The following is an 81,714-nucleotide window of genomic DNA, read 5'->3' as shown; positions in this document are numbered from 1 at the left end:
TTCCCCCTGAAAATAGCATTATTCCTGTTTGCTTTACAGCTAAAGAAAATTAACTAGCAACTTGAGTTAATTATAGATAAAGGAATAAATTACGGAAAAATTTTATTCTAAAGGCAAGTGGCAATTATTCCAATAAAAATATCGTTGATAAGCTTTGAGCAAAAGGTGTGCGATTAACAAAACAACTTTAGGCAATTGATTGCAAATGTGTTTTATCTTGGGTATGTTACAAGGAAATTATTAGATGGGCAATTGGTGAAGGGTAATCACCCTGCCCTCATCGATATGCCAACATTTATGAAGGCAAATGACATGTTGAAGCTAGCCCCTACTGTGGGCATGGCAAAGGTGTTTAGGCAAGATGAAGTACCTTCAAAAGTTTTTGCAAAGGATGAAGTGAGTGGTTTGTCTTTGACTGGTTATAAAACAAAAGGCATTTGGTACTACAAAACCAAAAAAAGCGATACACCTCTGAATACTAGGCATAAAAGTTAAATGGCATCTTTACCGACTTTTAGAAGGATTTGAATAAAACAAGGCTTTAAAGGTGGCATTGAAAAAGAACTGTTGGCTCATGTTAAAAAAAATTGTATGAACCTGTTGATGAAATGAAACTTTTTAAAAAGAAAATAACGGAAAAGGAAAACCAGATTACGGCTGTTGAAGAGAAGTATTTAATGGATAATATTGGCCAGGAAACGTATAAAAAATTTATCCAGAAATACAAAGCCGAATTACAGGCATTGAAACAAGAATTACCTCAGAACGGAATTAGCGGTTCGAACCACGAAAAAGCAGTTGAAAAATGTTTATCAATCGCCCAGGTTATAAGTCAGACATGGGTTACAGCCTCTTACGAAGAGAAACAAAAACTACAACATCTTGTCTTCCCTGAAGGAATTATGTATAGTAAAGAAAATGGGGCAGTTCGAACTTTAAAAATCAATAGTCTATTCGCAGCAATCCCAATAATAGCAAGGGATACAGAAGAAAATAAAAATGGCGATTCATTGAGGAATCGCCATCAATCTAGCTAAGTGCCCAGAACAAAAACCAAACCCACTGAAATTTGAGTTAAAATCTCAACTTCAAATCAGTAAAAGTTGCTCGAAAAGCCCTTTTAAATTACTTCCCCTTGACACTGTTTTCCTCAAAACCGTTTCTATTTCGTTTCTCCTTTCAGGTTAATTCCTCTCTTAAGAGCAACTATTAAATGTTTAAAGTGCAAACACAAAACCACCACTTTATTGTTAAGAAATTGTTAAAATAATTGAAGGTTAAAAAAATTAATAATCTATTCGTTATCATTTATTTATACTAAGTATTTATAAGTAAACTAAGAGAAACTATTAAATTTTAACACCTAAAACACATTTTTTCAAAGTGCAAGTTTTGTTTGCCAGTTATTATACAAAGGAATCAAGAAAATAGAAAAAAAGAGAAAAATGCCAGCAAAGCTTAGAGAAAAAAAATGTAAAGATGGATACTCTAGTTTATTCATTGATGTTCATCAGAATGGAAAAAGAAAGAGTATCTTTTTAAATCTAAAAATTAAAACAAAGCCTAGCACTCCAATAGAACGAAATCAAAAAAAGGAAGCTCTTGTATTTGCAACTCAAATTTTACGTAAAACAGAACTCGAACTAGTTAGTAATCAATTTGACATATCATTGATATCAAACAAGTCTATCGATTTCATCAATTTTTTAAAAAACTATATAGAAGAAAATAAAGCTAGAATTCATTACAATGGATACATGGCAGCTTTAAAGATGCTAGGAAAATTTACTCGCAGGGATTATTTATACTGTCATGAAATAAACGAGGTTTTTATTCAAAAATTTGCTAACTACTTAGAAGCAAATCTTACTGGTTTAACACCTGCAACTTACTACAAGAAAATCAGGAAGTTAATTAGAGCGGCAAAAGCAGAGAAGCTATTAAATTTTGATTTTTCAACCCCGATAAAGATTCAGCAATCAACGAATGGACAAAAAGATGTACTTACTATCGATGAAATAATTACACTGATAGAAACACATTGTGGTAATGATAATGTCAAAAGAGCATTTCTGCTTTCAACATTAACTGGATTAAGATTTTGCGACTTAGTTGCCTTGAAATGGCGGCATGTAAAAGGCGATAGAATTGTAATTACACAGCAAAAAACTAAAGTACCAGTTTGTGTTATTTTAAATCAAGATGCAAAAATATTTTTAGGTAAGCAAGGTGAACCTAACGAATACGTGTTTAATCTGCCATCTCACACAGGAGGCTTAAAAAGCCTAAGATTATGGATCAAGAATGCAGGAATAGATAAGCATATCACTTGGCATTCAGGGAGACACTCCTTCGGCACTAATCTAATCGAAAACGGTGTAGACATTTTTGCTGTATCCAAACTATTAGGGCATACATCAGTAAAGTACACCACAATTTACACGAGATATTCAGAAAAAATGGGGCAAGCTGCAATTCAGAAACTTCCACAATTATTCAACAATAAAAACAAAAACAATGACTAAACAAAACGAAGGATTTATTCAGATTCTAAGTCAAATCAGAGACGCTCTAAACTTTAATAAAACGATATGGACTGTAGCCGATTTAAGCAGTTATACAGGCTATTCCCATTCTTACATCTACAAACTATGTTTTTATAATTCTATCCCCTATTGCAAAGCTCCAGGAGGTAGTAAATTATTTTTCAAAAGGGATGAGATTCTAAAGTAGCTAACAACTGTAGAATTTAACAACCACTTAATTATTCAGAAAAATTTAAAAATCACAAAATGAGCTTTATAATAATTATCAAGCTAGATAATGCACAGAAAATTTCGGAAAAACTATTGCTTTTGAAAATTGGGGCATTTAACTATAAAAACAATTGTTTAATCGGAAATTTAGACGACCTAAAATTTCAAATCTTAGGTAATCAATTAAAGATAGAAAAAAGAAGTGAAAATAGAATAAACAAGAAAGAAATTCAAGTAGACCAAATTTCAACTTTTATAAATATCACAGAGTTTTTTACTAGTAAAACGGATATTGATTTAAGGAAACAAGCCATAAGCTACTTAAAAATGGGAATTTCTATAGAACAATTGCCTAAATCAATAAAATCCATCAATACTGTTATTTCAAATTTCAGTATTTCAACTGAAAACAGAAATAGGGGAAAAAGGCTTAGTTCAAGTAATGTAAACTTATCAATTCGGACAACTAAAAAAAGTAAACAAATTAATTGTTCTGCTGGGGTATTTTATCCTAAAAAAGGGCAAAATAGGATTTCCTTAAAGGTAGAAGATTTAAATAATCTTGGTACACAAAAAGAAATCAAAAACTTATTTGAAGCTCAGTTTAAAAGGGTTGAAAGCATTTTAGAAATTCAAAACGTCAAATAAATTTCATGAAACACTTCTTTAACCACTATTACCAGTTTTCAGAAAATAGAGTGCACAAAAACTTACTTTATCTTACTTGTAAATATGGCTATTACTCTTGTTTTGAAAACGAAACAATTTCAGACCTTATAGACAATATCAAAATTTCAAACCTAGAAATTTACCACTTCGTAGATGGAAAAACAAAAATTACAAATCCATTTTTCAATGAAACAACTGGTTATTGTGAAGCAGCTAATACTAACGATACCATAGTCGTAGTATTCAATTCAAAATACAAAACCGTAGAGTTTTTTATTGCAGACAGCTCTAGGGCTGAAACGGGTGCTTTTATTCCCTTTTTAACCACAAAAGAGGAATTACAAACAGCGATGAATTTAATGAGGCAAAAGGCATTCTCAATGTCCTAATTCTTCATTTTGTTTTTCTTAAGTTAACACAAGTGAAATTGATTCTTACCCAAACAAAAAGTAAAAAGCGAAGTCCAAAGTTACGGCACAAAAAAAATCTCTGAACAGATAAGACAACCAGTAAAATTTAAACTCAAACAAATCAATTATGAAAAATTTATTCAAATACTATTGCTTACTAACACCGAGATTAGACAATCCTAATTTCATGGATCCAATTAAAAAATGTGGTTCTTTCAAAGGGCTTGAAGAAAGAAGAGCCTTAACAAAATTTGTAACATTTCAACAACAGAACCTATATCTATTGCATTTTGAAGATAATAATTTCAGCTTGATTAATCCATTTTTAAGCGAAGAAATTAGGCTAAGCCGAATAAACGAAAACAATGCAGTAATTACAGTTCTTGATAGACGGAAAAAGACAGTAGAAATATTTATTTGCGATACAGACTTAATGGACTCTCTTACAATTTTCAACCTTTATAAATCAGGCAAATTGGATAAAGAAGCAGATAAAATGCGAGATAGCGCAATTGTTTTATCAAATGTAAAATCCAATTAGCCTCTTATTAAGAGAGAATAGTTACAATAATAGTTATAACCTAATCAATAGAATTATATGTACGATAATATAAAGTTTAAAGTAGAGGATAATACAGAAGTTTTCAAGAGAGTTCTATCAGCATTATTTAGTTCCCAACATTTCAAACCTAAATTTCACAGGAAGCAGTATTTACTAGGAGAATATAAAAATTTCGAAGTTTACAAGAAAGGTCAAGTATTAATCTTCACTGGAAGCTTAACGAAATTAATAGAAGGAGACAACTGCACAAATACTACAAAAAACAGAATAATCAGGGCGATTTCAGCCCTTCAAAGCGAGTTGCTCTTACCAAGTAATACAAAGGTATTTTCCTTGGAATTCGGGTACAATTTGTCGGTCGAAAAATCACCACGTAAATACATAAAATTGTTCGAGTATGCTATGAACTATTCAAAGTGGGTAGACGAACGACCTGGAATGGTTGTTTTTTGTCAAGACCTTAAAAAACTTCGTTTTTACAATAAAGAGAGAGATTATTGTGCAAGTATTAGGTATGTAGAATTAAGCAAAGTTTGTCAACTAAATCTGCTTCGTTACGAGGTAGTAATTAATCAACCGAAAAAAGTATTAAACCTTACTCAAGATTTAACTCTAGTAGACCTTTATTCTGATAAAATAATTAATCAACTAGATAAATTTTGGTTCACCGAATTTCAAGGAATCGTCTTTAATACAAATTTACGTTACGACTACCCTATTACTACAGAAAATCATTTTTGCAAACACATAATGCTTCAGGGTATTCAAAAAATGGGCGGTCTAATCAATGTTATTAAAATTATAGATAGTCTAGATTTTAAAAATCATATCAGCCAGTACAGAAGTAGATTAAAGAAAAAAATGCTTGTAATTTCAGGGGATGGTGCATTTTCAAAAAAACACAACCTAATTGAAGAATTAAATAACAAAGTTTTTTTACAGCACTTTATAAATACTTCTAGTTTTCGCAAAAAAAATGTATTTCAGGCTTAAATCAAGAAGATTAGTTGAGAAACTATAAAAGGTGTGTTAAGAAATATTTTCGGGAAATCAGAAAAGATAAAAGCTATTTAATCAACTTGGGAAATAATTTTACTTTTAATACGCCTATAATCTTCTTCGGTTAAATGCCCTTCACTTTTGAGTTTACTTAATTTTTCAAGTTCATGTAAAACACTAAGTTGCGGACTTGTATAGTTCGTTTTAGATTGTTCATCATTTTGTAAATGTTCCAATATTTGCTTTTCAAAAATAGCCCTCTTTTTAGATAGTAATGCAATAACTAAAGCTACTAAAGGTCCTAAGAAAAAAAATATTAGAGGGTTTATTTCATGATCCTTCATAAGCTGATTTAAGGAACTAAAATTTTCAGAAGAGTGTTCTTGATAGTAAATCCTCTGTCTTACTGTTTCGTAGATAAATCCGCCAATTGTAGCAACGATAGAGATTACTGAGGTTCCCCAAAACCCTAGTTTTCTCGTATATCCATACCATCCCACTATACAGCTTAATAAAACAATTGAAACTAATGCAATTAATAATTCCATAAAAAGAAGAGCTTATGTTTAAAAAATCGTTGTACTATTTTAAATCCTTTTTTTTATTTGCTTCCGCCTGCATCATTAGATTAAAAAAATCATATTTCATTTCATTACATTCCCAACCATTATCTGTGTTAATAAAAACTGCTGTTCCAGATTTTATAGTATACTCAAAATCACTAGCTTTTAAAAAAGCCCCCATCACAGTTACCCTTTTATCAGGCATATCATAATCACGAATAACTTTAAATTTTGCTGTAAACATCAAAACATAAATCTTATATCCATCAGTATTTTTTTCAATACCATTGATTTTCTGAAAATTTAGAACTTCAATATCATTACCAGCTTTCTTAAAGTCTTCAATCAAAAAATTAGTTGCCTTAGCTTCAATTTCAGTTGTTTTATCAAAGTACTTACAACTTATTGAAGCTATTAATCCAAGAAAAATTAAAATCAACGTAACGTTTTTCAAATCTTCCATAAATGCTAAGTTATTGCTTAGCACAAAGTAAGTGGTTATTCAATTGATTGCAAATAATTATGGACAAAAAATTAAAGTCCGATATAGAATTGTTTGTAATTAGGAAAGTCAAAGAAAAAAGACTTGAACTAAACTTGTCTCAAGAAGATGTAGCCTCTATCTTGGATACTGCTCGTGGCTTTATTGGTCAAGTAGAAAGTCATAAATATCCTGCAAAATATAATCTAAATCACCTCTACAAGTTAGCATTAGAATTTGGCTGTTCGATGAAAGATTTCTTCCCTGAAAAAAATTTTATTAAATAACAAAAGATAAAAATTCGTTTATTTATCTTCACTGAAATTTTTAAAAGAAAAAACCCAATTATTATGAGACCAGAAGACGTAAATCCTGGAAACTTCACTGTGGAACGTATTATTTTCAATGATACAAACTTTTCTATCGCAATAGGGATTTGGAATGAAGATGAAACCCGCCGTGTTGCGATGCGCTGGAATGGAAATCTAGAAGATCCACAGGATAAAGGATATCCAAGTGTTTTTCAACATCCAATGTGGTTCCAACTTCCAGAGGATATTTCAGGTGTACTAGCTGCTCTGAACGAAAATTTCAGACAGATGTAATATTAAATTGTAAAACTAATAATCTAAAAATGGGTAATTAAGCCTATGCAAAAACCGATCCATCCAGAGCAATCTTATTGATATAAATTTCAATAATTAACTTATTCAGAACTCGTATTTGTAGAAAATATTCACAAATTCTATATAGCTCAAAAAATTCATAAAAAGTTTTGTCGAGGTATCCGAAATGCACTTATTTAGCTCAACCGTTTCTAAAACGTTTCTTTATGAACAAAAAAAAATCCCACAATCTTAACGATTGCAGGACTTCAACCTCTAAGGTTAAGTGCCCAGAACAGGAATCGAACCTGCACATCCTTGCGAACGGCAGATTTTGAGTCTGCTGCGTCTACCAATTCCGCCATCTGGGCTACTACTCATTGTGAATTGGGTTGCAAATATAGGGGCATCACTTTAAACTAGCCAAAATACGTGACAAATATTTTTTCTTTAAGTAATAGTCTTTTACTTGCAACAACTCTTCTTGGGTAGAAACACCGTCTTTAAAATGCTCTATAATGCCTTTAATATTTTCATACAATTGAATTTCTAAGTTTGAGATTTGAGATTTGATGTTTGAAACTGCGGTTTCGTCTGCTTCCATTTTAGCATCCATTAAAGCTTCATTTAATTCCATCATTTCCATTAAAAAGTCTGGTGAAAGTTTGTACTTTTCTTCGTCTTCGAACAAACCTTTTAAATGTAACACATATTTCAACGTTTCCTCTTTATTGCTAAATACTTTAAAGGCTTTATTCAATAAGGATGATTTTTCTAAAGCTTCTTCTTGCTCAGCTTCTGTGGCTTGCGAAAAAAAATCAGGATGATATTTACGGCTGAGTTCGTAGAATTTGGCTTTTACAACGGCTGCATCTACTTGTAAGCTTATTGGTATGTTGAATAATTCGAAATAGGTCATAATAGTCAATACTCAATAGTCAATAGTCAATAGTCAATAGTCAATAGTCAATAGTCAATAGTCAATAGTCAATAACTTAAATACGTTTAAGATTATTGAATTAGCAAAAGTAAATGTGTTTGCGAAAGTTGTCATCACAAAATCTTCGTAATCCTTCAAACCCGATAGATATCGGGTCTACGTTCAGACAGAAATACGCTTCGAGCAACGCTGATAAATGTGACAATAGTTGCAGTAGGTACTTCATATAATTCAGCATAAACTTGCAACAACTGCCGATTAAAGGACAAAAGTTCGTTTCATAAAAACCTATAACATGCTGAGGCTGCCAATTTTGCACTTAAAAATGCCGTGGCATAATGATTGACTTATCGGATTTCGTAAAAATACATATTATGGGCAAAATTATTGGTATAGACTTAGGAACAACGAACAGTTGCGTTTCTGTAATGGAAGGTAACGAACCTGTTGTAATAGCTAACGAGGAAGGACGTAGAACCACCCCTTCTATTGTTGGTTTTTTGAAAAATGGTGAGCGTAAAGTAGGTGATGCTGCTAAACGTCAAGCTATTACAAACCCTCAAAACACCATTGCGTCTGTAAAGCGTTTTATGGGTAGAAGATTTGATGAGGTGACAGAAGAAATAAGCCACTGGGGTTATAAAGTAGTAAAAGGTGACAATAATACCGTTCGTGTAGATATTGATGGCAGATTGTATACACCTCAAGAAATTTCTGCGATGGTGTTGCAGAAAATGAAAAAAACTGCTGAAGATTATTTAGGCACTGAAGTAACAGATGCGGTAATTACTGTACCTGCTTACTTTAACGATGCGCAACGTCAGGCTACTAAAGAAGCTGGTGAAATTGCTGGTTTAAATGTAAAACGTATTGTAAACGAGCCTACTGCAGCTGCATTGGCTTATGGTTTAGATAAAAAACACGTAGATCAGAAAATTGCTGTATTTGACCTTGGTGGTGGTACATTCGATATTTCTGTACTTGAATTGGGTGACGGTGTATTTGAAGTAAAATCTACAAATGGTGATACACACTTAGGTGGTGATGACTTTGATAAAGTAATTATGGATTGGTTGGCAGACGAGTTTAAAGCTGATGAGGCGATAGACTTACGCAAAGATCCTATGGCTTTACAACGCTTAAAAGAAGCTTCTGAAAAAGCAAAAGTTGAATTGAGTGCTTCTACAGAAACTGAAATTAACTTACCATACATTACCGCTGTTGACGGTGTACCTAAACACTTGGTGAAAAAATTAAGCCGTGCAAAATTTGAAGCTTTGGCAGATAATTTATTTGCTCGTTGCTTAAAACCATGTGAAGCTGCATTGAAAGATGCTGGTTACAGTATTTCACAAATTGACGAAGTAATATTGGTTGGTGGTAGTACACGTATACCTAAAGTACAAGAAATTGTAGAAAAATTCTTTGGTAAAAAACCAAATAAAGGTGTAAACCCTGATGAAGTGGTAGCTATTGGTGCTGCTATTCAAGGTGGTGTATTAACAGGTGAAGTAAAAGATGTATTGTTATTAGACGTTACACCTTTAAGCCTTGGTATTGAAACAATGGGTGGTGTAATGACTACCATGATTGCTAGCAATACAACAATCCCTACTAAGAAAACTGAAGTTTACTCAACTGCAAGCGATAACCAACCTGGTGTACAAATTCATGTGTTGCAAGGTGAGCGTCCTTTGGCTTCGCAAAATAAGAGCCTTGGTATGTTTAACTTAGATGGTATACCACCTGCACCAAGAGGCGTACCTCAAATTGAAGTAACGTTCGATATAGATGCGAATGGTATGCTACACGTAAGTGCAAAAGATAAAGGTACTGGTAAAGAACAAAACATACGCATTGAAGCTGGTAGCGGTTTAAGCAAAGAAGAAGTTGAAAAAATGAAAGCTGAAGCGAAAGCTAACGAAGCTGCTGATAAAGAAGCTCGTGAGAGAATTGAGAAAATCAATCAGGCTGACAGTTTAATTTTCCAAACTGAAAAACAATTTAAAGAGTACGCTGACAAAATACCGGCTGATAAAAAAGCACCAATTGAGGCTGCACTTGAAAAATTGAAAGAAGCACACAAAAACCAAGACATCGCCTCTATAGATACAGCAATGGCAGAATTAAACACTGCTTGGACTGCTGCAAGCGAAGACATCTACAAAGCGCAAGCTGATGGCGCTGCTGCTGCACAAGAGCCTGCTGGCCAAGGTGCAAGTGCACAAGCTGCAAGCGATACTGTTGAAGATGCACAGTTTGAAGAAGTAAAATAGACCACTGATTTTTTAGTGATTTAAATGATACGAATGATAAAGCCCTTGCAGAAATGCAGGGGCTTTTTTGTAGAAAAATATTTCTTACATTTGAAGAAAGAATTGGTTATGACAGTTACACAAAGTCTAAAAATTTACGAGATACTTAATAAGCATTTTAAAAATGAAGAAGATGCCAAGACTGTGATACAACAAATAGAGGAAATTGTGGAAGCAAAGGTCGAAAACAAAAAAGACATACTGTTAACCAAGGAGGACAAAATTGACTTAATTGGCAGGATAAATAAAAGTAAGCTAGAAACCATTATCTGGATTGTTGGTATTGGTGTATTGCAGTTTGTACTAAGCTATTTGATGAAGAAGTAATCACTGATTTTTTAGTGATTTAAATGATACTAATGATGAAGCCCTTGCAGAGATGCAGGGGCTTTTTTTGTGGTATTGAATTATTATGATACTTTTAAACCATTAATTAATTTATACGAATGAGCAGAATATTTATTTCATTACTCTTTATAAGTTATACTAACTCTTATAGCCAAAGCAAAGTTGATTTAGAACAAATTGGGTTGAATATTTGGGAAATGAAACCTAAAGGCCATGTAAAATTTGTTACTTGTTCACAAAAGTCCAGTAAAAATGTTGCAAAAGAAATGCGATCTAAATTTACAATGACAGCATATTTTGATACGAACGGAAGAATTATAAAATACACAAATAACAGCGAAATGGCATCGAAAAAAAGCCAAAACTTTCTAAAAGAATTTCATTATAATATTAACAGCAAAATATCTTCTATTACAACAAATTACATTCTGCAAAAAAGTATTGTAAGAACAGAATGGAATTATGATACAATAAACAATAGGTATGAAAAAACAACATTTATCCCTAATAATATCACTAAAGAAATCGTTTCATTTTCAAAAGACAGTAACACAACAACAACCATTGTTCACCAAGAAAAAAGCGATGATATAAAAATTGAAACCTTTGTGAATGGTAATACAAAGACAACAAATACTTTTTTTGCAGATGGCAAGTTAATGTTTAAATCTACTCAGGTAAAAATAGATTCAACTATAAATTCAACAAATTTCTCTTACAACAAAAACGGAGAAATTTGGCAAGAATTCAAATCTACTTCAACACCCACTCTAGTTAAATCAGAATCAATAATAAAATATGAGAGTGGCAAGAAAAGAAAATACGTAACAACAAGCAAATACAATATTTATGGGGATGAAATTGAAATACTACAAGAAGAATATTATGATAATTCCATAAAATATACTTCTTCAAAATACGATTATAAGTACGATACAAAAGGAAATTACACCTACAAAGCATGTTTTGTAAACGAACTACTAATGTGGGAAATAAAGAGGATAATTGAGTATTATTAATATACATTTACCCAAAACAAAAAAAGCGCACCAAACTGGTACGCTTCTTTAAAACTATCTTTTAACAACTATTTTCTTCTACCAAAATGCAAGGCAATATAACCGTTGAAGAAAAACTTCTTTTGGTCGTTTACACCAACTAAAATAGGCATTGCTTGACTATAAAATTCAGCATTTACACCTACTTCTAAAGCACTAATGGTTTCGTTGAATCTACCATAATCAAAGCGTAGCGCTAGCCTTGCTGTTGCACCTGGTATAAATTTTATTTCGCCAATGCCTTTACCAAAACCGCTACCACCAATAATGGCTGTTGGGTCTAAGAAGGTGTTTTTGGTAGAATCTGTGTATCTAATATCTTTTGTACCTGTACCCTGTGCTGAATTATCGGGCACTTGTACATAATATGGTTTTAGCATACCTAGGCTTAAACCACCACCATAAATGGCAGAAACTGCAACACCATTTTTACTACCCTTTGAACCCAACATTTTTTGCTGACCAAAACCTAAACGCAAGTAGTAGAAATTATTTTGCTTGCCATACACATACGAGTTACCAAAGAAAACAACGGTACCGCCACCGCCTGTAAATGTGTTGCTTTGCTTGTATTGTTTGGGGTCTTTACGTTCGCCAAGCGATAACCACCAAAGGTTGGTTTTCTTAATGGTTTTATACTTACCATGCTCGTAAGTAAAGCCAAAACCATCACTATTAAAGTTTAAGCCAAAACTGCTTTGCTTTTGAAATACCAAAGCACCTTCTTCTTGCTTAATTAATTGTTCAACTTTCGCCTTTTTTTCAGCCGCTTTTTGCTTTTTTGCCTGTGCCTTATTTTGCTGTGCTGTTACTAAAAACGGCAAACAGATCATGGTCATTACAATTATCTTCTTCACGTGCATATATTTGTGTTTGTAAATTTATATAAAATCTAGTCAAATGACATCAACCGTAATTTATAAAGGTGCGTTAAGAACAGAGATGACACACCTACAGAGTACTTCAGTGATAGAAAACGATGCCCCGACCGATAATATGGGTAAAGGCGAACGTTTTAGTCCTACTGATATGGTAGCTACTGCTTTAGGTAGTTGTATGCTTACTACTATGGGTATTAAAGCCAATACCATGGATATTGACCTAACTGACTCAAAGGTAGAAATTACTAAAATCATGAAGCCAGATCCTCGTAGAATTGGTGGCATAAAAGCACATGTAACCATGTCTAAAACATTGAATTTAGACGACAAAACCAAGGAAATATTAGAACGTGTAGCTCGTACTTGCCCTGTAGAAAGAAGTTTACACCCTGATATGGAATTAGATATCACTTTTGAATGGTAGTATTAAATGGCTGAAATGCTAAATTGTTGTATTGTTAGCAGTCTAACAATTAATGCTTCAAACCGTTTAATTATTATTCTACATTTTAAAAATTCGATTGCCAACAGCACATTCTAAACAGCGTTTTTGGGTGCAATAATTATTTGTTAATTCTATTAAAGCTTGGCTATCAAAAGCCGAAACAATGGCAACACTTGTCTGTTGCCATTGTTTTATAATAGTATTCGTCTCTCTTTTTACAGCCATCAACCACTTGATGGCTTTTTCTTTAATAGCTTCATCTTGCATGTGTAAGCCATAGGCAAATAACACAGGAATAACGGTGTTAATGAGTAAATTATCTATGGTAGAACTGCCTAGCTTTTTCTCTAAAAATTCGCTTTCGGTATCAAATTGATAATGCGTATGCCAATAATCATTAGCAGTTACTTCAAACAGTTGCTTTACCGCAGCAATGTCATTTTGTTCTTTAATTTTTGAGAATAAATGCACAGAATTAACAATCAACATAGCCAACTGCGCCAAACGAATGGTAGGAAAATTGGCAGGCCGCATTCTTAAAAAATTAGGCTGGATGAGTACAGGTAGCAGCTGGTATTTCTTTTGCAAAAACCGATATTCTTTTTGTAGTAAAATAGCATAATCGTCTAAATAAGAATCATTTAGCAAATTCGCCTGCCCTAGTAGCATCGCTTCTATCTGATGTATCTGATTTTTATGTTTTGCCAAAATATTTACCGAAATAGTTTCTGCCATCGCTTCAAATAATTCAGCGTTTACTTTTATGCCAAAATTGCCCGCAATCATTATCCAAAATACTTCTTCCCAATGTTGCTTGCTGGCTTCTAAATAAGCCAATACTTTCTTGGATTTACGTTCAAGCCGTTCAGCCACCAATCGTTCTTTCCACGCATGCCAACCAAGTTCACTTAAAGTTGGCGTCGTAATGCTATGGCAAGGAATATTTGAAGCCTGCATCAGTTGCGTATATCGCTCTAGTAATACTTTTGGTACTCTATCATGCAATACCAACGTAGGCAGTGGCGTGCCATTTTCTGTAACAATAGGTGCATCATTTTCCCATACCACATGCAGCACCACATTGTTATATTGTACGTCTGTTTGGTGACGATGTTTGTGCCAATCAGATGCTTTTACGTGGAGTTCTATATTGCCAGCAAAACGAATGTTACTTATTTGAATGTTTGCGTCTAAAAAATCCGGCCCTTGGTTAAGATTGTGCTTACCAGATGTAGTGATAGCAAGGCTTTCACCGCTTGTAGTAGTTAATTCTTGACGGTTATAATATTGAAATTGCCAGATAAATTGCAGTAGTTTCTCATTCATATACAATAGCTTAAGCCAGTAAATATTTAGCTAAAACTAATGAAAATATAAACTACTATATCAATTTTCTAGTAATTGCAATTGTTGCACTACCCTACTTACAGGTAAGCCCATTACGTTGTAAAAATCGCCTTCAATGGCTTTAATGCCTACTACACCTATCCAATCCTGAATACCATAAGCACCGGCTTTATCATATGGTTGGTATTTGTCTATATAAAACTCAATTAGTTCTTGTGTGAGTTTGTGAAACCAAACTTTAGTAATATCGGCAAATGCAACTTCTTTTTGGCCATGCAATATCACCACACCAGTAATTACACGGTGCTCTTTGCCTGATAAGCTTGTAAGTGTTGCTATTGCTTCTTGTCTGTTAGCAGGCTTTCCTATAATTGTTTCGCCCAAAACAACCACTGTATCAGCAGCAATAATGATTTGCTTTTGATGTTCTGAATGGTGAGCCGATTGGGCAAATGCTTTTACTGCTAATGCTTTTTCCCTAGCAATAAACACAGGTACTTCCTCAGCTACTAAATCTGATGGGTAAGATTCATCCGTAGCTTTTACAATCACCTCAAAATTTATTTCGGCCCATTCTAGCAATTGTTTTCTACGTGGCGATTGTGATGCAAGTATAATAGACGACATAAAAACAGAATTACAAGTATAGTTTAAATAACCCCATAGATAAAACGCCCGTAAGCATTACCCATTTAATGGCAGAACTTAATTTGTGAAAATCTTCAGGTGCTTGGGCAGAAAATAACTGCTTAAAAATCCAGATAATTGGTAGTAGAACCAGTAATAAGCCATAAGCAATTGGCCACCACCAATGTAATCTTACAGCGTAAACTTGAACGGTAATTAACAAAGCTATAAGCACCGTTAACCATACAGCCACAAACACTTTTGATGGATTAATGCCCCATGATATTGGCATGGTTTTGCAGCCATATTTTCTATCACCTTCTACATCTTCCATGTCTTTAATAATTTCTCGTATTAAATTGATAATGAAAGAAAAAGCTACGAAAATGAGTGCGGTATTAAATAGAATATCGAAGTTTTTACCGCTAATAATTTTGTACAGCAACATACTTCTAAAATCGAAGTAAGCTGTAATGGCAACAATCCAAGTTAAATAAATGGCTACCAATACATTACCAATCAGAAACTTCTTTTTAAATGTAGCAGAGTAAGCAAATAAAACAACGACAGAAGCAAAAGCCAATAGGCAATTTTCTATGTTTACTTTGGCACAAAAAGCAATACCAATAACACTTAGCCCAATATGTAAAAACAACGCCCAACGCCTTGAAATAAAGCGATTGATAATTACCTTTTGAGGTTTGTTTATTTGGTCAATATTAAGGTCGAAATAATCATTAATGATATATCCTGCGGCAGAAATACAAGCGTATGCAGCTAATAAAAATAAAAAATGCTGATGTGCCTTTGCAATATCTATTGGTTGGTATAATGGGTACTTAATGCAATAAAAAAACAAGCATTGGGTTAATGCTATGATGAGCACGTTGCCCCAACGAATTAGCTTTAGAAAGGCATTAATTTTTGTCACGAATGTTTATTTGAAGCAATTTACTATTTGCATAGATACACTTACTGCTTTATGCAATAAGTTCATGTTATCATTGCTTATTTCTGGTTATCACGCCACTCGTACACCCATTGGCTTTGAATCATTTCTAAATGCCCCTCTGTACTTTGCTCTTTTGTGCCTTCAAAGTTGGGTATTTGTAAAATCCATTCTAGTAAGTCTGTAAAACGGATACGATAAATTTTACTTTCACCGAAGTCGTCACCAAATTTTTCGTACAATTTCATTGCAATATCTTCATGGTCGTTCCAGTGTATTGGTGGTTCAAAGTGGCTCATATATTAGTTTGTAGTTTAAAATTTGTAGTAAATACAATTATTTACTCCCCTAAAAATTGTGTTTGGTCTGGTAAGGTAATATTGATTTCTCCGCCAGCGCTTTCGTGTAAAACACATTGACAACCAAGGCGGCTCGTTAAACGCGGATTTACAGCTCTATCAATAAAATCTTCTTCTTTATCAGATAATTCTTCAATAAACTGCTCACCTTTCTCTACGTACAAATGGCAAGTGCTGCAAGCACATACACCACCGCAATTGTGGTGAAGTTCAATTTTATTGTCTAATAACACTTCTAATAAACTTTCACCAAACCCAATATTAGTCAACGTTTGTGGCTGTTTACCTTTCTCTTCAAATTGAATATTAATCGTGTACATCATTTTTGTTTTGGCTTGCAAAAGTATCTGAATCAAGTGTATAATAAAAGTCTATAAAAGTCGGAATGAGAAATTTTTTAATCACCTCAACCTTAATTTTAGCTTAAAATTTAAATTTCTTTTTACAATTCAAAAAAGATATCTACTTTGCGCCAACGTTTGCGTAACAATAGGATAACATTGAATTGCAAATGAGTGCTAATTAGACCTCTAAGGTTGCTACATATGAAGACTATGAGTCTATCAAAAACAAGGATAGACATTTAATATTTTGTTTTTTTGGTTGCTTGCTTATAAATAATCCCCGATTGGTTCTCCTCTTGGGGCTTTTTATTTCTTGGATATTCCCTTAGAAAAAACTTGGTAAAATTGTTGCAATTCTGGATAGTCATTCAGCAATGCCAAATGCTTTTCAATAGTTTCAAAATCACCTCTTATTGCAGGGCCTGTTTGCACATCTTTGGGTGCATGATTTGCCAAGCGTAAAACAGTTTCGTTAATTAAAGGCAATAATAGCTGAAAGTCTAAGTTTTCTTTTTTGTAAAAATCATCTGCTAAGGCAAACAAATGGTTGGTAAAATTTGATACAACAACTGCACCTAAATGCAACTTAATTCTTGCTTCATCATTTGCTACAAAGTATTTATTAGATAATGTTTTAGCAAATGCTTGCAAACTATCTACTACAAAATCACTATTACCATCAATAATAAAAGGTATTTCAGGCAAATAATCAGTCTCTTTACGCAAAGTTTGCAATGGCCACATCACACCATAATTACTACTCGCTTTTTGCAAAACTTGTTTGCTTAGCGAGCCTGCTGTATGAATCAGTAATTTATCTTGTAAAAACAATTCATTAACCAATTCAGCCACAGCATCATCAACTACTGCAATAATGTAAATACTAGCATCAAGTTGAATGTTTGCAATATTCGTACAGCTTTCAGCCTGCACAAGTGCGGCGAGTTGCATTGCTTTTTCTGTATCTCTACCCACAATTTGTTTAATGCGGTGCCCTTTTTCATACATCAATTTGCATAAAACTGTTGCCACATTACCTGTACCAATCATCACAACGTTCATATATTTGAATTTAAAACACCAAAGTGTAACAACTTAAAACGGGTAAATGAAGTTAGCTCAATCAATAGCCATCAACTATTACAAAACAAAGATTACAACATTAGCGCTTATATCACCAAGAAAAGCGGCTGAATATGCGTTTAAAATTTTCTGTACACCTTACAGCGGCAAACCTGTAAGGCCAGAACCAACCACTTTTCAAGAAGCTGAAAAAATTAGTTTTCAGTTTGAAGGCTTAACGCTGCGTGGTTGGCATTGGCAGCCTAAAGAGCCAAACGGCAAAAAAATATTAATCAATCATGGCTTCGATAGTTTTAGCTATCGCTTTGAAAAATACATTCATCCATTACTAAAAGCTGGCTTTGAAGTTTTTGCTTACGATGCGCCTGGCCATGGTATTAGCGATGGTAAAACCATAAATGCTTTGTACTACAGCCAGTCAATGATTGAGTTTAACAAAACATTCGGCCCTTTGTACGGTATTATGGCACACAGTATTGGAGGCTTGGCAGCCTCATTGGCGGCAGAACATTTACCTAATCTAGAGAAACTTGTTTTAATTGCACCAGCCGTTGAAACCACAACAGCTATCAATGGGTTTATCAAATTCTTGCATCTTGGCAATGATATCAAACAAGCGTTGACAGATTATATTGTTGATTTTTCAAAGCAACCCATTAGCTATTTTGCCACAAGTACGGCGGTACAAAAGTTTAATACGCCCACACTTTGGCTACACGATACAGAAGACGCTATTTGTACTTTTGACGATGTAAAACCAGTACAAGCACTCAATTTGCCACATGTTGAGTTTTACATAACTACAGGCTTAGGTCATAGTAAAATTTACAGAGAAGGCAAAACGGTAAAAACAATCATCAACTTCTTTAAAAAATAAAAATGGCGGCCTTAAGGCCGCCATTCATTTTATATGTAGAGTGATAATAGTTTAAAATCTCACACCTAAATTAATACCTACTGCAACTCTTGGTCTTACAGGTTGCGCCACATACACAGGTCTTGGTGCAGGTCTGTAGCAATCAATGTGTGTACGATTGTAAGCCCAAATATCTTCATTATCGTTGCAATACACTTCTTGATAGCTTTGGCCTAAATACACATCTCTAGGCAAAGTATTTACAGTTACCCAAGCACCATTTCTAGAATAGTAATAGTTGTGTGCAACTGGGTTAAAGTACACATTGGCTTGAGGATAATAATAAAAGCCTCTGCGAACAGGCGCTCTATTTACATACCTGTTATCTCTATAATAGTCACGTCTGTCATCTCTTCTATCATCTCTGTAATCATCACGTCTATCTCTTCTATCGTCGCGTCTATCATCTCTATAATCTCGTCTGTCATTGTCTCTTCTATCACGCTCATAACCGCGTTGAGCATTTACTTGTAACGAAGAAAAAATAACGGTTACTAAAGCGGCAAGTGTAATCATCTTTTTCATGGTATAACGTTTTAGTTACTTACTATAATTCCAAAGGCGTGCCAAAAAATAAAATTCTAAAACCTATACATTTTCTTAACATTTTTTGTGTTTTCGACTATTGAACTAATATTGCACCAACCTGAGTATAGATTTGCACCTAATTAGCTAAGCAAGTAGAAAAGCATTTTTTGTAGCCAGCAGTTGAATGTCTATTGAACTTCAGTTGAGAGTTTATACTGAATAAAATGAAGTACCGACTGCAACAAATTCAACCTTTCTCAGCTTATACCAATAATTTCGCAAGTCACATAAATCAAGGTTCAGACATTATGAGCAAGAATTTATTAATTGTAGAGTCGCCTGCAAAGGCAAAAACCATAGAAAAAATCTTAGGTAACGACTTTGATGTACGTAGCTGCTACGGTCACATTCGCGACCTTGAAAAAGATGATATGGGTATTGATTTAAACAATCATTATCTACCTCGCTACAAAGTGCCTGAAGACAAACTAAAAGTCGTTAGCGAATTAAAAAGCCTTGCAAAAAAATCAAAAGAGGTTTGGCTTGCATCCGATGAAGACCGCGAAGGTGAAAGTATTAGCTGGCATTTAGCGGAAGTTTTAGGCCTCGATCCAAAAGAAACAAAACGTATTGTGTTTCACGAAATTACTGCACCGGCTATTAAAAAAGCAGTTGCCAATCCACGTAAAATAAACATGGATTTGGTAAATGCACAGCAAGCTCGTCGTGTATTAGATAGATTGGTGGGTTTTGAATTAAGCCCTGTTTTATGGAAAAAAGTACAACCAAGTTTAAGTGCTGGCCGTGTACAAAGCGTGGCGGTACGTTTAATTGTAGATAGAGAAAGAGAAATCAACCATTTTGCGCCAGAAAGTAGCTATAAAGTTGAAGCTTTTTTTGCCGCTAAAGACATTAACAACAAGCCTGTAACGTTTAAAGCAGAAGGCCCATCTAAGGTGGCAACTTTGCAAAATGCGCAGCAGTTTTTAAATACTTGTATTAACGCCAATTATACCGTTGCTAGCATTGAGGTAAAACCTGCAAAACGTACACCAGCAGCGCCTTTCACCACTTCTACCCTACAGCAAGAAGCTTCTAGAAAGCTAGGCTATGGTGTAAGTAAAACCATGCTAATTGCACAGAAATTGTACGAGCATGGTCACATCACTTATATGCGTACCGATAGCTTTAATTTAAGCGATACCGCATTAGCAGATATTAGTAAAGAAATCAACACTGCCTTTGGTAATAAATACCATCAGCCACGCAAGTTTAAAAATAAAAACGAAAGCGCTCAAGAAGCCCACGAAGCCATTCGTCCTACGTACATGAGCCACCACACAGTAGCTGACGAAGATGGTAGACGCTTGTACGAGTTAATTTGGAAACGTACCATCGCTTCTCAAATGAGTGATGCTGAATTTGAAAAAACAACTGCTAAAATCAATATTTCTACCAATAAAGAACAGCTTGCTGCAACTGGTGAAGTAATGAAGTTTGATGGCTTCTTAAAAGTGTATTTAGAAGGCCGTGACGATGAAGATGAAGAAGATACAGAAGGCATGCTGCCACCTTTAAATATTGGTCAAGTGCTTGACTTTAAAGAGATGACGGCTACTGAGAAATTTACAAGAGCAGCAGCAAGATATACAGAGGCTTCTTTGGTAAAAAAGATGGAAGAATTAGGCATTGGTCGTCCTTCTACTTATGCACCAACTATTACAACCATTATTAAAAGAAATTACGTTGAAAAACGTGATAAAGATGGTGTAAAAAGGCAGGTAAATGTGTTGCGCCTAACAGCCAAAAACGAGATTGAAAAATCGATGTTGATGGAAAATACTGGTGCAGAAAAAGCCAAGTTATTTCCTACAGATTTAGGCTTGGTAGTTACTGACTTTTTAAACCAACATTTTAAAAAAGTAATGGATTTTAGCTTCACCGCTAAAATTGAAGAAGAATTTGACCAAATAGCCGAAGGCAAAATTATTTGGAGCAACATGATTGATGGTTTTTATAAACCATTTCATACCAATATTGAAAATACACTTGAAACCGCTGAAAGAGCCAAAGGCGAACGAGAACTAGGTTTTGTAGCAGAAACTGGTAAGAAAGTAATTGCAAGAATGGGTAGATACGGCCCAATGGTACAAATAGGTGATACAACTGACGAAAACGAAAAACCACGTTTTGCCAAGTTAAAATCTAACCAAAGTATTGAAACCATTACTATGGAACAAGCCATGGAATTATTTCAATTGCCACGCTCTTTGGGTGAATACAATGGTGAAGAATTAATTGTAAATGCAGGAAGATTTGGCCCATACATCAAGTATAAAGACCAATTTATTTCTTTGGCTAAAACAGATGAGCCGCTTGAAATAGATATGGATAGAGCGCTTGAATTGATTAATCAAAAGCAAGCCGCAGATGCAGCAATAGGCCATTATGAAGAAAAACCTGTAACCAAAGGCAAAGGGCGCTTTGGGCCATTTATAAAATGGGATGATTTGTACATAAACATACCAAAAGGTTTTGATTACGATAATTTAACCCAAGCAGATATTAATACGTTAATTGAGAAAAAATTAGAGAAAGAAGCCAACCGTTACATACAACAATGGCCTGCTGAAAAAATTACGATTGAAAATGGTAGATGGGGGCCATTTGTACGTTTTGGCAAAAAAATGCTGAAGCTAACAGGTAAAAAATATACTGCTGAAGAAGCCGCAACATTGCCACTAGAAAGTGTAAAGGCAATGATTGAAGCGCAAGTACCAGGTGCATTTGCAAAGAAAGCCGCACCAGCTAAAAAGGCTGCCCCTAAAAAGAAAGCTGCGGTAAAAAAGAAATAAAGCCGAACCAATAATTCTATAATTTTATGAGCCCTGACGAAGCAATTCATCAGGGCTAATTTGTTTTAAAACCATTGCCATATGTCATCAAACTCTAGAAGAGACTTTCTACAAAAGTCTGCACTTTTAATGGGCGGTACTGCCGCTGCAAGTGCCTTCAACAATCAAGTATTTGCATTTTTCAAAAAAAACATTATGCCGAGCGACCAAGTAAATATTGGTGCCATTGGCATTAATGGTATGGGCTGGTCAGATTTAACGGCAGCCTTAAAAATTCCCGGCGTAAATGTGATTGCCCTTTGCGATGTTGATAAAAATGTGTTGGATAAGCGCATGGCAGATTTAGCCAAAATGAATATTGACACCAGTAAAATAAAGCTATACAACGATTATAGACAATTACTTGACCAAAAAGATATTGATGCAGTCATCATTGGCACACCAGACCATTGGCATGCCTTACAAATGATTCACGCATGTGAAGCAGGAAAAGATGTGTACATAGAAAAACCTGTAGGCAACTCAATTATTGAATGTAGAACAATGGTGGCGGCGCAGCAACGTTATGGCAAAATGGTACAAGCTGGCCAGTGGCAGCGTAGCCAGCAACATTTTGGTGATGCCATAAAATTTGTACACAGTGGGCAACTTGGCAATATTAGAACTGTAAAAACATGGTGCTATTTAGATTGGAAACAGCCGCTAGACGTAAAGCCAAATGCGCCAGTACCAGCAGGTGTTGATTATACAAAATGGCTAGGCCCAGCTATGCAAAGGCCCTTTAATCCCAACCGTTTTCATTTTACATTTCGTTGGTTTTGGGATTATGCAGGCGGTTTAATGACCGATTGGGGTGTGCATTTGCTAGACTATGCCCTACTTGGTATGCAAGTAGATACACCAAAATCAATCGTAACTGTTGGTGGTAAATTTGCGAAGCCAGATTCAGCGGATGAAACACCAGACACTTTGATGGCTTTGTACGAATTTGATAATTTCAATATCATTTGGGATCATGCAGTAGGCATAGGTAATGGTGATTACAATCGTACACATGGCATTGCATTTATAGGCAATAATGGCACGTTGGTTTTAAATAGAGACGGCTGGGAAGTAATTGAAGAAAAGAAAAATGCACACAAAGTAGTAGTACCATTTACCAAACAAATAGACAATGGCTTAAACAAGCATATGGACAACTTTATTAGCGTTGTAAAATCTAGAAAAGCAGAGGACCTGCACTGCCCTATTCAAGCAGGTGCAGCTATTGCTTCGCTATCGCAAATGGGCAATATTGCTTACCGCAGCCAGCAAAAATTATTTTGGAATAAAACAACCAATCAATTTACTGATAATGCTATCAACAAAAAATATTTGATGGCCAATTATCATAATGGTTATAAACTACCCAATGTTTAAAGCGTATACATGTAAAACCTTTTGCAAGAAAATACCTGTTGCAATTTTTAGCGTTGCAAAATAAAATGCAACAGACAAAACTGCAACATGTGTGTTGCAGTTTTGAAGATTTTTGTGCAAACTGCAACAGATTGTGGATAGCTATGGCAGATTTGTAAATGCTAGTTCATGATGATGCAAAAAGTTGCAATTCTACTGAGCCGAGATAATTGAGGGATTAGGAAAACCCTTTTATCTGTTTAGGCGACATGCCCTTAGGAAATTGTCATCGCCTAGCAGAAAGACTTTTCCGCTAGGTAAGCTTTGAGAGTGAATTTTGTTTCTTGTAAATATTCCTATATTAACATGTCAACTAGCTAATTCCTCTTGCTTGGTTTGCTAAATTTATGTTTTCTATGTTTGGTCTTAGTGTGTGGTTTGTAGGTAGTTGTATTTTGTCAAATGCCAGTGCTTGGAATTTTCTAAACCCTGAATCCAAACCCACTTTTTCCAAGTACTCCATTTTCGTCGTGTTGATTAAAATATTAAAATCTGTGTCAAAATATATTAATGAACGGTCATAGGCAGTATGATGTAAAGCACAAAGACTTATTCCATTGCCAATTTCATCAGTTCCTTTTTCGTGAGAATGAGGAACAATGTGAGCAGCTTCTACAAGCTCTAACCCAATGCTACACATTGCACATTTGTTATTGTAAGCATCGTAAACTAGAGATTTGAACCTTGGGTCACGTTTATACCTTGTGTGTGTGATTGTTAAATGCCCTTCTGGGAAATCCACCTCACCATCAAGATTTTGTGTATTTAATGTGTCCGATTGATTAACTAAAGCAAGTAATTCAACATCATTTAGCAAATGAATATTTGATAAATTCTCTAGATACAAACCCAAATAGTCTGGTAGAAAACTTAGAACAGATTGACCTTTTGTGTCTCTATATGCAGCGATTTTACTTGTGGCAGCATGTCTTTGAACAGAAAATCTTGAGTACAGTGATATAGTTTGTTTTCGGTTAAACCTATCTCTCATTAAGAAAGGATTCCAAGCAGTAAAAACCTTTTCATCTGCTAAATAACCTAGCATTATTACGTCAGTTCCCGAATTCATTGCAGCATTGAAATTTTTAGATTTCGCAACCTGGATTCTGCATTCATCTTGATTGCCTCTACCTTCTCCAGATTCGTGAACATTATGTATAAAAACATAAAATGTCTTTTTATTTATTGAAAATCTGTAAGGATTTTTTCCGTCAATGAAGACCACATTGTCTGAATACAAACGTAAACTGTCAATGAGTAAATATTTCAAATCTGATGGCGTCAAATTGATTGTATTTCTTACACTCATAGTTTAAAGTATTGTTTTTTAATTTCTTTAGCAAAGTGAAAAGCCAACAATGGCGGTACTGCATTTCCTATTTGCCTCCATTGCTCTTTAAAACTTCCAATAAATATATGTTTATCTTCAAAAGACTGTATTCGTTTTATTTCATTTATTCGCAAAAATCTATTTTTCCAGTGAAACGGACCCATATTATTTGAATGACTTGCTTGTATTGTCCAAGAAGGTCTTTCGGGTGAAAGTTTCAATAAAAAAGACCAATATCTCGAACGCCATACAAAAATTGGCTTTGGATGATTTCTTTCTTTTGTAAAAAAAAGATAGTTATCGCCCGCTGGAATTTTCTTTAATAACTCTTTATGTTTAGACCCTGCCTCCATTTTTGAGTCTTCGGGTAAATCAAAATCTATATCATTTAAAATATCACCACAAGTAACCCACTTTTTTAATTTCGTTTCAGGCTTTGGATTTTCAGTATGCGTTGGCTTTGGAAAGATAAAATCCGCCATACTTTTTTTTATGCCAACACAAATAAACCTTTGTCTTGTTTGTGCTACGCCAAAGTCTGCGGCATTAACAACATTATGAAATATTTTATACCCAAGTCTTTCGCTTTCTGCCTCAACTAGTTCTAAAGCAGACTTATGAGGTTTGAATACAAAGCCGTGAACATTTTCAAAAAAGAAAAATTTTGGGTTTAAATCTTGGACTGCTCTAAAATAATTCGATACAGTCATAAAACCATCCTCGTCATTTATTCCTCTTTCTTTTTCCTTTCTATAAAACCTTGATTTTGAAAATGGGGGGCAAGGCGGGCCTCCAACTAACCCATCAATTTCCTTGTGATTGTTTTTGATTTTCTTAAAGTCAATATTTTCAATTGTATCGCAAACTATTTCTGCGTTCGGGAAATTTGCATTCAAAGAGTCACAAGCTCTATCCCAAATATCGCATGCAAAAACAGTCTCAAAACCAGCTTTTTCAAAACCAAAATCAATACCGCCTACACCTGAGAATATACTTACAATTTTTGGTTTCATTAAATATTAAAAATTAAATGGTTTACCATTGCCTTACCAAGCAATGCTGGAACAGCATTGCCTATTTGTTTTTGAACCGAACGTCTAGTTCCTACAAAATGGTAATCCTCAGGGAATGTTTGAATAGCAGCACTTTCGGGAACTCTTAATCTTCTATTATTCCAATGAAATGGACCAACCCAGGGGCCGGGTTGGGCAGCAATTGTCCAAGATGGTTTATTAGGATGAAGTTTTAATAAGAAACTCCAAAATCTTTTGTTTGCTAAAAATTTGGGGTTAGGGTGTCCACTTCTTTCTGATAGAGCAAAATAGTTTTGACCTGGCGGAATTTGTTTTAATTCTTCATCATATGTTTTTCCTGTTGTTAATTCTTCGGGTTCAAAATATTGGTCATTATCAAATTTGCCTATCCAGTCAATCACTTTTTCATATGGCAAAAGATTATTGTTCATCATTATTTCAATTTCTTCGCCGTGAGTTTTTATCGGATTTCCCACGATGCCTTTTTTTGATGCAATAAAAAAAACTCTTTTCCTTTTTTGTGGCACCCCAAAATCTTGAGCATTTGCTCTATACACTATAAACTTATAACCCAATTTGTCAATAGCTTCTGTCAAGTCTGAAACTGCATTTGCATTTTTTGGGTGCATTAAACTCTCAACGTTTTCCAGTAAAAAACCATCAGGTTTTAATTCTTCTACAATTCGCAAATATTGACCAATCATATTTCGGGGGTCTTCACTCCCAAGTCTATTTTTGTGAGTAACCCAATAACCTGCTTTTGAAAATGGCTGGCAAGGTGGCCCACCTACTAGGATAAGTTTTTCAGGTTTATTTTCCTTTATTATTTGGGTATAATCAGATGCAGTCATTTCTTTTATATCTCTGTGAAAATGCTTTGAATGAGCAAAATATTTATTTGACCTCATTGTAGCTACACTATCTCTATCAAAATCTAAACTTGAAATAACTTTAGAACCTGCTAATTGAGAACCTATGTCTAACCCACCTGCACCAGAGAAGAACCCTATTGTTTGAATTTTACTATCAATAATTTCATCAACCTTATCATTAACTGTATAGCCTCTTTGATTATACTTGATACCGATAAATTCTTTTTTTGGGTGAATAACAAAATCATCCTCAAAAAGTCTAATCTGCGGCTCTTCAACAAGCATTAACGATTCTTTTGGAAACTTATATTGTAACATACTAGTGTTTATAGTTTTTAATTAAATACTTTACTTTTTGTTCAGCTAAATGGAAAACCGCTTCATCCACATTTTCAGAATAGACCTTGTTTGCAAATTTTTCACTTAGTAATTCAGTTTTCATCTTTTCTAAATCAAGAGAAAAGATTTTACAAAAAAGAGGTAGCTTCTTTTCGTCAAAACTTCTTTTACCAGTTTCTATTTTACTAAGATTTGCAGAATCCATATCTAGCATCGCAGCAAGCTTTGTCAAAGTCCAATCTTTGTCTTTCCTTAACTGTCTTACTTGGTCTCCAAAATTTTCCATTTTTGATTTGATTTAAAAATCTTGTCAATAGATGACAAATATAAGTTCTAGTCGTTGTTTACTACCATAAAATTGCGAATTTTTTTAGCAATTTTATCTTTTCAGAGTTACTTAATTGTTCAGTTTTGAAACTGGTTGATGCATGTTATTAAAGACACTAAATACTTTAATACAAAGGGTATCTTGGGCTTTATTAGGAATAAAGATTTATTGTTATAGCGTCTAAAAGATCTTCTCTAATACTAAGAACATAAACTATAATTAATCTATTTAATAAACCTAGTTTAATATTTTCAATGTTAGCGTGTTTTCTTTAACCTTGTTGCAATTCTCATTGTTGCAAAATAAATTGCAACAAGTAAAACTGCAACAAACTCGTTGCAGTTTTATAAATTTGTACCAAAATTGCAACAATGAATTTTATATTAAGCATCAGGCAAGCATTAGGTATATCGCAAGCTGCATTTGCAACATTGGTAGATTGTGACCGTGGCTTACTATCTATGGCAGAAACTAGTAAGCGAAACTTGCCCACAACCGCTAGCCTTGCGATGGTGGCTATTCAAAATGCCCTACTTACTACAGAACAATTGGCTAATACCACTACCCCACCCGATGCTGCCACCCAAACCATGCTGAACAAGCATATAAAAACCTGCGAGGCACAATTACAACAACAACAATTGCAATTAGCAGCCATTACCGAAAAATTGCAACAAGCACAGCAATTGCTACATGTGGCTAGTGTATTGGGTACAGATAGTTCACTCACAGAAACTGCCCGCCTACAATGGGCTATACTGCAACGAAAAGCAAGTAGTAAACTAAAAAAATACCACTTGCTGCGAGTGCAAACGCTGATAGCCATCAGTGGCCTAGAAGCCGAAATAACTTGCGCTAAAACATTTTAAATGATTATATTTATTTTAACAGTTAACGAACTGTAATGCATATAGCAATTTTTTATTTTTGAAATGGCTGATAAAACAACAGCCATTTAATATATGCCTTACTCTTTTAACTTGATTACGCAAACTGCCGAAGCAGATAGCCTAATTAAAACCGCCGAGCGTGACCAACGCACATTAGTAGCCCGCAAGCAATCGCTTGAGGTACGTACCGAAAACTCTGCTGAGGACATTGTAGAAACAAGTGCCGAAATAGCAGAAATAAATGCAGAATTGACTAACACGAATGCATTATTAGCGGTATTACCCGAGGGCGAAAAAAAGGAAATAGAAATTACGAAGAAACTAGAATTGGAATTACGCCTTAGAAAACTAAATCAAAGTGGCAGCAAGCAAAACGCAGTATCGGTGCTAGAAAGAGAATATGATATAGCATTGATGGATGCGCAGTTACAAAAAATTACGGCTTTTATTGCTGAAGTTACAGCGCATAAAGCTACCTTATGATGAGCGCAATGGTTGCTAGGTTTTACTAAAGCCGCACGTTTATTGGTGCGGCTTTTTTGTGCCTCAACGGTAGGTATTGGTGATATAACAACCCACCTGTTTACTGATAATGTCATCAACAAAAAATATTTGATGGCCAATTATCATAGTGGCTATAACCTACCCAATGTTTAATCAATTCATTTACTGATAATTATCATCCATTTTAAAGCGCAACCGTTAGGTAATAAAACTAACTTTGCGCTTTATTAGCTATTACAAGTAGCAACCAATATTAAACTGTGTTTTTATGAGTTATGCCCTTATCACTGGTGCTAGCAAAGGCATCGGTAGAGCTATTGCAGAACAGTTAGCCAAAAGAAATATCAACGTTTTGCTAGTTGCAAGAAGCGAGGATTTGTTGAGAGAATTTGCAGAACAATTGATGAACACCTACAAAATTGACGCAAAATACCTAGCAGTTGATTTATCATTAGACGCTGCGTCGCAGCATATTACTAATTGGGTTGCTGAGAATAATTTTGCCGTAAATATTCTAGTAAACAATGCAGGGTACGGCTTGAGCGGTGCCTTTACAAAATATAAATTTCAACAACATAGCGATATGATGCAGGTAAATATGACGGTACCTGTTCAGCTTACGTATTTACTGCTACCAATTTTACAAAAACAGCCAGCAAGCTACATTCTTAATATTGCTAGTTCAGCGGCTTACCAAGCAGTGCCGGGCTTAAGTTTGTACGCAGCTACTAAATCTTTTGTTTTAAGCTTTAGCAGAGGTTTAAAATACGAATTGCGCCATAGCAATGTATCAGTAACAGTTGTTTGCCCAGGTGCAACAGATACTGACTTCCCTAATAGAGCTGATGTAACGACAGAAAAAGCAAAAAAATTAGCCGCTCAGTTTAACATGCAGCCAAGTAATGTTGCAGAGCAAGCCATTAATGCCATGTTTGCGAAAAAAAGTGAAGTGGTTACTGGCTTTGTAAATAAAGTGAACTTGCTTTTAACTTGGTTACTACCGAAAAAGATATTAGAAAAAGCCGCAGCAGATATCTATGGCTTATAAAAAAGTTGCAGAACATTTGTTTGTTTCAAAAATGCGCTTATATTTGCAACCCGAAAGGAAAATGGCTTCGTAGCTCAACTGAATAGAGCATCTGACTACGGATCAGAAGGTTTCAGGTTTGAATCCTGACGAGGTCACTTTAAAAGCTTCACAATTGTGAAGCTTTTTTGTTTTTAACCACTACTACTTGAACTAGAGAACTAATAAAAAAGCCTCAGAACAATTGTTTTGAGGCTTTTTAAAGTATGTTTTATAGAATTACATTTTCCATCTATCAGTCAACTTGGTTCTTAACGCTGGTTTCATTTTGCGTTGAATGTTCCATAAATCTGTTGCGTTAAAAGTATTTGATTTAATATCGTTTGCAACAGTTTCTTTTGTTTCAGTTAATAATGCTTTTAACTGTTCATTTTCCATCTGAATAACAGATGCATTTACTTGCTGTTTCATAATTTATCCTTTATTGTTCTTTAATTACAATTTTGTTCGAGCAACAAATCAGATGGCAGCTAATAAAATAAAAATCGTTGTAGAAGTACTTCAGGTATCAATCAAACGCTTGAAGAAATTTACTTGCTCGTTTTCGAGGTGCAAATGTATATCAATACTTCAAGCAGCCTGAGTTTAAAAGGCTAAGACTTTGTTAAATGTGTAACATTTACACACATACCCTACTCTTCTGACTTGTTCTTCAAGCTCATTAATAAGGTGTAAGCACCTTTCTGAACAATATTTTTGCTTGCCAATAACTCACCATTTTTCACTTCAATTATACCATTATTAGCTTCGCCAGTTTGCACTTCTAGCATTTGAAATTGCTTGTCTGCAACTTGTGTAAATACATATTGCTTGTTTTCGAATCTTACAATGGCATCCTCAGGTAAAGCATACACTTTGGCATTAGTTACTTTAATTTCAGCATTCATATAAGTACCAGGAATTAAAGATTTGTCGTAATCTTCAAAATGGCAATGCACATCTGTATTTCTTTCAGATGATAAGTCTTTACCAATTAGCAACACTTCACACTCATGCTTCTTCTCAGGTTGATTGTTGGTATAAGCAATTAACTTCTGCCCAATAAATAACTTATCTACGTCTTTTTCATATACTTTAAGTGCCAAGTGAATGTCTGTAGGATTGATTAATTCAAACAACACATCTGTAGGCGACACATATTTGCCAATATTTACATTAACCTTAGAAACATAACCGTTTATAGGCGAATAAATATTGACGCTTCTGCTAATAGTAGTTTCATTAATTTTTGACACATTAATACCTGCTAATTGCAGCTTTTCTGCCAAAGCAGTAATCAGCACTTTCTGAGTTTTATAATCGCTTTCTGCTAGCTGATACACTTTATCGCTACTTGCTTTACTTGCGTTTAATTCTTTCTGACGCTGATATTCATTTTCCAAATAGCTAATTTTTGCTTTAGCTGTTAAGTAATCTTGCTGCAATTGTATGTATTGTTGGTCTTCCATTACTGCAATTACTTCGCCTTTACTTACGTGCTGACCTGGCAATAGCTTGGTAGTTTTTAAATAGCCACCAAGCGGTACACTTATCGATACAATATTTTGTGGTGGCACATCTATTTTGCCATTTACACGCAGTATTGTTGACATTGATTGCTGACCAATTTTACCAAGCACTAAAGCTGCATTTTTATATTGCGCATCAGTAAGGGTAATAATATTAGTTTTCAATTCTTCGGCTTTGGCTTCTTCAGCGGCTTTTTTGGTACCACAAGCAGCCATTACAACTATAGTTATTGCTAAAAAAAATGTATTTTTCATGTGCTAATGTATTTTTATACACAACTTGTTTTATGATTTTCAAGCTGCGCAAATAGTTATTTATTAATCAGATAATTCAATTCAATAATGGCATCATTCAAGCTTTTTACAGCTTCAACATAATCGCTTTTTACAGTAGTTGCTTGATGCATTAATTGTACCCATTCTAGGTAATTGATGTTGCCACTTGCAAGCTGTTGATTTGCCGTAGTTGTAATAAGAATCGCATTTTTAAGCGCTGTACTTTCATAATAACTAACAGTTTGCTTATGCTTTTCAATCGTCTGTAATTGTTGATTGTATTCGCTTTGAAGGCTTTGCAAGGCTACGTTAAAATTATCTTTCGCTACTTGTTCGCTAAACTTTGCACTAGCAATTTTTTCCTTTTGCGCCTTCGTGAAAATAGGAATACCCACACCTACCTGCACAGAACTAAAGCGCTGTGAAGCCCCATACAACACATTATCGGCACCAGTGCCTTTAATACTTGTATTGTTATAGGCTAATGATACATCTGGCAATAATTTGCTTTTCTCAACTGCCACACTAGCAGCAGCAAGCTGCTGTTGCTGTGCTATAGATTGCATAGCAGGATGCGTTTGCAACAAAGTTGTGTCTCTTAATTGATTAAAGGATAATTGATAGTTTGAAACATCAGGCGTAAAAGCCACTGTGGTGTTTAACAATAACTGAAACTGTAACTGTAATACGCTAGCATCTTGTTGCAATTGGTGTAATTGTATGTCAATTTGCCCTAGCTGTATTTCAGCACTTGCTTTTTCTAGCACATTTGCTTCGCCTTTAGCTAAGCGTAATTCAGCCCTTTTATAGAAAGCCCTGTACAAGCTGTCGGTATATTGCAAAAGCGCTTTTTTTTGATTTAAATACACCAAATTGTAAAACACTTGTGCGACTTGCTTTTTAAGTAATGCTTGTTTAACTGCAACATTCAAAACAGCAGCTTTCCACTCTTGTTGCAGCATTTGTTTTTGCTTTGCATAAACTGTTGGAAAACTCATAGACTGGCCGATACTAAACTTTGTATCGTTGTAAATGCTATTAATCTGACCTGCTTCAGCAATAAAATTGGTTTGTGGTAATAAGGTTGCCGTTTTAGTAAGCATCTGCTGATACTGCGCTTTTAACTGCTCATTTTTTACCTGCAAATTATTCTTTAAAGCCGTGTCAATAGCTGCTTGAAGTGTTATTGGTGTTTGTGCTTGCGCAAATGATGCTACACTCAAAAATCCAACAAGTATTACTACAGTGCTTACGCTCTTTTTGGGCTTTGCCAATCCTTTTTCAAACGTCATATATAGTACAGGCAAAACAAACAGCGTTAAGAAAGTTGCTATCAACAAGCCACCTATCACCACTGTTGCTAGTGGTCTTTGTACTTCTGCACCAGCACCATTGCTTACAGCCATTGGAAAAAAGCCTAACGATGCAACAAATGCTGTCATTAAAACTGGTCTCAATCTTACTTTTGTGCCCATTAGTACAATACGTTTTAAATCGGTTAAACCTTCTTTTTTAAGGCGGTTAAATTCTGCAATTAGTACAATACCATTTAACACTGCTACACCAAACAATGCAATAAAACCAACACCTGCACTGATGCTAAAAGGCATACCACGTAAGGCTAAGAACAAAATACCACCTATGGCAGATAATGGTATAGCTGAGTAAATTAATAGCCCCTGCTTAATAGAATTAAAGGCAAAGTAGAGTAACAAAAAGATGAGTAACAATGATACTGGTACAGCAATTAATAAGCGCTGTTTGGCTGCATTCAAATTTTCAAATGCACCACCATAGGTAACATAGTAACCAGCTGGTAGTTTCAATTGTTTATCTACCTTAGCTTGTAATTCATTTACAATGGTTTGCACATCTCTACCACGTACATTAAACCCAACAACAATTCTACGTTTGGCATCTTCTCTTTGTATTTGGTTAGGCCCTTCTTTTATTTGTACATCAGCTAGTTGATACAAAGGAATTTGAGCGCCTTGTGGTGTAGGTATTAGCAGGTTTTGAACATCTTTTACATCTGTTTTTAAATCGCCTTTTAATTTCACCACCACATCAAAACGCTTCTCGCCTTCAAACAACATACCTGAGCTTTGCCCTGCAAAAGCAGTATTCACAATCTTGTTGATGTCGGCAATATTCAATCCATATTGCGCAATAGTATTTCGATTGTAATTGATGATGATTTGTGGCATACCTGCAACTGCTTCTACATACAAGTTTGCAGCGCCATCAACAGTGTTTACTAATGCACCAAGTTTACTAGCATAAGTAGCTAAGGTATCTAAATCTTCACCAAATATTTTACAAACCACATCTTGTCTTGCGCCAGTCATTAACTCATTAAAACGCATTTGCACAGGAAACTGAAAGCCAGCAGTAACACCTGGTACAGCTTGTAAAGCTTCGCTCATTTTCTCACTTAACTCACTAAAAGTTTTTGCAGATTTCCATTCAGCTTTGGGTTTTAGTATTACCATCATATCGCTTGCATCCATAGGCATTGGGTCGGTAGGTACTTCACCGCTGCCTATTTTGGTCACTACCTTTTCTACCTCAGGAAATTGTGTTTTTAAAATATGAGCTGCTTGCTGTGTGCTTGCAATAGTGGTATTTAAATTACTACCAGTAAGCACCCTAGTATCTACTGCAAAATCGCCTTCTTCTAGTGCAGGGATAAATTCGCCTCCAAGTGTGGTTAATACAAAAACAGCAATAACAAATAAGCTGATAACAGATAGTAGCACCACTTTAGAAAAACCCACTACCCTATCTAATGCGTGTTGATACCAACGCTCAACTTTTTCCATCAATCGGTCTGAGAAGTTGTGCTTGTGTTTTACTTTTTTACTTAAGAAAACAGCACTCATCATTGGTATATAAGTCAATGACAAAATAAATGCCCCAAGCAAGGCAAATGCTACGGTTTGTGCCATTGGCTTAAACATCTTGCCTTCAATACCTTGTAGTGTAAATATGGGCAAGTAAACTACCAAAATGATGATTTGACCAAACACAGCACTATTCATCATTTTACTTGCAGACTGATTGACTTCTTTATCCATTTGTGGCTGTGTCAACTTATCTATCGAAGCGAATTTTTTACCATGAGATAATTGATGCATCACTGCTTCTACAATAATCACGGCACCATCTACAATTAACCCAAAATCTAGCGCACCAAGGCTCATTAAATTACCACTTACGCCAAATAAGTTCATCATAATAATGGCAAACAACATAGCCAATGGAATAACAGAAGCCACCAACAAACCAGCTCTAAAATTACCTAGAAATAGTACCAATACAAATACCACAATTAATGCGCCTTCAAGCAAGTTTTTTTCTACAGTACCTATGGCATTATTTACCATTTTAGTACGGTCTAAAAAAGGTTCAATTAATACACCTTCTGGCAATGTTTTTTGTATTTGCGCTACCCTTTCTTTCACATTTTTAATCACATCGCTACTATTAGCGCCTTTAAGCATCATTACTATTGCACCAGCTACTTCACCCTTATCATTATAGCACATAGCACCATACCTGGTTGCATTACCAATCACCACATCGGCTACATCTCTTATAAACAAAGGATTTCCATTTGATGCACTTTTAATACTGATGTTTTTAATATCATCAATATTGCCAAGCAAACCTTCAGTTCTTATATACAAAACCGTTGAGCCTTTTTCAATATAAGCACCACCTGTATTTTGGTTATTATTTTCTAAGGCTTTAAAAACATCCGCAATGGTAATGTTGTACGATTGCAGTTTATTAGGATCAACCTCTATTGAATATTGCTTAAGCTTACCACCAAAGCTGCTTACTTCTGCAACACCTTTTACGCCTAGCAATTGACGGCGCACTAACCAATCTTGAATGGTACGTAATTCAGTAGAAGTATATTTATTTTCATAACCAGTTTTTGGCCTTACAACGTATTGGTAAATTTCGCCTAAACCTGTACTTACAGGCCCTAGTTCTGGTGTACCAATGCCTTGTGGTATTTGTGATTGCACTTTTTGTAATCGCTCTGCTACTTGTTGCCTAGCCCAGTAAACATCTGTAGCATCGTCAAAAACTATGGTTACCAACGACAAACCAAATCTTGAAAAACTTCTTATTTCTTTTAACCCAGAAATATTGTTATTAGCTTGTTCTATGGGAAAAGTAATTAAGCGCTCTATATCTGTAGCGCCAAATGATGGTGCTACGGTAATTACTTGTACCTGATTATTGGTAATATCTGGCACAGCATCTATTGGCAATTTTGTTACCTGATAGCTACCATAGCCTATAAGGGCAATAACGAAAAGCCCAACAATGAGTTTGTTTTTTATAGCAAACCAAATGATTGCATTAAGCATAAAATATCATTAAAAAATGAGACTATTAGCAAATAATAACTCTGCCATTTTACTTGCTACCTTAAAAAACGGCAACAATATCACTAGCAATAGCATTACAGCCATTAAGAAATCGGTAAGAGGTATTTTTGGCAGTGCCAATAATACCAAACAGCTTGTAGATAATACAAGCGTAACAATAAAATAAATACTAAGCTTGCCTTGGTGGCTGCCAAATATTGGCTAAGTAAGAAGAAGTGAGTAGCTGTTCTTGAATGATATAGTTTTTTTGCTCGGTAATACGTGTAGGCTTTTCAATAGAATAATGTACTGTTAATGGCACAAAAGCCGAAGCAACAATACATGATGCACAATCTGGACAGGCTTTTTTAAAAGGTAATTGCATGTCTCTATCATAGTCAGCATCCTTAGGGCTGCCATGCATATAATGCATATCTAAAAACTCTAGAAAACCTATATTTTTATTTTCTGCACGATGCTCGGCAAAATGTTGAAATACCACAGGCAATTTCAATAGTTGGTAGGCATCTGTAGTTGCAAACAGATACACAGCTAAGAAAAATATGGTAATCAGTTTTTTCAATATCGTAGTAATATATTGGGCTAAAGATATTATAAATAACCTAGTATTTTCAACATACTTTGGGCACTTTGCTCTTTTGCATACACCCAATCTATCAATTTACCGTTTTTATCGTGCTCAATAATTACGTGTTTTGGTGAAGGTATTAAGCAGTGTTTAATACCACCATAACCACTTATTTGGTCCTGATAAGCACCTGTGTGAAAGAAGCCAACATACAAAGGTTCTTTATTACTTTCTTCTTCGCCTTTGTAGTTATTGGTAAGCTTTGGTAAAAACACTTCATTAATATGCTCTTCACTATCGTAATAATCATGACTATCACAAGTAATACCACCTAAAACAACTCGCTGATATTCGTTATCCCATTTATTAATTGGTAGCATTAAAAATTTCTCGCCAATGCCCCAAGTGTCTGGCAAAGTGGTAATAAAAGAGGAATCAATCATGTACCAACACTCTCTATCATTCTGAACTTTCTGGCCAATGATGCTGTAAACATGCGCCATGCTTTCACCTACGGTAAAACTACCAAACTCAGTAAAGATGTTAGGCATAGGCACTTTGGCTTTTTTACAAGCACGTTTAATATTACCAACAATTTCATTAATCATAAATTGGTAATCGTACTCAAAACCAAGCGAGTGCTTAATAGGAAAACCGCCGCCAATATTTATAGAATCTAACTCTGGGCAAATCTTTTTTAACTGACAATATAAGTTGATGACTTTATTCAATTCACTCCAATAGTAAATATCATCTTTAATGCCTTTATTCAAGAAAATGTGTAACATTTTCAGTTGAAACTTATCTTCGAAGCCTTCAATCTCATCTACATAAAATTCTAAAATATCTTTTGGCCTAATACCTAAACGTGAGGTGTAAAATGGGAAACTTGGCTCTTCCTCAGCAGCTACGCGAATACCTAGTTTAAAAGGTTGTTTCACGCTACGTCTGTAGGCTTGTAATTCTTCTTTATTATCCAATATAGGAACTACGTTTTTAAAGCCAGTATTTATCAACCTAGCAATACGTGAGGTGTAGGTTTTTTGTTTGTAACCATTACAAATAATGAATGTTTCTTTATTAATCTTCTTCTTTAAAAAAAGTTGGTTAATAATTTCTATATCGTAAGCAAAAGAAGTTTCTAAGTGAATGTTATGCTTTAATGTTTCTTCTACAATAAAAGAAAAATGCGAGCTTTTGGTACAATAGCAATAGTTGTAAGAGCCCTCGTAGTTATGTTTCTTAAAGGCCTTATCAAACATCATTTTTGCCTTATTTATCTGCATACCAATTTTTGGTAAATAAGTTAATTTCAAAGGCGTACCATATTTATCAATCAATGCTTTTACATCAACATCGTTAAAGGTTAAATTTCCATCCTGATTGCGTTTAAAGCCTTCTTGAGGGAAGTGAAAAGTTTGATCAACCAACGAGGTGTAAGTATTGTTCATGTAGCGAACCTAGGTTTTGATGTTTTATCAAATTGCCTTTGCAGACAGTTATTTTAAAAATGAACACAAAAATAGTAGTTTGACAAACGTAAAGGCATAAAAAAAGGTAAGCATTGTTGCATTACCCCTAATATTTACGTAATTAATGAATTTAAAACTTATCATCAGCAGTTGGGCCATATAAACCCGGTACTTTGTTGCCAGTGCTGCGCAAATACACAATTAACTCGCCACGGTGGTGGTACAAGTGATTAAACAAAAAACCACGCACTACTTGTATACGAGGCATTGGTGGAAAAATAGGCTCTGTACCGCCCATTACCATTTTCCATTCAGTAAACATCGTATCATCTTTTGCAGTTTCTAGTGCCGCTTTTGCCAATAGAAAATTCTCTTCAAACTTAGCTACTATGTTTGCAGCCTTTGTAATGTCGCCTTTATCGTATTTGTAAGATGCCATATCCATCACATCTTGGTGCAACGTTTGTTGATACCAATTGTACACTTCTGCAATGTGCGATGCTAACTGTGCGGTTGTCCAGTTGGCTTCTGAAGGCTTATAGCTTAAAGCACTGTCAGGTATAGCTTTTAGTAATTTTCTGGTGTTTTCTGCTTCATGCAAAAACTCACCGATTAATGATTGAACTAGCATAGAAAATAAATTTAGGTGTTTTAATTTTTAATGCGTTAAAGCTATTAATTAGTTGAACAAAAAGTGCAAACTTGGTAAGCCAAATAAAAAAATAACATTAAAAAAGCGCCACTTGAAAGTGGCGCTTTTAAAACTATTTAGCTTGTAAAATTAATGGCAATACGTCACTAACTTTAATCACCTGCTATGGCTTTTTATTCGTTGTATCTGGTGGTGGAGGGGCAAAAATTACATCTTCCTTTTTTGCAAATACTCTTTCAAAGTCGTGCTTGTAAGATAAGCTAGCCCCTTGCCTATTTCTACGACCAAGAATACCGCCAGTTGCATCTAAATTGTTTTTGGCAAAGAATATTAAACGTAACTGCTTATCGCTAGTTAAAATCCACTCAAGGTTGATGTCTGGTAGAAATTGTAAATTACCATTGGTAAGTGCTGATGTTGCGCCTACATTAAAGTCAAAATCAGCACCGGCAGTTAATATTAATCTATCGTTTAAAAAACTTTTACCTACTTTAAAGTTAAAGTTGGTTCTATCTAAACCATTGTTGCTATTTACACCGCCTGTAGATGAAGCCACCAAGCTAGAACTACTGTACAGCGAGGTACTCACATCTACTTTAATGCTTTTATCCTTAGTAATTTTATACACCAAATTAGACACCACTTTGTTGAGTTGCTTACTGATGGCACCTGACAAGGTTGATACACCAAAATTGTTGATACCGCTACCATTGCCTGCAAATAAACCTTGACCATAAGGCGCAAAAGAACCAAACACGATTAGTGATGTTACCTGCGATAACATTTCACTTTGGTTAGCTTCTATACGTGTTAAAAACTCATTGAAATAAGGGTCGTTTTTGATAGGGCTACCTGTAGGAAACTCAAGACTAAACGTAATGGTTGGCTTGGTTAATTTGTCTTTTAAATGCGCAATTACGTACACATCGCCTCTGTAAGATTTTGTAGCACTACTTACGTTTGCCACTTGCTGATTGGATAATAAATCTGATACACTTACACGCTCTGCCCGATACACCGCATCTATATGAACATCTGCATTGTAAGGGTCACCGTTCCATTCTATAAAATTATCCGCATCAAGCATATCAAATGGCTTACGTATAAAGGATTGGAAATTGAAATCGTACCTACCAAAATCAATATTGTATCTACCTTTAATGGTAAGTGGTGCGGTGGTGCCAGCTAAAATGCGCAACCTACCATTGCCTCTTGCTTTAACCACATCACCTGTTAGCGGATCTAGAATCACATCAATATCTACCTTGGAATCTGCTGTTACATCTAAGTCTACTGTTAAATCAAAGTTGCTCTTTTTGGTTTCGTCGGTTAATTCTGTGCCGTATTGCTTAAACACAATAAAATCTGCCTCACCACTTTGCTTGCTTACGCTGCTTGGTATGTAAATGTGTGAGCTATCATTCGACTCTGCAACAATGGTCATTTTAGCCGCATATTCGGGCCCTTTAAAACTTAAATTAGCCTTGCCAATGGCGTTACCGTAAAACTGTTTGTTGTCTTTTTCTTTAGTGTCTATCAGTAGCAACTTATCGGTTGACATATCGAAGTCGAACACCATGTTTTTAAAACTCTTCTCGTATAGCTTGCCTTTAACTTTTGCGGTGTTTTTATACTTGTCTTTAATGGTCAATTCGCCAAAGTCAATACCATCTGGCTGAAAATTAATAGTTGCACTATCAATATTGTAATACACCTGGGTAAAATTCACTTTTAACCCGCCATTCTTCAGTTTTACCTTACCTGACAATTCTGGGTTTTGAGGATTGCCACTTACTACTAACTGCCCTGTAGCTTTACCACTTAAGTCGGTAAAAACATCACCTAAAAAGCGTTCAAGAATATTAATTTTTGTATCGCTCAAATCTGTGTTTACATACAAGGCATTACCAGTGCTATCTTTTGAGTTGTAATAGCCATCGGTTTTAAACTTATAATCTTCGTTATTAGATTGTATGTTAAAAGGAATTTTACCCGTTTTATTATCGTAGCTACTTGTAATGGTTACTAAGCCAATGCTATCATTATTAAATCTAAATTGCTCTGCTTTTAAATTGGCAGTGGCAGAAAAATCACCATAGAAATCATTCAATCTTATTTCACCAGTCGTTACACCTTCTAAGCGTGGGTCTTTCATTACCAATGACGTCAAATCGCCCAAAACCACATTTTTCATTTTAACGACCAAATCATTGGCATTACTTACTGAACTCAACTCAGTTTCTACTTTTATCTCTTGAAAACCTTGTGTAAACTTCACATTTTCTGCGCTTACAAAGTTTTTCCTAATCACTATTTCACCTTGCTTTTCTAAATCCCATTTCTTGTTGTTTAATACAAAAGCTGATGGTCTAAAATTGATGCGCACACCATCTTCTAGCGTAAATAAATCTGCGTTTAAATTGGCTTCATTGATGGTACTTGTTGCTTTGGTTTGTAAGCTTACCACCGAGTGATTGTTACTAGATTGTACAGCCAATGTTGTGTTAGGAAAGCTCAAGCTATCCCCTATTCTGATATTGGCAACATCACCATTTAAAATCAGCGTATCTAATGTGCCTTCGCCTTTAAAAAAGGCATCGGTTACATGGTATTTATCAAAAGAAAAATTAGGCACAGATGCTAATAGCGTAAATTGATTATTCGCTGTATTAATTGTACCTGTAAGACTAGCATAATCTAAACCTGATAATCGACTATCAATAATTTTAGCGTAGCTATCAAAGTCTTTAGTAGTCAAGTTTACAGAGAAATCTTGGTTTTCTAGTTGCTTTACTGGCGGGTTAAAATAAGCAGGATAATAATGGTTTAAATAGGTTTGAAAAGCCGTTGGCAAATCTAACAATTTATATTGCCTACCGGTTACAGAAGCAGCAAACTCATTACTGCTTGCAGTTAAAGTTCTTACACCATCAGAATCATGTGCTGTAACCACCAATGAGTCGAAACTCAATTTATCATTGGCATGTGTCAAATTAGCGTTTAAAATCTTAGCTGTACCGTCAAATTCATCAATATTTAAACCATAAAAGTTTAAATCGAATAAGCCTGTTAATTCGTACTTATCTTTTGTAAGCTTGATGTTTTGTAAATTACTTTTCACCAAATCACCTAAGATATTGATACGTGGTTTTGGCAAACTAAAGTCAATTTCTATGGTACTTGTAAAGTCAACATTTGGGTCATCTATCTTCAACTCACCATTAAAATATTTCTTTAAAAAAGTGCCGTTGGTGGTAATGTTAGTATAAGTGTAGCCATTAAACTCAAGCAAGCTAAACTTACCATCAAGACTCGATTTCATTTGGCTTAAACTAAAGCTACTACCATCTACTTTACCAGTAAAATTTACCAAACCCAATATTGGGCTATTAATAAACTTACCAAGATTAAAGCGATTGGTAATTAAAGTACCAGTGTAAGAAGGCTCGCCTTTAGACGGAAATTTCATCGCCACATTTGCATCTACCGAACCAATATTTGTACTTAATACACCAACTGTTTTAAAGTCTTTGATGGTGCCATTAAAATTGCCTCTAAATAGTACATCACCTAATGCTGCAATATTCGGGTTGCTCATTCTACGCAATGCAGGAATAACAATGGCCATATCTACGTTATTCGTTTTGATATAACCATCGTTAAAGTTAATCATGGTTTTATCTATATCTGGCAAGCCTTTCATGGCTAGGTTACCAGCAATATTGGTGGTAACACCAGAGCGAATATTGAAGTTTTTAAGCGTAAAATCTGAAATTGTACCAAGAAAATTACCAGTAACTACCGCTTGCTTTTTCCAGCTTTTCAAGTCAGTAGCAAAGTAGGCAATATCATCACTAAATACACTGGTGTTTTTAAACTTAGCATCTAAAAATACATTTCTTGTAAAATGAGCGAAATCATCATTAAAATGCGCAAACTTCATCGCATAATAATCACCTAAGCGGCTTTTATTGGTTTGCAAATCCAGCTTAGCAAGTTCAATTATTTGTGGGGTAATTTTAAGTTTGGTCTTAAGTTTTTTCAGTTCAAAACCACAACGTTCACGGCAACTTATATCCATATTGGCTTTCAACGTATCTCTTACAAATGACAAGTTTTTAAACACACCCTTCAACTGTGTTATCTGTAAATGATTACCGTCAAAACCAGCATCAGCCTTAGTTTCAGTATTTTCATTAATAAATGTGCCGTTATTTAAGCTAAGGCTATCAATGATAAAATTGACACCCAAATTAAATCGTAAAGAAGTATCTTTTGGGTTATCAGGCTTTCTTTTGCGAAGCGCTAATGGCTTAAATTCGGTAAAATGTTGTAAGCTGATATAAGGTTTTTCTACCAGCAAAGTATTTACCTTAAACACATCGTTATTAAAACTCAGTGCGTTTGCATCAAGCAATAAACTATTTACACTAATGGTCATTCTTTCGCCGTTCCATAAGTCGTTTTGCACAAATGTTACGTTCTTCAAGTCAACTTTCTTCAAGTTCACTTCAATGCCTTTTGCGGTATCTTTTTTAGCTTTAGGACTAGAAAAATAGTTGGCGATAAACTGATAATTCCACACACTATCTTTTCGTTGAAGCTTCACCACAGCATCTTCTAAGCCTATAAACTTTAAGTCTATTTTGTCTTTTATAAAAAACCAATCGGTAATACGTAAGCGCAATTGATTTGCATACAAGATGGTATCTTTTTGTTTATCACGAATCAATGTGCCTTCTAAATTCACCTTATCAAATAATGAAAAACTAACACCATTAATACGCACTTCGGTACCTAATGCTTTGGATAACTTTTTTGTGGCAATACCTACCGCCCAAGTTTGTACAAAACTCGTTTGTACCATTAGCAACAAAAAAAAGAATAAAGCGATTACTACAAGAAAAAACCTGCCAGCTTTTTTAAACGTATTGAAAATAATAGCCCACAAGGCAACTATTACAGTGATAACGATGAGCGCTTTATGATTTAAGGGTAATACTTTAGTAAAAAGCCCAAATGCCATAAATAGTAAAGCAGCTATAACTATGTAAATGTCTCTTTTAGATATTTTAGAAAGCTGTTTCAAATACAATTCACTTTATAGCAGTAAAAATAAAGGTTCGTGCCCTCAATCCAATTATAATACCAAACTTTGTTTGAAGTTTGTGATTTGACAATTATTATTGCAAACATCTGCTAAACCTTGCCAAAAGCAATGTCAATTTTTTAAAACAAAAGCTTAAACACGTATTTATAATGGCAAAAAAATTAGTGGTTATTGGTGGTGGTGCGGCGGGCTTTTTTTGTGCAGTAAATGCTGCAAAGCAAAACCCCAACCTTGAGGTAGTAATTGTAGAAAAAAACAACAAGGTTTTAAGCAAAGTAAAAGTAAGTGGTGGTGGTAGATGCAATGTTACACACGCCTGCTTTGATGTAAACGAATTGATTTTAAAATACCCAAGAGGCAAATATTTTTTAAAAAAAACGTTCAACTGGTTTGGCCCTACCGATACGATAGAATGGTTTAAAGAGCGTGGCGTAAACTTAAAAACCGAGGCCGACAACAGAATGTTTCCTACAACAGATAATTCACAAACTATTATCGACTGCTTACTTTCAGAAGCTAAAAAATACAAAGTAAAAATAGAGCTAAGCTGTACTATAAACTCTATTGCCTTCATTAATAAAGCGTTTAGTTTGCTTACCAATACAGGCTCAATTATTAGTGCCGATTATGTATGTGTGGCTTGTGGTGGTTTTCCTAAAACTGATCAATTTAACTGGCTTACAAGCCTTGGCCATAGCATTGAAGAACCAGTACCATCGCTGTTTACATTTAATATGCCCAACAATAAAATTACTGAACTAATGGGTGTAAGTGTTGATAACGCAACGGTGAAAATAGCAGGTACCAAATTTATCAGCAAGGGGCCTTTATTGATAACGCATTGGGGCATGAGTGGGCCTGCCGTTTTAAAATTATCTGCTTGGGCCGCTAGATATTTAGCGTCGGCAAATTATCAATTTACCATTATTGTAAATTGGCTTGGAGAAGTGACAGAATTTGATATAAAACCTCAATTTTCTGATTACAGATTTTCATTAGCTGCGCAAAAAATAGGCAACAAAAACCCATTTGGCTTGCCTAGTAGATTGTGGCAATATCTACTAGAACTAAGTGGTATTGCAGAAGATACACGCTGGGCAGATTTGCCTTCGGCGCCACAATACCGGCTCATACGCAATTTGGTATTACAAGAGTTTACGGTAAATGGTAAAACAACTTTTAAAGAAGAATTTGTAACAAGTGGTGGCATAAAATTAGCAGAAGTAGACCCAAACACTATGGAAAGCAAAAAAGTAGAGAACTTATTTTTTGGTGGTGAAATAGTAGACGTTGATGGTGTAACTGGCGGCTTTAACTTTCAACATGCTTGGACGAGCGGTTGGATTGCTGCTAAAACCATTGCAGAAAGAAGCTTGAAAGAGAGGTAACTAAAAAAGCATCAACAAAAAATCCCTTTGCAGCAACAGCTACAAAGGGATTTTTTATTGCAAAAAGAAGTTCAATTAATAACCGAAAATCTCTTCTAGGCTTAGTTTTTTCACTTCACCATATTGTTTTAAGTCATCAATATTTACTTTTTTCTCACTTGCAACTACGCAATATGTATAAGGCTTACCAGAAATCTCTTTCTTGGTAAATGCTTTAATGTCGTCAAATGTAAGCTTGTCAACTTCAGCGTATGTTTTCTTACGAATATCATAATCAAGACCTAAACGCTGTGCATTTAAATAGTTGAAAATAACCGCTTCATCAGTAATTCTATCACTTTCAATATCTTTTTTAATGGCTGTTTTTGCATCAGCAAATAGCTTATCTGCCTTTGGTAAATCATTAATCAACTCATTCATCGATTTTACTGCATCATTCAGTTTATCGGCTTGTGTACCTACGTAAGCAATAAAGCTAAATGGATTTTCTTTTTTCTGTGGTTTACTGTACACGGCAAAAGTTGAGTAAGCCAAAGCTTTACTTTCTCTTATGGTTTGAAAAACAATACCACTCATACTACCACCACCAAAGTAGTTATTGAACAAATCGATACTGGTATTTTTAGAAGCATCGTAAGCGTCTAAATTCTTAATCCATCTAATTTCAGCTTGCACCATATCGTAATTAGCAAATAATACTTGATTACTATTTTGTTGTAATGGTATGTATTCTTGTTTTGCCGCATTTGGTTTAAACGCTGTAGGCATTGCGTGTAACTTGCCAATACTTGCTGTAAAGTTTGCCAAAGGCTGAGAGCCATAATACACAATATCGTGGCTGTAATTGGTTAAATCATGCAAAATATCAGTTAAATCAGAAGCTTTAATTGCATTTAATTCTGCATTGCTTAACACATAGTTAAACGGATTTTGTGCACCATAAGTGGCATAACTTGTAAGGCCGCTCATAATAGCTGCTTTGTTCAATTTGGTATCGGTACGTTGTTTTTGAATGCGTGCAATTAGTTTTTTCAACGCCTCTTCATCTGGCTGACAGTTCTTAATAACATTTTCAAACAACACCACAGCTTTGTCAAAATTTTCTTGCAAACCAGTAATTGAGATAGTGGTAAATTCTGTACCAGCATTTACATTAAATGAGCAAGCTAGTTTGTAAAACTCTTTACTGATGTCAGCAGCACTCAATTTATCTGTACCTAAAAATTGTAAGTATTGCGCAGCAGAACTTAATAGTTTATTGTTCCAGCTACCCATGTTTAAGCGGTAGTACAATCTAAAAATATCGTTGTCTTTATTTTGAGAATAATACACCGTAGCAGCACCAACTTTAGACTTTTGAATATCTTTTGTGTAATCTAAAAATGCTGGTTGAATATTGGTAGACTTAATAGCTTCAACTGACTTTAAGAAAGGGCTTTGAGCATCTCTATTTACCGCAACCGCAGTAATAGCTGGTTTTGGCACTTTGGTGATGTTTTTATCTTCACCCTTACGTTTGTACACTACCACATAACCATCAGTCACATATTTGTTAATAAACGCTACCAATTCAGCTTTTGTAACAGTATTCATCGCATCTAAAAACGCTACTTTTTTATCCCACATCGTACCTCTCTCTTGTATAAAAGAATTCATCAGTTCGTTTGCAGTACTGTTAATGTCTTTAATACTTTCTAGTTTATCTAACTTGTAGTTTGCTGCTGTAGATTTAATTAAGGTTTCGTCAAATTCACCTTTTCTCAATAAATCAATTTGCGCCATCAACAAGGCTTTTACTTCATCTAATGTTTGCCCAGCTTTTGGCGAACCAGAAACTTGTAAGCTACCATAATCTTTAAAATCTAAACCGCCCGCAGAAGCACGTAACACTTTTTGTTGCTTGTTCAAATTCAAATCAATTAAACCAGCCTTACCATTTGCCAAAATATTACGAGTTAATTCTAGCAATACATTGTCTTTAAAGCTTGTTGCGCCTGGCATGCGCCAAGCAATAGTAATATTTTCAGCCGTTGGGCCAAATACGTCTTTTACTACAGGTGCTGTTAAAGGCTTTTCTGGTGCAGGATTATATGGTGTTACCGTTTTAGGTTTCCACCAAGCAAATGCTGCATCAATTTTTGCAATCACAACATCAGCATTAAAATCGCCTACCATTACCAAAGCCATATTGTTTGGCACATAATATTTGCTATAAAAATCTTTAATAGCCAATAAAGATGGATTTTTTAAATGCTCAACAGTACCAATAGTGCTTTGCTGACCATAGTTATTAGTAGGAAACATGCCTGCAAGCATTACTTCGTACACTTTTCTGCCATCGTTATCCATACCAATATTTTTTTCTTCATACACAGCTTCTAACTCTGTATGAAACAAACGCAACACTGGTTCTCTAAAACGCTCAGATTGTACTGCTAAGAATTTATCAATAGCGTTAGAAGGAATGTTTTCTTCATAAACCGTTTCTTCTACCCAAGTGTGTGCATTAGTACCTTGCGAGCCCATTGCTGCCATCATTTTATCATATTCGTTGGCAATGGCAAATTTTGCAGCTTCGCCACTTACGCTATCAATTTCATGGTATTTGGCTTTGCGTGCAACAGAATCGCTAAAAGGAATTTTGTTATAGGCTTCATACAAAGCATCAATTTTATCCAATATAGGCTTTTCTTTTGCCCAATCTAAACTGCCGTATTTGTTAGTGCCCTTAAACAACAAATGTTCAAGGTAATGCGCTAAACCTGTGTGGTCTTTAGGGTCGTTGTTAGAACCAGCTCTTGTACCAAACAAGGTTTGAATACGTGGCGTTTTCTTGTTTTCACTTAAAATAACCGTAAGACCATTTGGCAAAGTGTAAAATCGAGCTTTGGTTGGGTCTGAACTAACAACTTTGTATTTGTACTTGCCAGATACAACTTCTTTCCATTGGTATTTTGCTTGCGCAAAAGTTTGTGTGGTAATTGATGCCAATACAATAGCACCGATAAGCAGTTTCTTCATATTATGTGTTTGAAAATGTAAAATAGGAATTTAAAATTAGCAACAAACCCTTACAATGAAATTAGAAATAATTTAACAGTTAATCAGTAAAAGATACCTTAACAACTATAAATCTATCACTTTTTTCGCAGCATTACTTTTATAAGCAGCATCTATTATTTGCATTACCAAAATACCATCATCTACAGTTACAGGCATTGGTTTATCATGTGCTAAAGCCTCATATACTTTATTGTAAAACTCGTAATAGTTACCTTTTAATGTTGGTATGGTTTCACGAATAACCACACCGTCTTTTTCTGTGTGCAGCAATCCTTGTTCATTGTCTGGCTCAGCACCCCAATTGGTTATATCGGGCTTTGCACCTTTTAGCAATAACCCCTCTTGCACATCAGCCCTTGACTTTAAAAAAGACCCTTTTGTACCATGCACAATATAAGATGGCACTGGTTCTCGCATAAAATAGCCTGCTTTTACACGTACTCTTTTGTCTTTGTAATACAACAATATTTCAAAATAATCTTCTACTTGAGAGTTTGTTCTTGTAATTCTAAAATCAGCAAAAACACTTTGCGGCTTGCCAAACAAACACAAAGCTTGGTCTATAATATGTGGCCCCAAATCTTTTACTATGCCAGCACCAGGATTTGGTACTTCTTTATGCAGTTTTGAGCTTAATGCAGGATTGTATCTTGCAAATTGAATTTCCATTTCAGTAACAGCACCAAGTAATTGCTGGTCTATCACTTGTTTTACCGTTTTAAAATCACTGTCCCAGCGTCTATTTTGAAATACAGCAATCTTTTTACCTACTTTTTCTGCAATAGCTTTTAGCTCTATGGCTTCTTCTACGGTTGTTGTAAATGCTTTTTCTACCACTACATCTTTACCTGCAAGCAAGGCTTTTTTAGCGTATTCAAAATGGGTGTTTGTAGGTGTATTTACAATTACTAGTTCTACATTGTCATCTGCCAATAGCGCTTCTAGACTTGCATACGATTTTGCATAAGGATAATCATTTTGAATCAATTGGTTAGTTCTTTCCCACGAACCAACCAATTGTAAGCTTGGATGTAAGTGAATAAAAGGCGCATGAAAAACTCTGCCCGACATGCCATAGGATAATAAAGCGGTATGTATCATTAGTTAATTATTTTCAATAAAAGATTTCAATTTACGAGACAAAAGGGATTAAAATAAAAAATCCCTAATTGACAATTTCAGTTAGGGATTTTTTAAATTTATCTAGACTTATTTTTCTGAAGGTGATTTTTTGCCTGCGTTCAATTTTTCTAACACTGCATCTAATCGTCTTTCTTTTGTATCTTTTCTTTTTGCTTCTTCAATCCAGCTCACATACTCTTTTTGGTGAGTTACAGATAAAGAAGTGAAAAATTCTTTTGCTTTTTTGTGCTTTGCAAATACTTTCTCAAGTTCTGCTGGCGGTACAATTAATTTTTTCTCAAAATCTACCGTTGGCACCACAGCTACTGGCGGATTTGCATCAGCAATAGCTTTTAATTGCGCAGCTAATTCTTCGTTCTTTTTAAAACGCATTGCTACCCAAACATTGTCAATTTCAATTACATCACCACCTTCGTAAGCGTGCTGGGTTAAATAAGCCCAAGTGCAATCTCTGTTTAAATCACTCACAATTTTACTAGTTGGTTTTGGATAAGCTACCCATAATTTACTAGCCGCATTTAAAGCAGGAAACACCTCTTTTAATACATTATTTAACTGATTTTGATTGATTGCAAACACTAAAGCGAACTCAACTTTTTTGCTTTTTAAAAGTGGGGTTACATTTTTTGCATAGGTTAATTTTGCAAATTGCTTCTCAATTGAAGACGGTATTCCTTGAATCAAAAGGGTTTTCTCATCCTTTAATTCTAACTTTTCAAATAAACTTAGATTGGACATCCTAAAGAACTTATATTAATTGAATCTGCTAAACAGGTTGCAAAGTTAAAATAATGTAGCGGTAAAAGACAATAAAAAAGCAGCTATTTTGTAAAAACGCTGCTTTTAGACCCTAAAAAATTAATTTTTAACATTTTACGGCTTGTAATATTTATTTATTGTATCATCCATGATACTTTGTAGCTGCTTAATTCTGTTTTCATCACTAGGGTGAGTGCTTGCAAATTCAGGTGGTTTTTGAGAGCTACCACTTGCAGCCGACATTCTTTGCCAGAATTTAATGGCTTCTCTTGGATCGTAACCAGCCAAAGCTATAAACATTAAACCAAACTTATCAGCCTCGTATTCATCTTTTCTTGCAAAAGGTAACATAACACCATATTGCGAACCCAAACCGTATGCACTATTAAATAATGCTTGTGTTTCTTTGGGCTTATTAGCCAAAGCTGCCGATAATGCTTCGCCACCCAACTGCTGAATTAAACTTGCATTCATACGTTGCTTACCGTGGCTTGCTAAAGCATGAGTTACTTCGTGGCCAATAACAACCGCAAGTGCTGCATCGTTTTGTGTGATTGGTAGAATACCCGTGTACACAACTATTTTGCCGCCAGGCATACACCAAGCATTCGCTTCTTTACTGCTTACTGTGTTTATTTCCCACTGATAGCTATCTAACTCAGCAGATTTACCCATATCTGCATAGTATTTTTTTACAGCCGCAATCACTCTGTTACCTACTCTAGTTACACTTGCAGCATCGCTGCTACCTCCAGTAACTACTTTATTAGTGCTAATAAATTGTTTGTATTCTGTGTTTGCTGCTGCTATAATTTCTGCATCAGAAATTAAGCTTAACTGGTTTTTACCTGTAATGGTGTTTTGCGTACAAGCAGAAAAAAATACACTTGTAGCAAGTAAGGCAATAGAAAGAAATTGTTTTGTCATAATTTTAAGTGGTTTCTTAAGCGCTAAAATAGCTGCGACTTCTATATAAAAGAAAAGCGCCAAAGGTAAATTACTTCGACGCTTTAATTAAACAAATATCGTTCCACTATTTTTTTTGCTTTCTTCTATCTCTGTATTTAAGTATTGGCACTTTGCTTTCTGTACCTTTTAAAATACGTCCAATATTTTTTTGGTGTGTCAAAACAATCATTAATGCCACCACTACTGCAAATATTCTATAGAGCGTTTCTTTTTCATTGAAGATAAATAAAATAAACACCATAAAAGCTATACCAGCCAAAATAGAACTAAGCGATACAAAACGTGTAAGATATAGCACCAACAAAAACACACCTACACAACATAAAGCTACTAAAGGTTGAATTGCTACAGCCATACCAAATAATGTTGCTACACCTTTACCACCTTTAAAATCGGCCCAAATAGGAAAAATGTGACCGATAACAGATGATAAACCTAAACCTATCATTAAATTGGTTCTATCAAGTTCGTTTGGTGCACCTAAATAAGTGGGAAGAAAAATGTATAAAGATGTACCAATAACGCCTTTCAGCATATCGACAATCATTACAAAAGTACCCCATTGCTTACCCAAAACACGGTAAGTATTGGTAGCACCAGCATTACCGCTGCCATAATCTCTAATGTCAATATCGAAGAAATATCGGCTTACCCAAACCGATGTTGGTATAGATCCAATAAGATACGCTAATACTATGAAAAAAACTTCCTTCATGCAATAGGGGTTAAAGTGATTTTACAAATATATGGGTTAAGACTTAAAATTCATAATTCCTTAACACAAAATCTGCTGAATTATGCCACAAAATGTAGGGCAATCCACATGCCTTTTTTTATAGTAAGTTGATGTTTCCAATTGAATTTCAATGCTTCTGCTAAGATATCGGCCTCATCTTCTTGCAACAAGCCACTCAACAGAACTTCACCACCTAAAACTACATCATCAGCTAGATAAGCCATGTTATCAAGGATGATATTTTTGTTAATGTTGGCTATTACAATGTCAAATTTTGCATCAAGCTTGGCTGTATCTGCTTTTTCTATGGTGATGTATTTACAATCATTTGCAGCTAAATTTTCGGTTGCATTTTCTATACACCAATCATCATAGTCAATACCTAAAATAGATTGACTACCAAGCTTTTCAGCTAAAATGGCCAAAATACCCGTACCTGTACCATAATCAAATACTGTTTTATTGGTAAAATCGATGTCTTTCATCAGCTGCATTACCATATAAGTAGTAGCATGATGACCTGTACCAAAACTCATTTTAGGTGTAATCAAAATTTCATGTGTTACACCTTGCATTGGTGCATGAAAATTAGCTCTTACACCTACAAAATCATCCACTTGCATGGGATCAAAATTGCTTTCCCACACTTCATTCCAGTTTTGTACAGGTATCGTTTCTGTGGTAAAATCTACCGCATATTTTTGAGCAAGTATCGATACTTCTGCTTCATCAAAATCAGTTTCTTTAATAAATGCTTTAAGCCCCTCTTCTACTTCTTCAAAGCCATCAAAGCCTATTTCTGACAATTCTGCAATTAATACATCTACAATATCTGCTTGTACAGATGGGAAAAACAACGCTTTATGACTCATGCTAACAAATTAAAAATCAATAAATAATTACTGTACTAATCTATATACAGGGTAACGTAAATGAGCTGGCTCGTAGTAAGGCGAATGCTTGTATACAAAGTCTAACTGCTGGCTAGCCGAAGCTGCAAACTTAGGGTCTGCTTGTCGTTTTGCTGCTAATTCTTGCTGCAATTCTGGATGTTGTTGTAAATATTTAGCCGCTACGTCTTCCCATCTATAATCGCTATAACCTTCTTTTTGCTGCAAGATGGCATCAAAAAAATTCCAAGCAAAATAACTGTCATCACCTGTAGGTTCTAACATTTCTACCAAAAATCTATCGCAAGTTTGCCCTGTATAAATGATGCAATCACCTTTTAAAAATTGAATCTTCTGCTTGCTTACACTCACTTTAGTATTGCTATGGCGGTAATGTTTTTCGTAAGCCCTAGAGCTAGTTTTATAGTCTTCAATTTTGTAGGCTTCTACCAATATTTGTGTGTCTTTTGCCAAAGTTGTTACAGCAACTTTATTCAATTTTAATAAATCAATCACATCGTGCCAACCTTGAGGAATAATATAAGCTTTAGGTTTTGTAATCACATTTTGCCCTACAAAATAGTTGTATAATGCCACTTGCTTTGTAAATGGTTTATCGTGGTTATAAAACAATCGATTCATACCAGTTACCTCGCTTTTCTTTTGTTCTGCAGCGTAGCCTAAAAATGTAATCGTATCTTTTCTAGTGCTATCAACCACAAAATTTAAGGCAAAACTTTGCTGGTGCTGTATGGCTTCTAGGCTTGCTTTTCGGTTTTGCTTAATGGCTTTTGCTTGTAATGCGGCTTGTTGCAATATCGTTTCCATTAGTGCGTAATCACTTTTTACTCTTTGGGCAAATGGTTTTAACATATGCGTTTCGGGCATAAAACCAATAGTACCAAATAATGCTGCATAACCTGTACTATATCGTGGCGCATCGTAAAATGCTTGCCAGCCTTTTTCAGGATTACCATCTTCAAAATTTACATAAGGCGTTAATGGCCAATTTTTACTAGCCATACTTTTAAAAATAGATGGCTCGAATGTGGTGTGTAAATAATTACCAATACTACCACCTAGTTTGCTGTGCTGTGTAGTAAGCAATGTCATAGTATGCTGATAATCTGCGCCATCGCTTACGTGATTGTCTATAAAAATATCTGGATTGAGGTAATGAAATATTTGTGCAAAAGCTTTTGCATTACGAGAATCAGACTTGGTGAAATCTCTATTCAAATCGAGGTTTTGTGCATTACCTCTAAAACCATAGGCCAAAGGCCCATCTTGATTTACACGACTAAAGCTGCCTCTATTTAAACTACCACCAATATTGTAAATAGGAATAATTGCTAAAACAATATTCGATGGCACTAAAATTTTACCTTTTACAATATCTCGTAGTAGCATCATGCTTGCATCTATACCATCGGGCTCGCCGGGATGAATACCATTGTTTACAAGTATTACCAATTTGTTTTGCTGTTGCCAACTTGAAGGAGTAAAACTTTTATCCCCACTAAAAATGATTAGATGTAACGGATAACCTGCATCTGTATTGCCAAATGTTTTTACTTGAAGTTTAGTTGAATTTGCTGCAAGTTGCCTGTAGAAGGCGATGCAATTGTCGTAAGTAGTGGTTTCAAAACCATTAGTTTTTTCAAACGTTGTAGTAAATACTTGTGCATTTGCCATTAGTGCCACAAAAAATGTTAGTACCGTAAACTTTAATCTCATTTTAATTGCCTAATTTTCACCTAAATTTATAGCAAAACCAATGAGTACCCCATACAAAATTTTATTGGTAGAAGACGAGCCCAAACTTAATCAAATAATAAAAGAAGAACTTGAAAGGCAAGGTTACGATACAGACATGGCCAAAGATGGCTTAATTGCTGAGCAATTATTTAATGAAAATCAATACGCTTTAGTTTTATTAGATATTAACATACCCCATAAAAATGGTTTAGAACTCTGCAAAGAGTTTAGACAAATTAATAAACGAATCCCAATAATCGTATTGTCAGCTTTAGGAGAAATTAATGATAAAGTAGATGCCTTTAGCCTTGGGGCAGATGATTATATTGTAAAACCATTTCATTTTGACGAACTTTTTGCACGAATAAAAGTATCCCTAAAACGCTCAGAAGGCACAGTTGGTGAGCCTGAAAAAGTAATCATTAGCGATTTAATTATTGACCTAACCGTAAAAACGGTAACACGTGGTGGCGAATTAATATCACTTACAGCCAAGGAGTTTGCATTATTGCATTTATTAGCAATAAATAAAGGCAAAGTAATTTCTAAGCAAGAAATTATGACTAAAGTTTGGGACGTAAGTTTTGATACAGGTACCAATACTATTGAAGTGTATATTAGTTTTTTGCGTAACAAGCTAGATAAACCCTTTGACGAAAAGCTCATTCATACCAAACCAGGTTTTGGCTACTATATAAAAGAGATTTTGTATGAGCCTAAGAGTTAGATATACTTTGTTTTTTAATACATTCATCGCTATTATTTTATGTTCTTCGCTGGTAAGCATATATGTATTATATAAAAACTACAGAGCTAAAGATTTTAATCAAAGGCTAGCAAACGAAGCGAATGCAGTTTACAGCGAATTAAATCTAATATCATTAAGCAACTATTTATATGTAGATTATATTTACAAGCTAAATACAAATAATCTTTCTGACGAGCGTATTACCGTTGTAAATAGCAAGCGAGCTATCACCTATAACCAGCCTTCAGATAGCATTTACAGTTTCTTAAAAAATGATAGTATTTATAAAATTGTAAAAGCTGAGCAACAACACACTTTCACTTATAAAGGCAGAGAATCGATAGCATTGTATTCGCCTGAAAATGATGCTTATGTATTTGTAAGTGCGATAGATAAAACGGGCTTTAGGAAATTAGAGAATCTTAGCTATATATTACTAATTGTATTTTTTTCGGCACTATCTACATCTGTAATTGCCACTTTCTACTTTATTAAACAGGCTTTAAAACCCCTTGTAAAACTAAGTACGCAAATAGAAGATACCACAGCTCTTAACTTAACCAAACAGATAGATGAAGGCAAAGGCAATAACGAAATAAATATGATAGCTAAGAACTTCAATGCCATGTTGAAGCGCTTAAACAACGCATTTGAGAGTCAAAAAACGTTTGTACAAAATGCCTCACACGAGCTAAGAACACCTTTGGCAACCATGCTATCGCAAACTGAGGCGGCTCTTAATAGAAACCTTGACACTGCTGGATATAAACGCGTATTAGAATCTCTAAAAGAAGACCAAACCAATCTTATTGAACTAACAAATTCGCTTTTGCTTATTTCTCAGTACGATAAAATAAACTTTTTAAATACATGGCCAGCAATTCGTATAGATGAACTATTATATGAAACCATAGCTGATGCCAAAAGGCAATTTGACAACATAGAAATTGAACTAAATTTTGAAACAATACCTGAAAATGATACAGATTTATTGATTTACTCAAACGATACTTTGCTTAAATCCGCCTTTAGAAATTTGATTAAAAACGCCTATTTCTATTCTGATAACCAAAAAGTTGCTATAGGCATTGCAATTGTAAAGCCGTACGTAAAAATCACGTTTAGCAACACCGGTAATCAATTGTCTGAAAACGAAATTGAGAAGATAACCATGCCTTTTTTTAGGGGAAAAAATGCATCTACAAAAAAAGGTTATGGCCTGGGTTTATCAATTGTAAACAGAATCATTGAATTACACAAAAGCACACTCAATTATAAAGCCATCAATCAAAAAGAGAATCATTTTATCATTGTGTTGCCAATTGCTTAGTTCTTTACATTTAAACGCTTTATTTTCTAAGGTACTAAGCGCTTAAAAATAAATTAGTGCCTACATTTGATAGCACATTTCACCCGCAAGATATATGCATCTTTTTAGAAACTTCATCATAGGCTTTTTTACTTTTTTTATTGCAATCACTCATATTGCTGTAGCTCAAGTTAAACAGGTTATTAACAATAATAGCTGTACGAAATTCCCATCATTTGTTGGTAAAATGGGTTACGATATTGCAGCAAGCGCCTTTAGCACTACCGAAAAAAACAAGGTAGGTTTAATGCTGATTGAACTTGCAAGAGACAAAAAGACCAAAGCTGTAAATGCCAATCAAGAAAGGCAAAAAGTGTATCAAGATGCAACCTGGAAACAGTTTGGCTATTTATCATCTATCACATTTGATAATAAAGGCAATATTTATGTTTTGCCCACACCTTTTATTTCGCTTTTGCAGAATAAGCCTTGGCAAATGAATAGAATAATGAAGGTAGATAGCGAAACGGGAAAAATGAGTGTGTGGATGGATCTTAAAGCAGATAGCACACAAGCTATTAACAACCCATATGGTTTACTTAGTTTAACGTTCGACTGTACCGATATGAGCATTTGGACAAGCAGTGTATATGGCAGTAGTAGGCGGAAAGAAATTGGCGCTATTTACCACATTGATGTTGCTACAAAAAAAATTATAGACACGCTTACAAATGCAGATGCTTTGTCATTAGCCATTTCTACAGATGAAAAAAATGCCCGACGATTATATTATGGTAGTGCTAGAGATGGCAAAATTTTCTCTTACCTTATTGATGGCAAAGGCGCATTGGTAAGAAATAGCTTTAGATTAGAAACAAGCCTTGAAAACCTTGGCCTACGTGGTGACGATAAGCCAAGAAAAATACGATTTGTAAATGGCGCAATGATTGTTACTGGCAAATCATTTAATTACAATCTTGAGGCTACAAGCGATAAAATTGAATCTACCTATCGTTTTGTTTGGAGCAAAGTGAGTAATCGTTGGATTTTAGAATCAATAGAATAATGCGCCATGAAAAAAAGTCCGCTATTATATACTACCCTATTTCTCAACCTAGCTATCATTAGCTTGCCATTTCTATTTGGTAATGCCACAAGCCATAAAAATACAACAGCTAGCAAGGCGGCTTTTGGTAAAATCTTATTCTTTAGCAATGCGCTATCATTAAACAATACAAAATCTTGCAGTAGCTGTCACGATCCTCAATTTGCTTTTACCGATGGCTACAAAAAATCTATTGGTATTGATGGTTATAATGTAAAACGCAATGCACCGGGTCTACAAAATATTAGCACTTACCCTTGTTATACCTGGGCCGACAGCAATGTAAAACAGTTACAACAGCAAATACAAATGCCATTATTTAACCACTTACCTAACGAGCTAGGCTGGTATAATAATGAAGCTAACATGTTGCAACGAATTGCCAGCATTTATAGTAAAAACATACAATCCATTTACAAAAAAAACACCATTACAATCGCTGAAATGATTGAGTGTATAGTGGCTTATGAACGCACTTTAATAAGCTATCAAAGCAACTATGATAAGTATTTACGTGGTGATACGAATGCTTTAAGTGCTGATGCCAAAAAAGGTATGCAATTATTTTTCTCTAAAAAATTACAATGCAGTTACTGCCACAACAGTAAAAATTTGGGTAGCGCATCAGCAAGCGATTTTTACAATACTGGCTTGTACAATGTAGGTGATAGTAACACCTACCCTACTACAGACCAAGGCTTGTATGATGTAACACACCAAGCTGCTGACAAAGGTAAATTTAGAGTACCAAGCTTAAGAAACGTAAGCATTACCGCACCTTACACACACGATGGCAGCGTAGCCTCATTAAATGAGATGATAGATATCTACAGCAAAGGCGGCCGCAATATTACTACTGGCTCCTACAAAGGCAATGGCTATAACAATGCGCTAAAAAGCCCACTAATAAAGGGTTTCACCATTACGCCTGAAGAAAAAATACAACTGATTTATTTTTTAGAAAGCTTAACCGATTCAAGTTTTATAGATAAGCACAAACAAAAGCATGATACGAAATAAACTATTAGCAACCTTGAGCGCCATTTTGTTTTATGGCATCGCTAGTGCACAAGACACTTCTAGCAACTATAGCTATGTAAACGTGTATAAGAGCGAAGTGCTTGGTAAGAGTACCAACGATACATTGGCAGCTATTGTGCAACGCAAAAAACAAATAGCAACAGCACTAGCTAAAAAACAACCCATTTTTTTAGACTTAGGTAAAAATACAGGGCTAAACGATTCTATTGTTTTAGCAGAAACCATTGCTTTAAAAGACACCAATTTTTCTCGCTTTTTAATAGATGCTACTACTAAAAAAGCATTACTCAATCAAATTTTTGGTGTGTATTATGCAAGGCAAAGTGTAATACCTAAAGGTGTGCTCTTTGAAAAAGGCAGATACTTTCAAGTTGAGATGTACAATTTTGCCTACAACCTAAGTACAGTTGCTGTTGTAGATATGAAGGATAAGAAAGTGATTTTGGTAAATACGCTTACCGAAACGCAGCCAGATGTTCCTAACGCAATCGCTCGCCTAGGTATAGAAATAGCCATCAATTCTAAAGAAGTAGAAAAAGCCCTCGGCTTTAAACCTAGCATTAACATGCCAGTGATGAGCAATACCAAAACAGCACTAAACAAAACCCGTTGCGAACGTAGTATGCACTTATGTCTAGCGCCTACGTTTGTATCAAAAGACCGTGCTTTATGGGCTATTGTAGATATTACCGAAATGAAATTAGTAGGTGTAAGATGGACAAATCTTGGTAACAACGTGCAAAACGAATTGCTCACAGAGCGTAAAATTCAAAATGAAACCATACAAGATTGTTTTTGCGAAAAAGTAAATACAGTAGCTAAACACAACTGGAAAGTTGATTACATATTAACAAGCAGCGATGGCTTAAAAATATTTGATGTAAAGTACCAAGACAAACCTGTATTAAACAGCGCTAAACTGGTAGACTGGCACGTGAGTTATAGCAATACCGATGGCTTTGGTTACAGCGATGCAGTGGGTTGCCCAATGTTTAGCCAAAGTGCAGTAGTAGCTACAGAACCACCTCAAATTTTTGAATTTATAGACGAAGACAACCACGAAAAAGGCTTTGTACTAGAACAAAAATTTTACAGCGAGATGTACCCAACACCATGTAATTATAGCTATTCGCAGCGCTATTTGTTTTACGATAATGGCGACTTTAGAGTGGTAGTTGCAAGCTTAGGCAGAGGCTGTGGCAATGATGGTACATATCGCCCTGTAATACGTGTAGAATTTACAGGCGATAACCAACAATTTAAAGAATGGAACAAAACAGATTGGAGCATTTGGAACAAAGAGGGCTGGCAATTACAAAAACCCACCACTGCTTACACCAAAGAAGGCTACCAATATGCCATACAGCCAAATGCTGATGCGCAGTATTTTATTCAACCATCTACAGGGCAGTTTAAAGACGGTGGCAGAGGCGATAATGCCTACTTGTACATTACCAAAAACCACCCAGAATTACAAGAAGGTTATAACGATTTAATTACCATTGGCCCTTGCTGCAATACAGATTACAAACAAGGCCCTGAGAAATTTATAGAGCCTAACCCTGAAAAAATTAACAACAGCAGCATTGTACTATGGTATGTACCACAAATGAAAAACGATGATACACCTGGTGCAGAATATTGCTGGGCAAATGTGGTAAATGAAGATGGTATTTTTAAAATAAAAGCGACACCTTGCTTTGCTGGCCCAAAGTTTATTTATAAGCCAATAGCTACAACCACTAAAAAATAATTATCGAAGCAAGGTAGCAAAAGAGGCGGTCTCATGTTTTTGAGACCGCCTCTTTTTGTTTTAAACTAGCTGCTTTCAAAAATCCTTTTGGAAACACCATCTATGGAAACATTTTGTTTGTTTCCGCACCTTCTGTTTCCATTTGCTTTTTAAAACATTTGGCAACACTAACGTTGACAACATTTAATTTGTTGCTGGGCTAGTTGTTGTCAAACAATAAATAATCAGTTACTATTTATTTCTTACTAAATCTTTCATTGCTTCAATGCCTTTTACAAAACCTTATACATGAATCCATAAATCAATAAGCTCGCTATCATTCCTATCATTCGTCATGACCTGATAATAAACTAGCTTAATTCAGCATACAAAGTGAGGATTCTTGGCTTTTGTAGATTACCTGACTAGAAAGTAACACCTACAACACTCTTTTGAAAACAATAATTATCTCACTTAATTACATTTACTAGATCCATCAATCTAATAAAAAACGGCTAGCAACTTTCGTTACTAGCCGTTTTAATGTATTTGAAACCTTTTATAGTTATTGTTTCAAGATAGCTTTTGTAGCTAAGAAGCCGTTTTGTACATCAGATATGTGTACAATGTAGCTACCGCTTTGTAAGCCACGTGTATCTAAAGTTGCTGTTACATTAGCACCAGTAGAAACAGGGGTTACAGTTTGTATTTGTAATACTCTACCAGCCAAATCCATAATCTTAACAGTAGTTGGTGTTGCAGAAGCAGCTCTAAAGCTTACTTGTATAGCATCCATTACTGGGTTAGGATATACACTTACGCTTGCAATAGCATATTGTGTATAGGTTTGTATAGCAGTGTCTTTACAAGTACCCCAACCACTTACTATTAATTTAATAGTGTAAGGTGTAGCTGGTGCTGGTGTATAGTTGGTGGTTGGGTTTACCAAAGTTGATGTTTGGCCATTACCCAAATCCCATAAGTAACTCATAGTACCTAAAGCTACAGTGCTTGAACTAATGAAGGTAGTGCTTGAACCGCTACCAGTATTAGTTAAAATACTGAATGAAGCTTTTGGTTTTGCACCTACGTATAACTGCTGTGCATTTGCATTGCTTACACAACCATTCGCATCAGTTACTTTCAAGGTTACATCATGCTCACCATATGTAGCGTAAGTTTTAGTTACGTGCTGTGTAGAAGCATAAGTACCATCGTTCAAATCCCATAGGTAAGTATATGGTGCAGTACCGCCAGTTGTTGTATTGGTAAATACAAATTGGTTATCGGTAACACATTGTCTGTTGTTATTGATGGTGAAACCAGCTACTAAGTTACATGTTGGTGTAGGTGGTACTACTACCACTGGTGTACCTACTGTTACTGTAGTGCTTACGCTTCTGCTACCACAACCATTTGTTACTGTATAAGTAATTGCTACAGAACCTGTGGCAACACCTGTAACAAGGCCAGTTGAAGGATTTACAGTTGCAACTGATGTATTAGCGCTTGACCATACACCACCTGCTGGTGTGCTACTTAATGTAGTAGTTCCTGCTACTAATATTGACGTAGTACCTGTAATAGCTGAAGGCTGTGTAGGTAATGGATTAACCGTTAATACTAATGTAGCGGCGCTATCGCAACCTGCAACATTGGTTAAATGTGCGGTGTAAGAACCTGCTACTGTATAGTAACCACCATTGAAGCTATAGCCTGTACCTTGACAGATTGTTGCATTAGTTGTAGACGTTGTACCCGCACCACAAGGAACAGTAACTGTTACTAGCAATGTAGCACTTGCAGAGCCACAACCATTATTAACTGTGTAACTGATTGTTGCTGTACCAGCTGCAACACCTGTAACAACACCCGTTGTAGGGTTAACTGTTGCTACTGCAGTATTGCTGCTTGACCACGCACCTCCTACAGTTGAAGAAGTAAGTGTAGTAGTTGAACCAACAGGTACAGAAGGTGTACCACCTATTGCAGCAGGCGCTGTAGCACCAGACTGAACAGTTACCGTTGTTGTTTTGCTGCTACCACCACATGCACTTGATGCTTGCAAGGTTACTGTATAAGTACCTGCTGCTGCATAAGTATGTGTAGGGCTCGTTGCGGTACTGCTTCCGTCACCAAAGTTCCATGTATAGCTGTCTGCTGTTCCTGTTGTTGTATTGGTAAATACGAAGCTATTGGTATTTAAACACTGTGTTGCGTTGTTTACAGTAAAGTTAGCAACTGGTGTTACACAGGCTGTGTTTACTGTTACTAATTTACTTGCACTGGCACTACCACATGCATTTGATACTGTGTAGCTGATAGTTGTTGTACCTGTACCTACTGCTGTTATCAAACCAGTTGATAGATTGATGTTTGCAACACCTGTGTTACTGCTGCTCCATACACCACCTGCGGTTACACTACTTAAAGTAGTTGTTGCACCCACGGTTAAGGTAGTTGTACCAGTAATAGATGCTGGTGTAGAAGGCAATACGCAAGGTACTACCGGTGTAGATATGGTTACAGTAACAGATCTTGAAGCAAAACCACAAGCGTTACTTACAGTGTAAGTAATTGTTGCAGTACCATTTGCAATACCTGTAACAAGACCAGTTGTAGGGTTTACAGTTGCAACGCCTGTATTGTTGCTAGACCATGTACCACCTGTGGTTGCACTGCTTAATGCAGTAGTAGAACCAACTAATACAGCCGTAGTACCACTGATAGATGCTGGCTGAGCAGGTACATCTGAAATAACAACTGTTTTAGTAATCGTGCTAGTACCACAAGCATTGGTAACATCTAATTTAACATTGAATGTACCGGCTACAGAATAGGTATGTGTACTATTTGCTGTAGTTGTTGTTGAACCATCACCAAAATCCCATGCATATGTAGGTGAAGTACCCGTAGTACTGTTAGTGAATGTATAAGCATTAGATGCTAAACATTGGTTTGCAGTATTGATTGTAAAGTTTGCTGTAGGGCTTACACAAGTAACTGGTGGAACAATAGAACCAATAACAGTTACTACATAAGTAGCACTTACAGAACCACAATCGTTGCTTAATGTATAGCTAATAGTAGTTGTACCTGCAGTTAAGCCATATACAAAACCATAAGCATTTACAGTAGCAACAGCAGTGTTAGAACTTGACCATACACCACCTGTAGATGAAGTAGATAAAGTAATAACGTTACCAGCATTTACACTAGTTGAACCACTAATGGCAGCAGGTGTTGCTGGTAAAGGCTTAACAACCACTATTTTAGTTACTGTATCGCTACCGCAAGTATTGGTTGCAATTAAAGTAACTGTATAAGTACCAGCACTTGCATAAGTATGACTAGCTGCACTTGCAGTTACTACTGCTGAACCGTCACCAAAGTTCCATTTGTAAGTAGAACCATTGATTGTTGCATTGGTAAAGGCAAATACATTACCATTTACACACTGTGAAGCATTGTTAATAGTAAATGCAGCAGTAGGTGCAGTACAGTATGAACCAGGATTAGGAACAACGATAGTTTTTGTAATAGTATCGCTGCAACCAAAATTACCAGTAGCAATTAATGTAACAGAATATGTACCAGGTGCATAATAGATAGGACCAGGATTGCTCAACGTTGATGTTGTACCATTACCTAAATCCCATTTGTATGTCATCCAGCCACCGCTAATAGTAGAGGTACTATTGAATGAAACACCAGCACCAGTGCCAGAATTGTTATAAACTTCAAATGCAGCAATTGGTTTAGCACCTATATAAATCTGTACAGTAGAAGCATGTGCTTCACAACCTCTGCTATCTCTTACAATAAAGGTAACGTCATGTTCACCTGCAGTTGCATAAGTGTGTGTTACATCTTTAGTATAAGCATATGTACCATCATTCAAATCCCAGAAGAATGTGTAAGGACCAGTACCACCAGTAAAGTTACCAGTGAATTGGTATTGATTATTAGTTACACACTGTGCAATTTGATTAACAGTAATTGAAGCAGTCATGTTACAGTTTGGTGCAACAGAGTATTTATAACCTGCATCAATTGTTGGGTTATTTACATCCAAATGATTTGAACTAGATGTATTGATAGCAACCACTGGAGAAATACCAGTAGCAGAATCAGCATCACTGTTTAAATCTGTTTGAGGTGTAACAGTTTGTTTGCTTATTGGTGAGCCATAAATTGTGGTAGGGAATTGTACTTTATAATTACCGCTGTTTAAATCAGGGAAATTATAGTAACCAGGATTACCACCTTTATTGGCCGTTACAGTACTATCAAATTTGGTATAAACACCTGGTGCAGTTTCTTTCAATAAGTAAACCTTCACACCATTAATACCATTAGTTGTAGACTCATTTTGAACACCATCAGCGTTTGTATCTGTCCACACATAGTTACCTAAGCTACCGATATTGGTTCTATAACCAGCATCAATAGTTGGGTTGTCTTTATTTAAACCAGAACCATACACATCTATTGTAACCACACCACTATAACCAGTTGCTTTATCGGCATCATTGTTATAGTTTACTTGGGGTGCTTGGTTTGTAACATCACTAATAGGATAATTACCAATAGAAGTAGGGAATTGTACAATATATCTACCCGCTAATAAATTAGGGAAGTTGTAATAACCTGGTCTACCACCAGCAACAGAATCTGCAGTAGTAGTTGTAGCAAATTGTACGAAGTTACCTGTACCGTCATCTTTCAATAATTTAACAGTAACACCATTAATACCATTTGCAGCAGGTTCGTCTTGAATACCATTGTTATTGCTATCGTACCAAACATAATTACCTAAACTACCTGCAGGTCTGTAACCTGCATCAATAGTTGGGTTGTTTACGTCTAATGCTACGGCAGACTGAGTATTAAGTATCACAGTAGCACTTCTACCAGTTGTCAAATCAGCATCACTATTACCATCTGTTTTAGCAGTTTGGTTAGCAGTAGTTAATGTACCAGCTGATGTTGAAAGCGGGAATTCTACTTGATAATTACCACTACCTAAATTAGGGAAATTGTAATAACCAGGGTTACCACCATTGTTAGCAGTAATTGTGCTATCAACTTTTGTAAACACACCAGTAATTTCTTTGTATAAGTAAACTTTTACGCCGTTAATACCATTAGAAGCAGGCTCATCTTGTAAACCATTGCCATTTGCATCGTACCAGACATAATTACCTAAGCTACCAATATTGGTTTTATAACCAGCATCTATTGTAGGGTTATTTTGATCTAAGCTAGTAGCAGAGATTGGATTAATAGTAACCACACCGCTATAACCAGTTGTTTTATCAGCGTCGTTATTATAATCTTCTTGTGCCGCTTGGTTTTTAACATCGCTTAATGGGAAAGTTCCAACGCTTGTAGGGAATTTCACTTTATAGTCACCTGCCAAAAGGTTAGGGAAATTATAGTAACCAGGGTTACTAGTTCCACCTGTTGCAGATAATGAGTCAGCAGTAGTTGTAGTTGCAAATAAAACATACACGTTAGAGCTGTTTTTCTTGTACAATTCTACAGTTACGCCATTGATACCATTAGCAGCAGGCTCATTATTAATACCATCATTATTATCATCGTACCAAACGTAGTTACCTAAACTACCTACAGGTGTATAATAACCTGCATCAATTGTAGGATTGTTTTTAGCTACACCTGTGCTTGTAATATCCATTACAATTACAGGGCTTAAACCATTTGATCTGTCAGCATCGCTGTTATAATCAGTTGCAGCTGTAGCGGTTTGAGTAGTTAAAGAATCGCTACCATTTAAAATAGCAGGAAACTGAACCTTGTAGTTACCACTTTGTGCAATTTGGAAGTTATAGTAACCAGGACGACCACCTGTAACAGAATCGGCAGTTGTTGTAGTAGCAACCACAACAAAATTACCTGTGCCATCATCTTTTAATAGATTAACGGTTACACCATTAATGCCATTGGCAGCTGGTTCGTTTTGGATACCATCTTTATTGGTGTCTTTCCAAACGTAATTACCGATTGTGCCATAAGTTAAACCTAAATCAATTGTGTGATTTACATATCCTACGTTACCAGTAGTTACATCGAACTTAGGTAAGTTAGCAGGTATAGCACCCAATGCGGTTGTAACTGTAGAAGCACTAAAGTTATTATCGTTTAATGTAGGGTTTGTGCCTTCACCTACAAATGCAGGTGTGATGGCATAACCTTTCCCATTAACGGTGAATACATTGGTTGTGCCATTGTATTGACCAACACCTGCCACTACTACATAATTTGTATTAGGTAAAATATTATCGCCATTTAAGGTAGAGAAGTAATAGTTACCATTAGCGTCAGTAGTAGTTGATTTAACTAAGGCACCAGTAGTTGCATTGTATAAATTCATTTTTACACCAGCAATACCAGTTTCAGTAGGATCTTGAATACCATTATAGTTGGCATCATTCCATACATAGTTACCAATTTCTAAGAAAGATAAAGCATCAATTGCAGCAACAATGTCACCCATACCATTTGCTTTACCAAATTGGCTGATACCACTATTGCTATAGTAGGCTTTACCTCTAAGTGGCAAACCTGTACTGTTACTATTAACACGTACACCATTTGCCCAGATGGCACCACCTCTAAATACAGATGCATCCACCATACCTGCCATTACTTCACCAGCACCAGGTACAATTAATAACCCTCCAGTACCCATTTCAGTGTGGTATCCACCAACTCTATTAAAGTCATCATGGTAAAACTCACCAAAACCAGGACCTTGGTTATTGTTAGGTGCATAACCAGTTGTTGGACCAGCTTTTGCATTGTTTTCTAAAACATAAGCACCATTAGAATAATATGCTCTTAGAACATCACCACCAGCATCGCATTGTTCACCTGCTGTGTATGTTGCATTATCATAGTTGAAGTTACCCATTTGGTTACCTACTCTATCCATTAAAGCAAGTACCATAGTGCCATCTAAGTCAAACTCAATATCAGATAAAACTGGTGTCGGGTGTACAATTACACCATTACCATCCCACACATCTGCAATGTTGCTTGTCCAAGGATACCAACCTGTTGTTTGAGGCTCAGCAGCACTTGGATATCCTTTAGGATAAGTTAATGGGAATTCAAAAACATCAGCCCAAGAACCTGTACTTATATCCATGGCTTTTACAAAACCTACAAGATTAGATTTTGAACCAGTAGAACCATCACATACTGAACCTACGTATAATTTTCCATCATATACTTTAAGCGCAAAAGGATGGAATTCTCCATTTATACATCCTGGATCGGGTATTGGATAAAAAACTACATCACCAGAAGTGGGTGCAGCACCAGTAGCTAAATAGTTAGATATATTAATACCATATACCCTTTTATCGTTAAGATTTACGAAATACAAAGTATTACCATCTTCAGATAATCCCATACCACCTATACCAGCTTTACCTACTTTATCAAAAGCATCAGCATCAGCGCTCGGGCTACCTTTAGATGCAGGCAACCCACGAGCAACATTTGTACCGATAGTACCAACATTAATGCCTAGAGTAGTAACATCAAGAAAGTTACTTACCACAGGTGAAGCGGAATTAGAGTAATCAACAGCGTAAATACCGCCTAGACCTAAAGGCCCAAGACCAGCATGACGTTTTAGAAATGCAGCAGAAAATAATTTCTTTTTGTATTTATTCCAAGCATGAGCCCATACTGTACCTACTTGTGCATTAGTAGCAATCGTAGTAAAGCTATTATCAGTCATGTTGTTATAACTATGCGCTAATATAGCTGGCATAGTAGCAGCATCACCACCACCCAATGGGTTACCATTAGTAAAAATACTACTGAAAACGGTTGGATTACTCTGTGCATACTTAGGTTCGTTTACAGCACCGCAATCAATACCACAACCTGGTGCACTTACAAATCGAACACTTGAAGCATTACCACTCAAAGATGGACCTGCATAACCTTGCGTTAAAGCAGGAAAATTAGTAAACTCAACACGAACAGGAAAATTAGCAGATGGAATTGCATTACCATTTGCAGCACTAAATGCATATTTGCCATCAGCATCAGATGTTGCTGTATAAACTGCACCAGTTTTATCAAATGCTTTAACAATAACACCATCAATACCTTTAGTTTCACCAGACTCGTGAACACCATTTGCATTATTATCAAAATAAACCATACCGCCTAAATCTGTACCGCTACATGCAGTAGGTTCACAAGGCGAAGGTGCTAAAACAGTTTTAGTTGCAGAAGTGGCTAAAGTTGTGCCACCGCTATTTTTTAAAACTGCTTGCAATGTGTGCGAAGTGCCATCAGAGTTGATTTCGAAAGCAACCACCTGAGGAGTCACAATAGGACCTGCTACCGCAGAACCACTACCTGGATCGTAGTATGATTGTGGTCTAATAGTTCTAGCTGTTACAGAATTACCATCTAATGTTACGGTAATTACGTTGCCATTGCTAGCACTAAGCCAACCAACTTGAACACTTACAGTTGTTTTACTAGCACCACTGTAATAGTAACAACCAGAAACAGTTGTTTTTTCTATCGTAACAGTTTGTGCGTTAGCCGCAGAAAATGCAGCCATTACAAAAAACAACAAAAGAGCAAATACTCTTTGCACATTTTTTGTAAAACTCAATTTTGTTAAAAGTTTTTTCATTCGATTAAGGATTAAGGGCAATTATTAATTTGGGTAAATAGTACAAGACCATTGTTGTCAATACCCACAGTCACTTGGCAAGCTAGGTTATTTGCACTTAAGTTATATGCTATTAAATTGGGTGAAAGTGTTTCACCTGGTGTACCCAGTAAACTTATTACCTCTGTTTTGGTAGTAAAGTCAGTAACTGGTGTTCCTGTGCAAGTTGCTTTACTAGCTTTTGTAATAATTAATGCTTGCAAAGCTTTAAACTCTGTCAGCCTATTTTGACCAGAAAGATTTTTAAAAGCATTACTCTGCGCAGTAATAGCAGGAGTAATAGTAATTGAATTACCACTTTGGCTGTAACAATTAACTGATAGCAAAGCCAAAGTGATAAAGGCTAGCAGTTTGATTTGATTCTTCATTTGTTTGATTTAAAAAAGTTTAAAAAGAAAATTATATTTAGTTCTTAAAATACTTTGTTGATTATAGGTACATAAAAATTAAAGCCATATGAGTGCCATTTCGTTAGCTATTGGTTTACCTTTGATGATAGATGTAAATACTGACGTTAATCTGTAAATGAACAGACCATTATTCAAAGTGGTGTTACACAACTTTGAATATCGAGCACATATAAAGTGCATTAATGGTTTACTCGCACCCTCGGGTACAAGCAATAAAAAAGATTGCTTCATAATATCTGCTTTTTGGTAGGATTTCGGATTTGTAAGTGTTGGTTTTTAGACACAAAGGGTCATAAACAATTACAAAAATGTGGATAATTATCTAAATCTCAAAATTTTTCCACGGATAAAACCACATAAATGAGAATCCTTTCGCTAAAGATAGGCTTCAAAAAGTATCTAATTAATTGACAATCAAACTATTGAGCCGAAAAAAAATTGTTTAAACTATTTTTAAAACCCACTAAAATAATATCAACAAAATGATGTTTTAGTTCATGAAACAGTAAAATTAATCCATGAAAGTTGCATTTAAGCACAGCAATAATTTGTGAACTATAAATAATGTTGCTTTAATTATCAACAAAAATGCCCTTAGCTATACAACTAAAGGCATCTTCAATATCTCAAAAAAATCTTAATCGGTTAATTAAGTGTACTGTGCTTTCTACTGTAAAAAAAGTAAATAACTAAACCTATCAACAACCAGCTTGCAAACCAAGCCCAATTCAAAGCCGTCATACCTGTTAATAAATACAAACAAGTAATTAAACCTAACAATGGAATAAGCGAATATTTTTTTACAAATGCTAAAACAGATAATAGCAAGGCAACTATCCAAAAAATAATAGTAGAAATGTTGAGTGTAACTTTTGCCAATTCAGCATCATGTAGTGCTTTGTTTACAACTTCAACTGTAGGATTTACTATACCTTTTATAATACTATCAGTCTCAGTTGTGGTTAAACTAAATTGAAATAGATGCTCATAGTAGCCATTTACAAATACACATAACGCAATTAAAATACCTACAATAATCACAGGAAAAATAAACTGACTATTAATGAAAGGAATATGAAACTTGCCTGCTTGTTTTTCTCTTTTAGGAATTAATAAGACACCACCACATACTAATACAAACGCAAACAGTGTTGCTATACTTGTAAAATCTAGTACAAAGGTTTTATCGGTAAATATAATAGGAATACCTACTACCATACCAGTAACAATGGTAGAAAAAGAGGGCGTTTTGAATTTAGGATGAATGGTTTGAAAAATAGGTGGCAGCAAACCATCACGGCTCATGCTCATCCAAATGCGTGGCTGCCCCATTTGAAACACAAGCAACACACTTGTCATGGCAACAACCGCACAAATAGCCACTAAGAATTGCATCCAACCTACATTCAAGTTTTGTGGTTCAAAAATAAAAGCTAGTGGATCACCTACCCCTTCAAAGTTTCTATAGTTAACCGCGCCTGTTAATACCAAAGTAAGTAATACATATATAATAGTACAAACCACTAACGATAATATCATGCCTTTTGGCAAATCTCTTTGTGGATTTTTACTTTCTTCTGCCAATACACTTACCGCATCAAACCCTATATAAGCGAAAAATACACCACTTACGGCCGCCATCACACCGCTAAAGCCATTTGGCATAAACGAATGAACACCAGCATCGTTTACAGGCGTCCAATTTGGCGTAAGCCCATGTGCAAATACAAAATAGCCCCCTACAAAAATTACTAGTAACACCACTAGCAGTTTTAATACTACCATAATGTTACTAAAATTGCGGCTCTCCTTTACCCCACGATATACCAAATAGGTAATTAGAATATTAATAACAAAAGCAGGTAAATCAACAATCAATCTTAAGCTACCTATCATAGGTGCTTTATTCCATGCTGCCAGTACATCCGCATTTGTGCTACCATCTGCAATGGCATGTTTTGCCTCCATGTAGCTAGTACTTAAATATTCAGGTATATGAATATTACATCTATGCATTAAAGAGGTAAAATAATCGCTCCAACTGTATGATACATAAATATTACCGATGCAATATTCCATTATCAAGGCCCAACCAATTATCCATGCAAACAATTCACCAAAACTTGCATAAGCATAGGTGTAAGCACTACCAGCAACAGGTATTCTACTGGCAAATTCACTATAACAAAAAGCAGTAAATGCGCAAGCAACCGCTGTTATCAAAAACAAAATCACCACACCTGGCCCACCACTAAAAACAGCACCGCCAAGGCTACTAAAACTACCTGCACCTAAAATAGCCGCAATACCAAAAAAAGTAAGGTCTCTAACGGTTAATACACGCTTTAAGCCCGAGCCATGACCTTCTTCATTGCTAGCTGCATCAGCTAAAATTTTATCAATATTCTTAGTGCGAAATAATGAGTTAGACATGTTTTGGTTTTGTATGGTTCGTAGCTTGCTTTTGTGCTTGTAAAATGATGTTCCCCTAGTCGCTAAAATAAACTTTTAAACTTTAAATCCTGAATTTCAGAACTTTTTATTAGTGCTGTCGCTGAATTAAAAACGCAGCCAATTCTTTTAATGGCGCTTTTCTAGTGCTTGTTACAGCAATATCTTCTAGGTGTTGTAAGGCTGTTTGTAAGTATTTTTCTTTCAGTTCATTTGCCCAAATATCTATGTTGCAAGCTTTAAATATCGCCAACATTTTTGGCACTTTATCGGCAGGATTTTCAACCATTAACCTCTCTATTTCTACTTTTTGTGCAGCATTAGCCACTTCTAAAGCATGCAGTAGCAAGAAGGTTTTTTTATTCTGCTTAATATCGCCACCTACATCTTTACCAAATTTTTCAGGATCACCAAAAGCATCTAAATAATCATCTTGTATCTGAAACGCAATACCAAGGTTCAATCCAAACTCATAAATATGCCTACAATTACCTTCACTTGCACCACCTAAAATCGCCCCCATTTCAAGGCTAGCAGCTAGTAATACCGATGTTTTTAGCGAAATCATGTGCAAGTACTCATTCAATTGCACATCGTTACGCTCTTCAAAATCCATATCCAATTGCTGCCCCTCACACACTTCTCTTGCCGTTTTGTTAAACAAGTACATAATACGTTGTAGATACAGCGTGTTTATTTTGTTCAAATAATCATAAGCTCTTATCATCATCACATCACCACACAACAAAGCCACACTGTCGCCATACTTTTTGTGTACTGTTTCCATGCCTCTACGCAATGGCGCCGCATCCATAATATCATCGTGCACCAACGTAAAATTGTGAAACAACTCAATAGCCGTAGCTAATTCATACGCATCGGGCAAAATTTCGTCAAATAATTCATTGCCCATTAAACACATCACAGGGCGAATTCTTTTACCACCCAATTGCAAAAAATAATTACCCGGCTCGTACAATGTTGCAGGGCTTGCAGGAAAATGCGCCACTTCAAATCTTGCCGCAAAATCCTTTACTAATTCATTAAAACTGTGCATGATACAAACCTAATAGAAAATCCAATTACATCGTGTAAATACTAAACGCTTCTTACATTTTTTTGAAGCGCAGCTGCAACAAAAAACCGGTCAGCTGTCCCGCTATTCGCTATTAGTCCTCACTGCGCTGCGGGCTAGCCGCTTCTATCGGGGCTATTGTTATCAGCATTTGTACCCATCTCAACTTTTATCTCACGCACATTACAGAAATTCCACTGAAAAAATCATAGTACACACTAAAAACAAAAATCTGCGCAATTCTGCGATATCTGCGAGAAAAAATAAACCTGCGAGAAAGAAAATTGGCACGGTTTTCTAATGCTATCAACAAAATAAATCATCGTTATGAAAAAGATTTTTTTATTAGGCATCTTATCGCTTGCCTTATCACAAATTACCAAAGCGCAAAGCATGGGCAGCAATTACAAAACTGCCATTGGTGTAAAATTTTATCCAACAGCACTATCGGTAAAGCACTTTACATCTGCTAACACAGCCCTTGAAGGGTTAGGCTATTTTTACAATGATGGCTTTAGAGTTACAGGCTTATACGAAATGCATTATGACATTGCAGGTGCAGAAGGATTAAAATGGTACATAGGGCCAGGTGCACACATTGGCGTTTGGAACGATGATTGGAAGAAAAAATACCCAGAACGTAACAACAGTGTAGCCATTGGTGTTGATGGTGTTTTGGGTTTAGATTATAAAATTAAAAATGCACCATTAAACATCAGTTTCGACTGGCAACCATCCCTTAATCTTATTGGTTACACTTATTTTGAAGCAGGTTGGGGCGGTTTAGCTATTAGATATACTTTCTAAGAAATCATCACAATTATTATAATAAAAAATCCCACCAAAATTTGGCGGGATTTTTTGTTAAATAGCTTATTACTGCTACTCTTTTATAAACTGCTTTTGTTGCACACTACCACTACCCTTTACAAGCAATACATAACTACCTTTTGCCAAAGCACTTGTATTGAAAGATAATGACACATTACCCACACTTACAGCATTTACCGATTGTTGCAATAGTCTACCCTGCAAATCAGTTACTTGAATGGTAATGTTTTCTGCTTTTGTAGATACAAACTGCACAAACAAATTATCTTTTACAGGGTTAGGATACACCACTAGCGATTTACGATTATCGTTTAACGTTACAGCCACCACCTTACTATATGTAAAGCTGCCATCTTTATCTACCATTTGTAAGCGATAGTAAATAACTGCTGCATTTGGCAATTTATTATCTAAATAACTATAAACACCATCACCTTTTGCTGCAACTTTACCAATATCAGTATAGTTGCTACCATTGGTGCTGCGTTGTACAGTAAAATGGCTCAGATTTAACTCGTTGCTGGTTTGCCAATTTAAAATAGCATTGTTATTTTGTAATTGTACTGTAAAGCCTAATAAGTTTAGCGGCAATACCGTAACTAAACTAATACAGCCATAAATATTACTATTGGTGGTTGTACCATTACCCAATTGACCATCACTATTTTTTCCAGTGAAACAAACTGTACGCCTATCTGACTTGATGATAGCACTATGATAATCAATACCACCTTGGTCTAGGGCAACAATATTTGCTTGAGAAACTATTTGGAAGGGGCTGCTCTTATTCGTTACATTACCATCACCTAACTGTCCATATACATTTTGCCCCCAAGCCCATAAACTGCCATCTGTTTTTAAAGCATATGAGTGGTCTGAACCTGCTGATACAGTCATCCATTTGTTATCGGTACCAATTTGTGTTGGGTTGGGTTTATATAAAGTAGTACCATCACCCAATTGCCCAAAGCTATTCTCACCCCAAGCCCACAAAGTGCCATCACTTTTAAGGGCAACAGTATTGAAATAACCCGCAGCCATACTTACCCATTTGTTATCAGTACCTATTTGTACTGGGTTACGTTTATTAGTACCATCGCCAAAAGTACCATCGCCTAATTGACCAAAATTATTAAGACCCCAAGCCCATAGTGTACCATCACTTTTTAGCGCAATTGTGTGTACAGCACCCGCAGAAACGCTTACCCACTTATTGTCGGTACCTATTCTTCGTGGTACAACTCTAGTAATAGATGTACCATCACCTAATTGTCCAAGGCCATTATCACCCCAACCCCATAAGGTGCCATCGCTTTTTATGGCCATAGTATGTGCACCCGATGTTGAAACGCTTATCCAATTGTTGTCAGTACCAATTTGTACAGGGCTGCTTTTATTGATAGTAGTGTTATCGCCTATTTGTCCAATGTCATTTCGCCCCCAAGCCCATAGTGTGCCATCTGCTTTAATGCCTACTGAATAATCTGGACTTGCTACTGCACTTACCCAAGTATTACCTGTACCTATTTGTTTAGGTGCAGTTTTATTAATTGTTGTACCATCACCTAATTCACCATATTGGTTTCTTCCCCAAGCCCACAATGTACCATCTGTTTTTACAACAAGGGTATGATAAAAGCTATTACTTACGCTTAGTACACGGCTATCAGTAACGCTAATTTGTATTGGGCTTATCTTATTAACTGTCGTACCATCACCCAATTGACCATTATAATTTTCACCCCAAGCCCATAGCGTACCATCGCTTTTTTGTGCTACAGAGTATTCTCCACCACTAACAAAATGTATCCATTTCGTATCAATGCCAATTTGTATTGGGCTTGTTTTGTCAGTCGTTGTTCCATCGCCTAATGCACCTTTCCTATTTAAACCCCATGCCCATAAGCTGCCATCACTTTTTAAAGCGAGTGAGTGGTATAACCCAGCAGAAATACTAACCCATCTGTTATCAGTACCTACCTGGGTAGGACTTGTTTTATTTACATTACTATCATCACCCAACTGTCCCACATTATTATAGCCCCAAGCCCATAGTGTACCATCACTTTTTAAAGCAAGTGAGAAATGAACTCCAGCTGATATATTTATCCATTTATTTTCAATGCCTATTTGTGATATTATTATTTTATTTGTAAAGGTACCATCACCTAATGCCCCTTGGGCATTATATCCACATGCCCATAGTGTGCCATCGCTTTTTAAAGCTAGTGTGTGCATATTACCCGCTGAAATACTTAGCCACTTAGTATCAGTACCTATTTGAGTAGGACTAAGTTTATAAATATTGCTACCATCGCCCAAAACCCCAAAATCATTACTACCCCATGCCCATAGTGTACCGTCACTTTTTAAAGCAACAGTATGGGCATTACCAACAGATACGGATACCCATTTAGTATCTGCACCTATTTGGGTGGGGCTATTTTTGTTAACAGTAGTGCCATCCCCTAATTGCCCAGAATTATTACTACCCCATGCCCAAAGTGTTCCATCGCTTTTTATAGCAGCTGTATGAAACCCACCACCGCAAGAAACGTTTACCCATTTGTTATCTGTACCTATTTGTATAGGACTACTTTTATTAACGGTTGTGCCATCACCCAATTGCCCATTATCATTAAATCCCCAAGCCCATAAGGTACCATCCGCCCTTATCTCAAAAGAGTTAATATAGCCAATTGCTACCCGTTGAAAATTGTTACGATAAGCATTGCTGCTTTTGCGGTGCTTGGTACTTGTTTGGGCATGGGTACTTGTAGCCAACACAAGTATAGCCACTACAAAAAGTAAGGTAGGTTTAAACTTTGTAAACATAATTTTCATTTTTTCATTTTTAAAATAAAAAGCAAAGGCAGCATACTAATTAGCAAAACACTTGGTTTAAACACCATAACTACGCCGCCTTTACTGTATTGTATTGGTTACTGTTTTATAAATTGTTGTTGTTGCAACATCTCGCCTTTTACAAGTAATAGGTAACTACCCTTAGCTAAAGCCGCCGTGTTAATACTGGTATTGGTGCTACCAACTTGCAAAAACACTTGTTGTTGTTGTAATATCTTGCCTTGCATGTCTGTAATTTGTATCGTAGCTTTTTGTGCCTTGTAACTGGTTACTTGTACAAATAGATTATCTTTTACAGGGTTAGGGTACAAGTTTAAAGTTTGAAGTTTGGAGTTTAAATTAATTGCCACCACTTTACTAAAAGTATAACTACCATCCTTATCTACCATTTTAAGGCGATAGTAAACTGTTGTAGCAGTTGGTAATTGATTATCTGTATAGCTATAATTCCCCCCACCTTTTGCAACTACTTTGTCTATAGTAGTAAAGCTGCTAGCGTCGGTACTGCGTTGGATGGTAAAGTTTGATAAATTGATTTCATTGCTGGTTTGCCAATGAAGAATTACCCTATTATTGGATTGATGGGCATCCAAAGAGATTATTGTTACAGGCAGTATTGCGCCTGTGAACTTTTTTATGAAACTAGTAGTAACTGCTGCAAATGAATATGTTGCATATAAAATTGAATTATCTGCTGTAATTGCTAAATTCGGTCTACTCAAAGTAGATGATGAAGCAACGCCTGAAACATTATCCCCAATCTGACTCCAAATTCCATTTTCATATTTTCGTGCAACTATATAATTTAATGTGGGTGCATTAGGATTATTCGAAAAACGTTGATACACTACAATTGGAACATTCGTTTTTGATAATATTATTTGAGGATAATAGGCAGAATCTGTTGAGATATATGGCCCACCAACAGTTTGCCAATTAGTACCATTAAAGTTAAATACACCCACTTTCCATCTGTTACCACCTGAATTCAAACGTTCCCCACCGCAAACATAAGGTGTTCCGTCATTAGCAAATGCCATAGACACATAATTGCCACAAGTGCTAAATCCTGATACACCAACTGTAACCCAATTTATGCCATCAAATTTAAAAGAGGTTAAACCCTGAGCTGTTTGAGCAAAATCTCCAATTACTATATATGGAATATTTGTTGGAGAAAGTTTAAAATCAAACCAGTTAATACCTTTATCGTAAAAATTAGGCTTACCCACATAAACCCAGTTACTGCCATCAAAACGCATTACATTAGGTTGGGTTATAGAGCCAGTAAAAACACCAAAACCTAAATATGGTGTGCCATCGCTTGAAAACGATATCCTGTTTGCGTAAGATTGTGTATTATAAGGCATAGAATTTATGTTCCCCACAGTTTGCCAACTACCACTTACATACCTCATAACTGTAATTCTTGTAGATGTATCTATAAAGCCAGCAGCATATAAAATACCAGTAGGTGATATCCCAAAATCTGCATTACTAGGTAAACTGGCAGGGATGCCTATATTGTTCCAATTAGTACCATCAAAACTTTTTACAGTACCCTTATTTTGATTAAGCGTATCTACGTAGTAAACGTAAGGTGTATTATCTGCTGCCAACACAATTTTAGAAGCATTTGTTTTTGTAAATGGAATGGCTGAACCCACTGCGTTCCAAGTAGAAGTGTACCCGCTTACAGTAATAGGAATAGAATTGCTTGTAACATTCCCTTTGCAACCCGAATAAATAACAACTTGACAATTAACAACATCACCATTTTGTAATAAATTAGTTGAGAATGTATTGCTACTGGTACTCTCTTGGGCTGAACTTCCATTAATATTAAAAATATAAAGAGGTGCAACACCAGTATTGGTTGCTGTTGCTGTAAAATTAACAGTTGTACCATATGTTATATTAGTGCTGCTGGCACTTAAAAATATACTTGGCAATGCATTTACCATTATAGTTGTTGCTGCACTTGCAGCACTGGTGCAAGTGCCATTTGATGCAATTACCGTGTAGTTACCTGCTACTTTCGCAACATATGTTGCACCTGTTGCACCATTAATAGCTGTACCATTTAAATACCATTGATTTGTTGCATTACTGCTAGAAGTTAATATCGTACTATCGCCAGTACAGAAAGTTAATGGGCGATTATTAGTAATAGTTGGGACTGCTGGTGTTGGAAAGGGGTTAACAGTAATATAAATTCCTGTACTAAAACAGCCATTATTGCCTTTAACACTATAGGTGCCTGTTGCATTGGCTGTAAAATTAGTAGCCGTTGCCCCATTAAGCATTACCCCATTTAAGTACCACTGGTTACCACTTGCATTACTAGAGGTTAATGTTACAGTATTACCCAAACATATGCTAGTATTATTTGCCGTAGTAATAACGGCAGCAACAGCACTTGATATATTAATACTTTTTGATGTAGATGTTACATTACAGCCCGTACTATTGGTAACTTTTACTGAATAGTTGCCTGCAGCAGTAACCGCCAAAGTTGGTTGCGTGGCACCATTAATGGCAGATCCATTTAGTAACCACTGGTTGCCTGTTGTAGCAGATGAAGCAAGCGTAATGCTGCCCCCTGTACAAACAACTGAACCACTTGGTGTAATTATAGTAGGTACTTCTGGTTGAGATAGTGTTACAATTACAGGGGCTGAACTTATGCCACTACATGCACCGCTTACGATGCGGTAGGTATAAGAACCATCTTGCGTGGCTGCATAAGAAATATCTGTAGCGCCTGTTATTGCTGTTCCGTTTAAAAACCATTGTGCACCCGGTCCTGGAACATTGGCTGTTAACAACACACTACCCCCACTACAAATATTAGAAGACCCTGAAACTGTAATATTTGGTGTTGTACAACCTGATAATAGAAAAGCCGCTTTTATTTTTTTTGAAACCAGCCTTAACTCTGGTGCACTTGGGTGGGTTATTACAGCATAAAATTCATCGCCACTATTTACTAAGCCTGGGTAGTAATCACCGTGTGCTAGTAACCCTTTTACGGTTTCATACAGTTGATTATTTTTATACCAATCTACCCTGATATTATAATCTGCTGTATCGCCAAAGCCGCTATAGGCAACAAAAGGTTGTAACGAATAAGGTGCTACAATGCCTGTTCTAAAAATATCAAGGCTATCATACAGTGCTGTTTGATTTCCATACGATTTGCCGAAAATATTTGCCTTATTAGCGATATTCAAAAGCTCCCCGTCAAATACAAAAGAATTTTTAACTAAATAACATTCTGTTAAAGTTGGAATTTTAGAAATAGTATGTAATGGTATTGGGCTAGTAAGTTTATTATAATTTAAATATAACTTACTTAATACATTTAGGTTTCCTATTGAACTGGGGATGGATCCACTTAATTGATTTTCAGATAAAGCTAAATCTAATAATGTTGTTAAGTTTCCTATTGTAGTGGGGATTGTTCCACTTAATTGATTGTTATTTAAATACAAATAAGCTAATGATGTAAGGTTTCCTATCGAACTAGGGATGGATCCACTTAATTGATTGGAACTTAAATCCAAATAAGTTAATGCTGTTAAGTTTCCTATTAAACTTGGGATGGATCCACTTAATTGATTAGATGATAAAAATAATAGTTTCAATGAAGTTAGGTTTCCTATTGTAGTGGGGATGGTTTTACTTAATTGATTATTATTTAACCTCAAATCAGTTAATGCAGTAAGGTTTCCTATTGAACTAGGGATGGATTCACTTAATTGATTATTATGTAAATACAAATAATTTAATGCAGTTAGGTTTCCTATTGAGCTTGAGATGGATCCACTTAATTGATTGTCATATAAAGACAAATAAGTTAATGCAGTTAGATTTCCTATTGTAGTAGGTAACACACCAATCAAATTATTTTGTGGTAAATCTATTGTTCTAACTCTTCCTAAATTATTTCTATTAATACCATACCAACTACTCACTCGGCCATTTAACCACCCTGTTTTGTTTGTCCAATTAGCCCCACCTGTACTGTTGTACAAGTTTACCAAGGCTAATGAATCAGACACATTAGTGGGTACGTATGCTTGTGCATAAATGGTTTGTTGCAAAAAAAGTAAAGACAAAAAGAGAATAATTTTTTTCATACATTTTTATTTTGTTGCCTATTCTACAATCCCGTTTTCGACTTGACGGGTATTTATTTTTTCGTTAGGCTGATGAAGTAAGCATCTGCTAGGCTTTTGTACAGCTGTTCGGGTAGATCCTTCCTGCGTCAGGATGACATTCATTTACCCCACCACCGTAGCTTGTATTGGTTCGCTCCAAGGGCCAGTTTCGCCACGGGTGTTTATATTTATCAGTTCTTATTCTGTAAGTTTATATACCATACTATCGCTTCACTTCTATTTCGCACTTGTAGCTTTTTATAAATATTGGTTGTATGTTTTTTTACAGTATTTAAAGCCACATTCATTTCATCACTAATTTCTTTATTTAGCCTGCCCTTAACTACGCATATAAGTATTTCACGCTCTTTGGTTGTTAAAACTTCTATCATATTTAATTGCTTGAAATTGCTATTGATATCTGTTTGCTCAATACTTCTTTAGTAATAAATTATTGTAGCTACACCACCACACTTACCACATCGCTTTGTAGCCCAAATTGGTCATCGGTGGTATCTATATAGTAGGCGTAATATTCTCTTTTTTCAGGCTTACCTTCTGTGGCATTGGGGCGGTTATCATGGTAAGGGCTGTGAGTGTCTAGTGCCAAAAAGCTAAAGGCGGTTTCTTCGCCACGCTTGCTATAAATTTTTACGCCATTGCTTTTTTGCTT

At 35.6% G+C, this 81,714-nt stretch carries 64 protein-coding genes and 2 tRNA genes; 28 read left to right on the top strand and 38 right to left on the bottom strand.

Annotated features, from left to right (window positions below; genetic code table 11):
• The first annotated feature begins 195 nt into the window (after window positions 1–195).
• The 7 genes from ACT9TX_RS10545 to ACT9TX_RS10515 all read left to right on the top strand — a co-directional run bounded on the left by ACT9TX_RS10545 (window position 196) and on the right by ACT9TX_RS10515 (window position 5,390).
• A complete protein-coding gene (locus tag ACT9TX_RS10545; protein ID WP_481338250.1) occupies window positions 196–495 on the top strand; it encodes a hypothetical protein in 300 nt (99 codons plus the stop codon).
• A 113-nt stretch (window positions 496–608) separates the two neighbouring features.
• Window positions 609–1,037: a hypothetical protein gene (locus tag ACT9TX_RS10540; protein ID WP_481338249.1), complete on the top strand. Its 429-nt coding sequence runs from the start codon at window positions 609–611 to the stop codon at window positions 1,035–1,037.
• 408 nt (window positions 1,038–1,445) lie between these two features.
• Window positions 1,446–2,525, top strand: coding sequence for a site-specific integrase (locus tag ACT9TX_RS10535; RefSeq protein WP_481338248.1), 1,080 nt, complete (start codon window positions 1,446–1,448; stop codon window positions 2,523–2,525).
• Between the two features lie 267 nt (window positions 2,526–2,792).
• Window positions 2,793–3,404 (top strand): hypothetical protein, encoded by a 612-nt coding sequence (locus ACT9TX_RS10530; RefSeq protein WP_481338247.1) that lies wholly within the window; start codon window positions 2,793–2,795, stop codon window positions 3,402–3,404.
• A 5-nt stretch (window positions 3,405–3,409) separates the two neighbouring features.
• Complete coding sequence (locus ACT9TX_RS10525; protein ID WP_481338246.1) at window positions 3,410–3,814, top strand: hypothetical protein; 405 nt, start codon at window positions 3,410–3,412, stop codon at window positions 3,812–3,814.
• A gap of 208 nt (window positions 3,815–4,022) precedes the next feature.
• Window positions 4,023–4,376 (top strand): hypothetical protein, encoded by a 354-nt coding sequence (locus ACT9TX_RS10520; RefSeq protein WP_481338245.1) that lies wholly within the window; start codon window positions 4,023–4,025, stop codon window positions 4,374–4,376.
• A 57-nt stretch (window positions 4,377–4,433) separates the two neighbouring features.
• Window positions 4,434–5,390, top strand: a complete 957-nt coding sequence (locus ACT9TX_RS10515; protein ID WP_481338244.1) for a hypothetical protein — start codon at window positions 4,434–4,436, stop codon at window positions 5,388–5,390.
• Between the two features lie 77 nt (window positions 5,391–5,467).
• On the opposite strand, the gene ACT9TX_RS10510 is transcribed toward ACT9TX_RS10515, so the two are convergent.
• Window positions 5,468–5,944, bottom strand: coding sequence for a hypothetical protein (locus ACT9TX_RS10510; protein WP_481338243.1), 477 nt, complete (start codon window positions 5,942–5,944; stop codon window positions 5,468–5,470).
• Between the two features lie 34 nt (window positions 5,945–5,978).
• Window positions 5,979–6,422: a hypothetical protein gene (locus ACT9TX_RS10505; RefSeq protein WP_481338242.1), complete on the bottom strand. Its 444-nt coding sequence runs from the start codon at window positions 6,420–6,422 to the stop codon at window positions 5,979–5,981.
• Window positions 6,423–6,481: 59 nt separating this feature from the next.
• On the opposite strand from ACT9TX_RS10505, the gene ACT9TX_RS10500 reads away from it, so the two are divergent.
• On the top strand, window positions 6,482–6,727 hold the full coding sequence (locus ACT9TX_RS10500) for a helix-turn-helix transcriptional regulator (RefSeq protein WP_481338241.1): 246 nt from the start codon (window positions 6,482–6,484) through the stop codon (window positions 6,725–6,727).
• 63 nt (window positions 6,728–6,790) lie between these two features.
• A complete protein-coding gene (locus tag ACT9TX_RS10495; RefSeq protein ID WP_481338240.1) occupies window positions 6,791–7,045 on the top strand; it encodes a hypothetical protein in 255 nt (84 codons plus the stop codon).
• A 287-nt stretch (window positions 7,046–7,332) separates the two neighbouring features.
• Here ACT9TX_RS10495 and ACT9TX_RS10490 read toward each other — a convergent pair.
• Window positions 7,333–7,416, bottom strand: a tRNA-Leu gene (locus tag ACT9TX_RS10490).
• Window positions 7,417–7,454: 38 nt separating this feature from the next.
• Window positions 7,455–7,964, bottom strand: a complete 510-nt coding sequence (locus ACT9TX_RS10485) for an iron-sulfur cluster co-chaperone HscB C-terminal domain-containing protein (protein ID WP_481338239.1) — start codon at window positions 7,962–7,964, stop codon at window positions 7,455–7,457.
• A gap of 395 nt (window positions 7,965–8,359) precedes the next feature.
• Between ACT9TX_RS10485 and dnaK the strand changes: the two genes are divergently transcribed.
• From dnaK to ACT9TX_RS10470, 3 genes are all read left to right on the top strand, one after another.
• Window positions 8,360–10,261 carry a molecular chaperone DnaK gene (gene dnaK / locus ACT9TX_RS10480; RefSeq protein ID WP_481338238.1) on the top strand — a complete coding sequence of 634 codons (1,902 nt, stop codon included), beginning with the start codon at window positions 8,360–8,362 and terminating at the stop codon, window positions 10,259–10,261.
• A gap of 33 nt (window positions 10,262–10,294) precedes the next feature.
• On the top strand, window positions 10,295–10,627 hold the full coding sequence (locus ACT9TX_RS10475) for a hypothetical protein (RefSeq protein WP_481338237.1): 333 nt from the start codon (window positions 10,295–10,297) through the stop codon (window positions 10,625–10,627).
• 119 nt (window positions 10,628–10,746) lie between these two features.
• Entirely contained in the window at window positions 10,747–11,667 is a 921-nt protein-coding gene (locus tag ACT9TX_RS10470; RefSeq protein WP_481338236.1) for a hypothetical protein, read from the top strand.
• A 68-nt stretch (window positions 11,668–11,735) separates the two neighbouring features.
• Here ACT9TX_RS10470 and ACT9TX_RS10465 read toward each other — a convergent pair whose 3' ends face one another.
• On the bottom strand, window positions 11,736–12,563 hold the full coding sequence (locus ACT9TX_RS10465; protein ID WP_481338235.1) for a hypothetical protein: 828 nt from the start codon (window positions 12,561–12,563) through the stop codon (window positions 11,736–11,738).
• A gap of 43 nt (window positions 12,564–12,606) precedes the next feature.
• On the opposite strand from ACT9TX_RS10465, the gene ACT9TX_RS10460 reads away from it, so the two are divergent.
• Complete coding sequence (locus ACT9TX_RS10460; RefSeq protein WP_481338234.1) at window positions 12,607–13,011, top strand: OsmC family protein; 405 nt, start codon at window positions 12,607–12,609, stop codon at window positions 13,009–13,011.
• Between the two features lie 78 nt (window positions 13,012–13,089).
• Here the strand turns inward: ACT9TX_RS10460 and ACT9TX_RS10455 are convergent, their stop codons facing one another.
• From ACT9TX_RS10455 to ACT9TX_RS10430, 6 genes are all read right to left on the bottom strand, one after another.
• The gene (locus tag ACT9TX_RS10455; protein WP_481338233.1) at window positions 13,090–14,358 is read right to left on the bottom strand and encodes a DUF2851 family protein; all 1,269 of its coding nucleotides are present in this window, start codon (window positions 14,356–14,358) and stop codon (window positions 13,090–13,092) included.
• A 60-nt stretch (window positions 14,359–14,418) separates the two neighbouring features.
• Window positions 14,419–15,006, bottom strand: coding sequence for a Maf family nucleotide pyrophosphatase (locus tag ACT9TX_RS10450; protein WP_481338232.1), 588 nt, complete (start codon window positions 15,004–15,006; stop codon window positions 14,419–14,421).
• Window positions 15,007–15,016: 10 nt separating this feature from the next.
• The gene (locus ACT9TX_RS10445; protein ID WP_481338231.1) at window positions 15,017–15,937 is read right to left on the bottom strand and encodes a geranylgeranylglycerol-phosphate geranylgeranyltransferase; all 921 of its coding nucleotides are present in this window, start codon (window positions 15,935–15,937) and stop codon (window positions 15,017–15,019) included.
• Window positions 15,938–16,014: 77 nt separating this feature from the next.
• Complete coding sequence (iscX, locus tag ACT9TX_RS10440) at window positions 16,015–16,254, bottom strand: Fe-S cluster assembly protein IscX (protein ID WP_481338230.1); 240 nt, start codon at window positions 16,252–16,254, stop codon at window positions 16,015–16,017.
• A 41-nt stretch (window positions 16,255–16,295) separates the two neighbouring features.
• Window positions 16,296–16,637: a 2Fe-2S iron-sulfur cluster-binding protein gene (locus ACT9TX_RS10435; protein WP_481338229.1), complete on the bottom strand. Its 342-nt coding sequence runs from the start codon at window positions 16,635–16,637 to the stop codon at window positions 16,296–16,298.
• Window positions 16,638–16,964: 327 nt separating this feature from the next.
• Window positions 16,965–17,720, bottom strand: coding sequence for a Rossmann-like and DUF2520 domain-containing protein (locus ACT9TX_RS10430; protein ID WP_481338228.1), 756 nt, complete (start codon window positions 17,718–17,720; stop codon window positions 16,965–16,967).
• A gap of 46 nt (window positions 17,721–17,766) precedes the next feature.
• Between ACT9TX_RS10430 and ACT9TX_RS10425 the strand changes: the two genes are divergently transcribed.
• On the top strand, window positions 17,767–18,618 hold the full coding sequence (locus ACT9TX_RS10425) for an alpha/beta hydrolase (RefSeq protein WP_481338227.1): 852 nt from the start codon (window positions 17,767–17,769) through the stop codon (window positions 18,616–18,618).
• Between the two features lie 51 nt (window positions 18,619–18,669).
• On the opposite strand, the gene ACT9TX_RS10420 is transcribed toward ACT9TX_RS10425, so the two are convergent.
• Complete coding sequence (locus tag ACT9TX_RS10420; RefSeq protein WP_481338226.1) at window positions 18,670–19,182, bottom strand: hypothetical protein; 513 nt, start codon at window positions 19,180–19,182, stop codon at window positions 18,670–18,672.
• A gap of 311 nt (window positions 19,183–19,493) precedes the next feature.
• Here ACT9TX_RS10420 and topA point away from each other — a divergent pair, with 311 nt between their 5' ends.
• Together topA and ACT9TX_RS10410 are read left to right on the top strand one after the other, a co-directional pair.
• Window positions 19,494–22,040 carry a type I DNA topoisomerase gene (topA, locus tag ACT9TX_RS10415; RefSeq protein ID WP_481338225.1) on the top strand — a complete coding sequence of 849 codons (2,547 nt, stop codon included), beginning with the start codon at window positions 19,494–19,496 and terminating at the stop codon, window positions 22,038–22,040.
• 81 nt (window positions 22,041–22,121) lie between these two features.
• Window positions 22,122–23,459: a Gfo/Idh/MocA family protein gene (locus ACT9TX_RS10410; protein WP_481338224.1), complete on the top strand. Its 1,338-nt coding sequence runs from the start codon at window positions 22,122–22,124 to the stop codon at window positions 23,457–23,459.
• Between the two features lie 352 nt (window positions 23,460–23,811).
• On the opposite strand, the gene ACT9TX_RS10405 is transcribed toward ACT9TX_RS10410, so the two are convergent.
• From ACT9TX_RS10405 to ACT9TX_RS10390, 4 genes are read right to left on the bottom strand one after another with little or no spacing between them, the layout of a single operon-like run.
• Window positions 23,812–24,807 (bottom strand): HNH endonuclease, encoded by a 996-nt coding sequence (locus tag ACT9TX_RS10405; RefSeq protein ID WP_481338223.1) that lies wholly within the window; start codon window positions 24,805–24,807, stop codon window positions 23,812–23,814.
• Window positions 24,804–25,841 carry a DNA cytosine methyltransferase gene (locus ACT9TX_RS10400; RefSeq protein WP_481338222.1) on the bottom strand — a complete coding sequence of 346 codons (1,038 nt, stop codon included), beginning with the start codon at window positions 25,839–25,841 and terminating at the stop codon, window positions 24,804–24,806. The genes ACT9TX_RS10405 and ACT9TX_RS10400 overlap by 4 nt, the downstream gene beginning before the upstream one ends.
• Window positions 25,841–27,052 (bottom strand): DNA cytosine methyltransferase, encoded by a 1,212-nt coding sequence (locus ACT9TX_RS10395; protein WP_481338221.1) that lies wholly within the window; start codon window positions 27,050–27,052, stop codon window positions 25,841–25,843. Before ACT9TX_RS10395 ends, ACT9TX_RS10400 begins: the two co-directional genes overlap by 1 nt.
• Before the next feature lies 1 nt (window position 27,053).
• Complete coding sequence (locus ACT9TX_RS10390; RefSeq protein ID WP_481338220.1) at window positions 27,054–27,359, bottom strand: helix-turn-helix domain-containing protein; 306 nt, start codon at window positions 27,357–27,359, stop codon at window positions 27,054–27,056.
• 413 nt (window positions 27,360–27,772) lie between these two features.
• On the opposite strand from ACT9TX_RS10390, the gene ACT9TX_RS10385 reads away from it, so the two are divergent.
• The 4 genes from ACT9TX_RS10385 to ACT9TX_RS10370 all read left to right on the top strand — a co-directional run bounded on the left by ACT9TX_RS10385 (window position 27,773) and on the right by ACT9TX_RS10370 (window position 29,980).
• Entirely contained in the window at window positions 27,773–28,270 is a 498-nt protein-coding gene (locus ACT9TX_RS10385; RefSeq protein ID WP_481338219.1) for a hypothetical protein, read from the top strand.
• A 93-nt stretch (window positions 28,271–28,363) separates the two neighbouring features.
• Window positions 28,364–28,774 carry a hypothetical protein gene (locus ACT9TX_RS10380; protein WP_481338218.1) on the top strand — a complete coding sequence of 137 codons (411 nt, stop codon included), beginning with the start codon at window positions 28,364–28,366 and terminating at the stop codon, window positions 28,772–28,774.
• A 289-nt stretch (window positions 28,775–29,063) separates the two neighbouring features.
• A complete protein-coding gene (locus ACT9TX_RS10375) occupies window positions 29,064–29,843 on the top strand; it encodes an SDR family NAD(P)-dependent oxidoreductase (RefSeq protein ID WP_481338217.1) in 780 nt (259 codons plus the stop codon).
• A 63-nt stretch (window positions 29,844–29,906) separates the two neighbouring features.
• A tRNA-Arg gene (locus ACT9TX_RS10370) sits at window positions 29,907–29,980 on the top strand.
• A 121-nt stretch (window positions 29,981–30,101) separates the two neighbouring features.
• Here the strand turns inward: ACT9TX_RS10370 and ACT9TX_RS10365 are convergent.
• The 3 genes from ACT9TX_RS10365 to ACT9TX_RS10355 form a co-directional block, all read right to left on the bottom strand.
• Complete coding sequence (locus tag ACT9TX_RS10365; protein ID WP_481338216.1) at window positions 30,102–30,293, bottom strand: hypothetical protein; 192 nt, start codon at window positions 30,291–30,293, stop codon at window positions 30,102–30,104.
• Window positions 30,294–30,514: 221 nt separating this feature from the next.
• On the bottom strand, window positions 30,515–31,645 hold the full coding sequence (locus ACT9TX_RS10360; protein WP_481338215.1) for an efflux RND transporter periplasmic adaptor subunit: 1,131 nt from the start codon (window positions 31,643–31,645) through the stop codon (window positions 30,515–30,517).
• Window positions 31,646–31,701: 56 nt separating this feature from the next.
• On the bottom strand, window positions 31,702–36,051 hold the full coding sequence (locus ACT9TX_RS10355; RefSeq protein WP_481338214.1) for a CusA/CzcA family heavy metal efflux RND transporter: 4,350 nt from the start codon (window positions 36,049–36,051) through the stop codon (window positions 31,702–31,704).
• Window positions 36,052–36,067: 16 nt separating this feature from the next.
• Between ACT9TX_RS10355 and ACT9TX_RS10350 the strand changes: the two genes are divergently transcribed.
• Complete coding sequence (locus ACT9TX_RS10350; protein WP_481338213.1) at window positions 36,068–36,238, top strand: hypothetical protein; 171 nt, start codon at window positions 36,068–36,070, stop codon at window positions 36,236–36,238.
• 3 nt (window positions 36,239–36,241) lie between these two features.
• Here ACT9TX_RS10350 and ACT9TX_RS10345 read toward each other — a convergent pair whose 3' ends face one another.
• The 4 genes from ACT9TX_RS10345 to ACT9TX_RS10330 all read right to left on the bottom strand — a co-directional run bounded on the left by ACT9TX_RS10345 (window position 36,242) and on the right by ACT9TX_RS10330 (window position 43,853).
• Window positions 36,242–36,634 (bottom strand): hypothetical protein, encoded by a 393-nt coding sequence (locus ACT9TX_RS10345; RefSeq protein ID WP_481338212.1) that lies wholly within the window; start codon window positions 36,632–36,634, stop codon window positions 36,242–36,244.
• A 29-nt stretch (window positions 36,635–36,663) separates the two neighbouring features.
• Window positions 36,664–38,091: a type III PLP-dependent enzyme domain-containing protein gene (locus tag ACT9TX_RS10340; protein ID WP_481338211.1), complete on the bottom strand. Its 1,428-nt coding sequence runs from the start codon at window positions 38,089–38,091 to the stop codon at window positions 36,664–36,666.
• Between the two features lie 151 nt (window positions 38,092–38,242).
• Window positions 38,243–38,743, bottom strand: coding sequence for a DinB family protein (locus ACT9TX_RS10335; RefSeq protein ID WP_481338210.1), 501 nt, complete (start codon window positions 38,741–38,743; stop codon window positions 38,243–38,245).
• Between the two features lie 184 nt (window positions 38,744–38,927).
• On the bottom strand, window positions 38,928–43,853 hold the full coding sequence (locus ACT9TX_RS10330) for a translocation/assembly module TamB domain-containing protein (protein ID WP_481338209.1): 4,926 nt from the start codon (window positions 43,851–43,853) through the stop codon (window positions 38,928–38,930).
• A gap of 170 nt (window positions 43,854–44,023) precedes the next feature.
• Here ACT9TX_RS10330 and ACT9TX_RS10325 point away from each other — a divergent pair, with 170 nt between their 5' ends.
• The gene (locus ACT9TX_RS10325; RefSeq protein ID WP_481338208.1) at window positions 44,024–45,262 is read left to right on the top strand and encodes a BaiN/RdsA family NAD(P)/FAD-dependent oxidoreductase; all 1,239 of its coding nucleotides are present in this window, start codon (window positions 44,024–44,026) and stop codon (window positions 45,260–45,262) included.
• A 75-nt stretch (window positions 45,263–45,337) separates the two neighbouring features.
• Here the strand turns inward: ACT9TX_RS10325 and ACT9TX_RS10320 are convergent, their stop codons facing one another.
• From ACT9TX_RS10320 to ACT9TX_RS10290, 7 genes are all read right to left on the bottom strand, one after another.
• A complete protein-coding gene (locus tag ACT9TX_RS10320) occupies window positions 45,338–48,283 on the bottom strand; it encodes a M16 family metallopeptidase (protein WP_481338207.1) in 2,946 nt (981 codons plus the stop codon).
• A 105-nt stretch (window positions 48,284–48,388) separates the two neighbouring features.
• On the bottom strand, window positions 48,389–49,426 hold the full coding sequence (locus ACT9TX_RS10315) for a Gfo/Idh/MocA family oxidoreductase (protein WP_481338206.1): 1,038 nt from the start codon (window positions 49,424–49,426) through the stop codon (window positions 48,389–48,391).
• A gap of 108 nt (window positions 49,427–49,534) precedes the next feature.
• Window positions 49,535–50,206: a YdeI/OmpD-associated family protein gene (locus ACT9TX_RS10310; protein WP_481338205.1), complete on the bottom strand. Its 672-nt coding sequence runs from the start codon at window positions 50,204–50,206 to the stop codon at window positions 49,535–49,537.
• Window positions 50,207–50,341: 135 nt separating this feature from the next.
• Complete coding sequence (locus tag ACT9TX_RS10305; RefSeq protein WP_481338204.1) at window positions 50,342–51,154, bottom strand: M48 family metallopeptidase; 813 nt, start codon at window positions 51,152–51,154, stop codon at window positions 50,342–50,344.
• A 106-nt stretch (window positions 51,155–51,260) separates the two neighbouring features.
• Window positions 51,261–51,911, bottom strand: coding sequence for a glycerol-3-phosphate 1-O-acyltransferase PlsY (gene plsY, locus ACT9TX_RS10300; RefSeq protein WP_481338203.1), 651 nt, complete (start codon window positions 51,909–51,911; stop codon window positions 51,261–51,263).
• Between the two features lie 80 nt (window positions 51,912–51,991).
• Complete coding sequence (prmA, locus tag ACT9TX_RS10295; RefSeq protein WP_481338202.1) at window positions 51,992–52,804, bottom strand: 50S ribosomal protein L11 methyltransferase; 813 nt, start codon at window positions 52,802–52,804, stop codon at window positions 51,992–51,994.
• Window positions 52,805–52,831: 27 nt separating this feature from the next.
• Window positions 52,832–54,559 carry a M14 family metallopeptidase gene (locus ACT9TX_RS10290; RefSeq protein ID WP_481338201.1) on the bottom strand — a complete coding sequence of 576 codons (1,728 nt, stop codon included), beginning with the start codon at window positions 54,557–54,559 and terminating at the stop codon, window positions 52,832–52,834.
• 40 nt (window positions 54,560–54,599) lie between these two features.
• Between ACT9TX_RS10290 and ACT9TX_RS10285 the strand changes: the two genes are divergently transcribed.
• The 5 genes from ACT9TX_RS10285 to ACT9TX_RS10265 all read left to right on the top strand — a co-directional run bounded on the left by ACT9TX_RS10285 (window position 54,600) and on the right by ACT9TX_RS10265 (window position 60,536).
• Window positions 54,600–55,307 carry a response regulator transcription factor gene (locus tag ACT9TX_RS10285; RefSeq protein ID WP_481338200.1) on the top strand — a complete coding sequence of 236 codons (708 nt, stop codon included), beginning with the start codon at window positions 54,600–54,602 and terminating at the stop codon, window positions 55,305–55,307.
• On the top strand, window positions 55,291–56,658 hold the full coding sequence (locus ACT9TX_RS10280; protein WP_481338199.1) for a sensor histidine kinase: 1,368 nt from the start codon (window positions 55,291–55,293) through the stop codon (window positions 56,656–56,658). The genes ACT9TX_RS10285 and ACT9TX_RS10280 overlap by 17 nt, the downstream gene beginning before the upstream one ends.
• Before the next feature lie 226 nt (window positions 56,659–56,884).
• Window positions 56,885–57,703, top strand: coding sequence for an SMP-30/gluconolactonase/LRE family protein (locus tag ACT9TX_RS10275; RefSeq protein WP_481338198.1), 819 nt, complete (start codon window positions 56,885–56,887; stop codon window positions 57,701–57,703).
• 6 nt (window positions 57,704–57,709) lie between these two features.
• Entirely contained in the window at window positions 57,710–58,762 is a 1,053-nt protein-coding gene (locus tag ACT9TX_RS10270; protein WP_481338197.1) for a cytochrome c peroxidase, read from the top strand.
• Window positions 58,749–60,536, top strand: a complete 1,788-nt coding sequence (locus ACT9TX_RS10265; RefSeq protein WP_481338196.1) for a hypothetical protein — start codon at window positions 58,749–58,751, stop codon at window positions 60,534–60,536. Before ACT9TX_RS10270 ends, ACT9TX_RS10265 begins: the two co-directional genes overlap by 14 nt.
• A 544-nt stretch (window positions 60,537–61,080) precedes the next feature.
• On the opposite strand, the gene ACT9TX_RS10260 is transcribed toward ACT9TX_RS10265, so the two are convergent.
• The 4 genes from ACT9TX_RS10260 to ACT9TX_RS10245 all read right to left on the bottom strand — a co-directional run bounded on the left by ACT9TX_RS10260 (window position 61,081) and on the right by ACT9TX_RS10245 (window position 73,164).
• Window positions 61,081–69,207: an SdrD B-like domain-containing protein gene (locus tag ACT9TX_RS10260; RefSeq protein WP_481338195.1), complete on the bottom strand. Its 8,127-nt coding sequence runs from the start codon at window positions 69,205–69,207 to the stop codon at window positions 61,081–61,083.
• 11 nt (window positions 69,208–69,218) lie between these two features.
• Entirely contained in the window at window positions 69,219–69,614 is a 396-nt protein-coding gene (locus ACT9TX_RS10255; RefSeq protein ID WP_481338194.1) for a hypothetical protein, read from the bottom strand.
• A gap of 687 nt (window positions 69,615–70,301) precedes the next feature.
• On the bottom strand, window positions 70,302–72,089 hold the full coding sequence (locus ACT9TX_RS10250) for an amino acid permease (RefSeq protein WP_481338193.1): 1,788 nt from the start codon (window positions 72,087–72,089) through the stop codon (window positions 70,302–70,304).
• 109 nt (window positions 72,090–72,198) lie between these two features.
• Complete coding sequence (locus ACT9TX_RS10245) at window positions 72,199–73,164, bottom strand: polyprenyl synthetase family protein (protein ID WP_481338192.1); 966 nt, start codon at window positions 73,162–73,164, stop codon at window positions 72,199–72,201.
• Between the two features lie 345 nt (window positions 73,165–73,509).
• Here ACT9TX_RS10245 and ACT9TX_RS10240 point away from each other — a divergent pair, with 345 nt between their 5' ends.
• Window positions 73,510–73,989, top strand: coding sequence for a hypothetical protein (locus ACT9TX_RS10240; RefSeq protein WP_481338191.1), 480 nt, complete (start codon window positions 73,510–73,512; stop codon window positions 73,987–73,989).
• Between the two features lie 75 nt (window positions 73,990–74,064).
• Here the strand turns inward: ACT9TX_RS10240 and ACT9TX_RS10235 are convergent, their stop codons facing one another.
• The 4 genes from ACT9TX_RS10235 to ACT9TX_RS10220 form a co-directional block, all read right to left on the bottom strand.
• Window positions 74,065–76,857 (bottom strand): T9SS type A sorting domain-containing protein, encoded by a 2,793-nt coding sequence (locus ACT9TX_RS10235; RefSeq protein WP_481338190.1) that lies wholly within the window; start codon window positions 76,855–76,857, stop codon window positions 74,065–74,067.
• A gap of 98 nt (window positions 76,858–76,955) precedes the next feature.
• Window positions 76,956–81,020, bottom strand: a complete 4,065-nt coding sequence (locus ACT9TX_RS10230) for a leucine-rich repeat domain-containing protein (RefSeq protein ID WP_481338189.1) — start codon at window positions 81,018–81,020, stop codon at window positions 76,956–76,958.
• Between the two features lie 212 nt (window positions 81,021–81,232).
• Window positions 81,233–81,433, bottom strand: coding sequence for a response regulator transcription factor (locus ACT9TX_RS10225; protein WP_481338188.1), 201 nt, complete (start codon window positions 81,431–81,433; stop codon window positions 81,233–81,235).
• A 68-nt stretch (window positions 81,434–81,501) separates the two neighbouring features.
• A partial coding sequence (locus ACT9TX_RS10220; protein ID WP_481338187.1) for a hypothetical protein occupies window positions 81,502–81,714 on the bottom strand: 213 nt, incomplete at its 5' end.

Source organism: Parasediminibacterium sp. HNIBRBA5674, assembly GCF_056745525.1.
This window is presented reverse-complemented; position numbering and strand designations above follow the sequence as displayed.

Bases quoted from the DNA above. Each gene is read 5' to 3' on its own strand.
- ACT9TX_RS10540 (WP_481338249.1), top strand. From the start codon at position 609: ATGAAACTTTTTAAAAAGAAAATAACGGAAAAGGAAAACCAGATTACG.
- ACT9TX_RS10535 (WP_481338248.1), top strand. From the start codon at position 1,446: ATGCCAGCAAAGCTTAGAGAAAAAAAATGTAAAGATGGATACTCTAGT.
- ACT9TX_RS10530 (WP_481338247.1), top strand. From the start codon at position 2,793: ATGAGCTTTATAATAATTATCAAGCTAGATAATGCACAGAAAATTTCG.
- ACT9TX_RS10525 (WP_481338246.1), top strand. From the start codon at position 3,410: ATGAAACACTTCTTTAACCACTATTACCAGTTTTCAGAAAATAGAGTG.
- ACT9TX_RS10520 (WP_481338245.1), top strand. From the start codon at position 4,023: ATGGATCCAATTAAAAAATGTGGTTCTTTCAAAGGGCTTGAAGAAAGA.
- ACT9TX_RS10515 (WP_481338244.1), top strand. From the start codon at position 4,434: ATGTACGATAATATAAAGTTTAAAGTAGAGGATAATACAGAAGTTTTC.
- ACT9TX_RS10510 (WP_481338243.1), bottom strand. From the start codon at position 5,944: ATGGAATTATTAATTGCATTAGTTTCAATTGTTTTATTAAGCTGTATA.
- ACT9TX_RS10505 (WP_481338242.1), bottom strand. From the start codon at position 6,422: ATGGAAGATTTGAAAAACGTTACGTTGATTTTAATTTTTCTTGGATTA.
- ACT9TX_RS10500 (WP_481338241.1), top strand. From the start codon at position 6,482: ATGGACAAAAAATTAAAGTCCGATATAGAATTGTTTGTAATTAGGAAA.
- ACT9TX_RS10495 (WP_481338240.1), top strand. From the start codon at position 6,791: ATGAGACCAGAAGACGTAAATCCTGGAAACTTCACTGTGGAACGTATT.
- ACT9TX_RS10485 (WP_481338239.1), bottom strand. From the start codon at position 7,964: ATGACCTATTTCGAATTATTCAACATACCAATAAGCTTACAAGTAGAT.
- dnaK (WP_481338238.1), top strand. From the start codon at position 8,360: ATGGGCAAAATTATTGGTATAGACTTAGGAACAACGAACAGTTGCGTT.
- ACT9TX_RS10475 (WP_481338237.1), top strand. From the start codon at position 10,295: ATGATAAAGCCCTTGCAGAAATGCAGGGGCTTTTTTGTAGAAAAATAT.
- ACT9TX_RS10470 (WP_481338236.1), top strand. From the start codon at position 10,747: ATGAGCAGAATATTTATTTCATTACTCTTTATAAGTTATACTAACTCT.
- ACT9TX_RS10460 (WP_481338234.1), top strand. From the start codon at position 12,607: ATGACATCAACCGTAATTTATAAAGGTGCGTTAAGAACAGAGATGACA.
- ACT9TX_RS10455 (WP_481338233.1), bottom strand. From the start codon at position 14,358: ATGAATGAGAAACTACTGCAATTTATCTGGCAATTTCAATATTATAAC.
- ACT9TX_RS10450 (WP_481338232.1), bottom strand. From the start codon at position 15,006: ATGTCGTCTATTATACTTGCATCACAATCGCCACGTAGAAAACAATTG.
- iscX (WP_481338230.1), bottom strand. From the start codon at position 16,254: ATGAGCCACTTTGAACCACCAATACACTGGAACGACCATGAAGATATT.
- ACT9TX_RS10435 (WP_481338229.1), bottom strand. From the start codon at position 16,637: ATGATGTACACGATTAATATTCAATTTGAAGAGAAAGGTAAACAGCCA.
- ACT9TX_RS10430 (WP_481338228.1), bottom strand. From the start codon at position 17,720: ATGAACGTTGTGATGATTGGTACAGGTAATGTGGCAACAGTTTTATGC.
- ACT9TX_RS10425 (WP_481338227.1), top strand. From the start codon at position 17,767: ATGAAGTTAGCTCAATCAATAGCCATCAACTATTACAAAACAAAGATT.
- ACT9TX_RS10420 (WP_481338226.1), bottom strand. From the start codon at position 19,182: ATGAAAAAGATGATTACACTTGCCGCTTTAGTAACCGTTATTTTTTCT.
- topA (WP_481338225.1), top strand. From the start codon at position 19,494: ATGAGCAAGAATTTATTAATTGTAGAGTCGCCTGCAAAGGCAAAAACC.
- ACT9TX_RS10410 (WP_481338224.1), top strand. From the start codon at position 22,122: ATGTCATCAAACTCTAGAAGAGACTTTCTACAAAAGTCTGCACTTTTA.
- ACT9TX_RS10405 (WP_481338223.1), bottom strand. From the start codon at position 24,807: ATGAGTGTAAGAAATACAATCAATTTGACGCCATCAGATTTGAAATAT.
- ACT9TX_RS10400 (WP_481338222.1), bottom strand. From the start codon at position 25,841: ATGAAACCAAAAATTGTAAGTATATTCTCAGGTGTAGGCGGTATTGAT.
- ACT9TX_RS10395 (WP_481338221.1), bottom strand. From the start codon at position 27,052: ATGTTACAATATAAGTTTCCAAAAGAATCGTTAATGCTTGTTGAAGAG.
- ACT9TX_RS10390 (WP_481338220.1), bottom strand. From the start codon at position 27,359: ATGGAAAATTTTGGAGACCAAGTAAGACAGTTAAGGAAAGACAAAGAT.
- ACT9TX_RS10385 (WP_481338219.1), top strand. From the start codon at position 27,773: ATGAATTTTATATTAAGCATCAGGCAAGCATTAGGTATATCGCAAGCT.
- ACT9TX_RS10380 (WP_481338218.1), top strand. From the start codon at position 28,364: ATGCCTTACTCTTTTAACTTGATTACGCAAACTGCCGAAGCAGATAGC.
- ACT9TX_RS10375 (WP_481338217.1), top strand. From the start codon at position 29,064: ATGAGTTATGCCCTTATCACTGGTGCTAGCAAAGGCATCGGTAGAGCT.
- ACT9TX_RS10365 (WP_481338216.1), bottom strand. From the start codon at position 30,293: ATGAAACAGCAAGTAAATGCATCTGTTATTCAGATGGAAAATGAACAG.
- ACT9TX_RS10360 (WP_481338215.1), bottom strand. From the start codon at position 31,645: ATGAAAAATACATTTTTTTTAGCAATAACTATAGTTGTAATGGCTGCT.
- ACT9TX_RS10355 (WP_481338214.1), bottom strand. From the start codon at position 36,051: ATGCTTAATGCAATCATTTGGTTTGCTATAAAAAACAAACTCATTGTT.
- ACT9TX_RS10350 (WP_481338213.1), top strand. From the start codon at position 36,068: ATGAGACTATTAGCAAATAATAACTCTGCCATTTTACTTGCTACCTTA.
- ACT9TX_RS10340 (WP_481338211.1), bottom strand. From the start codon at position 38,091: ATGAACAATACTTACACCTCGTTGGTTGATCAAACTTTTCACTTCCCT.
- ACT9TX_RS10335 (WP_481338210.1), bottom strand. From the start codon at position 38,743: ATGCTAGTTCAATCATTAATCGGTGAGTTTTTGCATGAAGCAGAAAAC.
- ACT9TX_RS10325 (WP_481338208.1), top strand. From the start codon at position 44,024: ATGGCAAAAAAATTAGTGGTTATTGGTGGTGGTGCGGCGGGCTTTTTT.
- ACT9TX_RS10320 (WP_481338207.1), bottom strand. From the start codon at position 48,283: ATGAAGAAACTGCTTATCGGTGCTATTGTATTGGCATCAATTACCACA.
- ACT9TX_RS10315 (WP_481338206.1), bottom strand. From the start codon at position 49,426: ATGATACATACCGCTTTATTATCCTATGGCATGTCGGGCAGAGTTTTT.
- ACT9TX_RS10310 (WP_481338205.1), bottom strand. From the start codon at position 50,206: ATGTCCAATCTAAGTTTATTTGAAAAGTTAGAATTAAAGGATGAGAAA.
- ACT9TX_RS10305 (WP_481338204.1), bottom strand. From the start codon at position 51,154: ATGACAAAACAATTTCTTTCTATTGCCTTACTTGCTACAAGTGTATTT.
- plsY (WP_481338203.1), bottom strand. From the start codon at position 51,911: ATGAAGGAAGTTTTTTTCATAGTATTAGCGTATCTTATTGGATCTATA.
- prmA (WP_481338202.1), bottom strand. From the start codon at position 52,804: ATGAGTCATAAAGCGTTGTTTTTCCCATCTGTACAAGCAGATATTGTA.
- ACT9TX_RS10290 (WP_481338201.1), bottom strand. From the start codon at position 54,559: ATGAGATTAAAGTTTACGGTACTAACATTTTTTGTGGCACTAATGGCA.
- ACT9TX_RS10285 (WP_481338200.1), top strand. From the start codon at position 54,600: ATGAGTACCCCATACAAAATTTTATTGGTAGAAGACGAGCCCAAACTT.
- ACT9TX_RS10280 (WP_481338199.1), top strand. From the start codon at position 55,291: ATGAGCCTAAGAGTTAGATATACTTTGTTTTTTAATACATTCATCGCT.
- ACT9TX_RS10275 (WP_481338198.1), top strand. From the start codon at position 56,885: ATGGGTTACGATATTGCAGCAAGCGCCTTTAGCACTACCGAAAAAAAC.
- ACT9TX_RS10270 (WP_481338197.1), top strand. From the start codon at position 57,710: ATGAAAAAAAGTCCGCTATTATATACTACCCTATTTCTCAACCTAGCT.
- ACT9TX_RS10265 (WP_481338196.1), top strand. From the start codon at position 58,749: ATGATACGAAATAAACTATTAGCAACCTTGAGCGCCATTTTGTTTTAT.
- ACT9TX_RS10260 (WP_481338195.1), bottom strand. From the start codon at position 69,207: ATGAAAAAACTTTTAACAAAATTGAGTTTTACAAAAAATGTGCAAAGA.
- ACT9TX_RS10255 (WP_481338194.1), bottom strand. From the start codon at position 69,614: ATGAAGAATCAAATCAAACTGCTAGCCTTTATCACTTTGGCTTTGCTA.
- ACT9TX_RS10250 (WP_481338193.1), bottom strand. From the start codon at position 72,089: ATGTCTAACTCATTATTTCGCACTAAGAATATTGATAAAATTTTAGCT.
- ACT9TX_RS10245 (WP_481338192.1), bottom strand. From the start codon at position 73,164: ATGCACAGTTTTAATGAATTAGTAAAGGATTTTGCGGCAAGATTTGAA.
- ACT9TX_RS10240 (WP_481338191.1), top strand. From the start codon at position 73,510: ATGAAAAAGATTTTTTTATTAGGCATCTTATCGCTTGCCTTATCACAA.
- ACT9TX_RS10235 (WP_481338190.1), bottom strand. From the start codon at position 76,857: ATGAAAATTATGTTTACAAAGTTTAAACCTACCTTACTTTTTGTAGTG.
- ACT9TX_RS10230 (WP_481338189.1), bottom strand. From the start codon at position 81,020: ATGAAAAAAATTATTCTCTTTTTGTCTTTACTTTTTTTGCAACAAACC.
- ACT9TX_RS10225 (WP_481338188.1), bottom strand. From the start codon at position 81,433: ATGATAGAAGTTTTAACAACCAAAGAGCGTGAAATACTTATATGCGTA.